The following is a 104316-nucleotide window of genomic DNA, read 5'->3' on the forward strand; positions in this document are numbered from 1 at the left end:
GAACACCAGCACCAGGCCGATGGCCACCGTGCTGTACTGCGGATGCTCGGCGAAGCTGAAGACCTGGTAGCAGAGGGTCGCCAACGAATACGCCACGTTGAGACCCCAGAGCACCGCGAAGGTCATCCAGCCACGCCCGCTCTCGCGGGTCAGCGCGCCGAGGGTTGCCACGCAGGGCACGTAGAGCAACACGAACACCAGGTAGCTGTAGGCGGCCAGCGGGCTGCCGAACTTGGCAGCGAAGGTGCCCATGGAGCCCTCCTCCATCTCGCCATCGGCCATGCTCGCGGCGACCGGGTTGGCCAGCACGCTGAGGCTGAAGGCATCGCGCAGGCCGTCCAGCGTGTCCGCACCAGCCTGTTTCAGTTGCCCCCAGAGGTCATAGGCGTCGGCATCGAAGGCCTCTCCCTGGATATGCTCGGCGGTGTACAGGGTGTTCAGGGTGCCGACCACCACTTCCTTGGCCAGTGCACCGGTGACCAGGCCGACCGTGGCCTGCCAGTTGTCCTCGTGCACGCCCATGGGTTTGAGCAGCGGCGTGACCTTGTGACTGAGGCTGGAAAGCGCCGAGTCGGCGATGTCGCCCTGCACCGGACGGCCGTCGAGGGTGACGCTGTTGAGGCCACCGATCACCAGGCTGACCAGGATGATCACGGTGCCGGCGCGGACGATGAAGGCGCGCAGGCGCATCCAGGTCTGCAGCAGCAGGCTGCGCAGGTGCGGCACGTGGTACAGCGGCAGTTCCATGACGAAGGGCGAGGCCTCGCCGCGCATCAGCGTGTGCTTGAGCAGCAGCCCGGTCAGCACCGCAACGACGATGCCCAGCAGGTACAGCGAGAAGATCGCCAGCGCGCCGTTCTGGCCGAAGAAGGCCGCGGCGAATACCGCGAAGATCGCCAGCCGCGCACCGCAGGACATGAACGGCGCCATCATCGAAGTCATCAGCCGCTCGCGCGGATTGTCCAGGGTGCGGGTACCCATGATCGACGGCACGTTGCAGCCGAAGCCGACGATCAGCGGCACGAAGGATTTGCCCGGCAGGCCGAGGGCCTGCATCAGGCGGTCCATGACGAAGGCCGCGCGGGCCATGTAGCCGGAGTCTTCCAGCAGGGCGAGGAACAGGTACATCAGGCCGATCTGCGGAATCAGCGGCAGCACCGCATTGATGCCACCGCCCAGGCCCTGGGCCAGCAGCGCAGTCAGCCAGTCCGGCGAGCCGGTACGGGCACCCAGCCACTGGATGCCATCGATGAAGAGTGCCGAGGAGCCCTGGTCGAAGATCGGCTGCAGCGCCCCGCCCAGGGTGATGGCGAAGAAGAACATCAGGTACATCACGAAGAGGAACACCGGAATACCCAGCCAGCGGTTCAGCGCAATGCTGTCGAGCATCTGGGTCAGGCGATGGGGTGCGGCCTCGCGGTGGTTGCTGGCGCGCTCGCAGAGCTCGCCGATCAGCCGGTAGCGCGCGTCCACCAGCAGCAGTTCCGGGTCTTCGCCGCAGGCGCAGCGGATCGCGTCACGTGCGGCCAGCAGGCTCGCCGGGTCGAGCTTGAGCTGGCGGGCACTGTGCAGGTCGCCTTCCAGCGCCAGCAAGGCCATCCAGGCCTGGGTCGGCGGCGCGTCAACAGGCAGCAGTTGGGTGACGGCATTACGCAGCGCGGCGGGATACGGCACTTGCAGCGGCGGCTGTGCCGTCACGCCATCGATGGCTTCCTTCAGCGTGTCGATGCCTTCGCCACGGGTCGAGACCAGCGGCACCACCGGGCAACCCAGCTCCCGCGCCAGCGCCTCGCGGTCGATGTTAAGGCCCTGGGTACGGGCGATGTCGAGCATGTTCAGCGCCACTACGCAGGGCAGCCCCATCTCGCGCAACTGCACGGTAAGGTAGAGGTTGCGCTCCAGGTTGGTGGCATCCACCACGTTGACCAGCACGTCCACCTCACCATCGACGATGCAGCGCCGGGCGATCTGCTCGTCCAGCGAGGCCTGGGTCGACAGCGTGGTCAGCGAATAGGTGCCGGGCAGGTCTACCAGGCGCACGTTGTGCCGCGCAGTGCGGAAGCTGCCTTCCTTGCGCTCCACGGTGACGCCAGCCCAGTTGCCGACGCGCTGGCGCGAGCCGGTGAGCTGGTTGAACAGGGTGGTCTTGCCCGCGTTGGGGTTGCCGATCAGGCCGATGCGCAGTTCGTCCATGGTGGATCAGTCCTGCGCTTCGAGCTGGAGGAAAGCCAGGTCGCGGCGGCGCAGCACCAGGCTGCACTGGCGCGTATCGACCTGCACCGGATCGCCCAGCGGCGCCACGCGGCGCACCTTCAACTCGGCGCCAGGCAGTAGCCCCATGGAGAACAGCCGCTGGCGGAAGGCGGCGCCGATCCCGGGCCGGTAACCGGCAATGCGGTACCGGCGTTGCGCTTGAAGATCGTGCATGGGAAGCCTCCGGCGAATGATCGAACAAGAGGAGAATCAGAATGACTCTCATTTGTTAGCGATTATTCGCCTCGAAGCCGTACCTGAAACTGATTCAAGACAAGAATTGCCCTCACTACCCCCAAAGAGGGATGGCCAGAAAAAAGCCCCCGGACCTTTCGGCGCGGGGGCTTTTCATCGGCAGGGCAATCAGCGGGTGCTGATCTGCTGCTGGAGGTTCTGCATCTGCTGCTGCAGGGTGTTGATGTTGCGCATCACCTGGATGCGGAAGACATCGAACTCCTTGGTGTCGCTGCTGGCCTGGCCCTGGCGGCCGTCGACCTCGGAGCGCAGCACGAACAGATCGTCCTGGATGCTCTTGATCGCCTTGGCCTGGCTGCCGTCCTTCTTCAGGTTGGCGATTTCCGTGTTGAGGGCCTGGATCTGCTGGTTGGCGGCGGCCAGGTCGGCCTGCAGGTTCTTGTACTTGGCCTGCTCGTCGGTGATGGACTTGAGCTTGACGTCGAGCTGCGACATCAGCAGCGCGGCGCTTTCCTGCTGGGCCTTGAGGTCGGCGCTGACCTGCGCCAGGCGCTTGCCCTGGGCGCCGTCGAACTCCGACAGGGAGGTCTGCTGCGCCTTGGCCTGTTCGGCGAGACGCCCTTGCAGTTGCTTGACCTGCAACTTCAGCGCCTCGCGATCGGTCATGCCGTTGGATTCGTTGGCGACGAACTTGCCGCGAATGTCATCCAGGCGACCGGCGGCTTCCTCGCTGATCTTGGCGAAGCTTTCCTGGGTGGCGATCAGTTGCTGCTCCATCAGCAGCAGTTGCTGGTGGCTCCACCAGCCCACGCCGGCCAGGGCGATGGCCATGGCCGCGACCAGCGCCCACAGCGCTCCGGTACCGCCACCACGCTTCACCGGCTGGGGCTGCGGGCGGCCGTTGGGCTCGACCACGCGGCGCGGGTGATGACCGAACTCGTCGCGGTCGGCAGCGTCGGTGGACAGGTGGGGCACATCATCGAATTCGTCGAACGTGTCGTTACGCATGGAATGAACCTGTGGGGATAAAGCGGCGTGTTGCCTGCGCAGGGCGCAGTATATCCGTTCGCATGACTCTGAGAGCAGCCTGGGAGCAGCGTGCCATCACAGGGCGTCACGCACCTCGTCGGCGCACAGAAGACCCGTGACGGAGGTCGCAGTTCCCCAGGCGACCCGCCAATAGTGGCTTTGCGACATCGTGGCACGCCCCTTGCTCCGGCTCCCAGTACTTGGCGCCGCTCTGGCGCCCTTCGCGGGGGAGGAAGTCGGGTGATCGAACTCAACAAGGCCATCCTGGATTGCATGCGCGAACTGCGCCGTCGGCTGCGTGAAGAACAGGCGCTGGATATCCAGTACCAGCAAAGCGACGCCATCGAGCGGATGTTGCGCGCCTGCGCCGATTCCGCGCGGGACGAGACCCGTCAGCTGGGCGAACGCTTGAGCGAGCTCAGCGGTGTGAAGCTGCCCCGCGTGGTGCAGGAGCCGAGCTTCCTGCCAATGCAGGGCGGCGGCGACCAGCAGTACTCCGGCCCGCTGCGTGGCGGTGCTCGCGCACCGCGCTAGACATTTTCCCTTGTAGGAGCGAGCTTGCTCGCGAACCGCATGGCAGCGGAGCTCGGGCTGTTCGCGAGCAAGGACTAGGCGTCCCCCTCGATCCTACGAAGAGCCTTTACGCGCCGCGCACCCGCCACCAGTCGCAGAACTCGTCCAGCGCATCCCACAGACTCGCCTGCGGGTCGTAATCGAGGTACTGGCGGGCGCGGGAAATGTCCAGGGAGAAGTCCTTGGCCATCACCGCCATCCCCAGGCGATGCAGGGTGGGTTCCGGGCGGCCGGGCAGGATCTTGCACACACCCTCGTTGAGCAACGCCAGGTTGTAGGCCAGCCCGTACGGCATGTGCTGCTCCACCGGCTGCATGTCCAGCCGGCGCAATACATAGTTCACCACGTCCCACAGCGGCAGCGGCTGGCCGTTGCTGATGTTGTAGGCCTGGCCGAGCGCCTCCTCGCCTGCCATCAGGCTGGCGAACAGGGCGTCGTTGAGGTTCTGGATACTGGTGAAATCGACCTTGTTCAGACCCTGGCCGATGATGCGCAGGCGGCCCTTGCGGTGCGCGGCGATCATCCGCGGGAAGATACTGGTGTCGCCGGCGCCGGTGACGAAACGCGGGCGCAGCGCCAGCACTTCCAGGCCGAACTCCTGGGCACCGAGGGCGACCAGTTCGGACTGGTACTTGGTCGAGCCGTAGTGATTGGCGAAACGCTTGGGCACCTGCTGCTCGGTGATGCCGACGTGGGATTGGCCATCGAAATAGATCGACGGCGACGACAGGTGCACCAACCGCCGTACCTTCTGTTTCAGGCAGGCCTCGACGATGGATTCGGTCATCACCACGTTGGCCTGGTGGAAGTACTCGTGGCTGCCCCATACACCCACCGCACCGGCGCAGTGCACCACCGCATCGACATCGCTGCACAGCGCGCGCACCAGCGCCGGGTCCGACAGGTCGCCGGCCATGAACTCGGCCCCGCGCGCCACCAACGGTTGCAGCGCCTCCTCGCGACGTCCGTTCACCCGCACCGCCAGCCCCTGCTCCAGGGCAAAACGGGCGAAACGCCCGCCAATGAACCCACTGGCCCCGGTGACCAGAATCTTCATGCACGCCACTCCTGTTCTTGTAATGCGGCGACTCTACCAGCCGCCGCACCGCACTACCCTGGCATTGCACGCCAGAAACGAATCCTTGCAGACCGCAGCGCCACACCAGGGTTGCACGACTTGCGATCGGCGACATGTCCGGGGTGGTTGCGACTACCCTTGAAGCACTCTTCGCTTTCTCTCGAGGCCGCATGATGAGCAAGACGCACTGGATGATCTACGGCGCCAACGGCTACACCGGCCGGCTGATCGCCGAGCAGGCGCAGCGCGAGGGCCTGAAACCGATTCTCGCCGGCCGCAACCCGGCCAGCCTGCATGCGCTGGGCAGTTCGCTGGGGCTGGAATGCCGGGTCTTCGGCCTGAACGACAGCGCCGCCGCCCTGGCCGCGCTGGAGGATGTCGGCGTGGTCGCCAACTGCGCCGGGCCCTTCTCCGCCACCGCCGCACCGATGATCGAAGCATGCATCGCCAGCGGTGCGCACTACGTAGACATCACCGGAGAGATTTCCGTCTTCGAATACGCCCACGGTCTCGACGAAGTGGCGCGCACGGCGGGCGTGGTGATCTGCCCCGGCGTCGGCTTCGACGTGATCCCGACCGACTGCGTCGCGGCCTGCCTGAAGGAGGCAATGCCGGAAGCAACCCAGCTGGCCTTGGGTTTCGATAGCGGCAGCGGCCTCTCACCCGGTACCGCCAAGACCACCGTGGAAGGCCTCAAACTGGGCGGCAAGGTCCGTGAAGCCGGGCGTCTGCGCGATGTGCCGCTGGGTTACAAGCGCCGCGACATCGACTTCGGCCGTGGTCTCAAGCACGCTGTGACCATCCCCTGGGGCGACGTGGCGACGGCCTATTACTCCACCGGCATCGGCGATATCGAGGTCTACCTGCCGGTGCCACCGGCCGCCGCCATTGGCATGCGGGTGATGGACAGCTTTCGCCCGCTGCTGGGCCACGACCGCGTACAGGACTGGCTCAAGGAGCAGGTGGACAAGCGCGTCCACGGCCCCGACGAACTGGCCCGCAGCAAGCTGCGCACCTGGGTCTGGGGCGAAGTGCGCAACGCCCGTGGCGAACGCCGCACCGCAAGGCTGGAAACTGCCAACGGCTATGACGTGACTATCCATGGCGTGCTCTTCGCGGTGCGTCATCTGCTGGCCAATCCGAACACGGTCGGCTACTTCACCCCGTCGAAACTCTTCGGCGCGCGCTGCATCGAGCAGTTACCGGGCAGCGGCAGCATCGTCATTCGCGGCTGATCGGCACCAACTGGTCCGGCGCCTTCGCCAGCAGGTGCCGGGTCAGCGCGGCGAGCAATTCGCCGCCGTTGCGCCAATGGTGCCAATACAGCGGCACGTCGATCGCCCGCCCCGGCAGCATGTCCACCAACTCACCACGCTCCAGTTCGCCGCGCACCTGCTGCTCAGGCACCAGGCCCCACCCGAGCCCGCCGCTGGTCATGCGCACGAAGCCTTCGGAGGACGGGCACAGGTGGTAGCTGAAGTGACCGTCGACACCCAGGTCCTTCAGATAGCGGTGCTGCAGTTGATCATCCGGGCCGTAGACGATGGCCGGTGCCCGGACGAGACCCGCGGGCGTCACGCCCCTGGGAAAGTGCCGGGCGATGAACGCCGGGCTGGCCAGCCCGCGATAGCGCATGGCGCCCAGCGGCTCGCAGCGGCCGCCGGCCACCGGGCGCGGACTGGCACAGACACAGCCGGCCACCTCGCCGGCACGCATCCGTTTGAGGCCGACTTCCTGGTCCTCCACGACCAGGTCCAGCAGCACGTGGCGCTCGCCGCAGAAATCACCGACCGCGTGGGCCCACCAGGTCGCCAGGCTGTCGGCGTTCAGCGCCAGGCGCAAACGCTCGGGCGCCGCGCCGTCATCCAGCGCGGGCACCCATTGCTGCAGATCGCCCTCCAGCAGGCGCACCTGCTGCACATGGTTGAGCAGGCGCTGGCCGAGATCGGTCGGCTGCGGCCGTGCCGCGCGCACCAGTACCGGCTGGCCAACCCGCGCTTCGAGCAGCTTGATGCGCTGGGAAATCGCCGATTGCGACAAGCCCAGCACCTGGGCGCCGCGCTCGAAACCGCCCTGCTCCACCACGGCGGCCAGGGCGGCAAGCAGCTTGTAGTCGAACATGATCAATTTCCCTAATGAGATATCAGCAGTATTGGTTTTTCTTATACAGGCCAAAGCCGGACAATCGCCAGCATCCCCACTCTTTACGGATTGCCCACCATGGCTGGCGAAACGTCCCTGGCCGCGCTGCTGCGCGACATGACCCCAGTACTCAACGACGGCGAGTACGTGTTCTGCACCCTCCCCGACGGCCAGCTCCCGGCCGGCCTGCAGCCGCTGGGCAGCTTCCGTGAAAGCGAGGGGCTGACGCTGGTCCTTTCGCGATCCGAGGCGGAGCAGGCCGGGCTGGCATTCGACTACGTCGCCGCCTGGCTGACCCTGGAAGTGCACTCGGCACTGCAGGCAGTCGGCCTCACCGCCGCCGTGGCGACGGCCCTGGCCAAGGCCGGGATCAGCTGCAACGTGATCGCCGCCTGGTACCACGACCACCTGTTCGTCGCCCACGCCGACGGCCCGCGCGCACTCGACGCGCTGCGCGCCCTCGCCGCGGACCCTCTTTCCCTGAATCCGGAGGCCTGAACCATGTGGCAGAGCTACCTCAACGGCGTACTGGTCGCCGCCGGCCTGATCATCGCCATCGGCGCGCAGAACGCCTTCGTCCTCGCCCAGAGCCTGCGCCGCGAGCATCACCTGTCGGTCGCTGCGCTGTGCGTGCTGTGCGACGCCATCCTGGTCAGCGCGGGGGTGTTCGGCCTGGCGAAGATCCTCGCCGAGAACCCGACGCTGCTGGCCATCGCCCGCTGGGGCGGCGTGACCTTCCTGGTCTGGTACGGCCTCAAGGCGCTGCGTCGTGCAGTCGCACCCCAAGCCATGGCCGACGCCCGGGAAACCGGGCCGCGTTCGCGCCGCACCGTGCTGATGGCAGCGCTGGCGGTGACCCTGCTCAACCCCCACGTGTACCTCGACACCGTGCTGCTGATCGGCTCCCTCGGCGCCCAGCAGGCCGCGCCCGGCGCCTACGCCATGGGGGCCGCCAGTGCCTCGCTGCTGTGGTTCTTCACCCTGGCCCTGGGCGCCGCGTGGCTTGCGCCCTGGCTGGCACGGCCGACGACCTGGCGCCTGGTGGACCTGATGGTCGCGGTCATGATGCTGGGCATGGCCGCACAGCTGGTGTTCGCCGGCTGATCGCCGACCCGCTGCGGAACAAATCCGAACGACATTGCGTCATCCCGGTCTGTGCATAGTGAAGCGTCGTGCTCCGGCGCAGACGGCTGTGCAGGGCCTTTGCCCCTACAGTTGCTGCGTGGATATGCCGCAGGTCGGGTGCTATGATCGGACCTTCGCGGCGCCGGCGGGCTCTGAGCCTTCCGGACGCAACTGGCGCGCTGCCTGTCCCTTGATGGGGCGCATTGCAGCTACGCCCGGATGCCGCGACAAACATCGAACCGGCCCCGTGTACCGGTCGCGCGCACGTCGCGCTAGCCCAGACTGAGTGAGATAGGAGAGAGACCATGGCTTTCGAATTGCCGCCGCTGCCTTACGCGAAGAACGCCCTTGAGCCGCACATTTCCGCGGAAACCCTGGAATTCCACCACGACAAGCACCACAACACCTACGTCGTGAACCTGAACAACCTGGTTCCGGGTACCGAGTTCGAAGGCAAGAGCCTGGAAGACATCGTCAAGACCTCTTCCGGCGGCATCTTCAACAACGCCGCCCAGGTGTGGAACCACACCTTCTACTGGAACTGCCTGAGCCCCAACGGCGGTGGCCAGCCCACCGGCGCCCTGGCGGACGCCATCAACGCTGCCTTCGGTTCCTTCGACAAGTTCAAGGAAGAGTTCAGCAAGACCTCCATCGGCACCTTCGGCTCCGGCTGGGGCTGGCTGGTGAAGAAGGCCGACGGCTCCCTGGCCCTGGCCAGCACCATCGGCGCCGGCTGCCCGCTGACCAGCGGCGACACCCCGCTGCTGACCTGCGACGTCTGGGAACACGCCTACTACATCGACTACCGCAACCTGCGTCCGAAGTACGTCGAGGCGTTCTGGAACCTGGTCAACTGGGACTTCGTGGCTGAGCAGTTCGCTGCCTGAATGTACCCAGCTTGATACGAAAAACCCGGCCCCGCGCCGGGTTTTTTCGTAATGGGCGCGTAACACCTTCGTGTCAGCTAACCTGAAAGGCCGGTACAGTCACGAAACACAACGATGGCCCTTTGACGTCATTGCGCCAATTGCCAATACTCAGCCCCAGTCGTTCGCCCCTGGCGAGAAACAAGGAACGCCCTTGAAACTGGATCCCCGGCACAGCCTCTCCCTCAAGCTGCTGCGAATGGTATTGCTCGCGGCCCTCGTGGTCGGGGTGGTACTCAGCTGTGCCCAGATCGTCTATGACGCCCACAAGGCGCGCCAGAACGTGCACAACGATGCCCAGCGCATCCTGGCGATGGTCCGTGATCCCTCTACCCAGGCCGTCTACAGCCTCGACCGCGACATGGCGATGCAGGTTCTCGAAGGCCTGTTCCAGCACGAAGCCGTGCGCTACGCCGCCATCGGCCATCCCGACGAACCCATGCTGGCGGAGAAATCCCGCCCGCTGCTGGATTCCAACACCCGCTGGCTGACCGACCCGATACTCGGCGCCGAGCAGAACTACTCCATTCGCCTCGCCGGCCGTGGCGGCTCCAACGAGTACTACGGCGACCTGAAGATCACCCTCGACACCGCGCCCTACGGCGACGACTTCGTCGCCACCTCGGTGATCATCTTCATTTCCGGCATCCTGCGCGCCATGGCCCTGAGCCTGGTGCTGTTCATGGTCTACCACTGGCTGCTGACCAAGCCGCTGTCGAAGATCATCGAGCACCTCGCCTCGATCAACCCGGACCGCCCCAGCCAGCACAAGCTGCCGATGCCCGACGGCCACGAGAAGGACGAACTGGGCCTGTGGGTGAATACCGCCAACCAGTTGCTGGCCTCCATCGAGCGCAACGGCCATTTGCGCCGGGAAGCCGAAGACAGCCTGCTGCGCATCTCCCAGTACGACTTCCTCACCGGCCTGCCCAACCGCAAGCTGCTGCAACAGCGTCTGGACCAGATTCTCGAGGGCGCCTCGCGCCTGCAACGCCGCGTCGCCGTGCTTTGCCTGGGCCTGGATGACTTCAAGGGCATCAACGAGCAGTACAGCTACCAGTTCGGCGACCAGTTGCTGATCGCCCTCGCCGACCGCCTGCGCACCCGCAGTGCGCACCTGGGCGCCCTGGCGCGGCTGGGCGGTGATCAGTTCGCCCTGGTCCAGGCCGACATCGAGCAGCCCTACGAAGCAGCGGAGCTGGCCCAGCAGATTCTCGACGACCTGGAAGCGCCCTTCGAGCTCGACCAGCACCTGGTGCACCTGCGCGCCACCATCGGCATCACCCTGTTCCCCGAGGACGGCGAGACCACCGAGAAGCTGCTGCAGAAAGCCGAGCAGACCATGACCCTGGCCAAGAGCCGCTCGCGCAACCGCTACCAGTTCTACATCGCCAGCGTCGACAGCGAGATGCGCCGCCGCCGCGAACTGGAGAAGGACCTGCGCGAAGCCCTGGCGCGCAACGAACTGCACCTGGTCTATCAACCGCAAGTGGACTACCGCGATCACCGCGTGGTCGGCGTCGAGGCGCTGCTGCGCTGGCAGCACCCGATCCAGGGCTGGGTCGCGCCGGACCTGTTCATCCCGCTGGCGGAACAGAACGGCAGCATCTTCAGCATCGGCGAATGGGTACTGGACCAGTCCTGCCGCCAACTGCGCGAGTGGCACGACCAGGGTTTCGACGACCTGCGCCTGGCGGTCAACCTGTCCACCGTACAACTGCGCCACAACGCCCTGCCGCGGGTGGTCAGCAACCTGTTGCAGATGCACCGCCTGCCGCCGCGCTCGCTGGAACTGGAAGTCACCGAGACCGGCCTGATGGAGGATATCTCCACTGCCGCCCAGCACCTGCTGAGCCTGCGTCGCGCCGGTGCGCTGATCGCCATCGACGACTTCGGCACCGGCTACTCCTCGCTGAGCTACCTGAAGAGCCTGCCGCTGGACAAGATCAAGATCGACAAGAGCTTCGTCCAGGACCTGCTGCTGGACGACGACGACGCCACCATCGTTCGCGCCATCATCCAGTTGGGCAAGAGCTTGGGGATGCAGGTGATCGCCGAGGGCGTGGAGACGGTCGAGCAGGAGGCCTACATCATCGCCCAGGGCTGCCACGAAGGTCAGGGCTACCTCTACAGCAAGCCGCTGCCGGCGCGCGAGCTGACCCTCTACCTCAAGCAGGCGCGGCGCCTGGCCGAAGCGGCCGGCGGCAATCCCGGCGGGTCCGTCGAGCGCCATTGATTCCACGCGTTGCCCACCTTGTAGGAGCGAGCTTGCTCGCGAACCGCTTGGCGCCGATGCTGGGGCTGTTCGCGAGCAAGCTCGCTCCTACCAAAGCCTCCCTGATAGCAACCTGCTGGCCCCGCGACAGAACAGCGCCACCGATCTCTCTTTTCAAAAATGAAAATCTTTCGCATTATGTTGCGGATTTTCTTGCGCAGTCCTTTTTCGTGCGCCTCTTTTCCATGCAAAGGAACCCGTCATGACTCGTATGCCCTGGGCCACTGCCAGCCTGCTCGCCATTGCCATCTCCCTCGCCGGCTGCGGCGATGACAAGAAAGCCGAAGCCCCCGCCGCTGCTGCTCCGGCCGCCAGCACCCAGAGCACCGCCCCGGCAGCGACCGCCAAGGTCGACGAGGCCGCGGTCAAGGCCGTGGTGAAGAACTACCTGGACATCGCCGAAGCCACCTACGGCGACGCCCTGACCACCGCCAAGGCGCTGCAGACCGCCGTCGATGCACTGATCGCCAAGCCCAGCGAAGCCACCCTCAAGGCCGCTCGCGAAGCCTGGATCGCTTCCCGCCCGTCCTACTCGCAGAGCGAAGCCTTCCGCTTCGGCAACTCGATCATCGACGACTGGGAAGGCGCGGTTAACGCCTGGCCGCTGGACGAAGGCCTGATCGACTACGTCGCCAAGGACTACCAGCACGCCGAAGGCAACGCCGGCGCCACCGCCAACATCATCGCCAACACCGAGATCCAGGTCGGCGAAGACAAGATCGACGTCAAGGAAATCACCGGCGAGAAGCTCAAGGGCCTGAACGAACTGGGCGGTTCCGAAGCCAACGTCGCCACCGGCTACCACGCCATCGAGTTCCTGCTGTGGGGCCAGGACCTGAACGGCACCAAGCCGGGCGCTGGCGACCGCAAATACACCGACTACGCCCAGGGCAAGGATTGCACCAACGGTCATTGCGACCGCCGTGCCGCCTACCTGAAGGCCGCCACCGACCTGCTGGTGGCTGACCTGGAAGAAATGGTCGGCAACTTCAAGTCCGGCGTCGCCGACAACTACCGCGCCAAGGTCGAGGCCGACACTGCCGAGAACAACCTGCGCAAGATGTTCTTCGGCATGGGCTCCCTGTCCCTGGGCGAGCTGGCCGGCGAGCGCATGAAGGTCGCGCTGGAAGCCAACTCCACCGAAGACGAGCACGACTGCTTCAGCGACAACACCCACAACACCCTGTTCTTCAACGCCAAGTCGATCCGCAACATCTACCTGGGCGAGTACAAGCGCACCGACGGCAGCGTCGTGAAGGGCCCGAGCCTGTCCGACCTGGTCGCCAAGGCTGACGCCGCCGCCGACACCGACCTGAAGAATGACCTGGCCAACACCGAAGCCAAGATGCAGGTCATCGTCGACCGTGCCGAGAAGGACGGTGTGCACTTCGACCAGATGATCGCTCCGGACGACAAGGACGATCAGCAGAAGATCCGTGACGCCATCGCTTCGCTGGTCAAGCAAACCGGCGCCATCGAGAAGGCCGCCACCGCGGTCGGCGTACAGGACCTGAAGCCGGACAACGCCGATCACCAGTTCTGATCGACCTGTCCTGATAGGTTGAAGGCGCTGCGGCTCCACGCCGCAGCGACCTTGAAACCCAGACAAAGCCCCGCTCTGCGGGGCTTTGTCGTTTCCGGACGGCAAACGATGTCGTTCTCAAATACAAATTTTTCATATTTGCATTTGACACCCCTGATACCATGGCCCGCTGCCATATTGCCGCTTTCGGAACCCCGCCAATGCTCCACCGCCGTACCGCCCTGCACCTCGTGCCGCTGCTGTCTGCCCTCGCCCTTGCCGCGTGCAAGCCGGAGACCTCCCAGCACGCCGTGGCCGAGCCCGGCGAAGCACTGTCCGGCGGCGCCACCACGGTGAAACAGAGCGACCGCAACGCCTATTCCATGCCCTCGGCCAACCTCACGCCGAGCCGCCGCCTGGACTTCGCCGTGGGCAACAGTTTCTTCCGCAACCCCTGGGTCATCGCGCCGACCACCACCACCGCGCGCGACGGCCTCGGCCCGCTGTTCAACACCAACGCCTGCCAGAACTGCCATATCAAGGACGGCCGCGGCCATCCACCAGAGATCAACGACGTCAACGCCGTGTCGATGCTGGTGCGCCTGTCGATTCCCGCCGGTTCCGCCGACGTCGAGACCATCAAGCGCCTGGGCGTGGTGCCCGAGCCGGTCTACGGCGGCCAGTTCCAGGACTCGGCGATCCCCGGCGTGGCGCCCGAAGGCAAGGTGCGCGTCGAGTACGACGCAGTGCCGGTGACCTTCAAGGACGGCACTGTGGTCGAGTTGCGCAAGCCGAAACTGCGCATCAGCGACCTGGGCTACGGCCCGATGCACAAGGACACGATGTTCTCCGCCCGCATTGCCCCGCCGATGATCGGCCTGGGGCTGCTGGAATCCATCAGCGAGGCGGACATCCTCGCCAACGCCGACCTCCAGGCCAAGGCTGGCGACGGCGTCCATGGCCGGCCGAACCTCGTCTGGGACGATGCCACGCAGCAGACCGTCCTCGGGCGCTTCGGCTGGAAGGCCGGGCAACCCAACGTCGCCCAGCAGAACGCCCACGCTTTCTCCGGTGACATGGGCCTGACCAGCGACCTGCTGCCCAACGACGACTGCACAAAGGCGCAGACTGACTGCCTGAAGGCCATCGACGGCGGCAAGCCGGAAGTCAGCCAGCACATCTTCAACCAGGTCGCCTTCTACGCCCGCAACCTCGCGGTGCCGGCGCGGCGCAAGGTGGACGACCCACAGGTGCTCACCGGCAAGGGCCTGTTCTTTGATACCGGTTGCGCCAGCTGCCATACCCCCAAATTCACCACCGGGCCGAACGCCGCCGAGCCGGAACTGGCCAACCAGCTCATCCGCCCCTACAGCGACCTGCTGCTGCATGACATGGGCGAGGGACTAGCGGACAATCGCCCGGAATTTCTGGCCAGCGGCCGCGACTGGCGCACGGCGCCGCTGTGGGGCATCGGCCTGACCGAAACGGTCAACGGCCATACCCAGTTCCTGCACGACGGCCGCGCCCGCAACCTGCTCGAAGCCGTGCTCTGGCATGGCGGCGAAGCCGAAGCGGCCAAACAACGCGTACTGAATTTCGACGCCGGGCAGCGCGATGCCCTGCTGGCGTTCTTGAACTCACTCTAAGGAGCCGAGCCCACCATGTTCCGCCCCCGACTTCTGATCACCAGCCTCGCCATCGCCCTGGGCGCCTGCTCGCCCACCGATCCGCAGGCCACCACCAGCGCCACGCTGGCCCAGCAGGTGATCCTGCCGACCTACAGCCGCTGGGTCGACGCCGACCGCGCGCTGGCCGCCAGCGCCCTGGCCTACTGCCAGGGCAAGGAAGACCTGACCAAGGCGCGCGCCGACTTCATGACCGCGCAGAAGGCCTGGGCCGAGCTGCAGCCGCTGCTGGTCGGCCCGCTGGCCGAGGGCAACCGCTCCTGGCAAGTGCAGTTCTGGCCGGACAAGAAGAACCTCGTGGCACGCCAGGTCGAGCAACTGCTGAGCAGCGGCAACGCGATTTCCCCGGCGACCCTGGATAAGTCCAGCGTCGTGGTCCAGGGACTGACCGCTTACGAATACATTCTCTACGACGCCAAGATCGACCTGGCCAACGCCGAGACCAAGGCGCGCTACTGCCCGCTGCTGGAAGCCATCGGCAGCCACCAGCAGGCCCTGGCGGAGAACATCCTGGCGCAGTGGAAGCAGGACGGCGGCATGCTCGCCCAGCTCTCCAAGTTTCCCAACGACCGCTACGCCGATGCCCACGAGGCCATCGCCGAACTGCTGCGCGTGCAGGTCACCGCGCTGGACATGCTGAAGAAGAAGCTCGGCACCCCGCTGGGTCGCCAGAGCAAGGGCATCCCCCAGCCGTTCCAGGCCGAGGGCTGGCGCAGCGACATGTCGCTGGCGAGCCTGGACTCCAGCCTGACCGGCGCCCAGGCGCTGTGGGACGGCACCGACAAGAAGGGCCTGCGCGCCCTGCTGCCGGCCGAGCAGAAAGAACTGGCCGGCAAGATCGACGCCGCCTACGCCGACGTTCACGGCAAGCTGAAAGCCATCAACCAGCCGCTGAGCGAACTGCTCAAGAACGAGGCCGGCATCAAGCAGCTGAACGACCTGTACGACAGCCTCAACGTCGTCCATCGCCTGCACGAAGGCGACCTGGCGAAGGCGTTGGGCGTACAACTCGGCTTCAACGCCAACGACGGCGACTGATCGAGAACCAACGAGGTGAACGCCATGTTGCGACGTCACGTGATCGGCCTGGGCAGCCTGCTGCTCGGCGCCCTGACCTTCGGCGGCTGGACGCTGTCACGCAAGGGCAAGGAGCCCCTGGTGCTGTCCGCCCGTGACGACGCGGATGGCAAGCACTACGCCGTGGGCTATCGCCTGGACGGCAGTTGCGCGTTCGCCACCGAAGTCGGCCTGCGCTGCCACGATGTGGTGCAGCACCCCAGCCTGCCGCTGGCGCTGTTCGTCGCCCGTCGGCCGGGCCGGCAGAGCTACCTGATCGACCTGAACGACGGCCGTCTGCTGCAGACCCTCGACTCGCAAACCGACCGGCATTTCTACGGCCATGGCGTATGGCACAAGGACGGCGAGTGGCTCTATGCCACCGAGAACGACACCACCGATCCCGGGCGCGGCCTGCTCGGCGTGTACCGCTTCGACGGCGAGCGCCTGAGCCACACCGGTGAGGTTTCCACCCACGGTCTCGGCCCGCACCAGGTGTCCTGGATGCCCGACGGCGAGACCCTGGTGGTGGCCAACGGCGGCATTCGTACCGAAGCCGAAAGCCGCGTGGAGATGAACCTCGACGCCATGGAACCGAGCCTGGTGCTGATGCGCCGCGACGGGTCGCTGATCTCCAAGGAAACCCTGCCGCAGCAGATGAACAGCGTGCGGCACCTCGCCATCGCCGAGGACGGCACCATCGTCGCCGGCCAGCAGTACATGGGCGATGCCCACGACCGCGCCGACCTGCTCGCCATCAAGCGCCCCGGCCAGCCGTTCCAGCCGTTCCCGCTGGCCGACGAGCAACGCCTGGCAATGACCCAGTACACCGCCAGCGTCGCCGTGCACAACGAGCTGCGACTGGTCGCCTTGACCGCTCCGCGCGGCAACCGCTTCTTCATCTGGGACCTGGACTCCGGTGCCGTGCGCCTGGACGCGCCCCTGCCCGACTGCGCCGGTGTCGGCGCAGTGAAGGACGGCTTCGTCGTCACCTCCGGCCAGGGCCGCTGCCGTGTCTACGACTGCCGCCAGGAACGCATCGCCGGCACACCGCTGGACCTGCCGCCGGCCTTCTGGGACAACCACCTGCACCTGGCCTGAACGCCCGTACCAGAGCGGCCGCACAACCCTACCACTCGTCTGCCGGCACTACGGAAGGTGCGGGTGCGGCCGATGCAAAGACTGACCGATTCCCACCTTGCGTCTTAGAGGCGTACCCACGATGTCCCCCAACACTTCCTTGCGTACCCAGATCCTTTCGCTGCTGGGCGGCAGCCTGCTGCTTGTGCTGCTGATCGCCCTCGCCTGCTTCCACTTCCTGTCCGGCAGCGTGGGTGCCTACCAACGCCTGCTGGACGGCCCGCTGCAATCCTCGCAACTGGTCGACCAGGCCAACCTGGCCTTCAAAGTCCAGGTTCAGGAATGGAAGAACGTGCTCCTGCGCGGCCAGCAACCAGCTGACCTCAACAAATACTGGGGCCAGTTCGAGGACCAGGAGCGCGCCGTGCAGGACGTGCTCGGCCGCCTGGAACAGAACGCCAGCGACGACCCGCAGCTCAAGGCCCAGGTAACGCGCCTGCGCGATGAGCACCGCCAGCTCGGGCAGGCCTACCGCAAGGGCCGCGACGCCTACCTCGCCGCCGGCAGCGACCCGCGCGCCGGTGACGCCGCCGTGAAAGGCATCGACCGTGCCGCCAGCGACCAGATGGCCGCCCTGGTGGACAGCCTGCACCGCGACGCCCAGGACGAAGCCAAGAACATTTCTGCCAGCGCCCACGGCACCGTCATCGGCGGCAGCCTGATCCTGCTGATCTCCGGCCTGGTGCTGGGCCTGCTCAGCCTGTGGCTGGTCAACCGCAACCTGATCGGTCCGATCGCCCGCCTGATCGAGCACATCGCCCAGCTCAGCGAAGGCAACTTCGGCGAGCGCGTCGACGCCAGCCGCCGCGATGAACTGGGCCGCCTGGCCCGCGCCGCCAACACCCTGCGCGATTTCCTCGCCGAAACCTTCACCCGCCTCAAGCACAGCACCACCGAACTGGACACCGCGAGCGGCGAGCTGAACGCCATCGCCACCCTGATGGCCGAGGGTACCCGCGAGCAGTTCTCGCGCACCGACCAGGTGGCCACGGCGATGCACGAGATGTCCGCCACCGCCCAGGAAGTCGCGCGCCACGCTTCCGACGCCGCGCGTGCCGCCGACGATGCCGACCAGCACGCCCAGGAAGGCGGCGAGGTGATGAAGACCACCATCGTCACCATCACCGAGATGAGCAACGAGATCGCCAACACTGCCGAAGTCATCCGACGCCTGGAAAGCGACAGCGGCCGCATCGGCAAGGTCCTGGAAGTGATCCGTGGCATCGCCGACCAGACCAACCTGCTGGCCCTGAACGCCGCCATCGAGGCCGCCCGCGCCGGTGAGGCAGGCCGTGGTTTCGCCGTGGTCGCCGATGAGGTCCGCACCCTGGCCCAGCGTACCGCCGAGTCCACCGCCGAGATCCATCAGATCATCGACACCGTACAGACCGGCTCGGTGAACGCCCTGCGCGCCATCGAGAACGGCCAGACCCGCAGCGAACAGGGCGTGGAGCGCGTCACCCAGGCCGGCGAAGTGCTGCGCAGCATCACCCTGGCAGTGGAAGCGATCCGCGACATGAACCGCCAGATCGCCACCGCCGCCGAGGAACAGACCTCGGTCGCCGAGGACATCTCGCGCAACCTCACCGAGATCACCGCTATCGGCGCCACCAACGAGGAAAACGTGGTGCGTACCCAGGGCGCCAGTCGCCACCTGCACGGTCTCTCCGGCGAGATCGCCGACGTCACCCGCAAGCTCAGCGCCTGATCCTCTTCCGCCACAGGGATGTGGCGACTCCCTCCATGATCCTTGCTGCACCGATTCAGCGCGTATTGCTCGTAAACCCTTAACTTTTGCGGGAAACGTCTTGTAAACGCAGCCCTTTGACTCTCCCATGAACTAGGAATAAGGTGCGCAATTCCGCCCCGCAATGGGGCGTCCCACGTATCGGCTTCAAAGCCTGATCGATATCTGCGCGAACGGAAGGCCGCCCGGTAAATTGTGGGCGAGCGATCGCGCCCGATTGCTGCCAGGCACGTACCAAGGAACAGGAAGATGTTGCGCCGCATGCTGATCATGCTGGGCGTAGTTGCCGTCATCGTCGCGGTGCTCGCCGGCTCGAAATACCTCTCCATCAAGAAACAGATCGCCATGTTCTCGGCACCGCGCCCGCCGGTGAGCGTGAACGCAACCTTGGCCGAACAACGCGACTGGCAGAGCCGCCTGGCGGCCATCGGCACCCTGCGCGCCATCCAGGGTGTGACCCTGACCGCCGAAGTCTCCGGCACGGTGAGCGCGGTGCAGTTCGTCTCCGGCGAAAAGGTCAAGATCGGCCAGCCGGTGGTGCAGCTCGAATCCGACGTCGAGCAGGCCACCCTGCGCACCGCCGAGGCCGACCTCGGGCTGGCCCAGGTCGAATACGAGCGCGGCAAGAGCCTGGTGGGACGCCAGGCGATCTCCAAGAGCGAGTACGATCGCCTCGCCGCCCAGCTGAACCGCTCCACCGCCACCGTCGCCCAGCTCAAGGCGAGCCTGGACAAGAAGCGCATCCTCGCGCCCTTCTCCGGCACCATCGGCATCCGCCAGGTGGACGTCGGCGACTACGTGTCCCCCGGCACCGAGATCGTCACCCTGCAGGACCTCTCGACCCTGCAGGTGGACTTCTTCCTGCCCGAACAGGACTTCCCATTGCTCAAGCGCGGGCAAAAAGTGGTGGTGCGCGTGGCGGCCTATCCGGGCCAGAGCTTCGACGCGCAGATCGACGCCATCAGCCCGCGCGTGGACAACCAGACGCGCAACCTGCTGGTCCGCGCCAGCATGGCCAACCCCGACGGCAAGCTGCTGCCGGGCATGTTCGCCAACCTGGAAGTGCAGCTACCCGACAGCGCGCCGCGCGTGATCGTCCCGGAGACCGCGGTGGCCTTCACCCTGTACGGCAACTCGGTGTACGTGGTGGTGCCGCAGAAGAAGAAAGCGGATGACAAGGACGCCGACGTGGCGAGCACCAGCCAGACCCAGGTCACGGAATCGTCGCAGAGGAAGCTGGAAGTCGAACGCCGCTTCGTGAAGACCGGCGAGCGCCGCGAAGGCAGCGTGGTGATCCTTGAGGGCCTGAAGGCCGGCGAAGAGGTCGTGACCTCCGGCCAGCTCAAGCTGGACAACGGCACCGCCGTCGCCATCGTCAAGGACCCGCAGTAATCGCATAACAGTACCCTCGCCTTTGGCCGAGGGTAACCAGATACAACTGCTCTACCCCGGATTTAGCGAGCTGGAGCCAGGCAAGGCGAAGAGACGGCGAATGCTTCAGCCAATGAGCATTTCGACGTACCACTCCAACGCCGCATGGCCGACGCGCAGCAAATCCGAACACAAAGGATTGAGCTTATGGGCTTCACCGATCCCTTTATCCGTCGCCCCGTGCTGGCGACCGTGGTCAGCCTGCTGATCGTCCTGCTCGGCATGCAGGCCTTCAGCAAGCTGGTGATCCGCGAATACCCGCAGATGGAAAACGCGCTGATCACCGTCACCACCTTCTATGCCGGCGCCAACGCCGAAACCATCCAGGGCTACATCACCCAGCCGCTGCAACAGAGTCTCGCCAGCGCCGAAGGCATCGACTACATGACCTCGGTGAGCCGGCAGAATTACTCGGTGATCTCGATCTACGCGCACATCGGCGCCAACACCGATCGCCTGGTGACCGAGCTGCTGTCGAAGATCGGCGAAGTGAAGACCCAACTGCCGCCGGATGCCGAGGACCCGGTCCTCGACAAGGAAGCCGCCGACGCCTCGGCGCTGATGTACATCAGCTTCTTCAGCGAGCAGATGAACAACCCGCAGATCACCGACTACCTGTCGCGGGTGATCCAGCCCAAGCTCGCCACCCTGCCGGGTATCTCCGAGGCCGAGATCCTCGGCAACCAGGTGTTCGCCATGCGCCTGTGGCTGGACCCGGTGAAGATGGCGGCCTACGGCGTCACCGCCGGGGACGTGGCCAGCGCGGTGCGCGAATACAACTTCCTCTCCGCCGCCGGCGAGGTGAAGGGCGAGCTGGTGGTCACCTCGGTGAACGCCACCACCGACCTGAAATCCCCGGAAGCCTTCGCCGCCATCCCGCTGAAGACGGCGGGTGATCGACGCGTGCTGATGGGTGACGTGGCGCGCATCGAACTGGGCGCAGCGAGCTACGACGCGGTCAGCTCGTTCAACGGTATCCCCTCGGTGTACATCGGCATCAAGGGCACGCCCAGCTCCAACCCGCTGGACGTGATCAAGGAAGTCCGCGCCAAGATGCCGGAGCTGGAAGAGCAGCTGCCGCCCGGCCTGCAAGTGTCCATCGCCTACGACGCCACGCGCTTCATCCAGGCCTCCATCGACGAAGTGGTGAAGACCCTGGGCGAGGCGATCCTGATCGTCATCGTGGTGGTGTTCCTGTTCCTCGGCGCGTTCCGCTCAGTGATCATCCCGGTGGTGACCATTCCGCTGTCGATGATCGGCGTGCTGTTCTTCATGCAGATGATGGGCTACTCGATCAACCTGCTGACGCTGCTGGCCATGGTGCTCGCCATCGGCCTGGTGGTGGACGACGCCATCGTGGTGGTGGAGAACATCCACCGCCACATCGAGGAGGGCAAGTCGCCGTTCCAGGGCGCCATCGAGGGCGCGCGGGAGATCGCCGTGCCGGTGGTGACCATGACCATCACCCTGGCCGCCGTGTACGCGCCCATCGGTTTCCTCAGCGGCCTCACCGGCGCGCTGTTCAAGGAGTTCGCCTTCACCCTGGCCGGCGCGGTGATCATTTCCGGCATCGTCGCGCTGACCCTGTCACCGATGATGTGCTCGCGCCTGCTGCGCCACGACGAGAATCCCAGCGGCCTGGCCCATCGCCTGGACCTGATCTTCGAAGGCCTCAAAGGGCGCTACCAGCGCGCCCTGCACGGCACGCTGAACAGCCGGCCGGTGGTGATCGTCTTTGCCCTGCTGGTCCTGGCGATCATCCCGTTGCTGATGATGTTCACCCACAAGGAACTGGCGCCGGAGGAAGACCAGGGCATCGTCTTCATCATGGCCAACGCGCCGCAGACGGCGAACCTCGACTACCTGTCGAAGTACACCGCCGAGTTCGAGGGCATCTTCCGCAAGTTCCCCGAGTATTATTCGGCGTTCCAGATCAACGGCTACAACGGCGTGCAGACCGGCATTGGCGGCATGCTGCTCAAGCCCTGGGATGAGCGCGAGCGCAGCCAGATGGAGCTGCTGCACGCGGTACAGGGCGAGCTGGACAAGATTCCCGGCCTGCAGATCTTCGGCTTCAACCTGCCATCGCTGCCGGGTACCGGCGAGGGCCTGCCGTTCCAGTTCGTGATCAACACCGCCAGCGACTACCAGTCGCTGCTGCAGGTGGCCGAGCGGGTGAAGAAGCGCGCGGAAGAGTCGGGCAAGTTCGCCTTCCTCGACCTCGACCTGGCCTTCGACAAGCCCGAACTGGTGGTCGATATCGACCGCGCCAAGGCCGCGCAGATGGGCGTCAGCATGCAGGACCTGGGTGTGTCCCTGGGCGCGTTGCTGGGTGAAGGCGAGATCAACCGCTTCACCATCGACGGGCGCAGCTACAAGGTGATTGCGCAGGTCGAGCGCGCCTACCGTGACAACCCGAGCTGGCTGAACAACTACTACGTGAAGAGCCAGAGTGGCCAGCTGATCTCGCTGTCGACCCTGGTGACCTTCCACGAGCGCGCGCGCCCGCGCCAGCTCAACCAGTTCCAGCAGCTCAACTCGGCGATCATCTCCGGCGTGCCGATGGTCAGCATGGGCGAGGCCATCGAAACGGTGCGCGGCATCGCCGCGGAAGAATCGCCGCGCGGCTTCTCCTTCGACTACGCCGGCGCCTCGCGGCAGTTCGTGCAGGAAGGCAGCGCGCTGATGATCACCTTCGCCCTGGCACTGGCGGTGATCTTCCTGGTATTGGCGGCGCAGTTCGAGAGCTTCCGCGATCCGCTGGTGATCATGGTCACCGTGCCGCTGTCGATCTGCGGGGCGCTGATCCCGCTGTTCCTCGGCCTGTCGAGCCTGAACATCTATACCCAGGTGGGACTGGTGACGCTGATCGGGCTGATCAGCAAGCACGGCATCCTCATCGTCGAGTTCGCCAATCAGTTGCGTCAGGAGCGCGGGTTGTCGGTGCGCGAGGCGGTGGAGGAAGCCGCGGCGATCCGCCTGCGCCCGGTGCTGATGACCACCGCGGCGATGGTGCTGGGCGTCACTCCGCTACTGTTCGCCACCGGCGCCGGCGCGGTGAGCCGTTTCGACATCGGCGTGGTGATCGCTACCGGCATGAGCGTCGGCACGCTCTTCACCCTGTTCGTGCTGCCCTGCGTGTATACCTTGCTGGCCAAGCCGGACAAGAAGCCCGCCGAAGCTGGCGCGCCTGTCCCGGCGCACTGAACGAAAAAGCCCCGCATCAGCGGGGCTTTTTTCTGCCAGGGAGTGCTAGAGCCCATCCCCCTCTGTAGGAGCAAGCTTGCTCGCGAACCGCCTGATGCCCATGCATCAGGCAAACCCGTGCTCGCGAGCAAGCTCGATCCTACAAAAACGGCCGTTGCCGGACGCCAGTGCGGGGGGGCACCTGTCGTCACCTGACAGACCATTCATACACGCATTTCGACCGCCTGCTCCTTTATCTCAGCGTTGATACACAACCTCTAAATTCCCCATACACGCATCGCGTATCCCTGCGCGGCATTCGCCGGGGATTTCCGGCTCAACGTCGGAACCTGCCATGCCGGCAAACGCCCCCAGCCCAGGCTTCACCCTGGTCGAACTGATGGTCACCCTGGCCGTCCTGGCCATCCTCTCGACCCTGGCCGCGCCAATGTTCGGCGACCTGATCCAGCGCAACAAGGTCGATGCCGCCAGCGGGGAGCTGACCCACTTGCTGCAGTACGCCCGCAGCGAAGCCATCACCCGTGCCAGCGCCGTGACGGTCAGCGCCAGCGACGGCAACTGGGTCGGCGCACTGAGCGTCGCGACCAGCAGCGAAACCCTGCGCAGCTATGGCAGCGAGGGCATCAACGGCGGCAGCGCGGTGACCGCGACTGGCAGCGCCAACAGCCTGACCTTCCGCGCCGCCGGCACGCTCAGTGGCGCCGCGCAGACTATCCGCTTGTGCCCTGGCAGCGGCAGCAGCAGCGGCCGTCTGTTGAGCATTTCCAGCAGCGGACAGATCACCAGCACCACCACGGAGTGCTCCTCATGAATCACCAGCAAGGCGGGTTCAGCCTCCTGGAAGTGCTGATCAGCCTGTTGCTGGTCAGCGTCGGCGCCCTGGGCATGGCGGCCTTGCAGGGCAAGAGCCTGCGCTACACCCAGGATGCGGTGCAGCGCAACGAAGCGATCATGCTCGCCCAGCAACTGCTGGAGCAGATGCGCAGCAACCCCAAGGACGCCCTCAGCAGCACCCACAAATTCAGCAGCAGCTCGGCCTATTACAAGGTCGCCGGTAGCGCCTTCGGCTCCTCCTCGCGCAGCGATTGCGCCACCCGCGAGCGCGGCAATGGCGGCTCCGACGTGGCGAAGGCCGACCTCGCCTGCTGGCTGCAAGCGGTGCAGGCAACACTACCGGTGACCAGCTCGATCCTCAGCGCCAACTTCACCATCTGCCCCAGCCAGTCCGACGGCGCGTGCAGCAACGACGCCAGCTCCGCCGTGCTGATCCAGCTGGCCTGGAAGGACCCCAGCGGGCAATGCGACAACAACCTGTGCATCTACCGCCTGCGCGGCGAACTCTGAGGTCCGGCATGTCTGCACGAACGTTCCCCGCACAAGGACTCCCCCCGCGCCAGGCGGGCCTGTCCCTGGTCGAGCTGATGGTCGCCCTGGCCATCGGCAGCCTGCTGATCCTCGGCGCCACCGAGCTGTACATCAACAACAAGGCGCACTTCCAGTTCCAGCAGGGGCAATTGGGCAACCAGGAAAATGCTCGCTACACGCTCCTGCTGCTGGACCAGCAACTGGCTCGCACCGGGTACCGTTACCTGCCCCAGGACGGCCTGGAGGTGGCCTTCCCGGCACTCGCCAGCAGCAACGGTTGCCCGTCATTCAAGGCTGGCCAGACCTACCAGGCCAGCAGCGACGGCAAGGGTGTCTGCCTGCGCTACCAGGGCGCCAGCGACAGCACCACGGAAGTCGCCGGTTCCAATGGCAATCAGTACGACTGCCTGGGCGCCTTCGTCCCGCGCGGCACACGCGTGCTCACGCGCATCAGCTATGTCGCGGGCAGCACGCCGGGCGACGGCACCCTCACCTGCACCGCGCAGGGCGCCAGCGAGCAGGCCCTGATCAAGGGCGTGGCGGGCTTTGCCCTGTTCACCTTGCCCACCAGCACCGATGACAGCCAGGCGATCAGCTACGCGGCCTTGCTTGCCACGGGCGCGTCGACCCGTGGCGGCATGAGCAGCGACGTCGCCAGCCGCTGGAAAACCCTCAGCGGCGCGACCCTCAGCGAGAACACCGCCTACGTCTACCAGATCGCCCAAGGCAGCGTGATGCTGCGGAACCTGATGCCATGAAGCCCAATCACAATCGGCGCACCCAACGCGGCGCCACGCTGGTCATCGCCCTGGTAATGCTGCTGCTCGGTACCCTGATCGCCCTGAGCAGCATGCGCAGCACCACCACCGAGACTCGCATCATCGGCAACCTCAGTGAACAGCAGCATTCGCGGGCCGCTGCCGAGTCGGCGCTACGCGAAGGCGAACGCCGGCTGGCAGCGCAGACCAACCTGGACCAGGGTTCGGCGAACTGCACCTCCAGCGTCGCGCAGCACGCCAACCTGTGCATCCTGGTCAGCGACAAGTATTCCTCCAACGCCAAGGCCAGTGCCGACTGGTGGAGCAGCGACGCCACCTCCATCGCCTACCTGGGCATGGACGGCAGTTCCACCTTCGACCCGGTGCCACGCTGGAACGCCGCCTACATCGCCTTCGACCCGGCTGACTCCAACGGCAACGTGCAGATCACCGACCCCGACGAGCGCTCCCAGGGCCGCGGGCCGCACTACTACCGGGTGAGCGCCGCCGCCCGCGCCGACGGGCAGCGCCTGATGAGCGTGCTGCAGACCGTCACCATCCGCCGTTACTACTGAGGAGCCTGACGTGAGCCGACGTCCCGCCCAGCCCTTCCTGCTGTTCCTGTTCGGCGGCCTGCTGCTGGCCACCGCGCTGCCCACCGACGCCGCGACACTGACCCTGAGCCAGCAACCACTGTTCCTCACCGAGGGCGTGGCGCCGAACATCATGGTGACCATCGACAACTCCAACAGCATGCGCTGGAGCTTCGCGCCGGACGGCCTCAACCCCACGACCAACGCCACCTACAACGGCTATACGGCGGACCAGATCCGCACCAGCCGGCGCGCCAAGTCGTCGACCTTCAACCCGCTGTACTACAACCCCAACGTCACCTACCAGGCGCCCTACAACGTCCTCTACAGCAATGCCGTCACCACCTACACGCCGCTGACCACCAGCTTCACCGCGGCCTACGTGAACGGCTTCAAGAGCGCCAAGGGCAGCCTGGACCTGAGCTCGGCTTACAAGGTTTCCTGGGAATACGACACCGCGCGGGCGACCACCGACAGCACCTACTGGACCTACACCGGCTACAGCTCCTACAGCAGTCCCGACAAGGTCTATTACCTGGCGGCGAACCCCTCCTCGGACTTCAGTTCGAGCAGCACCTCGTCCAGCACCAGCAGCACGAGCAGCGTCAGCGGCTCGACGACCTCCACCGGCAAATCAGCCTCGCTCACCGGCGGCGGCACCTATACCGTCACCGCCAAGAGCAACAGCTGCACCGCGACCATCACCAACCCGAAATCCAGCACCGGTTCGACCACCACCAACAGTGACGGCAGCACCTCCAGTACCACCACCGCCGTCAGCTACTCCACCGCCAGCTGCTCCTACACCACCAGTGGCAAGACCACCACCTACACGGTGACGTCGACCGCGACGACCACCCTGACGACCACCACCACTTACCCGGATCGCACCAAGACGGCAGTGCCGGCGTACTACTACGTCTACAACACCGCACTCAGCGGTTGCACCAGCAGCATCAACGACGACAACTGCTACAAGCTGGTGACGGTGTCCTCCACCTCCGGCGCCAACGGCGGCGACGAGCGACAGAACTTCGCCAACTGGTACAGCTTCTATCGCAACCGCGAGCTGGCGACTCAATCGGGCGCCAACCTCGCCTTCGTCACGCTGCCGGAGAACACCCGGCTGAGCTGGCAGGCCCTGGGCACCAGCGATACCTGCATCACCAGCAGCTCGTACCTGTCGAGCTACAACTGTCGTGGGCTGAGCAACACCAGCACCAGCTACTACGACAACCGCCTCGGCACCTTCTCCGGCGCGCACCGGGCCAAGTTCTTCGAATGGCTGGGGGACATCTACTTCAACCAGGGCACCCCGCTGCTGGACGCCGTCGACCGCGTTGGTTCGCTGCTCAGCGTCACCGGCAAGTACAGCCCCTACGCCTACTCCATCGGCAGCAGCGAAACGCCGCTGTACAGCTGCCGGGCGAGCTACAGCATCACACTGACCGACGGCATCTGGAACACCGCTGGCAGTCATGGCGACTGGGACAGCACCAGCCGCACCCTGCCCGACGGCCAGGCCTACAGCGCACGCGCGCCCTACAAGGACAGCGCCTCCAATACCCTCGCCGACCTGGCGTTCAAGTACTGGGCGACCGACGCCCAGCCGAACATCGCCAACAACGTCAGCACCTACATCGCCGAGAGCAACAGCAACGCCACCACCCAGTACTGGAACCCGAAGAACGACCCGGCCACCTGGCAGCACATGGTCAGCTACTTCGTCGGCCTGGGCCTGACCACCAGCCTGACCAACCCGGCCTGGGGCGGCGACACCTATTCGGGCGACTACAGCAAGCTCGCCGCCGGCACCCTGAGCTGGCCTGCGGCTTCGTCGGGCAGCGCCAACAACGTCTACGACCTGTGGCACGCGGCGATCGATTCCCGTGGCGAATTCTTCAGCGTCGACTCGCCCGACGACCTGGTTTCGGCCCTGCAGAACGTGGTCAACCGCATCTCCCAGCGCGAGGACTCCGGTGCCGCGCCGGCGCTGGTGAGTTCGCCGCTGCTCAACGCCGACAGCAGCACCGCCGACAGCGAGCTGTACAGCTACACCCCGAAGTTCGCCAGCACCGACTGGAGCGGTGACCTCATCAAGTACCTGCAGAACACCGCCAACGGCAGCCAGACCTCGGTGTGGAGCGCCCAGGACGTGATGGACAGCACCTACGGCAGCGGCAACAGCGCCTGGTCCACGCGCACGGTGAAGATGGCCGGCAGCACCGCCGGCACGCTGAAGGATTTCACCTGGAGCAACCTCAGCAGCGCCCAGCAGACCACCCTCAACAAGACCCTCGCCAGCGTCACCGACAGCAATGGCGAGAAGCGCGTGGCCTACCTGCGCGGTGACCGCAGCAACGAAGGCACACTGTTCCGCACCCGCAGCACCGTGCTGGGCGACATCATCGACTCCTCGCCAGTGCTGGTCGGCCCGCCCAATCGCCTGGCCTCGCTGATGAACGCCACCGTCAGCAGCACCGACACCTCCTACACCACCTTCAAGAGCACCTGGAGCGCACGTCCCACGCGTCTCTATGTCGGCGCCAACGACGGCATGCTTCACGCCTTCAATGCCGACGGCAAGGAAGTCTTCGCCTACGTGCCCAGTGCGGTGATCAGCAACCTCTACAAGCTGAGCGACAGCGACTACACCAGCGCCACCCACCAGTACTACGTGGACGGCTCGCCGGTGACCGCCGACGTCTACTACGACAACGCCTGGCACACCGTACTGGTCGGTACCCTGCGCGGCGGCGGCCGCGCGCTGTTCGCCCTGGACATCACCGACCCGGCCAATATCAAGCTGCTCTGGGAAAAGAGTTACAGCGACAGCGATTACAGCGAGCTGGGCTTCACCTACTCGCGGCCGACCATCAGCCTGCTGCACAACGGCACCTGGGCGGTGATCCTGGGCAACGGCTACAACGGCACCAACGACAAGGCCGTGCTCTACCTGATGGACGTCAAGGACGGCAGCCTGATCAAGGCCCTCACCGCCAGCGACGGCAAGACCACCGCCAATGGCCTGGCCACCCCTCGCGCCGCTGACATCAACGGAGACCTGATCACCGACTACGTCTACGCCGGCGATCTCCACGGCAACCTCTGGCGCTTCGACCTGACCAGCTCCGGCAGCCTCACCGCCAGCACCACCGCCAGCAGCTTCCGCGTCGGCTTCGGCGGGTCGCCGCTGTACAGCGCGACCACCACCGCCGGGCAAGTGCAGCCCATCACCAGCGCCCCCTACCTGGTCAAGCACAGCTCCGGCACCGGCTACCTGGTGATCTTCGGCACCGGCAAGTACATCGAGTCCGACGACGCCGACCCCAATACCACCCAGGTGATGGGCCTCTACGGCATCTGGGACCGGCAGACCGCAGGCGAGGCCGCCGGCAGTACGCCCACGCTCAGCCGCAGCAAGCTGCAGCAGCAGACCATCACCCAGAGCGAAGTCACCACCTCGTTCGACAACAGCGGCACGGCAGTCACCCAGACCATCCGCACCGTCAGCGACAACGCCGTCACCTGGTACGACAGCAGCGGCAACGTCTCGCAGTACGGCTGGTACCTGGACCTTCCGGCCACCGGCGAAATGGTGGTCAACAACCCCTATGCCACCTCCGGCGTGCTGCTCGCCAGCACCCTGACGCCCAACGAAGATCCCTGCGCCGACGGCGTCACCACCTGGCTGATGTCGCTCGACCCGTACACCGGCGGCGCCACCGATTTCGCCACCCTCGACCTGAACAACGACGGCGTGGTGGACGACAACGATCTCTACAACGGCGGTGTCGTCTCCGCCTTGCAGATGTCCGGCCTGAAGGGCGGCTTCACCGTCGGCAGCACCAGCGCCAGCAGCAGCAACGTCAACGCCTGCGGCAGCGATGGCTGCGTGAGCGTAGCCACCAGTGGTTCCAGTTCCGGACGGCAGAACTGGCTGAACATCAAGGAACAGGAATGAACAGGCAGTACCGACAAGCAGGCTTCACCCTGATGGAGCTCATGGTGGTGGTGGCGATCGTGGCGATCCTCGCCGCCGTCGCCTACCCCAGCTACCAGGAATACGTGCTGCGTGGCAAACGCGCGGAAGGCCAGGCTCTGCTCAACCAGGCGGCCTCGCAGGAGGAGCGCTGGTATGCGCTCAACTCGGTATCCGGCTACGTCACCGACCAGGCTTCGGTGGCGAACCTGAAGCTCTCCGGCACCAGCGGCAGCACCGTCACCTCTCCCACCGGCCTGTATACGCTGACGGTGGGAGGCGGCAGCAGCGACGGCGGCTACACGCTGACCGCCAACCCGACCTTCACCGACAGCAAATGCACGCACCTGACCCTGACCGCCCAGGGCCAGAAGGGCAGCAGCGGCACGGGCAGCGTGAGCGATTGCTGGCGCTGAGTGCTCAGTCGGAGCACTCGTTGGCCCCAGAACTGTGTGATGCGTCGATGTAGGAGCGAGCTTGCTCGCGAACTGCCTGACGCCGTAGTGCCAAGCGAACCTCTGTTCGCGAGCAAGCTCGCTCCTACATAAAGCGATTACGGCGTGGGGATGGAAAACGCCACCAACCGATAGCCCTCGGCGGTGCGGATGAAGTCGAAGCTGGCGTGCCTGGCCGGCTCGAACGAGCCCTGCTCCCAATGTTCCATGGCCGATACCTTGGGCGTCCGCCACTGGGCAAACTCGCCGCAACCGTCGAAGTACTGCGGATCACGCTCGGGGTCGAAGGGCCAACCCATGTCGTCCTGGCGCACGCCGTAGCCAGCTGAGCTTCGCAGGACCTCCAGCCGCTTGCGCAGTACCGGGCCGTATTGGCGCAGCGCTTCGTCCGTCGAAACGGACCTCCAGTCATCCAGTGGCTCGCTACCCTGCCCGCTCCAAATCTGCTTGTAGCTGTGTGCCTTCAGCGAAGCGTCATCGACGTGCGCGAGGAATTCGTCCTTGAACCAGATGGCGAAGTCCTTCTCGACGTCGACGAAGCTGAGGTAACGACCGTCGACTCCCCTGAAGGAAACGCGGCGCGGATCGCTGGAAGGTTGCTCGCTCACCTGCCGGGAAAACCAATCCAGCGTGCTGGCACGGGAACTGTCGAAGTTCGCCACCAGCGTCCTGCCGTGTCGGTCAAGCAGCACTTCCGAGCCACCGCTCCACCCCTTGTGCTCGCAGTGTTCCAGGCTCGCGCCCGGATCGACGCAGCTCCGCGTAGCGCCCTTCAACGCCACAACCATGCCATTGCGCATGGCCGTCGCGTCGCTCAGCTCGGCGGGGATCAGCACCTGGCCATCGCCATCGAGGAAGCCAACCTTGTCACGCACGCGGTCGCGGAAGCGGATGCTGTTTTCGCTCTCGCAGATCGGTGCGTTATCGAAGAAGTACAGCGAATCCGGGGCCACCTGGCGGCCATCGCGCAGCAGGTAGTAGCTGAGGTAACCGTTGGCGGTGTCCTCACCGGTGGCGATGATGTGCTCGAAACGCCGGGCCACGGTGAACATCGGGCTGAGCTTCGGCGGGACCTTCACACCGCCCTGTGCATCCTTGAAGCCGATGAGGTCATTCTGCGTGAAGGCCACCCAGGGTTCGTCCGCCCCTGCAGAAGCGCTCAGCGCCAGCGCCCCAAGGGCGGCCAGCCACGTCCCAATGCCCTTTCCTTCCATGCTGGAACCCTCTCCATGAATCCGCGTTCCGCCGCATTGTGCCACGCGCAAAGAAAAGCCCCCGCGCATCACTGCGCGGGGGCTCGATCTTGCGAAAGAACGATCAGGCTGGCTGGCGTTGCATCGCGCCGCTGTCGGTCTCGCCTTTCACGCTCCAGCTCTTGAGGTGTTCGAGGCTCGCGCGGTAGGGCTTCAGACCATTGGCCAGCAGCAATGCACCGGCGACCAGCGCCACGACGCTGACGATCAGCAGCGAGTAGCGCAGCGCCATGTCGTCGCCGAACACGTAGTCGGTCACCAGGGCGATAGCGGTCGGGCCGATGCCCAGGCCCAGCAGCGTGACCACGAACAGGTAGATGGCCGAGGCCTGGCCGCGCATGGAGTTGGGCATGATTTCCTGGATCGCCGCCGGGGCGACGCCGAAGGGCATGCTGAGGAAGAACACGATGGGCGCCATCATTGCCGCTGCCGCGTTGCCGCTGTCCAGCAGCGGATAGACCAGGCTCAGCGGAATCGCCAGACAGGCGGCGAGCAGGCCCACGCGCATGTTGGCATCGGTACGCCCGCGCTTGGCCCAGTAGTCGGCCAGGCGGCCACCGCAGACGATGCCCAGGCAGCCGAACACCGCGACGATGCTGCCATACACCACCCCCACGTGGCCCGCGTCCCAGCCGTAAGTGCGGACGAAGAAGGTCGGCACCCAGGCGCCGCTGCCGTAGCTGGCGAAGGAGATGCAGGCGAAGCCGAAGTTGTGACAGAGCACGGTCTTGCGGTTGGCACGCAGGTAGGCACCCACTTCGCTCATCGGCACCACCACGCCAGCGCCCACGCCACGGCGTGTCGGCTCTTTCACCGCGAGCATCAGCAGGGTGAAGAGCACGCCGGCCGCGCCGAGAATCAGGAAGATCAGCTGCCAGGGGCGCACTTCACCGAGGACCGGCAGGTGCACGTCGCCCTGGGCAGAGGCGAACTTGATCACCAGCCCGCCGAGCAGGAAGGCCAGCCCCGAGCCAAGGTAGATACCCATGGAATAGACGCTGATGGCAGTGGCGCGGCGGTTAGCCGGGAAGCTGTCGGCGATCAGCGAATAGGCCGCCGGCGACAAGGCCGCCTCGCCCACGCCGACACCGACGCGGAACAGCAGGAAGTGCCAGTACTGGCGGGCCAGGCCGCAGGCAGCGGTCATGGCGCTCCAGATCAGCACGCCGACGGTGATCAGCCCGCGGCGGCTGCGGCTGTCAGCCATGCGCCCGAGCGGGATGCCGCACAGGGTATAGAACAGCGCGAACGATAGGCCCATCAGCAGGCTCATCTGCGTGTCGCTGATTTCCAGATCACGACGGATGGGACCGACCAGCAGGTTGAGAATCTGTCGGTCGATGAAGGAAAGCACGTACGCGACCATGAGGATCGCAACCGTGGACCAGGCCACGGCACTGGAGGGGTAGCCGTTATTGTTGTTGTTCATGCCGGGCTCCTGAAACGCCGCCAATCGCGGCGAAGGCGAAGGGGAGAACCCGCAGAGTAGGCATTGCGAACGCGTCGCGCGCGCACTATCAAATCTCTGAATGCGCGCGTCGGCCGTTGACTGATGAACGGGTGGTCAGGGATTGGATGGAGGGTTTCCTGTAGGAGCGAGCAAGCTCGCTCCTCCAAAGTGCCGCACTTTTGTGTAGGGCGCATAAAGCGGAACGCTTTATCCGCCGTGGCGGATAACGCTTGAGGCGTTATTCGCCCGACATGACGGGTTCAAACCGCAGCAGGCGTCCGCTCGCACAGCTTCGCCAGCGCCCGCGCCCACAGCTCCTGGTCATTCAGGCACGGCACCAGCACCAGCTCGTCCCCACCCGCCGCGCGGAACTGCTCGTTGCCGCGCTGGCCGATCTCTTCCAGCGTCTCGATGCAGTCGGCGACGAAGGCCGGGCACATCACCAGCAGGCGCTTCACACCCTGCTTGCCGAGCTTGTCCAGTTGCGCCTCGGTGTAGGGTTCGATCCATTTGTTGCGGCCCAGGCGCGACTGGAAGGATACCGACCAGCGTCCGTCCTGCAGGCCGGCGCCAGCGGCGAAGTCTTCGGCCGTGCGCAGGCACTGGCTGCGGTAACAGACGGCCAGGACGTCCTCGTGTACACCCCGGCTGGAGCTGGCGGTAAGGTCGTGGCTCTTGTCCTTCACCAACTTGCGGATGTGCGACTCGGGCAGGCCGTGGAAGCTCAGCAGCAGGTGATCGTAGGGTTGCTCCAGATACGGCTTGACGCTGTCCACCAGCGCCTGGCGGTACTCGGGCTCGGCGTAGAACGGCGGCAGCACCTTCAGCTCCAGCTTGAGGTTGTGCTCACGCATTACCCGGCGGGCTTCCTCGATGGCGGTGGTAGTGGTGCTGTCGGCGAACTGCGGGTAGAGCGGTGCAAAGGTCACCTGGGTGATGCCCTGCTGGCTCAGGCGCAGCAGCGCCTTTTCAATCGACGGCTCGCCATAGCGCATGCCCAGTTCCACCGGGCCGTGTGGCCAGAACGGCCTGACGGCCTCCTGCAGACGGCGGCTCAGCACGATCAGCGGCGAGCCCTCCTCCCACCAGATCGACGCGTAGGCGTGGGCGGATTCCTCCGGGCGCTTGCGCAGCACCAGCGACACCAGCAGCCGGCGAATCGGCCACGGCAGGTCGATCACGTACGGGTCCATGAGGAACTGATCGAGGTAGCGTCGCACGTCCTCGACCTGGGTGGAGGCCGGTGATCCCAGGTTGACCAGCAGGAGGGCGTTTTGGGTCATGCAGTGTCCTTAAACCGGTACGGTAGGAGGTCGTCGTGCGGGCTGTGCAGTTTACACGCAGCCCGCGCTATCCAGAGCAGCCCGAGGCTGTTTCAGGGCTGTCGCCGATGTCGCAGGATCTCAGCGCTTTTCCTGCAACACATTGGCCAGCGCCTGCTTGAATTCCGGGAAGCGGAACTCGAAGCCGGCATCCAGCAGGCGGCGCGGCACGATGCGCTGGCCGCCCAGCAGCAGGGTCGACATCTCGCCCAGCAGCAGGCGCAAGGCAAAGCCCGGCACGGGCATCAGCGTGGGCCGGTGCAGCGCCTGGCCCAGCTCCTGGGTGAAGTCGCGGTTGCGCACCGGGTGCGGCGCGCACGCATTATAGGGACCCTCGGCGTCGGCCTTGCGCAAAAGAAAATCGATCAGGGCGATCTGGTCTTCTATATGGATCCACGACATCCACTGTCGACCATCCCCCAGCCGCCCACCGGCGCCCAGGCGGAACGGCGGCAGCAGGCGCTTGAGGAAGCCGCCCTCGGGCGCCAGCACCAGACCGGTGCGCACCAGGACCACGCGGATACCCAGTGCCTCGGCCTCGCGGGCGATCTGCTCCCAGGCCAGGCACAACTCGCTGGCGAAGTCCTCGCCGGCCGCCGCGCTGTTCTCTTCCAATGGACGCTCACCAGCATCGCCGTACCAGCCAACCGCCGAACCGTTGATCAGTACCGCCGGGCGCTGGCTGCGCCCCTCCAGCCAGCTCACCAGGCGTTCAGTCAGGCGCACCCGACTGTCCCACAGCAGGGCCTTGCGCCGTGCGCTCCAGGGCTTGTCGGCGATGGGTTCGCCGGCCAGGTTGACCACCGCATCCAACGGCCCGTCTCCGTAGGCCTCGAAGTCGGCGATGCCGCGCACCGTCTCACCGCAAAGCGAGGTGACGCGCTGCGGCTGGCGGCTCAGCACGGTGAGCTGGTGCCCTTGGGCGCTCCACTGGCGGCAGAGGCGGCGGCCGATCAGACCGGTACCGCCGGTCAAGAGAATATGCATGGCGAACTCCTTGTTGCGTTGTTCCACCTTCCATCAGTCTGGACGAGAGGGAGGCGATTGCATTGACACTCCCTCTACGGCGAGGTCTACGCTGTAAGTGCCGGAACCGAAGCCGGGCTCATTCCTGAATGAACCGATGCGGCGCCGAAGGTTCCGATGATCGGACTCCTATCGTTGACGAGCGCGAGCAACTGAAACGTAATTGTACAGATAGATTCGTTTGTACAAGAACCCTCCGCTCGTTACGCTGAAAGCAAACAGATTACGAGGCATGTCATGAGCGCCCCCATTGCCATCATTGGCACCGGTATCGCCGGACTCTCGGCCGCCCACGCCTTGCGCGATGCCGGACAAGTCGTCCAGCTGTTCGACAAGGGCCACGGCAGCGGCGGCCGGATGGCCAGCAAGCGCAGCGAAGCCGGTGCCCTGGATCTCGGTGCGCAGTACTTCACCGCCCGCGACCGGCGCTTTCTCGACGCGGTACAGAAGTGGCGCGAGCACGGCTGGGTCGCCGAATGGGACCCAGCGCTCTACCAATACCGCGACGGTGAACTGAGCCCTTCCCCCGACGAGCAACCGCGCTGGGTCGGTACCCCGCGCATGAGTGCGATCACCCGTGCGCTGCTGCAGGACCAGGTCGTCACCTTCACCTGCCGCATTACCGAGGTGTACCGCGGCGAGGAGCACTGGCACCTGCAGGACTCCGAAGGCCAGACCCACGGTCCCTTCAGCCGTGTACTGGTCGCAACGCCCGCGCCCCAGGCTGCGGCGTTGCTGGCCAGCGCGCCGAAGTTGGCCGCCGCCGCTGCAAGCATTCCCATGGAACCGACCTGGGCCGTCGCCCTGGCCTTCCGCGAACCGCTGGATACGCCCGTGCAGGGCTGTTTCGTGCATGAGGGACCGCTGTCCTGGCTGGCCAGCAACCACTCCAAGCCGGGCCGCGACGAACAACTGGATACCTGGGTACTGCACGCCGCCAGCGGCTGGAGCAAACAGCACATCGACCTGCCCAAGGAAAGCGTAATCGAGCACCTGCGCGGCGCCTTCGCCGAGCTGATCGGCTGCGCCGTCCACGCCCCCGACTTCGCCCTCGCTCACCGCTGGCTCTACGCCCACCCGATGGAAGCCCACCAGTTCGGCGCCCTCGCCGATGCTGACCTGGGCATCTACGCCTGCGGCGACTGGTGCCTCTCCGGCCGTGTCGAAGGCGCCTGGCTGAGCGGCCTGGAAGCCGCCCGCCGGCTGCTCGAACACCTCTGATCGGCCACGGCCCTCTCCCGGCGGAGAGGGCCCTCGAATCCCCGCGCCCGCGCCTTTCTTGTACAAGCCTTTGCACTTGTACAAGCCTGCGCCTATCCTTGCCGGTAGTTGTACAAATAAATTCACCTGTACAAGAAATCGGTCACTGTCATGCCCAACACCCCGTTACGTCCCAAGCTCGCCATCAGCGCCTGCCTGCTGGGCGAGCCGGTGCGCTACAACGGCGGACACAAGGCATCTCGCCTGTGCCTGGACGTCCTCAGCCGCTATTTCGACTTCGTTCCGGTGTGCCCGGAAGTCGCCATCGGCCTCGGCGTGCCGCGGCCGACCCTGCGCCTGGTCGGCGACCGCGATGACCCGAGAGCCCTGATCCAGCGCGAAGGCGGTCGCGATGTCAGCGAAGCCCTGCGCGAATTCGGCCGCAAGCAGGCCGGACTGCTGCAGGACATCTGCGGCTACATCCTCATGCAACAGTCACCCTCCTGCGGTCTGCAGCGCGTGAAGCTCTATCGCTTCGACGGCCAGCTGCGCCCGCCAGGTGTACGCGGGCTCTACGCGGAGGCCTTCTGCGCGGCACGCCCGGAGTTGCCGGTGGAAGAGGAAGGCCGGCTGAACGACCCAGTGATCCGCGAGAATTTCCTCACCCGCGTGTTCGCCTACGCCGCCTGGCAAAAGCTCTGCGAGAACGGCCTGACACGCCACGCGGTGATCGGCTTCCACTCCCGCTATAAGTACCAGTTGATGGCGCACAACCCGCGCCAGTACAGCGCCCTTGGCCAGCGCCTGGCGAAAATCGGCGAGCAACCGCTGGAAGACTTCGCTCCAGGCTACTTCCGCGAATTCATGCAAGCGCTGGGCACCTGTGCCACCCGTGGCACCCACAGCAACGTGTTGCAGCACCTGGCCGGTTATCTCAAGCACGACCTGCCGTCCACCGAGAAGGCCGAGATGCAGCGGCTGATCGACCAGTACCGCGAAGGCGTGATCCCGTTGGTGGTGCCGCTGACGCTGCTCAAGCACCACTTCCGCCTGCACCCCCACCCCTACATCGATGCCCAGGCCTACCTGCAACCCCACCCCGAAGACCTGAGCCTGCGCAATGCCATCTGACGTAGCCATCAGACGTACTGAAAGGAAGCCCATGAATCCCGACCACCCTCACCGCGAATCGGACGACGACTACCGTCAGGCCCTGGCCGAAGGCTGGCTGCCGATCCGCGAAGTCTCCCGGCGCACCGGCGTCAATCCGGTCACCCTGCGCGCCTGGGAGCGTCGTTACGGCCTGGTCGTGCCACAGCGCACGCCCAAGGGCCATCGCCTCTACTCCGAAGCGCAGATCGTACGCATCCAGGCCATCCTCACCTGGCTCGGGCGCGGCGTGGCGGTGAGCAAGATCCGCGCGTTGCTCGACGAAGACGCACCGCCACCGCCGGAAACCACCGCCTCACCCTGGGACGACCTGCGCCAGCAGTGCATCGCCGCCATCGGCCGGATCAACGAGCGCCAGCTGGACGAGCTGTTCAACGGCGCGCTGGCGATCTACCCCGCGCAAACCCTCTGCGAACAACTGATGCTACCGCTGCTGGAAGAGCTGGAGCGGCGCTGGCAGGGCCAGTTCGGCGCGCAGCTGGAACGGGTGTTCTTCCACACCTGGCTGCGCACCAAGTTCGGCACTCGCCTCTACCACCACAATCGCCAGCAACGCGGCGCCCCGCTGCTGCTGGTGAACCAGTCCGGCCTGCCACTGGAGCCGGGCCTGTGGCTCACTGCCTGGCTGGCCAGCAGTGCAGGCTGCCCGCTGGAAATCTTCGACTGGCCCTTGCCGCCCGGTGAACTGGCTCTGGCGGTGGAACGCCTGCAGCCGCGCGCCGTGCTGCTCTACTCCAGCCGCACGCTGAACCTGTTGCAGCTGCCCCGGTTGCTGGCCGGTGTCGACTGCCCGCGCCTGCTGGCAGGCCCTGCCACCGCCATCCACCCCGATGCGCTGCAGGAACTGGCCATCGCCGAACCGCCGCTGCACCTGGCCAGCGACCCGGTCGCCGCATTCAATCTCCTGCGCGAACTGCAGCTGCTCAGCGGGGAGGCCGCATGAAACGCCAACTCGTCTGGCTGCGCACCGACCTGCGCCTTCGCGACAACAGCGCCCTGCACGCGGCCGCCGAGCGCGGCCCGGTGATCGCCCTCTACCTGCTCAGCCCCGGCCAATGGCAGCGTCACGACGACGCGCCGTGCAAGGTCGACTTCTGGCTGCGCAACCTGCGCGAGCTGCGCACCAGCCTCGACCAGCTGTACATCCCGCTGCTGATCCGCACCGCGGAAAACTGGGACGATGCGCCGAAAGTCATCGCGCAACTCTGCCGCGAACTGGACATCGAGACGCTGCACGTCAACGAGGAATACGGCGTCAACGAAGCCGCCCGCGACGCCGCCGTGGCGAAGGCGCTGGCGTTAGACGGCATCCGCCTGCGCAGCCACCTCGACCAGCTGTTCTTCACCCCCGGCACCATCCTCACCAAGGGCGGCACCTACTTCCAGGTCTACAGCCAGTTCCGCAAGGTCTGCTACGAACGCCTGAACCTCGGCGTGCCCAGCCTCGTGCCGGCGCCCCGCGCGCAGCAGGCACTGGATATCGCCAGCGACGAGGTGCCCGGACAGGTGGAAGGCTTCGAGCCGCCGCCGGCCGAACTGAGCGAGCAATGGCCCGCCGGCGAGGAAGCCGCCCATGAGCGAGTGGAGCTGTTCACCGACGAAATCCTCAAGACCTACCAGGACACCCGCGACCTCCCGGCCCGCGACGGCACCAGTCGCCTCTCGCCGTACCTGGCCGCCGGCGTGCTGTCGCCCCGGCAGTGCCTGCATGCGGCGCTGGCGAACAACCATGGCGAGTTCGAGACCGGCAACAGCGGGGCAGTCAGCTGGATCAACGAGCTGCTCTGGCGCGAGTTCTACAAGCACATCCTGGTCGGCTTCCCACGCGTGAGCCGGCACCGCGCCTTCCGCAAGGACACCGAAAAGCTGAAGTGGCGCTACGACCAGAAAGACTTGGAAGACTGGCAGCAGGGCCGCACCGGCTTCCCCCTCATCGACGCCGCGATGCGCCAGTTGCTCGCCACCGGCTGGATGCACAACCGCCTGCGCATGGTGGTGGCGATGTTCCTTACCAAAAACCTGCTGATCGACTGGCGCGAAGGTGAACGCTGGTTCATGCGCCACCTGATCGACGGCGACCTTGCGGCGAACAACGGCGGCTGGCAATGGAGCGCCTCCACCGGCACCGACGCGGCGCCTTACTTCCGTATCTTCAATCCGATCTCGCAGTCCGAGCGCTTCGACCCGGACGGCCGCTTCATCCGACACTGGGTGCCGGAGCTGGCCAGGCTGCAGGGTCGGGCCCTGCACGATCCGTCGAAGCTCGGGCTGTTCGGCGCGGAAGGCTATCCGCAGCCGATGTGCGACCTCTCCGCCACCCGCGAGCGGGCGCTGGATGCCTTCAAGAGCCTGGCCGCCTCTGTCTGAGGCAACGGCTTTTCTGTAGGAGCGAGCTCGCCCGCGAACCGGTCGGGCGTGATTGCGAGCAAGCTCGCTCCTACACGTACCTTTCGACCACGCACAAAAAAGCCGGGCCCAGGGCCCGGCTTTCTTTGTCAGCGTTCTGTTACAGCGGATGCGTGTAATAGAGGCTGTAGGATTCGATGCCATCGTTCGGCTGGCTGATGCCGGCATTGGAGTAATGCATGGCACGCACGCCCAGGGCCTGACCCTCGCCGAAGCGCAGGCCGACGCCGAGGCGATCCTCGAAGTTGAAGGCGCCGCCCAGGTCCTGGTCGCCCACGCGGGAGCCACTGAACACGGCCACGCCGATACCGGCCTCGACGAAGGGTTTGACCTTCTCGCCGGAGAACTCGTAGACGAACACCGGGCTGAAGGACAGCGAGTGGCGGCCGCTGGCCTCGTCACCACCTTCCCAGTAGGTGTAGCCAGCGTCCCAGTAGCCGGTCAGACGACCCGTGGAGCTTTCCCACCAGCTCTTGTCCCAGTCGAAGCCCAGGCCCAGGCGGTAGGTCATGGTGTTCTGCCCGGTAAAGCCAACGGCGCCGGTCAGGCCAGCGGCCTGCGCGGGGACCAGATGCCCCAGAGTCAAAGCTGCCAAGGCAGCGAGCGAGAGTAGTTTCCTCATCGAAACATCCTTTATTAGAAAGCTGAATGAAAAATCCCCGCGAATAGCTGGCAATTATAAGGCCATTTGTCAGCATTCGCTGACAGACCAAAGTAGGTAGCTAGCTATTCTTTTCAGTCAGGAAAGAAACTGACGGCTTCGCCGGCACGCCAGAGCACCGGCAGTACGCGTTCAAAGCCTTCGACTGCACCGCTGGTCCATAGCTCAGTTTTTTTCGCCTGCCCTTCCGCCAAGATCCCCCGCACCTGCAACAGGCGCTCGAGTTGGCGAGCCACGGCGGCACCGGTATCGATCAGCGAGACGTCCGCAGGCACAAGCTCGCGCAGCAACGGGCGCAGGAAAGGGTAATGCGTGCAGCCGAGGATCAGCGTGTCGCAGCCTTCAGCCAGCAGCGGAGCAACGTAACCTTGCAGTAGTTCGCGAGTCTGCGGGCCGTCCAGGTCGCCCAGTTCGATGCGCTCCACCAGCCCTGGGCAAGGCTGGGTTATGACCCGCACATCATTGGCGAAGCGGTCCAGCAGTGCTGCGAAGCGTGCACTCTTGAGCGTGCCAGTCGTGGCCAGCACACCAACCACACCACTGCGGGTCGCTTCGGCCGCCGGCTTCACGGCCGGCTCCATGGCGACGATGGGCAACTGTGGATAGTGCTCACGCAGGTCCGCGGCGGCGGCAGCGGTGGCCGTATTGCAAGCCACCACCAGCGCCTTGGCGCCACGGGCCAGGAGAAACTCGGCGATGGCGCGGCAGCGCGCGCGGATGTACTCGGGGGTCTTCTCGCCATAGGGCACGTGGCCGCAGTCAGCGAGGTAGATCAGGGATTCGCGGGGAAGCCGCGCCCGGATTTCGTGGAGGACGCTGAGGCCGCCCACACCGGAATCGAACACGCCGATCGGCGCGGCATCAGCCATTCGTGGCTCCGCACACGGCGCACAGCGGATCGCGCTTGACCCGCAGCTCGCGGAAGCGTGTGCCGAGGGCATCGATCAGCAGCAGGCGGCCCACCAGCGGATCGCCGAAGCCGGCCAGCAGCTTCAACGCTTCCAAGGCCTGCAGGCTACCCACCAGCCCCACCAGCGGGCCAACCACGCCGGCCTCGCTGCAGGTCAGTTCGGCTTCGCTGCCGTGGCCATAGAGGCAGTGGTAGCACGGGCTTTCCTCGCGGCGCGGGTCGAACACCGAAAGCTGCCCTTCCAGGCGGATCGCCGCGCCGCTCACCAGCGGTTTCTTCGCAGCGACGCAGGCGGTGTTCACCGCTTCACGGGTGCCGAAGTTGTCGCAGCAGTCGAGTACCAGGTCGACGGCCGCCACGGCGGCGTCGAGGGAGTCGGCGTCCAGCGCCTGGCGATGGGCGACCAGCTTCACGTCCGGGTTCAGCGCGGTCAGGCGGGCGATGGCGGAGTCCACCTTGCCCACGCCGACGCTGTCGGTACCGTGGATGATCTGCCGCTGCAGGTTGGTCAGGTCGACCGTGTCGAAGTCCGCCAGGTGCAGCTCGCCGACGCCGGCAGCGGCCAGGTACAGCGCCACCGGGGCGCCGAGGCCACCGAGGCCGACGATCAGCACACGGCTGTCCTTCAGACGCAGTTGGCCTTCGACGTCGATCTGCGGCAGGAGGATCTGCCGGCTGTAACGCAAGAGTTCGTTGTCGGTCAGCATGTCCAGCGCCCCAGGCTGATGCGTTCGTGGCCGCCCAGGTCGCGACGGCTTTCCACAGCAGTAAAGCCACGACTGAGCAGCAGGTCGCGTACGGCATCCGGCTGATCGAAGCCATGTTCGAGCATCAGCCAACCACCGTTTTCCAGATGGCCCGGCGCCTGGTCGATGATCAGGCGGATGTCGTCCAGCCCATCCTGCCCGGAGACCAGTGCGCTCGAAGGCTCGAAGCGCACGTCGCCCTGTTTGAGGTGCGGGTCGGTACTGGGAATGTAGGGCGGGTTGCTGACGATCAGCGAGAAGCGCTCGCCCTCGACCGCCGAGAACCAGTGACTGGCGCGGAAGGCGACGTTGGCCAGGCGCAGGCGTTCGCGGTTGCGCTCGGCCAGGGCCACGGCCTCGGGAATGCGGTCGACGCCCAGCACCTGCCAGCTCAGGCGTTCGCACGCCAGCGCAAGGGCGATGGCGCCGGTACCGGTGCCCAGGTCCAGTACGCGCGACGGCGAGGCCGGCAGCAGCGCCAGCGCAGTTTCCACCAGCAGCTCGGTATCGGGGCGGGGAATCAGGGTGTGCGGCGCGACCTCCAGGTCCAGGCTCCAGAAACCCTGACGGCCCAGGATGTAGGCCACGGGCTCACCGGCCACTCGGCGGGCCAGGTAGCGGTCGTAGAGGTCATGGGCCTCGCGGCTGACCACGCGTTCGGGCCACGTCCGCAGGAAGCTGCGCGGCTTGCCCAGCGCGGCGGCGAGCAGCAGCTCGGCATCCAGGCGCGCACTGGGCGAGTCCGGCAGTTGCGCCTCGTTGAGCAGGGTCATGATGGTTGCCATGGTCTGTCGCTCTCTCAATCACCGAGCGCGGCCAACTGGTCGGCCTGGAACTCTTGCAGCAGCGGCTCGATGACTTGCTCGACCGCGCCTTCCATCACTTCACCCAGGGAATAGAGGGTGAGGTTGATGCGGTGGTCGGTCACCCGGCCCTGGGGGAAATTGTAGGTGCGGATACGCTCGGAGCGATCGCCCGAACCGACCAGCAGCTTGCGCGTGCTGGCGATCGCCTGCTGGGCCGCGGATTGCTGCTGGTCATTGAGCTTGGCCGCCAGCCAGGCCATGGCCTTGGCGCGGTTCTTGTGCTGCGAGCGCTCTTCCTGGCACTCGACCACGATGCCCGAGGGGATGTGCGTGATGCGCACCGCCGAGTCGGTCTTGTTCACGTGCTGGCCGCCAGCGCCGGAGGAGCGGTAGGTGTCCACGCGCAGATCGGCCGGGTTGATCTCGATGGCCGCCTGCTCATCTGGCTCGGGCAGCACCGCCACGGTGCACGCGGAGGTATGGATGCGCCCCTGGGACTCGGTGGCCGGCACGCGCTGTACGCGGTGGGCGCCGGATTCGAACTTGAGCTTGGCGTAGACGCTCTCGCCCTCGACGCGAGCAATCACCTCTTTATAGCCGCCGTGCTCGCCTTCATTTTCGGACATGATCTCCACGCGCCAGCCCTGCTTCTCGGCATAGCGCGAGTACATGCGGAACAAGTCGCCGGAGAAGATCGCCGCTTCGTCGCCGCCGGTGCCCGCGCGGATTTCCAGGAAGACGTTGCGGCCGTCATTGGGGTCCTTGGGCAGCAGCATGCGCTGCAGGCGATCCTCCAGGCCGACCAGCGCGGTCTTGGCCTCGGCGACTTCTTCCTCGGCCATTTCACGCAGGTCCGGGTCGCTGTCCTTGAGCAGCGCCTGGGCGCCCTCCAGGTCGGACTGCACCTTGCGGAACTCGCGGAAAGCGAGGATGACCGGCTCCACTTCCGCGTATTCACGGGAGTAGGCGCGGAACTTGGTCTGGTCGCTGATCACCTCGGCGTCGCCCAGCAGAGCGGTAAGCTCTTCGTAGCGGTCGCTGAGGATATCCAGCTTTTTCAGGAGGGACGCTTTCATCGCTTGTCAGTGCCCTCCTCGAGGGCGAACAGTTCCTGCGCGACGGCCAGCGCATCGATGCGGCCCTCGGCGGAGAGTTTTTTCATCTGCACGCTGGGGGCATGCAGCAATTTATTGGTCAGGCCACGGCTGAGCTGGGCGATGACTTCCATCGGGTCAGCGCCGTTGGCCAGCAGGCGCTGGGCCTTCTGGGTTTCCTCGTCACGCAGGCGCTCGGCCTGCTGGCGGTAAGCGCGCAGTACATCCACCGCGGCCAGCTCGCGCAGGCGCAGCATGAACTCGTGCACGCCATCGCCGACCAGTTCCTCGGCGGCCTGGGCGGCGCCCTGGCGGCTCTTGAGGTTTTCGGCGACTACTTCGTGAAGGTCATCGACGCTATAGAGGTAGACGTCTTCCAGCTCGCCAACCTCCGGCTCGATGTCACGCGGGACGGCGATATCGACCATGAACATCGGCTTGTGACGGCGCTGTTTCAGCGCGCGCTCCACCGCGCCCTTGCCGAGGATCGGCAACTGGCTGGCAGTGGAACTGATGACGATATCGCTGTTGACCAGCTCATCCGGCATGTCCGCCAGCAGGATGGCGCGGGCGCCGAACTGCTCGGCCAGCAGGCTGGCGCGCTCCAGGGTGCGGTTGGCGACCACGATGCGCTTCACGCCCTGCTCGTGCAGGTGACGGGCGACCAGGGTGATGGTCTCGCCGGCGCCGATCAGCAACGCCTGACTGCGGCTCAGGTCGCTGAAGATCTGCCGGGCCAGGCTGACCGCGGCGAAAGCCACGGACACCGGGTTCTCGCCAATGGCGGTGTCGGTACGCACGGTCTTGGCGGTGCTGAAGGTGGCCTGGAACAGGCGCCCCAGCATCGGCCCGACGGTGCCGGCCTCACGCGCTACCGCGTAGGCGGACTTCATCTGCCCGAGGATCTGCGGCTCGCCCAGCACCATGGAATCCAGGCCCGCCGCGACACGCATCATGTGGCGCACAGCTTCCTCATCCTGATGGACGTAGGCACAGGCGCGCAGGTCGTCGATCCCCAGGTTGTGGTAATCGGCCAGCCACGCCAGCACGTCGCCGGAGTCCGGATGCTCGATCTCCAGGTAGAGCTCGCTGCGGTTGCAGGTGGAGAGGATCGCGGCTTCGCGGCTGGAAGTCAGCCTGCACAGCAGCTGCAGGGCCTCGACCATCTGCTCGGGAGTAAAAGCCACGCGCTCGCGGACGGCCACGGACGCGGTCTTGTGGTTGATGCCGAGGGCAATGAAGGCCATGCAGAATCGCTGATGCTGATCGGAAAGCCCGCAATTGTCCTACTTAGCCTTGTGAAGGACAACCACCCGCGACGTATCGCACACTGCAAATCGCATAGAGGCCCGTAACGGGCGCTTGCCCATGGGATTGGCACTTTCCTTATGTCATGATGGTCCCATTTCGCAGGTCAGGCCCTCGTCCTTCCTCTATGAACAAGTCTCTTGCGCTGCTGACTGCTCTGCTGCTGCTCGGCGGCTGCCAGTCTCTTACACAGAAAAACACCGACAGTGCTTCCACGGAGAAGGACAAGACCGCGGCTGCGCAGAAGAATCAGAAGTACGGCTCCTTCAGCGAGGACACGATGTTCTCGCTGCTCACCGCCGAGATCGCCGGACAGCGCAACCGTTTCGATATCGCCCTCGCCAACTACGTCGAGCAGGCCAAGGAAACGCAGGACCCGGGAGTCGCCGAGCGCGCCTTCCGCATCGCCGAGTACCTGGGCGCCGACCAGGAAGCCCTGGACACCTCGCTGATCTGGGCCAAGGCCGCGCCGGACAACCTCGATGCCCAGCGCGCCGCTGCGATCCAGCTGGCGCGCACCGGCCAGTACGACGAATCCATGGTGTACATGGAGAAAGTCCTCAATGGACAGGGTGACACCCACTTCGACTTCCTCGCGCTATCGGCCGCCGAGACCGACCCGGACACCCGCGCCGGCCTGCTGCAGAGCTTCGACCGCCTGCTGAAGAAGTACCCCGACAACGGCCAGTTGCTGTTCGGCAAGGCCCTGCTGCTGCAGCAGGACGGTCGTCCGCAGGAGGCCCTGCACCTGCTGGAGGACAATTCCGCCAGCAAGCATGACGTCGCCCCTCTGCTGCTGCGCGCCCGCCTGCTGCAGAGCATGAAACGCAGCGACGAAGCGCTGCCGCTGCTCAAGAACGCCATCAAGGAACACCCGGACGACAAACGCGTCCACCTCGCCTACGCCCGCCTGCTGGTCGAACAGAACCGCCTGGAAGAGGCCAAGGCCGAGTTCTCCGCGCTGGTCGAGCAATTCCCCGATGATGACGACCTGCGTTTCTCCCTGGCGCTGGTCTGCCTCGAAGCCCAGGCCTGGGACGAGGCCAAGGTCTACTTGCAGGAACTGGTCGAGCGCGACAGCCATGTCGACTCCGCCCACTTCAACCTGGGCCGCCTGGCCGAGGAGCAGAAGGACCCGGAAACCGCGCTCAAGGAATACGCCCTCGTCGGTCCTGGCAACGACTTCCTCCCGGCCCAGTTGCGTTCGACCGAAATCCTGCTGGACCAGAAGCGCTATGACGACGCTTCGCGCCGCCTCGCCGAAACCCGCGCCCGCCAGCCGGACTACGCCATCCAGTTGTATCTGATCGAGGCGGAAGGCCTGTCCAACCGCGACCAGGTAGACCGCGCCTGGAGCGTCATCCAGCAGGGCCTCAAGCAGTTCCCGGATGACCTCAACCTGCTCTACACCCGCTCCATGCTCGCCGAGAAGCGCAACGACCTGGCGCAAATGGAGCAGGACCTGCGGCTGATCATCCAGCGCGAACCGGACAACGCCATGGCGCTCAACGCGCTGGGCTACACCCTGGCCGACCGCACCACCCGCTACAGCGAAGCCCGCGACCTGATCCAGAAGGCCCACTCGCTGAACCCGGACGACCCGGCGATCCTCGACAGCCTGGGCTGGGTGAATTACCGCCTGGGCAACCTCAGCGAAGCGGAAACCTACCTGCGCAAGGCGCTGGAACGCTTCCCCGACCACGAAGTGGCCGCGCACCTGGGCGAAGTACTCTGGGCCCAGGGCAAGCAGAGCGAAGCCCGCAAGGTCTGGGCCACCGCCCTGCAAAGCCAGCCTGACAGCGCCGTCCTGCGTGACACCATGCTGCGCCTGACCGGCTCCGGAACCCTCTGATTTATGCGTTTACGTCACCTGATCGGCGCCGCCGCGCTTGCCCTGCTCGCCGGCTGCTCCAGCTTCGGCACCCACGAAGCCCTGGAAGGCCAGGGCAACGCCACCGCCTGGAATGCCCACAAGGCGCGCATCGCCACTCTCGACGGCTGGCAAATCGACGGCAAGGTCGGCATCCGCGCCCCCAAGGATTCCGGCAGCGGCACCCTGTTCTGGCTGCAGCGCCAGGACTACTACGACATCCGCCTCTCCGGCCCGCTGGGCCGCGGCGCCGCACGCCTGACCGGGCGTGAAGGCGCAGTAACCCTCGAAGTCGCAGGGCAAGGCCGCTTTGAAGCCGCCTCCCCCGAAGAATTGCTGGAGCAGCAAATGGGCTGGCGCCTGCCGGTATCCCACCTGCTCTGGTGGATTCGCGGCCTGCCCGCGCCGGACAGCAAGAGCCGCCTGACCCTGGACGGCGACAGCCGCCTGGCCAAGCTGCAGCAGGACGGCTGGGACGTGGAGTACACCCGCTACAGCGAGCAGAACGGTTACTGGTTGCCTGAGCGCCTGAAGCTGCACGGCCAGGACCTCGATGTCACCCTGGTGGTAAAGACCTGGCAGCCACGCCAGCTCGGCACCCAATCGAGCAACGCAGGCCAGCAGTGACATGCAGGACCGACTGACCCTGCCGGCACCGGCCAAGCTCAACCTGTTCCTGCACATCACCGGCCGTCGCGCCGACGGCTACCACGAGCTGCAGACACTCTTCCAGTTCCTCGACCACGGCGACGAATTGCAATTCGCCGTGCGCGAGGACGGCGAAATCTGCCTGCACACCGAGATCGAAGGTGTTCCGCACGACAGCAATTTGATCGTCAAGGCCGCCCGCCGGCTGCAGGAACAATCGGGCTGCCAGCTGGGCGTCGACATCTGGCTGGACAAACGCCTGCCCATGGGCGGAGGCATCGGCGGCGGCAGCTCCGACGCAGCCACCACCCTGCTTGCGCTGAATCACCTGTGGCAGCTGAACTGGAGCGAGGACCGCCTCGCGGCACTGGGCCTGAGCCTTGGCGCCGACGTCCCGGTATTCGTGCGCGGCCGCGCGGCATTTGCCGAAGGCGTCGGCGAGCAGCTCACGCCGGTTGAACTCGAAGAGCCCTGGTTCCTCGTCGTCGTGCCGCAAGTCTTTGTCTCCACAGCAGAAGTTTTCTCCGATCCCGAGTTGACACGGGATACTCCGCCCATTAAAGTTCGCAGCCTTCTCGGGGTGGACGGTCATAACGACTGCCAGCCGGTCGTCGAGAAGCGTTACCCGGATGTACGTAACGCACTGATCCAGCTGGGTAAATTTACCCAAGCGAGATTGACCGGCACCGGAGCTTGTGTGTTTGGGAGCTTCCCAAACAAGGGCGATGCTGATAAAGTTCGCCGCCAACTTCCGGCCACTCTGCCGAGTTTTGTTGCCCAGGGCCGTAACATCTCGATGTTGCACCGAAAGCTGCAAAGCCTGGACTGAGAAGACAGCAGTGTCATCGGTTGTACGATACAGGGGCGTCGCCAAGCGGTAAGGCAGCAGGTTTTGATCCTGCCATGCGTTGGTTCGAATCCAGCCGCCCCTGCCATTAACCCACAGGGTTACACGTACAGCATCAACGATTACATTGTTCCGCAAGTTGTAAGCTACAGGGGCGTCGCCAAGCGGTAAGGCAGCAGGTTTTGATCCTGCCATGCGTTGGTTCGAATCCAGCCGCCCCTGCCATTTTCTTCTGGCTCAACCGGGCCTACCCTCAAGCCGACACAGGTACCGCAGCGTGTCCAAAATGATGGTTTTCACGGGGAACGCCAACCCCGATCTGGCACGCCGTGTCGTACGGCAGCTGCACATCCCCCTCGGTGACGTCTCTGTCGGTAAATTCTCCGACGGCGAGATCAGCGTTGAGATCAACGAAAACGTTCGTGGTAAGGACGTCTTCCTGATTCAACCGACCTGCGCACCGACCAACGACAACCTGATGGAACTGGTGGTGATGGCCGATGCCTTCCGCCGTTCCTCGGCGACTCGTATCACGGCAGTCATCCCCTACTTCGGTTACGCCCGCCAGGATCGCCGTCCGCGTTCCGCTCGCGTGGCGATCAGCGCCAAAGTCGTTGCCGACATGCTGACCGTCGTAGGTGTCAACCGTGTTCTCACCGTTGACCTGCACGCCGACCAGATCCAGGGCTTCTTCGATATCCCCGTTGACAACATCTACGGCTCGCCCGTACTGGTCGACGACATCGAAGACCAGCGCTTCGAGAACCTGATGATCGTCTCCCCGGACATCGGCGGTGTGGTGCGTGCTCGCGCCGTCGCCAAATCCCTGGGCGTCGACCTGGCCATCATCGACAAACGTCGTCCGAAGGCCAACCAGTCCGAAGTCATGCACATCATCGGTGATGTCGAAGGCCGTACCTGCGTACTGGTCGATGACATGGTCGATACCGCCGGCACCCTCGGCCACGCCGCCAAGGCTCTGAAAGAGCACGGCGCCGCCAAGGTCATCGCCTACTGCACCCACCCGGTGCTGTCCGGCCGCGCCATCGAGAACATCGAGAATTCCGTACTGGACGAGCTAGTGGTGACCAACACCATCCCGCTGTCCGCTGCCGCACAAGCCTGTGGTCGCATCCGTCAGCTGGACATCGCTCCGGTTGTCGCTGAAGCCATGCGCCGCATCAGCAATGAAGAATCGATCAGCGCCATGTTCCGCTAAGGCGGAACAGCGCTGACGTAAAGCGCCCCGTCACGTCGATGGGGCATTAGCAAAATCGCCCGAACGCTGGTCGCAAGCGTCCGGGCGATCTTGTCATTTTGGAGATACTCAAATGGTTGATTTTGTACTCAATGCTCAAGAGCGTTCCGACCTGGGGAAAGGTGCGAGCCGCCGCCTGCGTCGTAATGCCGGCCTGATCCCGGCTGTGGTCTACGGTGGCGAGAAAGCCCCGCAATCCCTGACCCTGGAACTGCGTGAAATTTCCAAGCTGCTGGAAAACGAGGCTGCCTTCAGCCACGTGATCACCCTGAACGTCGGTGCCGCCAAGGAAACCGTACTGATCAAGGCCCTGCAGCGTCACCCGTCCAAGGGTTTCGTCATGCACGCTGACTTCCAGCGCGTCGTTGCCGGCCAGAAACTGACCGCTCACGTACCGCTGCACTTCATCAACGAAGCCACCGCTGTTGGCGTCAAGGTTGGTGGCGGCGAGATCTCCCACGTGATCGCCGAAGTCGAAGTTTCCTGCCTGCCGAAAGACCTGCCGGAATTCATCGAAGTCGACCTGGCCAAGGTAGAACTGGGCCAGATTGTTCACCTGTCCGACCTGAAACTGCCGAAAGGCGTAGAGCTGGTGCAACTGGCCCACGGTAACGACCTGGCCGTCGCCAACATCCACGCTTCCCGCGTAGTGAAAGAAGAAGGTGAAGGCGAAGCTGCTGCCGAGTAATCGCGCGCACCATTGCCTTTAAGGAAGGGGCCCCCGTCGTGACTGCCGTACAACTGATCGTTGGCCTGGGAAATCCAGGCCCTGAATACGACCAGACCCGGCATAACGCGGGGGCCCTTTTCGTTGAGCGACTGGCGGACGCGCAACGCGCGAACCTGTCTCTCGACAAGAAGTACTTCGGCCTGGTCGGCAAGTTCAGCCACAAGGGCCGCGACGTTCGTCTGCTCATCCCCACCACCTACATGAACCGCAGCGGCCAGGCCGTGGCGGCGCTCGCCGGATTCTTCCGCATTCCGGTCGAAGCCATCCTGGTGGCCCACGACGAACTCGACATGCCTCCCGGCGTCGCCAAGCTCAAGAAGGGCGGCGGGCACGGCGGGCATAACGGGCTGCGCGACATCATCGCCCAACTCGGCAACCAGAACGGTTTCCATCGCCTGCGGCTTGGCATCGGCCATCCGGGGCACAGCAGCCTGGTCTCCGGCTTCGTCCTCGGCCGCGCCCCGCGCTCCGAGCAGGAACTGCTCGACACCAGCATCGACTCCGCCCTCGGCGTGCTGCCAGAAATGCTCGACGGGGACTGGACCCGCGCGATGCAGAAGCTGCACAGCCAGAAGGCCTGATCACACCTCTATTTCCGCCACCTGGCGCGAGGGACCTAGCATGGGATTCAATTGCGGCATCGTCGGCCTGCCCAACGTCGGCAAGTCCACCCTGTTCAACGCCCTGACCAAATCCGGCATCGCGGCGGAAAACTTCCCCTTCTGCACCATCGAGCCGAACAGCGGCATCGTACCGATGCCCGACGCCCGCCTCGATGCGCTGGCCGAGATCGTCAAGCCCGAGCGCGTGATCCCGACCACCATGGAGTTCGTCGATATCGCCGGCCTCGTAGCAGGCGCCTCCAAGGGTGAAGGCCTGGGCAACAAGTTCCTCGCCAACATCCGCGAGACCGACGCCATCGCCCACGTCGTGCGCTGCTTCGAAGACGAGAACGTCATCCACGTCTCCAACAGCGTCGACCCCAAGCGCGACATCGAGATCATCGACCTCGAACTGATCTTCGCCGACCTCGACAGCTGCGAAAAGCAACTGCAGAAGGTCGCGCGTAATGCCAAGGGTGGCGACAAGGACGCCCTGGTGCAGAAAGCCCTGCTGGAAAAGCTCATCCCCCACTTCACCGAAGGCAAACCCGCCCGCTCGCTGATGAAGAACATGGGCGATGACGAGAAGCGCGTCGTACGCGGCTTCCACCTGCTGACCAGCAAGCCGGTCATGTACATCGCCAACGTTGCCGAAGACGGCTTCGAGAACAACCCGCACCTGGACGTCGTGCGCGCCATCGCCGAAGAAGAAGGCGCCATGGTCGTGCCGGTGTGCAACAAGATCGAAGCCGAGATCGCCGAACTGGACGATGGCGAAGAGAAGGACATGTTCCTCGAATCCCTCGGCCTCGAAGAACCCGGCCTGAACCGCGTGATCCGCGCCGGCTACGAACTGCTGCACCTGCAGACCTACTTCACCGCCGGTGTGAAGGAAGTCCGCGCCTGGACCGTCCGCGTCGGCGCCACCGCCCCCCAGGCCGCCGCCGTTATCCACACCGACTTCGAGAAAGGGTTCATCCGTGCCGAAGTCGTCGCCTATGACGACTTCATCCAGTTCAAGGGTGAACAGGGCGCGAAAGAAGCCGGCAAATGGCGCCTGGAAGGCAAGGACTACATCGTCAAGGACGGCGACGTGATGCACTTCCGCTTCAACGTCTAAGCGCCCGCCAGGCGCGAAAAAGCCCCGGCCACTCGCCGGGGCTTTTTCATATGGGCGCCCTGCCCAGCCGCTCATCGCGAAAATCTTGCCCAGCCGGCTAAACGATTGATAGATCAGAACAATATTCAAGAAAAGGGGTTGACACCCCCCCTCGATCTGCGGAAAATGCGCGCCACTCGGCTACATAGCTCAGTCGGTTAGAGCGCAGCATTCATAATGCTGATGTCCCAGGTTCAAGTCCCGGTGTAGCCACCATACAAAACAAAGGGTTAGCGAAAGCTAGCCCTTTGTGCTTTCTGGGGTAGTGACTACGAAGTGACTACACCCTGTCTACTCCCTTCTCTTTCCCCTGCGTTTCAATTCCCGTAGCCTCCAAGTCATTGAGCCACTATGACAAGGACGGTCAGATGTTCGGAATTCCTCAAGAGATGCTGCTACCTCTTGCCTGCTCGCTAGGTGGAGTCTTCGGCAGTCTCACACAAGCTGCTGTAGCGACCATTACGCTAGATGGGCCACCCAACAAGCTTGGCGTCATGCAAATCGCCCCTCCCGAACTTCAGAAAATTCGGGGGATCTGGTTATTCTTGCGCATGTTTATCGGTGGAGTGCTCGGTTTTGTCTTTGGCCTGTACTTCATCGGCACACTAAACGACGAATCAGGTACCTTCGCGCGAATCTGGGCGCTTTCATTCGGAGTAGGTTACGCAGCGCCGAAGATCTGGGCAGCCCAGGAAAGCATCCTGTTGAAACGGATTGCCTCCGACGACGAGCCAGCCCGCTCAGAGAGATAGCCAGCTTTCAGCCAAAAACCGGAGGCCCAATGGAGCTTTTTGAAGAGATCATCGTGTGGGGTAGAACCGCCGCAGGTTTATTGGTGAAGTATCGATGCTTCAGAAACCTTTCGAATAATCTCTTCGCGGTACAGAGCGCAGACTTCTTCGAGAAGACAGCAGACTCCAAGTCAATACTTGCCTCAGAAATCCAAGCGATGGAGCTTTTCCTTGATGAGTCCCCGGAGATCCGGAGCAGTTGGCATGCCAGCCTGACCGAAGCAATTCAAAAGCACATGGATGACTTTGAGTAAGTTGAAGCGTCAATCACGCCAAGGATCAATCAACGCCACTCCAAAAGCCTCAAAATGGCGAGTATTCCGCGTGGCGATCTGCACTCCGTGAAGCCGGGCAATCGCAGCAATTTGCCCGTCCGCCATATCGGCAATCTTTCCCTTGGCCTCACTCTCCGCCGCTAGCTCTGCGTAGTGCACCGCTGCATCCGCATCGAACGGCAGGATTCTCCCGGCAAAGTCCTCTTCGAACATTGCAATCGCCACATCCTGTAGCGCTTGCCTGCGCTTTCCTTCCGGCATCCTGGCGATGCCGTAGAGGATCTCGGCCACCGTGATCGAGCAGATCAGCAGATCCTGGGCAGGTTGAGCGTCGATCCAGGCGACCACAGCCGGATCCGGCTTGGCCCTCATCAGCTCCGACAGGACATTGGTATCGAGCAGAATCATTCGTCGAAGTCCGCAGCCCGTGCCTTAGCCTTGCGTGCCGGCAGCTCAATCTCTGCGCCACCGACGGATGCAAAGCGGGCATGAATTCGGCTGCCCAAACCACCCTGCTTCTCTTTCGGAGAAAGCGCTTGGGCGAGGATCACTCGGACCTCCTCTTCCATCGAGCGGCCATGGTTCGCGGCTACCACTCGGAGCTTGGCCTTGAGGTCTTCGTCTAGGTTTCTAATCGTAATGCTGGCCATAGAGCCCTCCGGGCGAAATCAATGCAATCATTGATATCATAAGAGAAGTTGTGTGGCCTGTGCGAGCGGAGGTAGACCGCCGGCCAGGCTGCCTGTGGTTCCTTCCCTTCCGACGGCAAATCAGGTTCTATTCGCGATACGCCGACTAGGCGAAAGACCCCGGGAGTCGACGGAAATGGATGTCTCACCCCAAGATATATTTCTCCCTGCGCAATTGGTGATAAACGCATAGCGCGCCCAGATGCTCCTGCGACAAGTGCACATAGGTCTCTCCCGCGCACCTCACCCCCGCCGCAATCCCTTTGATAGACGCCACGCGACCACCCGTAGGACCGATGAATTCTAAAGGGCCCCTTGGAGAAGCATGTCCTCGTGCCACGCCCTCTTTTGTTAGTGCATCACCCTCATATTATCGTGCATTGACTGCACAGGATTTCACAAGTAAGAATCGGCGGATATAAATCACCCAAGCTGAATATTACTCCAACGATATGCAGCTTCAAGAATCCCGGTAGAGCGCCGGGATTTTTTATTCCCAATAAGTTCTCATGAAAGTCAATTGGAACTCGACAGCGAGGTGAATCCTATGCGCAAAGAGCGTACCGCTACGCTATTAGTCACTTCCACTCTAGCCGTAATAATCTCCAGCACATCAGTGGCAGAGCCTTACTACTGGATTTACGATAACAGATATGGACCAAACTTTCCGACTTTAAGCTCAGGCTGCGACGCGACGGTAGCTTGGCTCGAGAAGATATCCCCCACATCTACGTTCGAACAGCGATATTTCAAATTCGCGAATGAAGAACTGGGTGGATGCTTCTGGAAACAGTTCTACCAGCCTGGAAAATGGGTTGAGGTCTCGCAGATTTTCAAACGATATGGAAACTCCTGCCCATTGGGGCAAAAGAGAATTCAAGGCAAGCCTGAAACGCCTTGCGAGTGCGAAGAGGGCACAATTAATCCTGCAGCAGGCACCTGCAGCAGTGGCGCACAGAAAGGAACCCCACCCGCCACGCCCGGCCCCTGTGAGATCTCTGGATTTTCCGGGAACCCGGTGAACTTGCTATCGGGCAATAAATTCCAGATGGAGACCGACTACGTGGCCCCTGCAGGTAGCCCACTGAGATTTGAGCGTTTCTACAATAGCCTGGACGGACAGTGGCGAACCACCTACTCCATGCACGTCGACATCAATGGTATTTCTGCAGTGCTAACCAACGACGACGGCCGAGAGATTTATTTCACAGCGATTGGCGAACTTATCGCGCCAGAAGAAACGCAAAAAGGAAAACTGTCGAAGACAGCTACCGGATGGAGTTTCAGAGCGGAGAACAATGAACTTTATCAGTTCGATCTTTCTGGAGCTTTGGTCAGTGTTACAAGCCAACTAGGCAACCAACAACTGAGCCGGTCAGGCAATGAGACATCCGTCACCGACGACCTGGGGAATACACTGAAATTCTCACGGGACGTGATCGGCCAGCCGCTCACCCTTGAAGTTTCCGGATCCCAAACAAATTATACCTATAACAGCACTGGCCAGCTTATCACTTCCAATAAAGCATATGAAGGCCAGAACACAGAGCGCCTCTACCACTACGAAGAGCACGGGGAAAAATACGTGCTGACGAAAATCACAGACGAGAATGGAGTGGATCTAGCGAAATGGACCTATGACGCAAAGGGACGAGCTATTTCCAGCGAACACACCGGGGAAACAGAAAAGGTCGATATCACCTACAACGATGATGGTTCTGTCGAAGTCCTCAATGCATATGGCAAGAAATCTGTCTACCACTACGAGACCATTTCAGGCGTACAGCGGATTGTCTCGATCGAGGGTGAAGCATCTCCCAACTGTCCTTACAGTAACTCCAGCTTCACGTATGACGCTCGCGCCTTGCTGACAAACTGGGTGGATGCCAAAGGAAACCTGACCACCTACGCCTACAACGACCGCGGCCTTGAAATCAGCCGCACCGAAGCCTCCGGCACCACGCAGGCACGCACCGTCACCACCGAGTGGCACCCGAGCCTGTACTTGAAAACCAAGGTCACCGAACCGTCCCGCATCACCACCTACCAGTACGACGCCCAGGGCCGCCAGATCGGCCAGATCGTCACCCCCCGCTAAACACCAAGGAAGTCATCATGCAGGTACATCCTATGTACAGGCTGGGCGCGCTCGCCCTTGCCTGCGGCATCGCTTTGTCCGCAACAGCGGCCGACCGTAGCTGGAACTACACCTACACTGCCCAGGGACTGATCAAAACAGCCGACGGCCCACGCACCGATGTGCAGGACGTCACCCATTACACCTACGACGCCAAGGGCAACCTCACCAAGGTCACTAACGCTCTGGGACAGGAAACCCTGCTCGGCAACTACGACGAGCGCGGCAACCCCAGCACCCTCACCGACGCCAACGGCGTGGTCAGTACCCTGACCTACAGCGGCGTCGATCCCAAGCTGGCGAGCATCACAACCGCCGGCAGCACCACCAGCTTCCAGCACGACGCGGTCGGACAACTGACCAAGATCACCCGTGCCGACGGCAGCTGGCTGCAATACACCTACGACCCGGCGCGTCGTCTGACCGCGATCACCAACAACCTCGGCGAGCGCGTGGAATACGACGTTGATGTCGCCGGCAAGCGCACTGCGCAGCGGCTGAAGGACGCCAGCGGCACGCTCAAGCAGCAGCAAACCTGGGTGTACGACGAACTGGGCCGCCTTCTGCGCTCGGTCGGCGCCGGCGCGCAGACCGACCGTTACCAGTACGACCTCAACGACAACCCCACCAGCCACACCAATCCCCGGCAGTTCAGCAGCTCCAGCAGCTTCGATGCCCTGGATCGAATGGTCAGCCAGACCGACGCCCTAAATGGCGTCACCAAGCTGGGCTATGACGCCCAGGACAACCTGACCAAGGTACAGGATCCGCGCGGCGTCACTACGCGCTACGAGTATGACGGCCTGGGCAACCTGACCAAGCTGATCAGCCCGGACAGCGGCACCAGCACCTTCGAGTACGATGCCGCCGGCAACATCACCAAACAGACAGATGCTCGTGGTGTAGTCGTGACCTTCAGCTACGACGCGCTGAACCGACTGACAGCCCGTCACTGGCCCGCCACGCCGGCACTGGACGCCACTTACAGCTACGACGCAACGGCGGGTGGCAACGTTGGCATCGGCCGCTTGACCGCGATCCAGGACGGTAGCGGCACCCTCGCCTACCGCTACGACGCCCGCGGCAACCTGATCGAGCAGGCTCGCAGCCTGAGCATCAACGGCCAGACGCTGGCGGACACCGTGACCTTCCAGTACGACGCCGCTAACCAGCTAATGGGCATCGGGTATCCGGGCGCTGTGCAAGTGGGATATCCACGCAATGCGGGCGGACAGGTCGCCAGCGTGACCCTCGCCCTCGATGGCGGCAGCACCACCAATGTGGCCAGCGGCATCAGCTACCTGCCCTTCGGCCCGCTCCAACAACTGACCTGGGCCAATGGCATCCAGCTCAACCGACAGTACGACCAGGACTACCAACTCACCCGCCAGGACGTCGGCATTTGGCGTAACGACTACCAGCGTGACGCGAACGGCAACATCACCGAACTGGCCACCAACATCTGGGGCACGCTGAGCTACGGCTACGATGCGCTAGACCGCCTGACTAGTGAGAACACCGCCAGCAAGCAAGGCAGCTACAGCTACGATGGCGTAGGGAACCGCACACAGCACCAGGTCACCGAGAACGGCGCAACAGCGACCACGGCCTATCAGTACGCCAGTGATAGCAACCGCTTGATCGCCATCGACGGACAGACCGTCAGCACCGACGCCGCCGGCAACCTGACCCAGGACCGTGCCAGCCGACTGCTCGGCTACGATGCGCAGAACCGCTTGGCAACAGTGAAGATTAACGGCCAGCAGGTTGCAGAGTATCGCTACAACAGCCTCGGCCAGCGTGTGGCCAAGCTCACCGGACAGGGATTCACCACCTACCTGCATGGTCCGGACGGCCAACTACTGGCAGAGGCCGACTACAACAGCTCCGGCGCCCAGCAGCACAGCCAAGCCTACCTGTGGCTGGACAGCATGCCGCTGGCCAGCGTGGAGAAACAGAGCAGTGCCACGCCACGCGTGATCTACCTGCACAGCGACCACCTAAACACGCCACGCTTAGCAACCTCTGAAACGAGGGATCTAGTGTGGGAGTGGAAGTCGGATGCCTTCGGCAACGGCGCACCGAATCAGGATCCACTGGGGAGTGGGCAACAGACGGTACTGAATCTCCGTTTTGCTGGACAGTACTACGACACCGAGAGCGGACTGCATTACAACTACTTCCGAGACTACGATCCGGAAACCGGCCGGTATGTGCAGAGCGATCCGATTGGGCTCGCGGGGGGCTTGAATACCTATGGTTATGTTCAAGGAAATCCGCTTTCAACTTCCGATCCTTTAGGGCTGTGCGGCCCGCTAACCCCTCTTTGCGCCATCGGCCTCGCTGCTTTAGAGGGGGCGGGAGGCGCAACAGCAGGCAGCGCCGCGTTCTGGGGTACAGGCGCGCTCGTTGGTGGGGCACTTGTCTCTGGGTCATCAGCAACAAAATCTCGGCCAGCAGATATGTCGCCTCTAGAAAAGAGACACTATGATAGATCTTGTCGGAATGTTGACGACCCTTGTGCCGCAATCAAGGCTTCAGCTCAAACGGCAATTACAATGGCTCGGTTGAAAATGAACAACATGCTGAATGACCCAGGTAAAATGTACGGCACTACCGGCTGGGATACGCATGCAAGCGACCTGAACGGGCGTCTCGCTAACATTGCAGCGATGATATCTCTAGGAGATAAGATGGGATGTGACATGACCGCAGAAAAGGCCGCCTTCGCAACTCTATTCGTGCCGAGTACACCATTATGAAAGTATCTGTAGATTTTTCCATACTCACGCTTACAGATGGTGCACTTGGAAGTGTGACGGGTGAAATCGAGACGATCCTAGCACCTCAAATAGGAGATTCCATTTCATTTCTATTTCCGCATACTGATCAAGTACTTGATCCGTCTATAGGCTTCAGCGGAATTCTAAAAGTCACCGACCGAGTAATCGCCGCGAATCGGGCTGACCAACTGATAATGCTAGCCCTAAACGATGTCACTGTAGCCACAAAAACTGAAGCACTACAATTGATGGAGTATCTCGAAACGGCTTTCGAATTACTCCCCACAACCTACCCCTAAAAGCACTCATGAAGTAAATTTCCACTCAATCAAAGAGGGGCACCATAGAGTTCCAATAGTGCCCCTCTTCAAATTCGACCCAAACCAAAGAGACCACCTACTTATATATCAGAAGATACTGACCCAACTCAAGCACAATACTAACATGGAGATGATGATGGAAAGCCCAAGCCTACAGATAGACTTTCAACTGCTAGGTACTACCATCTCTCCAAAGGAGATTTCAAAAATTCTTGAAATAATTCCCGACATAGCGCTATTGCAAGGAGAGAGAAGCCCGACACTTGGGCTTCCTAAGAGCAATATCTGGTCTATCAGATCAAAATCCCCTTCAGATGAAGTTCTGGAGCACTGGAGGTCTCTCGAACCAGCGCTAGTAAAGGCGAAAGATAGAATTCGAGAAATTGCAAAAACCGGGCGGGCCAAGATAACCATAATCATAGAGGGCAAACAGAGAACCCCTTCACTTACAATACCCCCTGAAATGTCGGAATTTGCCGGATTCGTAAGATCAGAAATCGACATCGACCACTTGCAATGCTGAAAACAGAACTGTGGACATGGGTGCCCAACAAAAGCCTAGGATCTGTAGCTATCGGATCAGCTATAGAAACTCACATCGATCAACATGGTTTCTCGTACGATGAAGTTTCGAGTTCAAAGGACGATTGGAGCTCATACATCGACAAGACCGGCGACACATACATTAACACCGAAGACGGGCTGGTCGTATCAATCACCTCGTATCGAGACTTTTGGTACAAGGGCCTGAATTTTATAGGTGCCAACATCATCGAACTAGGCACACTTCTCAAACAGGTGGCAGATGATACCGAGACGACCGTCGCGTTCGATGATGGCGACGTAAAGAGCTGCTATGACTTCACGGACCTCGGCCTCCAAATATGGGCCAGTCGCGGAATTATTACGTCGGCAACCTGTAGCAACTACAAGGAATGACTTTCCCTAAACTTAGTTGCCCAATGTGATTTTGACCTGCGCGATTGGTGACAAGCGCATCGCTGACTCCAAATGCTCCGGCGACAAGTGCGCATACCGCATGGTCATCGTGATCGACGAATGCCCCAGGATCCGCTGCAGCGTGAGGATGTCCCCTCCTCCCATCATGTAATGGCTCGCAAAGGTGTGGCGAAGGATGTGGGTCAGTTGCCCTGGCGTCTGGAATCCGCAGCGCTCATAGGCGCAACGGAAGGCGGCGCGGCAGGACATGAAGAGGCGGCCGGTTCCAGGCATGCCCACCTTGAACATCAGTTGCTCCAGTTCGGCCGGGATCGGCACTGACCTGCTCTGACGGTTCTTGGTCCGGTGGTAGTGGACCTTTCCCCCATGCACAGCCCCGCGGGCGATGCTCTCGGCTTCTTCCCAGCGGGCACCTGTTGCGAGGCACAGGAGAGCTACCGGGTACGTATGGTTGTTCGTGCTGGCCTTGCACTCCTCGAGGAGCTGGGCGACCTGATCCAGGGTGAGGAAGGTCAGTTCGACCTGATCGGTCTTGATCTGCCGGACATTGGCCAGCGGGTTCGCCTTGTGCCACGAACCGAGACGGATCAGTTCTGAGAAGATGGCCGACAGGTAACGCTGTTCATGGTTGACCGTCTCCGGCTTCACCTCAGTCAGACGACGTTGCCGGTAACGTGCCCACGCGAGCGAATCGAACTCAAAGGCCTGCGGATCTCCAAGGCGTTCAGCCAATGCTTGGCAGCGAGCCAGGCGCTGTTTGCCATCCTTCAGGGTGCAGCCGTGGAGGTCGTACCAGACCTTCACCAGATCCGAGAGGCGATCATCCAGCGGGCGGCCTGTCTCGCCCAGGACGGTGAAGAAGTCCTGTTCGTAGCGAATGGCTGCGGACTTGGTGGCGAAGCCCTTCTTGCGGATCCTGCGACCGGAGCGGCCGTTCTCGTAGAAGTCAGCCGTCCACGTCTTCCCATCCTTGCGCGCGGTCATATCGCGTAGCCCCGCCTGATGTAGCGATCGTTGATCAATCCGATGACGTGCTTTTCGAGGTCGCGAGTGCTGTAGCCCTTGGCGGTGTAGTGGTCTTCGATCACATGCCAGAAGGGAAGCGTTCTCCCGACCTCAAGCGCTTTTTTTGGTGGGATGCGCTCCCGTGCAATCAGGCTGGCGAACTGGCCCAGGAACATCTCGCAGTTCTTGCCGGAGAAGCCCTGCGCGGTCTTGTAGTAGCGGCGGTACTCGGTGCGCTCGATGAGCGGATCGGCTTCCACCTGGACCTTGGTGTCGAGGCTGATCAGCGACCAGAAGGCGTCGAAGATCCCTTCCCGGGAAATGAGCTTGTAGTTGTCGCAGGCGTACTGCCAGAGACCTTGCAGGTGCGGGCAGAGGCCCTCATAGGTGCGGCAGCCGATCACCTCGCCAGAGGTCATCGTGGAGCCTTCGGAGAACTGCTGGATGATCGAGTGGTGATAGCGGAACTCGATGCGCCATACCGTTTCCAGCGGGTTGAAGGCGGGTTCGCCATCGCCGAAAGGATCGCCGTTCAGGGAGGCCCACACCGACTCCCAATAGTCGAGCTTGTCGGTCGCTCTCGCCTGCAGCGTCTTGTTGTAGAGGCACATCTGCAGGCCATTGGCCGAGCCGAACATGAAGGTCTCACCACGCCCATAGACCGAGGCGTTGCCGTCGTACTCGATGCGGTCGATGCCGCTGATCTGGCGAACACGCCGGGAGCGGCAGTGCATGCGATCCACGAAATCTGCCGGTGGAGTCCAGCCCTGGACGTCGAGGGCGATGTGGACGGCGCACTGGTTCACCTCGCAGGCGGAGAGAACGCCTGCGCCCAGGTCATCCATTACGCCCTGCAGGATCTTCGGATCGGCACCATCCAGGGCGTGGGGCGACACCTCAATCTTGAGGTGCGGGCCGATGTTCTCCAGCTTCACGTTGTGGTTCTTGATCAGCAGGATCAGGCCCATGTCGGCGTTCTGCAGGCGGTACTGGTAGCCCGAGTCCCGACCGATGCGGCCCTTGGCCCACTTGTAGCCGGCGAAGTTGACGATGTCTTCCGGCTCATCGAACAGCGCCATCACTTCCGGGCGGATCATGCCGTTGTACAGCTGCCGCACCGTATCGACGCCACAGCGCAGCAAGCGCACACCCGACAGGTCGGCGAATCTGCCGTTGCTCGGGTCCATGAAAATCCGTCCTTCGGACGACTCATAAAAATCCCCGGTCTCCTTGAGGATCAGGCGGAGGGGGTGAACTGCCTTTTTCATTCTTTCGTACCTTCAATGAGGTTTATTGAGGTGCTTACTCGTTAGCTATCCGACGTGTTACAGGGTCGTCGGCCGCGCCTTCGGCCTACCGCTCGTGCCTGGCGCTCCCGGCCGGCGGCGCGTCTCGCCGACTCAAAACGGAAACGCCGACACCGGCTGCATGACCTGCAGGGCGGTGAGGAAACCGAGCGCATAGGCGAGTGCAAGCAGCCCGAGGGCGTTGATCAGGCCGTGTAGGGTCATTGGGTCCTCCAGGGGCGTGCCGGGTATTCGGAGTCGGGGACGATGGTGAGCGTGGGCTGTGCGGGTGCTGGCGGTGCGGTAGCGGCCATTGCGGGCGCGGTGGCAGGCATCTGCGCCGGCTTGGGGAAGGCTCCGGCACACACGATGGTTTCGTGGTACTCACCGTAGGAGAGCTCGGCCACGCATTCGGAGCGGGCCTTTACGCCGTAGCCGGACTCGCCCATCTGCCAGGAATTGAGCATCAGCCGGCGCCCTTCGGCATCGGTGATGACGAACATGTACATCTCGCGCTGCATGCCCTTCACCAGCCCTTTCACGCGGGCCGCCACTGCGATCTGCCGGCCCGCGAAGGGATGCTCAGCTAGTGGAAGAGCCGGAACACCTGATTGGCCAAGAACAGCACCAGCATAAAGAGCGCGATTCGCAGCAACAGGCGCTTGAGCAGGTACAGCAGGCCCTTGAGGATGAGCCGAGCCAGCCGGCTGAGGATCGGCTGGATCAGGCTTTTGCTGAGCCCCGCCACCGACGACCTTGAGAGGTCCCATATAGCTGACAAAGCCAATAGTGCCGGCCAGCAGTGCCAGTAGAAGAACCAACTTAGGCGACCGGAAGAGACTCTTGCCGGCTTTGGTGTCCTGGGTCTTGCCGGTGGCGGTGGACTGGTAGAGGCGGAAGGTCTGCTTTTTGATTCGCTTGTATTCGACGATGGTGCCGTCTGCAGGTGGTCGGTTGAGCTGGGCGTCATGCTGGGCCTCCTTGTAGCGACCAGGGATGCCGATCACTGCGAGGTTGGAGTGCTTGTAGGCCATCTCGCAGGTCATGCGGATGTCGTCGCGGATGTAGCTGATGTTCGGCGTCGTCAGGACGATGTCCCAGTTGAAGTGGCGGTGCCGGGTCCAGGCATCGAGCCAGCCCATGGGGCGGTCGGCTTCGTGTGCCGCTTCGGGACCACCGGGGAAGTCGAACTTCTCCAGATCGCGTTCGCGCCAGGACTTGGGGAACAGCAGCTGGGTTTCGTCGAAGATCAGGAACGCGCCCCGCGGTGCCCACTGGAACCACGTCCGCATCTTTTCGAGGTCGGCCAGCGACTCCAGATCGAGGTTGATGATCTGCGCGGTGTTGGGCAGATCTGGGAACACGGTGTAGGCCCGTTCCAGGGTGAAGCCCCGGACGTTGGTGATGATGACGCGGCCGTCCTTGAGCGCGGGGACGGCATCGTCCTGGATCGCGCCGGAGGTTTTGTACGAGCCGTTGGGGCCGTGGTGAATCTTGATGGACATGATTCACTCACCTCCCTATGAACGGCACGAAGCGCATGCAGAAGCGCGTGGCCAGGGCGGAGAACATGATGTTGAGCGCCTGCGGTACGCCGAGGAATTGCAGCGCTGCCGCCAGCGGTCCAGGGAGCGTGGCGTACATGGAGCGGACCATGTTGGAGACGCCGAGGCTGTCGATCAGCTCGCGCGCCACGGTGTAGCTGACATCGAGCAGGAACAGGAACGACTGGAGCGCGCTGTACATGGCCCACTGGGTGGCGACCACGAAACCGTCCTTGATGAAGTCGTAAATGCCCTGGGTGAGGAAGTCCCAAATCCACTGAAGGAACAGCACGATCTGGTCAAAGAAGCTGGATAGCCATTCCATGAGGGTCACTCCTTCAGAATGACGAAGGCGGCCAGCACCGATGCCATAAACATCAGCGCGTAGCGCAGGTAGGAGAGCTTTTCCTCGTACTCGGTGAAGCAGAGGCTGACGGTCTTCTTCCAGACCACGAAGGTGTCGCAGGGGAGCTTGCCGCCGCCCTCGCCGAGGTTCAGATCGAACACACCCTTGAGCTGGTCGGCGTTCTCTTTGATCTTCTCGGAGAACTCCTTTTTCGCTTCGGCGACCTTGGCTTCCCAGGTGGTTAGCGCGTCATCCCAGTTGCCTTGCTTGGGTTGCGCCAAGGTCTCTTTCGGGCCCTCGCCGCCGTTGGTGCCGCCATCCCCGCCGCCCGTGCCACCACCCGTTGAGCCACCGCCGTCGCCGTTGCCCGTGCCCGGATCGGTGCCGCCGTCGCCGCCATTGTTTCCGCCATCACCGCCACCGGTATTACCGCCGGGGTTGTCGGGGTTTTCGTTGCCGCCGCCCGTGGTGGGGAAGCAGGCGGTGCCGGACCACGAATAGCCATCCGGGCATTTGTCGTCGGGGTCGATATCGGGAGGGGTGGTTTGCGCGCCAGTGCAGCCGACCGTGCCGTTGGCGGTTTTCTCGCACTTGAATTGCTTGGCGAGTTGGTCGAGGTAGTCCTGCAGCTGCTGGTCAGGGTTGTCGGGGTTATCCGACATGTCGTCGTTGCCGACCGGGTTCATATCGACGGTGCAGACGTTGTCGTTGCAGTTCTCTGGCGAGCCGGGTTCGTAGATGCAGCCGTCTTTGATTTCCGGATCGAGGTCAAGCACCGCGCCGCCATCGGTGAAGACGAACTGCACGGCTTTGGTGTACTTGTCGCGGGTCTTGCACTCGGCGTCGCTCGGGCGCTGGATCTCGCAGGCAGCGGTTGCCGGGTTGTACTCACTGCCCTGAGCGCAGCCATCACCTACGCGGGTCAAACCCTGCGAGGCAGCAACCGTTGTGCTGGGCCAGGCCACCGAGAAGTTACAGGAGGCTTTGTCTGCACCCACCATGACATAGCCGGAATAACTGACTGTCGCGCCCTGATTGATTCGCTGCAGGTACGCCAAGGTGTCGGAGCAGGCGGACGCCGGAGAGTCGAAGTTCGGGCCACTCCGATCGCTGAAAATCCAGTGGTACGGCGTCAGTGCGTAAGCGCCGCTACTGAGCAGAAAGACCAGGGCGGCGATGGCGAGTCGAAGATGCAGCCGCATGGTTCCTCCAGATAAAAAGAACCCCGCCGAAGCGGGGTCCAGGTTCGGCCACATGGGTGGGGTCAGAAGAATTCGCCGCATCGGTAGCCCGTGATGAAGGCCCCGGCGAAGAAGGCCCCCAACCACACCGACCAGAGCACTTACGCCTTGCGCAACATGCTGTAGATCAGGCCTGCGACGGCCAGGATGACCAGGGCACCGACGATGTAGCCGCCGATGTTGGACATGTCCCCCTTGCCGTCAGTGATGGCCTGCTCGACCGCGCTAGTGTCGATGACACTGGCAGCGAAGGCCGGAACCGAAGTCACGGCGGTGACGGTGCCGGCGATGCACAGGTTGCGGAGCGCGGTTACCGGGTTGAGTTTTTGCAGTGCGTTCATGGGTGTTTCCTCTCTACTTGGCTTTACGAAGAAGTGACGCGACCCAGCCAGTCAAAAGCCCCGTCACGAAGGCTCCGAGAACGCCCGCAGCACCGATGCTGAAGGCCTCCAGGGAGAACCCGCCGTTGACCAGGATTTCAATTGCTCCAGCGGCCTCGGGCGGAATCAGATAGGCCTGTTGCCATTCGATCTGCTGGCAGTGCATCAGGCCGTCCGCCGTGGACGCCCAACTGGTGCAGACCTGAACGGCAACCACGCCTGACATGTCAGCGGGCCTCCTTGCGCGGACGGTCGCACCAGCTCCAGAAGGAGCGCAGGACGAACCACCACAGGGCGAAGAAGGCGAACGCCGCCGCGACCACAGCGATCACGGAATCCAGCGGGTAGGGTTGTAGGAACTCGCGCACCGCCCGCACGACCGGCGACACCGCGCAGACGATGGCGACGTAGAGAACCCAGCCGAAGGCGAAACGGAGCGGCGCTTTCATCTACCTACCCTCGCCGTCAGGACTTGCTGCTGTCGGAGGGTTTATCAGCGGCGGGCTTGTCGCTGGCCGGCGGCTGGGTTGGGCGCTGGGCTTGTGCCTGGGGTTGCTGCTGGCGGCTCGGTGCCGGGGTGTGCACGTCTTTGCCGGTGGCGAGCAGTTCGGTCAGCACCTGGGTGTTTTTGGTGTTGCCGAAGCGGTCCTTGGTCGGACGGACCACGGTGGCGAACTTGCACAGCACCGGGGAGCCTTCGAAGACGATGGCGTCGAGCAGGGTCGGCTCGATGTCGTACTGGGTGATTTCGAAGCCCTTGGCGTTGCCGCGAGCGCCTTCGGGAATCGGCGAGATGGCCTGCACACTGGCGAAGACTTCGCCGGAGGTTTTCGAAGTGAAGGTGTCGGTCTGGATGACCCAGAGTTCGACTACGCCGCCAGTGGTTGCAAACATATTCATGTGAAGCTCCTTTGCCTTTTTCGGGCATGAGTTGGCCCGCTGCTGCAAATTGGGCGCGTTGGTGGCCGTCTTTCAGCGGGTGTGGTGGTGCCTGGGTTTTGCGGTGGTGCGGGCGGTGAGTGGGGGCAACACAAAGGGCTCTGCCCTTGTCATCCCGCTCTCGCCGCCGAGGGCTCAGGAGCGCGGGGCGGTGGTGCTGCCCCTCACTCCCGAGCGGAGGCTATTCAGGGCGGGGGACGGTCAAGGGTGCGCTTCGCCCGGCGCTCCGTTTGTCCGAACGAAAAAGCGCGTTCGGACAAGCCGGTGCGGCGGCCCTGGACCTGATTGGCCTTTGCGCAGGCAATGGCTAGGGCGAGCAGCAACACCGTGGTGGTGCGCAGGCTACCGTCAGGATCGGCAAAGACGAGCTCGGCTTTGAGGTCTTTCTTCGATGGTTCGAAAACCGCCGCCACCAGCATCAGCAGCAGGCCCAAGGGGCCGAAGAAGAAGAGCAGCCAATTGAAAACTTCATCAAACATGGCTCAGCCCTCCAGCTCGAACGGCTCGCGCACAGGGACGAAGGGCGTCGGCCTGCCACTGTCGTAGATAACGTGCCAGTACTTCGGGGGACGGAGCGCGGGCATGTGTTTCGCGCAGGTAAAACCCGGTTCCACCCGGTACGTCGAGTGGATCGAGCGCCACACTCCCGCGACCTTGGCCATCGTGGTAACGACCGTGAAGACTCGCGTAGGGCGGCACTCGGTGCAGGGTGTGGACTGGGAGACTACGGGCTTCGCCAGTTCGCGACGGGACCAACAGACAGAGCAGTCGCAGTCCGATGCATGCGGCTTGCCCTGGTAGGCGCGGAGTAGGTTCATGGCTCATGCCCTCACCCCACGCACTCGGTAGCCCTGCAGGGCACGTTCACGAGTCAGGCTCCAGGAGCGCGGAGCTTCGGCATTGGAGGGAAAGCCGGAGACGGCTTCATCAATCCATTGCTGGCATTCCACGCGGGAAGTGCCTTGATGAACACGGTGCCAACGGCGCTGGCGGGTCGGACCGTGGAAGGTGCACATCTCAACCAGATAGCGGTTACTCATCGTCGTAGTCTCCTTGGCAGAAGATCGACTTACCCCGGTCGAGGTCGCGGCGGATTTTGTGGAGATTAATGACGCGGCGGCGGCCAATCTTGGCGGTCGGCACGGTCTTGGTTTCGACCCAGCCACGCACCACGTCTTCCGTGATGTCCTCTAGGCCCAGCATCTGAGCGAATACCGCCTGGGAGCAGAACGGAGCGGTGCGGAAGTCCGTGACCTTTTCCATCGCCCCCGTGACGGTGAACCCCACTATTCCAGACTCTTCCATGGTTTTGCCCTATAATAAAAATTACACTTACTGAGTAATATCTACTAAGTAAGGCAAACCATATATCTAGATTGCTACTGAGTACAATCTACTAAGTAGAATATTTTGGCATGATAAAAGACCGCCTTATAACCTTGTTCAACAAGGAGCGGACAAGCGTCTGGTTCGAGAAAGAAACCGGTATTGATCGTTACCGGTGGGGAAACGTGCGCAACGGAAAGGCACGTATCACCGATGCGGAAATCGAGGCCGTGATAGCCCTTTTTCCCCATTACGCCCTTTGGCTGGTGACTGGAGAGGTTGCGCCTGAAAGCGGCCAAACCAGCCCTGAATACGATGAGGCCCACCGAAACTTGGCCGGACAAGACGCGGGATAGAGATTACCCAGAAGGTCGCTAGGCGTTGGTTTGCCCGAGAGAAATCCGCCAGGAAAACGTGAGGTAAAATACTAATCCCAGGCCATACCCCTCCCAGAGCAGGTAGACATAGCTGACAAGTAAACAGGGCGCTCCATTTTCAGCATTTTCTTATTGGCACTGGATCCAGTCAGTACGCGTTTCAGTCGGACGACTATATCCTCAGAAATCCGACAATGGAAATACCCCCTATTCCCGCTGAGGTTAAGCGTATTAGAACTTAAAACCTAGAAAAAGAAGACCAACACGCACAAGCCTGAATCTCATCACAAAAAAGGAATTAAGATGCGCAGCGCATTTGAAATACCAATCGACATTCAGTCTATGAACTTCACGCAAGGAAGAAAAGAAGACATCACAAGCGCTGGCATCAAAGATCTTTCAACAAAAATATGGTTTATAGTACCGCTCAGCACAGATGAAATAAAGCCCGGAACTTATGAACTAGACTCGGAGCATGGAAAAATCCAAGTCAAGTTTATACACATTAAAAACGAGCATGAAGACTTAATACTTAGAGAATCAAGACATTTCGTCTTAGTTCCTGACGAAAAAGGAAAGCCTTTTGTCCCCACACAGTACCTAACGGATAACCGAGGACAATACCCATGTGTCGCAGTAGAGGTAGTGTTCCCCTATAGACTAGACGGCGACATCCCCAGGAGCCCTGGCACACCGATGACCGAGGATGAAAGAGAGCGCATGGAAATATTGGGATTAAACCCAATGCCAGAAAAGGTCTCAGCATTAATCGCTACAAATCGAATAATAAAAAAATTATCTCCGAACAGCAAAGTAGTATCCGCTTCAGAAGTAACTGCTTTACATACGACTCACGAGAATAAAGATCCTAGACGCACCATAGCCAAGACTATTAGCCTTGTCACAACTGAAAACGCGTTCAAGGACGCCGTGGCAGATTACTTCCTAGGAAAATCGAGAGAAACGCTAAGCTTAGCTCTCATCGCTCTAAGAAGGGAACACCCTGAGCCACCTAGCAGCGAAGAAGAACTAAACGCTCTAGTTCTATCCGCAATTGATAAAGTACTTACACATCACATTGAAACTCGCCGACTAGTTCATCCATTTTGGGATGGGTCTCGAACAATCAAACATGACGGCAAGGAGCTTGAAGTCCCAAGATCACCCAAGTCCGAAACAGAAATTCAGCCCACTCTCCATGTACTGCTACAGATGGCATTGGAGCCATTTGGAGTTCATGTAATACGGGAAAGCGATGAAGGCTCAGGCTCTTTAGATTTCAGATTCGCCGCCACAGCGAACTCCGAACCGATATCTATCGCAGCGGAGTTCAAGCTTGCACAGCACAAAGAATTAAAAGCTGGAATCAGCCGTCAACTACCAATGTACATGGACTCGATCCCATGTATGCATGGAATATTTATTCTAATGTGGTTCAAGGATATAGAAGGTAAATTTTATTCTGAACCTAAAGGGCGATCAATTGAAGACGTAAGAAATTTCCTAAAAGACTTAGCAAGCAAACCTAGCAATCCAAAGCACACTATCACCTCACGGGTAATAGATTGTTCAATTCGGCCATCAGCGTCAAAACTAAGATAACCCCTAAAAATCACGTTTCTTATCCGCTCACGATCTGTCAGTCAACGAGGAACGCCAAAGCCCTCGTTGACGACCCCTCAGATAATTCCCCCAAGTCACGGGCGACGCTCATAAAGAAAGCTGAAAAACAATAGACTCAAAATAGAGATCAACCTATTTTTTCTGAGTCAGTAGTCGAGCCTTGGGTTGCTGCAACGATCGGTGTGACTGTCGCGCTCGACACCGAGTCACCTTTACTAAGTTTTACTTTTGCCAGCTCCTTAACAGCATCGACAAATCCGGGGATAGACTTAGAGGCATCCTTTATCAAGTCTGAAGATAGCAACTCATGCCATGGGCTACCATGAGTTGCCTGCTCAACCAAGCGAAGAGGCAACTCGTCAAATCTAGTTAGCGCAGACGCCAATAAACTTGCCTCCATATTTTTATCTATCTTGGCAGCCTCCCGCCTAAAACCCTCATATGCTCTTGATATTGACGCTTTAAAAGCATAGTCCTCGGACAATCGAAACCTTTGACCAATCTGCTTAGTAGACAGCCATGCAAACCAAATTGGTCCACCGACCGAGATTGCCGAAAGGAGAATATTCAATAGAACCATCGACTGCGAAACATTAGGCTGCATCGCCAACTCGCTCAATCTATGGAGTTGAATTGAGCCGACCACTCCTCCAATTACCAACGCCCCAACCAATCCAAAAACCCATTTCCAAACTGAAGAATTGAGTTCTATAGAGCGCTCATGAAATGCCGCCGCCAAGCCAACAGAAGTAGCAGATGAGTACGCTGTCTCGCAGCGAGATATTATTTCATCTGCATCCTTTTTACTGTCACTCAACGACTTATCAACATGTTCAGCGCTATCACGAATAGACTTTATTCTGACACGATCAGAGTCAGCATCCCCCAGTAGCTTTTTGATCTTATCTCTGTCTTCTCTCAACAACTCTATATCGGACGGAAACTGCTCTGCAGCCTCATGAACCTCTTCAATCCTTGTGATCAAGCCCTCCATTTGAGAAGCTCTCGGAGTCAGCTCTTTTACGCGAAGCTCCATAGCTCTAATTTCTTTTTGTAATTTCCGAAGAGATCGAGCGGCTTCCGCTTTCAAGTCTGCTTCAAAAACTTCCGATATCAAAGTTCCTCGTAACAGCTCCAACGTAGAATGCAATGAATTAACAACCGCTAATCCGTTACCCCAAACCTGAGGAGCTGTATTAGCTCTCATGAACTTTATTTTTGCAACACTATTGGTTAGATAGTTATCATATCCATTGGTGCTTTCCCCTGCATTATCCGCAATAAGAGTGGCCACCCCCTTAATATAGTCACGCAAGTCCTCCCTATTGAGCCCCGGAAAACTCCAATTATTATGCGCAATATTGAGAGCCTCATCATTAGGCATGGCGGAGTAAATATCAGAAGAAAGGCCTTCAAGCTCATCTTTTAGCTTCTTAAAAAGCTCATGCATACATTTCCTCCAAATAAAAAGAAAAATAAACCACTCAGAAAATACCGTTATAAATTAACCCATCGGGCTAAACGAGCTTTCCGCTGTGCAATACCGCTCCTTCATCAGATAGCTCCTATCCGCACGATCTCTACCAGCCCGAGCTGCCCAAGCTCGGCATTGCTCCCGAAAGTGCACCTTCGCTCCCTTTCGGCATTCTCGATACTCAACGGAACCCCAGCCCTGGTTCCGGCAGACAGATCCACCGTCAATCACGTTGTTAACTACAACCCACTCAGCTAGATAGCCACTGCCACCACCCCAGCTCTTTATCCACTGCGAATCACGCTCCTGGGTGTAATTTTGAGCACTGCCCTGCCGAGTTATTCGCTGGTCCCGCTCGGCCTGAAACTGCGCTAGGTATTCCTGAGACACCATGCCTTGGGGCTCAGACGCTACCTGCGGAGTACGGACGCGCGGCAGCTCGCCGCCGTTCTGGCAACGGATCACGTTTTCATCGATGGCATTCCCACCGTTCAAGCAATCGCGCAGTGAGCGACGATTTGAGGCTTCTGGCGCGGTTGAGCGATGGGCTACTTCAGAAGGAGGTGCCGGAAGGTCCTGAGGATCTTCGGCAATCGGAATACTCTCTTCGACGGGCGCAGGGGTCGAGAGACGATCTACGAAAGAACGGAGAAGAGGCCAGGTCAGCGTGAGGACTGTAAGCAGCACCATGCCGCCAAACAGGTGCAGAGCGTTCCAACGAAAGGCCTTGCGCCGCTTCCGAGTTATCCCCTCTCGCTGCCGCTCACTACTTTCGCGACGCATCCATTCGCGGTCATCCAGTCCCATGGTCCTTCCCTGCGTGCATCCGTACATGGCATGTGGCCATGTCGAAGCTAGCGCGAGACGCCAGTACCCGTAAAGACTCTAAGGGGACTACATAAGGCCAATTGTCAGAAACAGCCGGTTGAAATGAGGCTTCGTCGCCCAGGAAAGGCCCGGTTTACTGAGTTTTTGGGCGGCCTAGAGGCTCTCATGCGACTAATGGCTGATCATCGGTAAATGACCTTCGGTGCCTCAGTCGGGTATTTCTCATTCATCTCGCCAAGCAGGTCCATCAGCTGCTTCGACTCTTGCGGCATAGTCACGGAAAATGCGGACCACCCCTGGAATTCCAACACCTCCGGCATATCCACCAATCCCGTGATGGAATCCCAGAAAGCGTCCCAATTCCGACCATACCAATCGGGAAATTTCAGGGCTTGCGCCAAACACTCATGCAGCTCCTCTTTACCCTGCACGTCACCAAGATCAATCGTAACGATCTGCGGGCGGGTCATTCGGGAATGTCCTGCGGCCCGGCGTCCATCAGCTCCGCTGGCAAATGAAGCGCCAGCAGCTCAGCAGATGTACCCGTGAAGTGTTTCAAGACATACGCCATCTGACGCAGATAGATATCCACCCACTTGGAGTACGCGGCGGCATTGGGCTGCAACGGTCGATCCTGCATGAAGGCGTGGGCTCGGGCGAGAAACAACGGAATGACGTCGTAATTCTTGCTGAGGTAGAGCCCGATGCAGTGGTTGACGAAGCTAACCAAGGGGTAGAGACCCGAGGACATCCGATACGCCTGATCGGGGACAAGGTCGGAAGTATTCAGAATCTGATGGAGGCGCTTGAGCTTGGCACGCTCCTCCTTGGCCCCAGGAATCGACAAATCCATTTCCGCCTACCGCTCCACTATGTGGTCCAGACCCTAGCGCGAGGTGCCAGTATCGGTAAAGCCTCTGGGGTGACTACATCGGGGGTATTGTCAGAAACAGCCTGTTGAAGTGGGGTTTTGTCCACGCTGAAAGGCCCGACTTACAAGGCTTCGAGGTGGCACAGGGTGACTCTCATGCGATTCATAATGCTGATGTCCCAGGTTCAAGTCCCGGTGTAGCCACCATCTCTCGAAAGGGGTTTAGCGACAGCTAAACCCCTTTTCTTTTGCCTGCGGAAAGTCTACGCGCTCGACTCATTCGGCATCCTCGATTAACTCCTCCGCATCATTTCTCGTGTCATTCACCCGTAATGACACCCGGTACCCCGTAAAGTCTCCCCGCGCATGGTGAATCAAATCGCCCAGCGCTTCGCTGCAGGTAGCAGCGGATAACCATTCCTCGAAGCTCTCCGACGTCAACACCACGGGCATACGATGATGAATGTGCTCGATGCTGGGCACGGCGGACCGGGTCAGCAGGGCGCAGGAGAGGACGGGGGCACCGTTGGGATTTATCCACAGGGACCAGAGGCCGGCGACGGCTATGACGGGGTTGCTGGGGCTGTGAATGAAGTAAGGTTGATGGACCTGACGGCCGGCAGCGTTGCGCAGAGTCTCCTTCTCGTTCCACTCGTACCAGCCCAGGGCAGGCATGAGGCAGCGGGTACTGCGCAGGGCCTGGCGCCAGAGGGGTTTTCCGGCGGCTTCTTCACTGCGAGCGTTGAACGAGAAGCGTGGAGGAGTGGATTGCTTCCACCAGGTAGGGATAAGGCCCCAGCGGGCAGGGAGCAGTTCGAGCTGGCCGCTTTCGTCGTTGCGCAGGATGGGCACGCTCATGGTCGGGGCGACGTTGTAGCAGGCCGTCATCCAGCGCCGCGGTGTGCGCGCGCCGATGTGCCAGTAACGTTCGATGGCAGCCTCTTCGGGGCTGACGTAGCGTCCGCACATGCCGGGCACCGTGAGAAGAGTGGTGCTTTGAGCTTAGTTCGCCGGTATACCCAGCGACGTCAATACGGCGAACGGGACTGGCCCAGGTGCTTGGCGGCGGTGTCGAGCAGAAACCACAGCGACAGTGGCACACCAAGGAACAGGAAGGGAATCATCAGGAGCAGCCCGTAGCCAACCCAGGCAGTGATGTCCACACCACCGGCCAGGCAGTCATGCAGGTTCTTCGCTCCACCCTGGCAGTTGGTGTAGGTATACCCCCAAGAGCCCAGCTGCCAGCCGATTCCGGTACAGGCTGCAGGTATGACGGCAAGCAGGTAGCGCATCGGCCAGGTAAAACTTGGGGCCCGCCAGAACAGAAGTAGTGGCGGAACGAACAGCGCGAGAGCGAGTATCAGCAGCGTCATGTGTGCGCAGATGTCTCTTTAGAGATAGAGCACGCTAGCACAACAGCGAGCGCGCTCAATGACTCGATGTTTGGCTCAACCGCTCCAATACTCCCCGCCCAATCACCCGCGTCGTCTCATTCCCGAAATCCACACTCCCCTCTTCCTGCAGGAACGCATCCACCGCCCCATCGATGTGATCTGCCAATTCCGGCAACTGCCAGTAATGCCGCAGCAACATGCCGGCGCTGAGGATGGCGGCGAGTGGGTTCGCACGGCCAGAGCCAGCGATATCGGGGGCGCTGCCGTGGACGGGTTCGGCCAGGGCGATGCCCGTGCCGAGGTTAAGCGAAGGCGCCAGACCCAGGCCGCCGCCCCAGTGGCTGGCGAGGTCGGAGAGGATGTCGCCGAAGAGATTGGTGGTGACGATGAGGTCGAAGGCCTCCGGACGCTCGACCAGTTGCAGGGCGGCGACATCGACCAGGCGTTCGTCGAGTACGTCGCTCCAGCCGTCTTCGGCCAACCGGTCGCGACAGGTGTCGCGGAACAGGCCACAGGTGAGCGGCAGAACGTTGGCCTTGTGCACGAGTGTGATGCGCCGGGCCTGGCGCAGGCGGGCCAGTTCGGCGGCGCCAGCGGCGAGGCACTCGCAAGCGGCGCGGCTGATGACTCGCTCGGCGATGGCGACGCCTTCGGCTTCCCAGTACTCGCGGCCGCTGTAGAGGCCTTCGCTGTTCTCCCGCAGGACCAGCAGGTCGATACCGGCGCGGGGCGATACGACTGGGCGCGAGCGCACAGGGCGCAGGTTGAGGTTCAGCGCCAGCCTCTGGCGCAGGCTGAGGATGGCGCTGCGGTAGCCATCGACCTTGTGGCTGGGCGAGGAGACGGCGCCGAACAGCCCGGCGCTACAGGCGCGCAGGCTGTCATAAGTCGCATCAGGGACGGAGGTGCCGTGGCGCTGGAAGCAGTCCCAGCCAGCTTCGGCTTCTTCTACCAGCAGGCCGGGCAGCAGGTGCTGCAGGATCTCCACAGCGACGGGTACGACCTCACGACCGATGCCGTCACCGGGGATGACGCAAAGGCGTCGGCTCAAGACTGGCCGAGCGGGCGCAGGCGGTACTGCGGCGGCAACTGGTCGAGGCCACTGACGGTGACGTTGAGGTCCTTCCAGATGCCGTCCTTGATGCCGTAGATGCAGCCGTGCACGGAGAGCTTCTGGCCGCGGTGCCAGGCGTTCTGGACGATGCTGGTGTGGCTGACGTTGGCGACCTGCTGGATGACGTTGAGCTCGCAGAGGCGGTCGACGCGCTCTTCTTCCTTTTCGAACTGGGCGAGGTGGTCGCGGTATTCGTAGGCGAGGTCACGGATGGTGCGCAGCCAGCCGTCGATCAGGCCGAGCTGGGTGTGGTGCAACGCGGCGCGCACACCGCCACAGCCGTAGTGGCCGGTGACCAGGATGTGCTTGACCTTGAGCACGTCGACGGCGAACTGGATGACCGACAGGCAGTTGAGGTCGGTATGCAGCACGACGTTGGCGACGTTGCGGTGGACGAACAGGTCACCCGGCAGCAGACCGACGATCTGGTTGGACGGCACTCGCGCATCGGAGCAGCCGATCCACAGGTATTCGGGGGTCTGCTGGCGAGCCAGTTTGGCGAAGAAGTCGGGGTCTTCCTGCTTGATGGCTTCGGCCCAGCGGGCGTTGTTGTCGAACAGTTCCTGCAGGTCGCTCATGTCCGGCTCCTCATCATTGGCTGGCGGCACCTTACGCAGCACGGGCGTGACTGACAAGCCGCATCAACGCACAGCATTCAACCGCCACCAGCGCGACGGGCGCGGCGCGTGCTGCAGCGCCAGCTGATGCCAGGCGTCGTGCCAGGCCTGGCCTTCGGCAGCAAGACGCGGCCAATCCAGCGTGCGCCGATCCAGGGCGCTGAGCAACTCGGTTTCCAGCCAGCCGTGGCCGGCGCGCAAAGCGTCGGCGAAGCCGGGGTCGGCCAGGGCGCGTTGGTGCACCGTCTCGAAGCGCCACCAGAGTGAGTCTTCCACAGCATCGGTCTCGCGGCTGAGCAGCCCTTCCCCGGCGCGCTCGTCGAAGCCCAGCGGCTGGAACATCGACAGGCAGGGCGCAGAGGTGGCGGTCGCGGCGAGGCGCGGGGATTCGCCATCGAGTCGGGCGATGAGGCTGGCGGTGGTCTGAGAGGGGCGCCAGAAGCTGCCGGCGTGGAGGCAGATCTGCCGGTTGTCGTGCAGGTTGAAGCGGTGCCCGCGATGGCCGTGACTGCGCAGGGCCACCACCAGCGCCAGCCAGTCGACCTGCGCCGGACAGTGGGCGAGGAAGTCCTCGTTGAGCTGGCGGCGCTGATGGGCGCCAGCGACCCAGGGCAGGACTCGGCCATCGAAGGCGCGGGCAAAGTGGAAATCGCCACGGCCATTCCAGCAGCCGAAGCGGCGCGCTTGGGTTTCCAGGTTGGGGCTGGCGAGGTCGTATTCATGGCCCAGGGTCAGGGCGTTGGAGATAGCCCAGCGCTCGACCTTCTTCGCCGCCCACAGGCGACCGGCGGTTTCCAGCACCCAGGCTTCGTCGCGGTCGGCGATCAGGTAACTGTTGTCGTAACGCATGCGCTTGTTGCGGTAGCCCGCCGGACCGCCCTGGCCGTATCGCTCCAGCAGTTCGGTGATCACTGCCAGCGCCTCGCGAGCGCTGCCTCCACGCTCCAGGCCCAGGCGCAGCAGGTCCATGCCGAGCAGGGCTTCGCCGTCGCGCTGGGTCAGCCTGGTGAACACGGCTTCGTTGCCGATGGCCACCCCCCTGTCGTTGACGCCCATCTCGGCGCCCCACAACCAGGCCGGCTGGCTGAGGATGACGCCGTGCCGATTGGCGGTCTGAGGGATCTCCAGATAACTGGTGCGCACCTTGGCCGCGCTGTCGCCGCTGACCACGGGCAGGCGGATCAGGCGTTGCGCTTCGGCGGGTTCGCGGTCGCTGTTCTTGGCGAACCAGGTAGCCCCGCCGCTACGCAATACCAAGGTGTCGCACATAATCTTCCTCCCCGTGATCTTCCCGCGCGCCGAGCACTTCCCGCGCCGCGCGCTCCCCGGCCTCCACGGCCCCGTCGAAATAGCCCATCCAGCGCGTCGCCGTTTCTGTGCCGGCGAAGTGCAAACGCCCGTAGGGTTCGCGTAGGCGCGCCGCACCGCTGCTCCACAGTCCCGGCGGGAACAGGGCGGCATAGCAGCCCCGGGCGAAGGGTTCCTCGGCCCACGATTTGTCCACGTAATCCAGCGGCTGCAGCGCCTGCTCGCCGAAGTAGCGGGCGAAGCAGTCCAGCACCTGACCACGGCGATCGCCGGCGGGCCGGGCGTTCCATTGCCGCGCCTCGTCGCCCTCGATGAAGCCCAGCAGCACGCCGCGCCCGGAGTCAGGGACGCTGTTGTCGAAGGTCAGGCGCACCGGGCCGGTTTCACTGGTGGCCTGCCCGGAGAGGTTCCGCTCGCGCCAGAACGGCTTGTCGTAAAGCGCCATGCACTTGATCACCGCCCCCTGGGGGAGGCGCTGCAAGAGCTGGTCGCGCCAGCTGGGCAACAGCGGCTCCTGGGTGATGCGCAGCAGTTGCGTCGGTGGGATGGCGAAGATGACGTGGCTGGCCTGGTGTGTGCCGCGATCAGTCACCAGTTCGACGCAACTGCCGTCCTGGCGTACGGCACGCACCGGCTCCCCGGTATGGACGTCGCCCAGGCGCTCGGCGAGGGCTTCGCTGATCCGCTGGGAGCCGCCGAGAATGCGCTCCTGCTGGGCGCCACCTTCGACGCCGAGCACGGTATCGAGGTTGGTGCCGCCATGGATATAGAAGAGAACATGCAGGAACGAGAGGTCATGAGGACTGGCGGCAAACACGGCACCGCACATCAGCTCGAACACCTTGCGCCCGGTGGCGGTGCGCACATTGCGCCGCAGCCACTCTGCGAAGGTGAGGCTGTCCCACTGCGGCGCCTTGGGATGCAGGCTGGGGTCGCCCAGCGGGATCTCCCGCGCCATGCGGTCCAGGCGAACATGGGCCTGAAGGACATCAAGCAGTACGTGAGGAGGAAACTTCGGAATGGTGCCGCGATACGGCCGGAGCCGGCCGCCGAAAAGCGTGAGGTTATCGCCCTGGTTCCATTGCGGATAAGTCGACAGGCCGAGTTCAGCCAGCAGGGAAAGGATGCGCTCCTGGGTCGGACCGACCCACTGGCCGCCCACCTCGACCACTTCGCCGCTGGCAAAGCGATGGTTGAGGGTACGCCCACCGACGCGCTTGTTGGCCTCGATCACTTTCACCCGCCGCCCGGCTTGCGCCAGACGCCAGGCCGCGGTCAGCCCCGAAATACCGGCGCCCACCACGATCACATCGCTGCGATTCATGTTTGCGACCTTATGTTCTTGTTGTTATTGGTCTTAAGGGTAAGCCAGGAATCACCCTCGGAAAAACCCGATCCGCAGGAAATTTCTCAAGAATTGCGAGGGAATCGAGGCGGCGGATTCCTACGCTTTGTCGAACATGCGGAGTAGACCTGCTGGAGCGGGCGATGCGCCCGCTCCTACACATGTACAGGTCTGGCCCGGGAGCTTTCCTAGGATGGGTGGAGCGCAGCGATACCCATGCTGCAAGCGCACCGATTGATGGGTATCGCTGCGCTCCACACCATCCTACGTCCAGGTCAGCGCGAAGATGCCCGCTTGGCGGGTGCTCAGTCGACCAGCGTGCAGGCCATCACCAGCGCGTCTTCACGACCGCCGACAGCCGGGTAGTAGTCGCGGCGGCGGCCGATTTCGTTGAAGCCATAGCGCTCGTAAAGGCGATAGGCCGGGCCGTTGGAGGCGCGGACTTCGAGGAAGCATTCCACCCCACCCTTTTCGTGGGCGCGCTTCATCAGGTGTTCCAGCAGCGCCAGCCCAAGACCGCGGCCCTGGCTTTCCGGCTTCACCGTGATGTTGAGCAGGTGCGCTTCATCGAGGATCAGCTGGATCACGCCGTGGCCGACCTGCTGGCTGCCTTCGAACATCACCCAGCATTCGTAGCTCTTCAGGCCGTCGGCGAAGGTGCCGCGTGTCCAGGGGTGGCTGAAGGCGGCGTATTCGATCTTGAGTACGGCATCGAGGTCCGCCTCGGTCATCGGGCGGAAGGAAACGGCGTCGCTCATGCAGGGTTCTGACTCATCCAGCGTTGCCGCACACGGCGCATGGCGCGCCAGAGGTCGGCTTTCAAGGTAGGTTCTTCGGCCAGGCGCTCAAGGCCCGGCAGCGCCCAGGCAACGCCCAGGCCTTCGACCTGCAGCTCGCGCAGCAGGGATTCTTCATCGCCCTCGCCGGCGAAGCGCACGGCAGGCATGCCAACCAGCCACAGGCAGGAACATGGGGCCCCCTCCTCCAGCCGTGCAGCGACAAAGCCCTGGACGAACTCGCGGGCGGCTTGCGGGCCCTGGTCCATGTTGCCACGGGAGAACAGCGGCCAGCGGACGGGCTCACCCATCAGTTGCGGGCTGTCCGGCAGGCCGGCGGCGCGCAGCAGGTCCTTCAACAGCAGATACGCCGGATCACGACTGGCCAGTGGTTCACCGGTGGGCAGCTCGACGAGCAGGACGCATTCGCCAGCACGCAGCAGCTGCAGGGCAAAGCGCGGCGGCGGTGCAACCGGTGCGCGGACGGCCGGTTCGGCGTCTGCCTCGGCCGGCTCTTCAGCCTTGATCGGCGAGGGCTTGGTCGGAGCAGCGACCTTGGGCAGCAGGCGCGCGGCAATCGAGCCGGGCTCTCCGGCGGTGACCGGCGCAACCGACGGTGCAGCGACCGAAGCGACAGCCTCACGTGCCGCGACGGCGGGTGCAGCAACCGTGGGCTCGGCGACGATGGGCGCAGGCGTTTCCAGCAGTTCCGGGCGCGACGGGGCGGCGAACGGCAGCACCACGCGCGGCAGCCAACTGGCGACCTGCATGGCGCCAAGGTAGGCGCGGCGACGGGCTTCTTCGATCAAGGGGCGTTTACCTGTGGGTGGTACCTGCACGGGCAGGCCGACACGACGAGGCGGGATTGTCGCGTGAAACGCGCCGGGGGGAAAGGCCGGCGGGCGGAGCGCTTGTGCGAATCGCTTACGGAGTACCGAAGACGTAGACGTTGCCGGTGAGCTTGACTGCGCCGGTAGCCTGGTAGGTGAGCAGGTTGGTCTGCTGCAGGCCGCTGCCGGACACCTTGCCCTGGTTGGCGCCGCCCAGGGTGAATTGCAGGTTGGTGGCGCTGGCGTTGGTCAGGCCGATCTTCATGGCCTGGCGGTTGAACAGCGCGCCGTCGCCATTGAAGCCGTTGTTGATGGTCACCATGTCGATGGACATGCCGTCGAAACTGAAGGTGCCCTTGATGTTGTCCAGCACGATGTAGCCGGTGCTGTTGAGCGGCTGAATCGCCAGGCGCGCGCCGCAGCCGCCGGTGCAGCGGGTATCGCCGGGGTTGGCGGCGAGATTGAAGTTGACGCTCAGGCTGACACCATCCTGGCCGCTGACATCGGCCATTTCGCTGTCGTCCAGGCCGCGCATCTCGCCGTGGGCGGCCACGGCAGCCAGCACCAACAAGGGGGCCAGGAGTCGGCTCGAAAGGCGTGCGGTTTTCACGGCGAGTCTCCTCATGCGCTAGCGCGGCAGGTTCACGGTACGGACGTTCAGGTAGTCGATACGCAGGCCGCGAATGGCCTGGGAACCGACATCGGTGCCGCTGATGTTCAGGTTGCCGATGCTGATATTGCTCTTCTGCACGTTCTGGTAGAAGGCCTCGTGGTTGGCCCAGGTGACGCCCGGCGCGCTGAGCATCAGGTCGCCGTTGCTGGCTACCGAGAGCGTCGCCGGCTGGTAGTTGGCGTCGCCCAGGTTGAGGTCGAAGTAGACGTTCTTGGCCACCACCTTGTTGGTGTCCGCGCAGTTCTCGCAGCCAGCGATGATCAGCTTGTCGGCGTACATTTGCAGGCTCATGGAGGCCTTCAGGCCAGCCGCATCGCCCCACAGGTTGAGGTAGGAGCCGTTGAGGGTGAAGTTCTCCAGGGCGATGGAGAAGAAGTCGGTGCGGGTGGTGGTAGCGCCAGCGCTGCCGTTGCTGTTGTAAGCCGTGCTGGGCAGGGTGAACTTGGTGGCAATGCCGATATCCAGGCCCTGGATGCGGGTGCCGGATGAGCTCTGCATGGCACCCGCAACCAATTGCACCGTGGAGACGTTCTTCTCGGTGCGGGTAATGGTGCCGCTGACGCAGGTAGTGGCGCTGCCACCTTGGGCACCGCAGAGCTGAACGAACTTGTCGTAGTCGCTGGCGCGCTGGCTCAGGGTGACGCCGTTGCGGCTGACGTTCCAGGCGGCGCTGAGGTTCTGCTGCGCGGTGGTGAGGTCGCTGGTGCTGGTGTTGTAGGTATCCACCGAGGCGTTGTAGTTCTTCACCGCGGTGTTGTTGTTACAGGCGGCGAGGATGCCGCAATCGTACTTGGTCCCCAGCGCCGGGCGGTCCACGCACCACAGTCCGCAGACCTGCGTGGGAGCGGCGTTGTAGCGGGTGTTCATGCTGTTGTAGTTGGTCTTCTGCGTCACTTGCGCCGTATTCACCTGCGCCTCGCGCTGGTTGACCACCACCATGTCGGCGTCGATACCGCTCTTGAGCGTCACCATGTTGTTCGAATAGGTGGTCAGCAGCGTGTCGCGCTGGGTCTTCAGGGCGCTCAGTTCGGCGTTGATCTTGTTGGTCGCCTGGGCCGGGTTGGTGCAACCGGCGTCGCCATACAGGCAGCCCTGGTAGTAGGACCACAGGCCGAACTTGTGGGTGTCGTTGATCGGGTCGGTCCAGGTCGGCGTCATCAATTGCAGCGCCTCCTGGTTGGCCGGGATGTTCAGCCCTGCCTTGTACTTCACCGGGCCGAGGGTAAACGGGTGCATGGGCGTGCCGAGGTAGGCCTTGGTATCGAGCGTGCCGCGCTGACTACCGGCGCCTTTTATATAGGCGCCGGTGATATCCACCTGCACATCCTGATTGGCACTGTTCTTCACCCCGGTGATCTTCGACGTGGCAGCGGCCTGGTCGTAGCTGAAGCCATCGATGAAGAAGCCCAGGCCGGCGCCGCTGACTTCTTCCAGTTGATCATCATCCAGGGCCTTCATGCCCAGCGCCGGCAGGCTGACCAGGCAACCGGCGAGGCAGGCCAATGCCGCTGCGCGCCAGCCCATGTCAGCAGCCCGCCGCTTGCGAGCCCATGCAGGTGGACTGCCGGGGCAGGCCGCGCAGGGCGTCGTAGAGGTTGATCAGGATGGGATACACCGCGTCCGCGCCGCTGCCCACCTTAGGGAAGTTGGCGAAGGCGCCGGACTGGGTGTTGACGAAGTTGCCGGCGTTGGCGAGGTCCTGCCAGGGCACGTTCTGGTTCTGCAGGGAGAAGAAAATGCCCTGGGCGCCGGTATTGATATCGGTAGAGCCCGGCTTGCCGATATAGATCGTCTTGTAGTTGGTCAGGTCGAAGCAGGTCGTCAGGCCCAGCGCCTGGCAGTTGCTCGTGGTCGACAGGGTCGGGATCAACGAAGCGATCAGGCCGCCGGCGTCCGAGTGCAGCGAGTCTCCCTTGGCGATACCGATCTGCTCGGCGCGGTTGATCGGCTGGCCGTTGATGGTGGCCTCACCGGTACCGGCCTTGAGCAGCACCACGTCGGCGTACACCGGGGTATCGCCGGCCACGGCCAGCGCCAGGCAGTTGATGATGTTCGGGCAGCCATTGCGTGTGTAGTAGTCGTAGGCGATGGAGGCCGGGCCGTAGATCTGGCCCTGCAGGTTGCCGGTGATCGACAGGATGTCGCCGGAGAGATCGCCCTGCGCCTTGCCGAAACCAACCCGCGCCCCCACCAGCTGGCGCACGCCGTTATTGGTCTGGAAGGCAAACTCGACGTAGGGGTCCTGGATCTGGAACGGCACCACCTTCGCGTCGGCGGTATTGGCGTTATCCACCCGGCCGAGGGCGAAGTTGTTGATCAGGATATCCGCCGGCTGGCCGGAAACGGTGGTCGAGCCGGTGCGGCTGTAGTTGCCCAGGCTCAACTGATCGATGTTGGTCAACAGACTGATGTCGGCACCGAAGTTGAGCCGGGTGTACTGGTAGTTCTGGTAGGTGGAGGCGTCGACGGTGAGCATCGCGCCCTGGCCGGAGATGGCGGACAGCTCTTCATCGTCCATCGACTGCATGCGCGCCTGGGCGGAAAAGGCCAGCAGGCCGCCACAGAGCAAGGCAAGGGCACGCATGAGCGGACCGGAGGACTGACGCATGGCACTCTCCTTTCCCGGGGCCCCGTCGTGCGGGGCACCTGTTGTTATTCGTCGGGCGTATCGGGTCAGGAAACAGGTCGAGACTCGGCGCCGTGATGCCACTATAGGAATTCACCCGCCACGGCGGGCCGACCCATAGTCGAGTAAATCGCTTCGAACGATAGACGAGCAAAGGAAAGTCCGGACCGGGTTGTTACCCATCGTCACACCCGGGTGACAGCCACAGGCTTACTGGTGGCGGAACAGGCCAATCAGATGCTCGGCAATCGCGCCCTTGATGGCGTCGAGGTTCAACCGCGAATGCGCCTGCAGCTTGGCGGTGTTCAGGCGGTGCAGGTGCAGCGAGGGCATGCGTGCCTCGTACTCGCGCAGGTCACCCTTCACCAATACCGGCAGGAAGATGTCTCCACGCATGCGGTAACGGTTGATGAGCAGCTTCAGGCCATCCTGGAAGGGCAACTCCCGCGAGGCCACCAGCCGGTGCTCGCCGGGAATCTTCAAGTACAGGCCGCTGTAGCCCATGGTCTCGCCGGGCAGGATGTGGATGCCGGTGGGCTCTACCGCGTCGCCGGGGATGTCATGGAAGGTGTCGAACCAGGCCTGCTCGTCCGGGAGGATGGTGATGCCGCCTTCCTGGTTCTCCGGAATCACGAAGCTGTAGTTGCTGTAGAGCTTCTCGACGTACGACGAGTAGATGCACAAGCGATTCTCGAAGCGCTGCAGGAAGGCGATGGCTTCGTTGCGATCAGTGATCGCATCCAGGTCCCAGTCGAGGTCGTTCTGGCGTTCCAGTTCGGCCCAACGGGCTTTGGCGAGTGCGGCGTCGTAGGTCATCGGCGTAAATCAGACTCTGATATCTAGGTCTCTGATACAGACTTTGGCAAAAAACTTGCCAGAAAATTCAGCCATTTAGGCCCGATTTTCCGTGAGATGCGTCACACGGACACTGCTCGTGCAGTCGCAAACTGACGCGTTTCGTCACCCTGTCGGCCAGGGGTAGGCCTTTGCAGTACAATCGCTCCCTTTGTTCATTCCGGGCCCAACCAAGCCGATGATCGACCCACGACGCGTACTACGCGCCCTCGCCGAACACTGGGTGCTGCTCGAACCGCTGTGCGAGCGCTTCGACGCCGGCACCCTGAGCCTGGTGGAGCTGCGCATCCAGCTCACCAGCCAGCTGCCCGACAGCACCCCGGTGGACATCACCGCCCTGCTCGACCAGTGGGTCCGCCTGGACATCCTCGTCCCGGTGGCCAAGAGCCCCAACCGCTTCGAGCTGAACGCGCAGATCCACGACTTCCTCGCCTACCTGCGCCAGGAGCACCGCCTGGGCCTGTGCCTGGAGATCGAAGCCTACCTACGCCACCTCGAGCGTCTGGCCGGCTATATTCGCGAAGCCTTCGAGGCACGCGACGGCAACGACCTGGCCCGCCAGCTGCGCCTGCTCGACATGCGCGTGCGCGACGTGCTGAAGAAGCTCGCCAACGACGAACAGGCGCTGGTTGCCGTGGCCGAACGGGCCAAGACCCAGGACCGGCAGATTCCGCTGCGCCAGCGCTATGCGGAAGTCCTGGCGACCTGGGACGAATACGTCGAACCGATGATCCAGCTGGTCTCCGCCGATGGCGCCTTCGAACAGGGCGTGCACCGCGTGGAGCAGGTGCTGCTGCGCCTGCTCAGCGAACAGGCTCGCCTCGGCCAGCTGGTGGATGACGACCAGTTGCTGCGCACCCATGCGCGCATCCTGGAAATGCAGACCACCGCCCAGCTCACCCTGCGCCGCGCCCGCGAGCTACTGCTGCCGCTGCGCGAGGAAGCCCGTCGGCACAACGCGATCACCCGCGGCGCCGCCTTGGCGCTGTCGGTCATCCGTCGCAAGGGCATTGACGCCGTGCCGCAGGCCGCCCTGCCGATGTTCACCCGGCCGCAAAGCAACTTCCTGGGCACCGCGTCCCAGGTCGAAAGCTACGTCTTCGCCCTCGCCAGCTTCCAGCCAAAGCCGGCGCACTTCCCCAAGGCCAGCGGCAATCGCAAGAGCGATGGCACGCAGCGCTCGCCGCGCACTGCCAGGGAAATGCTCGACCGCTGCCAGGCCGCGCTGCCGCTGCCGGACCTCATGCAGTGGCTGCTGGAGCAGGAGCCCGAAGGCGCCACCGACGAGCTGCTCTACTGGTTCTCGCGCCTGTCGCGCGACGCCCGCTTCCAGCGCGACCGCCTCGAGCGAGCGCAATACGACACTCTCCAGCACAGCGTCAGCCTGTGCTCCTTCGCCCTGATCGCCGGCCCGACCGCTGGCAAGGACAGCAAGAGCGAATCGCATGCAGATTAATCTCACCGAAATGACCCAGCTCGCGCCGATCTTCCGCGAGCTGTTCAAGGGCTTCCACATCAGCCGCCGCGACCCGGAGCTGTACAGCCAGCTGTCCAACCAGCAGGACGCCTACCGCGCGCTGTTCCGCAGCCTGGGCTACGAGCTGGTCTGCGATACCCGTGGCTTCTACTACTTCGTCCCCGAGCAGATCGGCGCCCAGGTGAACAAGACCGCCCAGCGCCTGGCGCTGTTCACCTTCATCCTCGTCGAGCACCTCGCCGACCAGGGCCGCGACCCGCTGGCCGTCCTCGATGGCGGCAGCATCGGCCGCGACGAGCTGCCGCCGCTGCTGGAGAAGTACCGCGACCTGTTCCTGCAGGCCGAGGTCACCACCCAGGAAGAACTGGAAGAGAAGGTCATGCGCCGCCTCACCCAGCTCGGCTTCGCCGCCGAAGACAACGGCGTCTACCGCTTCCTGCCGCCGATCCACCGCTTCCTCGATGTCTGCCTGTCGGTCCAGCAGGACCGCGACCTGGCTGCCAACCTGCACGCCAGCGAAATGCAGTTCACCGCGCCGATGCTGATGGAAGAGGACGACGAGCCGGTAGTGATCCTCGAGTCCTACGCAGAGGAACCCGCTGCCGACAGCGAAGACGCCATCGTGGTGATCGACGAACCCGCCACCGTTGCTGATTCCGCCAAGACCGAAAGCGCCGAAGAAGAGAGCGAAGAAGACGCCCTCGCCCGCGCCATCGCCGAAGAACAGGAGGCCCAGGCATGACCCAGGAACGCTACGGCATCCGCCGCTTCGCCCTGCTCAACACCGCCGGCTACAGCCTCGGCATCTTCCCGCTGGAACAGCCGCTGTCGGTGTACGGCGCGAACAACCTCGGCAAGTCGGCGTCGATCAACGCGCTGCAGTTCCCGATCCTCGCGCGCATGTCCGACATGAGCTTCGGCAAGTACAGCCTGGAAGCCTCGCGCAAGTTCTACTTCGCCACCGACACCAGCTACATCCTCGTCGAGCTGGACCTGCCCAACGGCCGCCATGTGATCGGCGTCGGCGGCCGCGGCCCGGGCGGCGGCTTCGGCCACCAGTTCTTCGCCTACCAGGGCGAGCTGGACCTGGAGCACTACCAGAAGAACGGCACCTGCCTGCGCCTGCGCGAGCTGTACGCCAACCTCGAACGCGAGGGCATCAAGTCCTACGAGCTCAAGCCTGACGAGCTGCGTCGCCTGCTGGTGGGCGGCCACACCTCGATCCCGCTGGACCTGACCCTGATCCCGTTGCGCTCCACCAGCGAACAGAGCCTGAAGACCTTCCGCTCGCTGTTCATCAACCTGCTGCACATGCGCGAGATCACCGCGGCCAAGCTCAAGCAGCTGTTCCTTGATGCCTTCGAGCACAGCCTGCGTTCGGGCAGCGTCGATTACATCGCCGCCTGCGAGGAAGCCTTCCGCGACGTGCGCCGCATGGAAGGCGACTACCAGGCCCTGGTCGCCGCCGGCCCGCTGGTCGAGGCGCTGGCCAACGGCGTGCAACAGCGCGAACTGCTGCGCGGCAAGATGCACCGCCTCTCGCCGCTGCTGGATAACCTGCTCGGCACCTGGGAAGACTATTCCGGCGCGCGCAAGGAAGAGCTGGTCATCCAGGCCGAGCACTACAAGCGCGAGCAGGACGGCCTGCAGAACGAGCAGCGCGGCAGCACCGCCGAACTGATGCGCCTGGAGCGCGAAATCAGCGAAATCCAGCGCTGGATGGGCGAACTGGCCGTGCTGAAGAACCGCTTCGCACTGGTCGACGACGTCAAGGTGCTGGAACAGCAGCTGCTCGCCGCCAAGGACGCCCACGACGAACTGGCCGGCGCCCTGGCGCACTCCCGGCAGTTCTCCAGCGAAGACCTGGAAGAGCGCATGCGCGACCTGGAGAAGCGCCTGAAGGGCGTTCGCCAGCAGCTCGAACACGCCGACAACAACAGCTACGCCCGCCTGCGCGAGGAGTTCTCCCAGCAGGACGTCGAGCGCCTGATGCGTCTGTTCAACGGCGCGCTGTTCAGCCTGCCGCTGGGTGAAAAGGGTGTGGACCTTGACGAAGCCGGCCAGTGGGTTGGCAGCGTCGAGAAGATCCTCGATGCTTTCAAGGGCGAGCGCTTCGAAGTCCCCGGCCTCTCCATCGATATCTCCAGCATCGAGCCGCCAGCCCTGCAGGCCCTGGCTGACCGCGCCGCCCTGCGCGATCAGAAGGAGCGCCTGGAGAAGGAGCTCAAGCAGCTCAAGACCCAGCAGGCCGTGGCGGCCGACCGCAACGCCAGCAAAGCGCAGGCGGACAAGCTGTACCAGGACGTGCTCGACGCGCAGAAGGCACTGGAAGACTTCCGCCGCAGCCAGACCCTCAGCGCCGAGGAGCCGGGCAAGCTGGAGCACCTCGCCCAGCTGGAAGCGACCCAGGACGAACTCAAGCGCTCCGCCGACGCCTTCACCGAGCGCGTCCAGCAGCTCTCCGCCAAACTGCAGCTGATCGGCCGCCAACTGGCCGACATGGAAGCCAAGCAGCGCACCCTCGACGACGCCCTGCGCCGCCGCCAGCTGCTGCCGGCCAACCTGCCCTTCGGCATCCCGTTCATGGACCCGGTCGACGACTCCATGGACAACCTGCTGCCGCTGCTCAACGACTACCAGGACACCTGGCAATCGTTGCAGCGCGTGGACGGCCAGATCGAAGCGCTGTACGCCCAGGTACGCCTCAAGGGCGTGGCCAAGTTCGACAGCGAAGATGATCCGGAGCGCCGCCTGCAACTGCTGATCAACGCCTACGCGCACCGCACCGACGAAGCCATGACCCTGGCCAAGGCGCGCCGCGCGGCAGTCACCGACATCGCCCGTACCCTGCGCAACATCCGCAGCGACTACGACAACCTGGAACACCAGCTGGCGTTGTTCAACCGCGAGATCAACAAGCGCCAGGTGTCGAACCTGCAGAGCTTCCGTATCGTGCTGGCGCCGAACAAGGACGCGCTCAAGCACATCGACCAGATCATCCATAGCGCTGGCCAGTACGAAGAAGGCGAGAACCTCTCGGTCTTCGACCTGACCCAGAGCGCCGAGCAGGATGCGAAGAACGAGGAAGCCAAGGACTACCTGTCACGCCTGGTGGCGGCGAACAACAATCAGCTGGGCCTGAAGGACCTGTTCGAGCTGGCGTTCGAGATCACCAAGATGGGCGGCCAGCCGATCATGCACACCGACATCGACGGTGCGGCCTCCAACGGCACCACCATGACCATCAAGGCGCTGACCAACATGTACCTGTTGCTGCACCTGATGGACCGCGAGCAGGCCGGCCGCGTACGTCTGCCCTACTACCTCGACGAAGCGGCGGACATCGACGAACGCAACCAATCGGCGTTGCTGGAGACCAGCCTGCAGCTGGGCTTCGTGCCGATCCTGGCGAGCGTGAAGCCGCAGGTCTCGGCCCAGGTGGCCATCGACCTGGAAGGCGGCAGCGGCCCCAACGGTATCTACATCGACGAGGCGGACTGGAAGTACATCCGTCGCCGGGATACCGAGAAAGCAGCGCACAACGATGTGGAAGCGAGCGCCGAGCCGGCGTGATGCTCTCGCAGCGTTAACTAAAAAGCCCCGCCATGCGGGGCTTTTTCCTTTCCGACTCTGCGTGGCCCTGCTCTTGTAGGAGCGAGCATGCTCACAAACCGCATGACACCGAAGCCCATTTCGTAGGATGGGTGGAGCTTGCGATGCCCATGCAGCCTCGAGCGGCGACGCTGATGGGTATTGCTGCGCTCCAGGCCACCCTGCAGACGTTGCTCGCGCATCCACCGAGCCCGTGGAATGAAAAAGGCCGCTAATGCGGCCCTTTTCCTGTACAGCTGAAACTCAGTTCGCTTTGCCCAGTGGGATCTTCGGCGCCCAGTCCAGCCACTTCTCGTCGTACTCGTCGAACAGCGCGAAGGTCTGCCCCGACCTGGCCGCCGACCCCATCTCGTCGTTGTTCGGGGTCGCAAAGGCAACGCCGCCGGAAAGGATGGTCTCCATCGATTCCGTCCGCACCTTCACCCCTTTGAACAGGCCGGCGTCCACACCCACACCACTGGTGTTCCAGAAGCGGCTGCCCGTGCGCACCAACCCTGCATAACGCGGCTCGATGAGGATATGGATCAACACACGGTCGGCCGTCTCACCCAGTTCGAAGGACGTCACCTTGCCGACCTGCACTTCACGGTAGGTCACCGGTACACCCGCCTTGAGCGAACCGCGGCGGGAGGCACTCAGGGTCAGGCGCAGGCCGTCGGCGTCCAGCAGTCGGTTGGGCTCGCTGCCCAGCAGGCTGAAGCTGGTCTGTGCCTGGCCAGTCTTGGGCGCCGGCAATACTTCGATGTACTGGCCGCTAACGATGGTGCTCAGGTTGGACACTCCGGAGAGCCCTACCTGCGGGCCTACCACCCAGAAGCGCGTGCCCTGGCGTGCGATGCGATCTGCGCCACGGGTAAGACGAGCCTTCAGTTGTACGGTCTGCAGGTCCTTGCTCAGCTCGACCTGCTCGACGCGGCCCACTTCTAGGCCCTTGTAGCGCAGGGCCGTGCCCTCCTTCAGCCCATCCGCGGTGTCGGCGCGCAACTCGATCATCTGGCCCTTGAGGTGCGCATCGTCCTCACTGTCGAACAGCGCGAAGCGGCGCACCTTGGTGATCGGGGCAGCCTTGGGGTCAGGCGTATCGAAGGCGATACCGCCGGCGATCAGCGTCTGCAGCGATTCGCTCTTCAGCTTGATGCCGTCCAGGCCGCCGCTGATAGTGACGCCGCTGATATTCCAGAAGCGCGACGAGGTGTTCACCAGCTTGGCGTACTCCGGCTCGATGTGAACACCGATGACCAGACGCGACGGATCACGACGAGAAAGCTGGTAGCTCTGCACGCTGCCGACCTTCATCTGGCGATAGAGGATCGGCGTGCCGACTTCCAGCGAACCCAGCTGATCCGTGGTCAGCACCAGGTGCAGGCCTGGCGCGTCGAGGTTCAAGGGTGGCGCTTTCGGACGAATGACGAAGTCCCGGGTTGGCTCGCCCCCACTGGCAAAGCGCACGCTCAGATAGTTGCCCTTTACCAGCGCTTCGAGCCCGGTGATGCCCGCCAGCGAGATGCTCGGCTTGACCATCCAGAACTCGGTCTTGCTGTTGAGGAAATCCTCGGTGCGCGGGTCCATGGATAGCGTGGCGGTGGCGCCATTGAAGTCCTTGTCCATGTCGATGCTCTTCACCGTGCCGACCTGCACACCGTTGTACATCACCGGAGTGCTGCCGGGGGTCAGGCCGCTGACGTCACTGACCTTCACCTTGACGCTGAGGCCAGCCTGGGCGGCGTCGAAGTCTTCATAGAGACGGAAGGGCTTGGTCGGGTCGGTTGGCGGGCTATCCGGGTAGTTCTCCGGCGTGGCGAAGGCGATACCACCAGCAGCAATACTGGCCAATGATTCGGTACGCAGCTTCAGGCCACTGAGACTGCCGGACAGGGTGATGCCACTGGCGTTCCAGAAGCGTGTGTGCTTGCGCACCAGATTGGCGTAGGCCGGCTCGATGTGGACCTTCACTTCGATGGTCTTCTGGTCTTCCGCCAGACGATAGCTCTTCACCTGGCCAACCTGGATCTGCCGGTAATAGATCGGGCTGCCCTGCTCGAGCGAACCCAGGCGCTCGGCTTTCAATGTCAGGTGCAGCCCCGGCAGCGAGTCCGACAGTGGCGGCGGCTCCTTCAGTGCGACAAAGTTCTTTTCCTGCTCGCCCTTCACCGGATCGATGGCGATGTAGTTGCCTGAAACCAGGGTCTCCAGGCCGGTAACACCAGCGATCGAAACACGCGGTTTGACCAGCCAGAAGCGCGTGCCCTTGCTCAGGTACTCGGCGGCCTCCTTGCGCATCTCCACGCTCGCCGTTACGCCCAGGGTGGGCTTGTTCACGTGCAGGTCGACCACCTTGCCAACGCCGATCCCCTTGAAGATCACTTCGGTCTTGTTGGCCTGGATACCCTCGCCGCTCTCGAACTGGATGTTGATCACGATCCCCGCCTGGTCATAGGCGCGCCAGGCCAGCCAGGCACCAATGGCCAACGCGATCAGCGGCAGGATCCAGATAGCCGACCAGTTGGTGGTCTTGCGCATCTTGGGTTTGGGGAGATCACTCATCGTCGTTTTCCGCGTCCGTGTTATCCCAGATCAGCCGGGGATCGAAAGTAACAGCTGCCAGCATGGTGAGGACTACCACGCAGGCAAAAGCAGCCGCACCAAGGTTCGCCTCGATACTGGCCAGGTTGCCAAAGTTCACCAGCGTCACCAGGATCGCGATGACGAAGATGTCGAGCATCGACCAACGACCGATCCACTCGATGAAGCGGTACATGATGATGCGCTGCTTGGCCGACATCGGCTGGTGCCGTTGCACCGAATAGAGCAGCAGGGCAATGCCCACGAGCTTGAAGGTGGGCACCAGAATGCTGGCGATGAACACCACTGCCGCGACCGGCAGCATGTCCGCATTGATCAACTCGACCACGCCTTCCATGATGGTGGCAGGCATGCCGTTGCCCAGGAAGTTCACCGTCATGATCGGCAGCAGGTTCGCCGGGATGTAGAGCACGGCGGCGGTAATCAGCAATGCCCAGGTACGGGTGATGCTGTTCGGACGGCGGTCGTGCACCACCGCGCCACAACGACTGCAATGGGTCTCGTCCTCTTCGTCCCGGCGATTGAGCTGATGGCATTCGCCACAGACCAGGATATCGGCATCAATGGCCCGCATCGTCGAACTCCCCGGCCAATTCGCCCCAGACCTGATGGTGGGACATCGTCACCTCCAGCCACACCTGCGTAAACAGCAGGGCCACAAAGCAGGCCAGACCGATGCTGACATGCAGCTCCGCCATATCGATCAGTTTGACGATAGCGACGATGATGCCCATCAGGTACACCTCCAGCATCCCCCACTCGCGCAAGTGCTGGTAACCGCGCAGTAACAGCATGCCGTGCTCGCGCAGCACCTTAAAGCGAATGGTCACCAGCACGAACAGCTGGCAGAGCAGCTTGGCCAGCGGGATCACCATGCTGCACAGGAACACCAGGATGGCGACGCCGGCCATGTTCGAGTGGTACAAGCCAATAACACCGCTCCAGACGGTATCCATACTCGTCTGGCCCAGGATGGTGATGTGCATGATCGGCAGGAAATTCGCCGGTATGTACAGAAACAGCGCCGTCAGCACCAGCGCCAGGGCGCGGCGAACCATATGGGGACGATGGATTTCCAGCTCATATCCGCAACGCGGACAGACGGATCGATGCCCCAGGGGAACGGGCTCGCGGCGCATCAGCAGGTCGCACTCATGGCAAGCCATCAGCTCATCCAGAGGCAGATCCTGCAAGGTTTGTCCTTCAATATCGGCCATATAGGCACTCAGGGAAAATTTGACGCTATTGTAGACGACGCGACCGCCTCTCCGGTGCCGGAAACTTGCCTCAAATATCGTCGAGAAACCTGCCCGCAATACCGCTTGGCCAGACCTGCAGCGGCGTCCTTTTTTGCGCCATAAAAGCAAAACCCCCGGCCAGCGAAGCTGACCAGGGGTTTTGGGATAGGAGCTTGACGATGACCTACTCTCACATGGAGAAACTCCACACTACCATCGGCGATGCGTCGTTTCACTACTGAGTTCGGGATGGGATCAGGTGGTTCCAACGCTCTATGGTCGTCAAGCAATTCTTTATGGATGCTCGTGGCAGATGCACACGCTCATCCAGATTCGGGTATGTGACAGGTATTTGCGGTTCACACGAACTTTCGGTTCGTTACGTCTTCACCGTACAACACACAAATTGTTTGGGTGTTATATGGTCAAGCCTCACGGGCAATTAGTATCGGTTAGCTCAACGCCTCACAGCGCTTACACACCCGACCTATCAACGTCGTAGTCTTCGACGGCCCTTTAGGGGAATCAAGTTCCCAGTGAGATCTCATCTTGAGGCTAGTTTCCCGCTTAGATGCTTTCAGCGGTTATCTATTCCGAACATAGCTACCCGGCAATGCCACTGGCGTGACAACCGGAACACCAGAGGTTCGTCCACTCCGGTCCTCTCGTACTAGGAGCAGCCCCTCTCAAATCTCAAACGTCCACGGCAGATAGGGACCGAACTGTCTCACGACGTTCTAAACCCAGCTCGCGTACCACTTTAAATGGCGAACAGCCATACCCTTGGGACCGGCTTCAGCCCCAGGATGTGATGAGCCGACATCGAGGTGCCAAACACCGCCGTCGATATGAACTCTTGGGCGGTATCAGCCTGTTATCCCCGGAGTACCTTTTATCCGTTGAGCGATGGCCCTTCCATACAGAACCACCGGATCACTAAGACCTACTTTCGTACCTGCTCGACGTGTCTGTCTCGCAGTCAAGCGCGCTTTTGCCTTTATACTCTACGACCGATTTCCGACCGGTCTGAGCGCACCTTCGTACTCCTCCGTTACTCTTTAGGAGGAGACCGCCCCAGTCAAACTGCCCACCATACACTGTCCTCGATCCGGATAACGGACCAGAGTTAGAACCTCAAGCATGCCAGGGTGGTATTTCAAGGATGGCTCCACGCAGACTGGCGTCCACGCTTCAAAGCCTCCCACCTATCCTACACAAGCAGGCTCAAAGTCCAGTGCAAAGCTACAGTAAAGGTTCACGGGGTCTTTCCGTCTAGCCGCGGATACACTGCATCTTCACAGCGATTTCAATTTCACTGAGTCTCGGGTGGAGACAGCGCCGCCATCGTTACGCCATTCGTGCAGGTCGGAACTTACCCGACAAGGAATTTCGCTACCTTAGGACCGTTATAGTTACGGCCGCCGTTTACCGGGGCTTCGATCAAGAGCTTCGCTTTCGCTAACCCCATCAATTAACCTTCCGGCACCGGGCAGGCGTCACACCCTATACGTCCACTTTCGTGTTTGCAGAGTGCTGTGTTTTTAATAAACAGTCGCAGCGGCCTGGTATCTTCGACCGGCATGGGCTTACGTAGTAAATACTTCACCCTCGCCGGCGCACCTTCTCCCGAAGTTACGGTGCCATTTTGCCTAGTTCCTTCACCCGAGTTCTCTCAAGCGCCTTGGTATTCTCTACCCAACCACCTGTGTCGGTTTGGGGTACGGTTCCTAGTTACCTGAAGCTTAGAAGCTTTTCCTGGAAGCATGGCATCAACCACTTCATCATCTAAAAGATGACTCGTCATCAGCTCTCGGCATTAAGACCCCGGATTTACCTAAGATCTCTGCCTACCACCTTAAACTTGGACAACCAACGCCAAGCTGGCCTAGCCTTCTCCGTCCCTCCATCGCAGTAACTAGAAGTACAGGAATATTAACCTGTTTCCCATCGACTACGCTCTTCAGCCTCGCCTTAGGGACCGACTAACCCTGCGTCGATTAACGTTGCGCAGGAACCCTTGGTCTTTCGGCGTGGGAGTTTTTCACTCCCATTGTCGTTACTCATGTCAGCATTCGCACTTCTGATACCTCCAGCAAGCTTCTCAACTCACCTTCACAGGCTTACAGAACGCTCCTCTACCGCGCATCTTGCGATGCACCCGTAGCTTCGGTGTATGGTTTGAGCCCCGTTACATCTTCCGCGCAGGCCGACTCGACTAGTGAGCTATTACGCTTTCTTTAAAGGGTGGCTGCTTCTAAGCCAACCTCCTAGCTGTCTAAGCCTTCCCACATCGTTTACCACTTAACCATAACTTTGGGACCTTAGCTGACGGTCTGGGTTGTTTCCCTTTTCACGACGGACGTTAGCACCCGCCGTGTGTCTCCCACGCTGACACTTCCAGGTATTCGGAGTTTGCATCGGTTTGGTAAGTCGGGATGACCCCCTAGCCGAAACAGTGCTCTACCCCCTGGAGTGATACGTGAGGCGCTACCTAAATAGCTTTCGAGGAGAACCAGCTATCTCCGAGCTTGATTAGCCTTTCACTCCGATCCACAAGTCATCCCCTACCTTTTCAACGGGAGTGGGTTCGGTCCTCCAGTCAGTGTTACCTAACCTTCAACCTGCTCATGGATAGATCGCCCGGTTTCGGGTCTATACCCAGCGACTAAAACGCCCTATTAAGACTCGCTTTCGCTACGCCTTCCCTATACGGTTAAGCTCGCCACTGAATATAAGTCGCTGACCCATTATACAAAAGGTACGCAGTCACCTAACAAAGTAGGCTCCCACTGCTTGTACGCATACGGTTTCAGGTTCTATTTCACTCCCCTCTCCGGGGTTCTTTTCGCCTTTCCCTCACGGTACTGGTTCACTATCGGTCAGTCAGTAGTATTTAGCCTTGGAGGATGGTCCCCCCATATTCAGACAAAGTTTCTCGTGCTCCGTCCTACTCGATTTCACTTCAAAGAACCTTTCACATACGGGGCTATCACCCACTATGGCCGCACTTTCCAGAGCGTTCTGTTAGATTCAAAGAAGCTTAAGGGCTAATCCCCGTTCGCTCGCCACTACTAAGGGAATCTCGGTTGATTTCTTTTCCTCAGGGTACTTAGATGTTTCAGTTCCCCTGGTTCGCCTCTTACACCTATGTATTCAGTGCAAGATACCCAGGTTATCCCGGGTGGGTTTCCCCATTCAGAGATCTCCGGATCAAAGTCTGTTTGCCGACTCCCCGAAGCTTATCGCAGGCTACCACGTCTTTCATCGCCTCTGACTGCCAAGGCATCCACCGTATGCGCTTCTTCACTTGACCATATAACCCCAAGCAATCTGGTTATTGTCTCGAACGTGAAGACGACATTCGCCGAAAATTCGCGCTTGAACTCGCAAATTTTACCTTGACTTGAATAATCACCAGTGAAAGAGATTATTCAGTCTACTTCTATCACATACCCAAATTTTTAAAGAACAGTTCTGGCACAAAGACCAGACATCAATGTTCGTTCAACCTGAACATTCATGTCTGAGCTTTCGACGATTAATGGTGGAGCCAAGGAGGATCGAACTCCTGACCTCCTGCGTGCAAAGCAGGCGCTCTCCCAGCTGAGCTATGGCCCCATTCGGATCAGCAGCACACCACAACAATTGGTGGGTCTGGGCAGATTCGAACTGCCGACCTCACCCTTATCAGGGGTGCGCTCTAACCAACTGAGCTACAGACCCAATCGTCTAACCAGTGAATCAAGCAATTCGTGTGGGAGCTTATGAAGAAGCTGAGATCTTCGATTAAGGAGGTGATCCAGCCGCAGGTTCCCCTACGGCTACCTTGTTACGACTTCACCCCAGTCATGAATCACTCCGTGGTAACCGTCCCCCTTGCGGTTAGACTAGCTACTTCTGGAGCAACCCACTCCCATGGTGTGACGGGCGGTGTGTACAAGGCCCGGGAACGTATTCACCGTGACATTCTGATTCACGATTACTAGCGATTCCGACTTCACGCAGTCGAGTTGCAGACTGCGATCCGGACTACGATCGGTTTTATGGGATTAGCTCCACCTCGCGGCTTGGCAACCCTCTGTACCGACCATTGTAGCACGTGTGTAGCCCTGGCCGTAAGGGCCATGATGACTTGACGTCATCCCCACCTTCCTCCGGTTTGTCACCGGCAGTCTCCTTAGAGTGCCCACCATAACGTGCTGGTAACTAAGGACAAGGGTTGCGCTCGTTACGGGACTTAACCCAACATCTCACGACACGAGCTGACGACAGCCATGCAGCACCTGTGTTCCGATTCCCGAAGGCACCCTCGCATCTCTGCAAGGTTCCGGACATGTCAAGGCCAGGTAAGGTTCTTCGCGTTGCTTCGAATTAAACCACATGCTCCACCGCTTGTGCGGGCCCCCGTCAATTCATTTGAGTTTTAACCTTGCGGCCGTACTCCCCAGGCGGTCGACTTATCGCGTTAGCTGCGCCACTAAGATCTCAAGGATCCCAACGGCTAGTCGACATCGTTTACGGCGTGGACTACCAGGGTATCTAATCCTGTTTGCTCCCCACGCTTTCGCACCTCAGTGTCAGTATCAGTCCAGGTGGTCGCCTTCGCCACTGGTGTTCCTTCCTATATCTACGCATTTCACCGCTACACAGGAAATTCCACCACCCTCTACCGTACTCTAGTCAGGCAGTTATGGATGCAGTTCCCAGGTTGAGCCCGGGGATTTCACATCCATCTTACCAAACCACCTACGCGCGCTTTACGCCCAGTAATTCCGATTAACGCTTGCACCCTTCGTATTACCGCGGCTGCTGGCACGAAGTTAGCCGGTGCTTATTCTGTTGGTAACGTCAAAACAGCAAGGTATTAACTTACTGCCCTTCCTCCCAACTTAAAGTGCTTTACAATCCGAAGACCTTCTTCACACACGCGGCATGGCTGGATCAGGCTTTCGCCCATTGTCCAATATTCCCCACTGCTGCCTCCCGTAGGAGTCTGGACCGTGTCTCAGTTCCAGTGTGACTGATCATCCTCTCAGACCAGTTACGGATCGTCGCCTTGGTAGGCCTTTACCCCACCAACTAGCTAATCCGACCTAGGCTCATCTGATAGCGCAAGGCCCGAAGGTCCCCTGCTTTCTCCCGTAGGACGTATGCGGTATTAGCGTTCCTTTCGAAACGTTGTCCCCCACTACCAGGCAGATTCCTAGGCATTACTCACCCGTCCGCCGCTGAATCCGGGAGCAAGCTCCCATCATCCGCTCGACTTGCATGTGTTAGGCCTGCCGCCAGCGTTCAATCTGAGCCATGATCAAACTCTTCAGTTCAATACTGCTTGGGTTTTGAGAAAACCCTAAACTTGGCTCAGCAATCGCATGCTCTATTTAAAGAGCTAAAACTCTCGAATTCACGAGTGTTACTTGCGTTGCTGATAATCAGTCGATCATCAGTCTTACATCACAAGCACCCACACGAATTGCTTGATTCAACTTGTTAAAGAGCAGTTGGTTAAGGCTTTCGTCTCAACCGAGGCGCGAATTCTACGCTAACCTCATCTTTCGTCAAGCTTTATTTTTCGAAAATTTCTTTTCTACTCAATCGCTTGGTTTCGGAGAGTCGCAACCCTCGTCAGCGGCAAGCACAAATCATGTGCTTACACTAATAGGCAAAGCCCCGGACAGCGAAGCTGACCGGGGCTTTGGGATAGGAGCTTGACGATGACCTACTCTCACATGGAGAAACTCCACACTACCATCGGCGATGCGTCGTTTCACTACTGAGTTCGGGATGGGATCAGGTGGTTCCAACGCTCTATGGTCGTCAAGCAATTCTTTATGGATGCTCGTGGCAGATGCACACGCTCATCCAGATTCGGGTATGTGACAGGTATTTGCGGTTCACACGAACTTTCGGTTCGTTACGTCTTCACCGTACAACACACAAATTGTTTGGGTGTTATATGGTCAAGCCTCACGGGCAATTAGTATCGGTTAGCTCAACGCCTCACAGCGCTTACACACCCGACCTATCAACGTCGTAGTCTTCGACGGCCCTTTAGGGGAATCAAGTTCCCAGTGAGATCTCATCTTGAGGCTAGTTTCCCGCTTAGATGCTTTCAGCGGTTATCTATTCCGAACATAGCTACCCGGCAATGCCACTGGCGTGACAACCGGAACACCAGAGGTTCGTCCACTCCGGTCCTCTCGTACTAGGAGCAGCCCCTCTCAAATCTCAAACGTCCACGGCAGATAGGGACCGAACTGTCTCACGACGTTCTAAACCCAGCTCGCGTACCACTTTAAATGGCGAACAGCCATACCCTTGGGACCGGCTTCAGCCCCAGGATGTGATGAGCCGACATCGAGGTGCCAAACACCGCCGTCGATATGAACTCTTGGGCGGTATCAGCCTGTTATCCCCGGAGTACCTTTTATCCGTTGAGCGATGGCCCTTCCATACAGAACCACCGGATCACTAAGACCTACTTTCGTACCTGCTCGACGTGTCTGTCTCGCAGTCAAGCGCGCTTTTGCCTTTATACTCTACGACCGATTTCCGACCGGTCTGAGCGCACCTTCGTACTCCTCCGTTACTCTTTAGGAGGAGACCGCCCCAGTCAAACTGCCCACCATACACTGTCCTCGATCCGGATAACGGACCAGAGTTAGAACCTCAAGCATGCCAGGGTGGTATTTCAAGGATGGCTCCACGCAGACTGGCGTCCACGCTTCAAAGCCTCCCACCTATCCTACACAAGCAGGCTCAAAGTCCAGTGCAAAGCTACAGTAAAGGTTCACGGGGTCTTTCCGTCTAGCCGCGGATACACTGCATCTTCACAGCGATTTCAATTTCACTGAGTCTCGGGTGGAGACAGCGCCGCCATCGTTACGCCATTCGTGCAGGTCGGAACTTACCCGACAAGGAATTTCGCTACCTTAGGACCGTTATAGTTACGGCCGCCGTTTACCGGGGCTTCGATCAAGAGCTTCGCTTTCGCTAACCCCATCAATTAACCTTCCGGCACCGGGCAGGCGTCACACCCTATACGTCCACTTTCGTGTTTGCAGAGTGCTGTGTTTTTAATAAACAGTCGCAGCGGCCTGGTATCTTCGACCGGCATGGGCTTACGTAGTAAATACTTCACCCTCGCCGGCGCACCTTCTCCCGAAGTTACGGTGCCATTTTGCCTAGTTCCTTCACCCGAGTTCTCTCAAGCGCCTTGGTATTCTCTACCCAACCACCTGTGTCGGTTTGGGGTACGGTTCCTAGTTACCTGAAGCTTAGAAGCTTTTCCTGGAAGCATGGCATCAACCACTTCATCATCTAAAAGATGACTCGTCATCAGCTCTCGGCATTAAGACCCCGGATTTACCTAAGATCTCTGCCTACCACCTTAAACTTGGACAACCAACGCCAAGCTGGCCTAGCCTTCTCCGTCCCTCCATCGCAGTAACTAGAAGTACAGGAATATTAACCTGTTTCCCATCGACTACGCTCTTCAGCCTCGCCTTAGGGACCGACTAACCCTGCGTCGATTAACGTTGCGCAGGAACCCTTGGTCTTTCGGCGTGGGAGTTTTTCACTCCCATTGTCGTTACTCATGTCAGCATTCGCACTTCTGATACCTCCAGCAAGCTTCTCAACTCACCTTCACAGGCTTACAGAACGCTCCTCTACCGCGCATCTTGCGATGCACCCGTAGCTTCGGTGTATGGTTTGAGCCCCGTTACATCTTCCGCGCAGGCCGACTCGACTAGTGAGCTATTACGCTTTCTTTAAAGGGTGGCTGCTTCTAAGCCAACCTCCTAGCTGTCTAAGCCTTCCCACATCGTTTACCACTTAACCATAACTTTGGGACCTTAGCTGACGGTCTGGGTTGTTTCCCTTTTCACGACGGACGTTAGCACCCGCCGTGTGTCTCCCACGCTGACACTTCCAGGTATTCGGAGTTTGCATCGGTTTGGTAAGTCGGGATGACCCCCTAGCCGAAACAGTGCTCTACCCCCTGGAGTGATACGTGAGGCGCTACCTAAATAGCTTTCGAGGAGAACCAGCTATCTCCGAGCTTGATTAGCCTTTCACTCCGATCCACAAGTCATCCCCTACCTTTTCAACGGGAGTGGGTTCGGTCCTCCAGTCAGTGTTACCTAACCTTCAACCTGCTCATGGATAGATCGCCCGGTTTCGGGTCTATACCCAGCGACTAAAACGCCCTATTAAGACTCGCTTTCGCTACGCCTTCCCTATACGGTTAAGCTCGCCACTGAATATAAGTCGCTGACCCATTATACAAAAGGTACGCAGTCACCTAACAAAGTAGGCTCCCACTGCTTGTACGCATACGGTTTCAGGTTCTATTTCACTCCCCTCTCCGGGGTTCTTTTCGCCTTTCCCTCACGGTACTGGTTCACTATCGGTCAGTCAGTAGTATTTAGCCTTGGAGGATGGTCCCCCCATATTCAGACAAAGTTTCTCGTGCTCCGTCCTACTCGATTTCACTTCAAAGAACCTTTCACATACGGGGCTATCACCCACTATGGCCGCACTTTCCAGAGCGTTCTGTTAGATTCAAAGAAGCTTAAGGGCTAATCCCCGTTCGCTCGCCACTACTAAGGGAATCTCGGTTGATTTCTTTTCCTCAGGGTACTTAGATGTTTCAGTTCCCCTGGTTCGCCTCTTACACCTATGTATTCAGTGCAAGATACCCAGGTTATCCCGGGTGGGTTTCCCCATTCAGAGATCTCCGGATCAAAGTCTGTTTGCCGACTCCCCGAAGCTTATCGCAGGCTACCACGTCTTTCATCGCCTCTGACTGCCAAGGCATCCACCGTATGCGCTTCTTCACTTGACCATATAACCCCAAGCAATCTGGTTATTGTCTCGAACGTGAAGACGACATTCGCCGAAAATTCGCGCTTGAACTCGCAAATTTTACCTTGACTTGAATAATCACCAGTGAAAGAGATTATTCAGTCTACTTCTATCACATACCCAAATTTTTAAAGAACAGTTCTGGCACAAAGACCAGACATCAATGTTCGTTCAACCTGAACATTCATGTCTGAGCTTTCGACGATTAATGGTGGAGCCAAGGAGGATCGAACTCCTGACCTCCTGCGTGCAAAGCAGGCGCTCTCCCAGCTGAGCTATGGCCCCATTCGGATCAGCAGCACACCACAACAATTGGTGGGTCTGGGCAGATTCGAACTGCCGACCTCACCCTTATCAGGGGTGCGCTCTAACCAACTGAGCTACAGACCCAATCGTCTAACCAGTGAATCAAGCAATTCGTGTGGGAGCTTATGAAGAAGCTGAGATCTTCGATTAAGGAGGTGATCCAGCCGCAGGTTCCCCTACGGCTACCTTGTTACGACTTCACCCCAGTCATGAATCACTCCGTGGTAACCGTCCCCCTTGCGGTTAGACTAGCTACTTCTGGAGCAACCCACTCCCATGGTGTGACGGGCGGTGTGTACAAGGCCCGGGAACGTATTCACCGTGACATTCTGATTCACGATTACTAGCGATTCCGACTTCACGCAGTCGAGTTGCAGACTGCGATCCGGACTACGATCGGTTTTATGGGATTAGCTCCACCTCGCGGCTTGGCAACCCTCTGTACCGACCATTGTAGCACGTGTGTAGCCCTGGCCGTAAGGGCCATGATGACTTG

The 104316-nt window shown here is 62.0% G+C and carries 89 protein-coding genes, 7 tRNA genes and 6 rRNA genes (2 of these 102 running past the window's edge); 44 read left to right on the forward strand and 58 right to left on the reverse strand.

Annotated features, from left to right (window positions below; all coding sequences use genetic code 11):
* The 3 genes from feoB to ACKI1H_RS30695 form a co-directional block, all read right to left on the reverse strand.
* Positions 1-2193, reverse strand: partial view of a Fe(2+) transporter permease subunit FeoB gene (feoB, locus tag ACKI1H_RS30685; protein WP_440467285.1) — the 5' portion only. It extends 102 nt beyond the left edge of the window; the window shows 2193 of its 2295 coding nt (coding positions 1-2193); the start codon lies at positions 2191-2193; its stop codon lies off the left edge, out of view.
* Positions 2194-2199: 6 nt separating this feature from the next.
* A complete protein-coding gene (feoA, locus tag ACKI1H_RS30690) occupies positions 2200-2427 on the reverse strand; it encodes a ferrous iron transporter A (protein ID WP_024762599.1) in 228 nt (75 codons plus the stop codon).
* 189 nt (positions 2428-2616) lie between these two features.
* Positions 2617-3456 (reverse strand): ATPase, encoded by an 840-nt coding sequence (locus tag ACKI1H_RS30695; RefSeq protein ID WP_138522306.1) that lies wholly within the window; start codon positions 3454-3456, stop codon positions 2617-2619.
* 264 nt (positions 3457-3720) lie between these two features.
* On the opposite strand from ACKI1H_RS30695, the gene ACKI1H_RS30700 reads away from it, so the two are divergent.
* Positions 3721-4011 (forward strand): hypothetical protein, encoded by a 291-nt coding sequence (locus ACKI1H_RS30700; protein WP_246084866.1) that lies wholly within the window; start codon positions 3721-3723, stop codon positions 4009-4011.
* 106 nt (positions 4012-4117) lie between these two features.
* Here ACKI1H_RS30700 and ACKI1H_RS30705 read toward each other — a convergent pair whose 3' ends face one another.
* Positions 4118-5107 carry an NAD-dependent epimerase/dehydratase family protein gene (locus ACKI1H_RS30705; RefSeq protein ID WP_440467286.1) on the reverse strand — a complete coding sequence of 330 codons (990 nt, stop codon included), beginning with the start codon at positions 5105-5107 and terminating at the stop codon, positions 4118-4120.
* 194 nt (positions 5108-5301) lie between these two features.
* On the opposite strand from ACKI1H_RS30705, the gene ACKI1H_RS30710 reads away from it, so the two are divergent.
* A complete protein-coding gene (locus ACKI1H_RS30710; protein ID WP_440467287.1) occupies positions 5302-6363 on the forward strand; it encodes a saccharopine dehydrogenase family protein in 1062 nt (353 codons plus the stop codon).
* Here ACKI1H_RS30710 and ACKI1H_RS30715 read toward each other — a convergent pair.
* Complete coding sequence (locus tag ACKI1H_RS30715) at positions 6350-7255, reverse strand: LysR family transcriptional regulator ArgP (protein WP_138522314.1); 906 nt, start codon at positions 7253-7255, stop codon at positions 6350-6352. The genes ACKI1H_RS30710 and ACKI1H_RS30715 overlap by 14 nt on opposite strands.
* Positions 7256-7348: 93 nt before the next feature.
* On the opposite strand from ACKI1H_RS30715, the gene ACKI1H_RS30720 reads away from it, so the two are divergent.
* The 17 genes from ACKI1H_RS30720 to ACKI1H_RS30800 all read left to right on the forward strand — a co-directional run bounded on the left by ACKI1H_RS30720 (position 7349) and on the right by ACKI1H_RS30800 (position 30498).
* Complete coding sequence (locus ACKI1H_RS30720; RefSeq protein WP_440467288.1) at positions 7349-7768, forward strand: ACT domain-containing protein; 420 nt, start codon at positions 7349-7351, stop codon at positions 7766-7768.
* A gap of 3 nt (positions 7769-7771) precedes the next feature.
* Positions 7772-8374: a LysE/ArgO family amino acid transporter gene (locus ACKI1H_RS30725; RefSeq protein ID WP_138522318.1), complete on the forward strand. Its 603-nt coding sequence runs from the start codon at positions 7772-7774 to the stop codon at positions 8372-8374.
* Positions 8375-8700: 326 nt separating this feature from the next.
* Entirely contained in the window at positions 8701-9282 is a 582-nt protein-coding gene (locus ACKI1H_RS30730) for a superoxide dismutase (protein ID WP_045211147.1), read from the forward strand.
* 193 nt (positions 9283-9475) lie between these two features.
* Complete coding sequence (locus tag ACKI1H_RS30735; RefSeq protein WP_440467289.1) at positions 9476-11557, forward strand: putative bifunctional diguanylate cyclase/phosphodiesterase; 2082 nt, start codon at positions 9476-9478, stop codon at positions 11555-11557.
* A 241-nt stretch (positions 11558-11798) separates the two neighbouring features.
* The gene (locus tag ACKI1H_RS30740) at positions 11799-13139 is read left to right on the forward strand and encodes an imelysin family protein (protein WP_138522320.1); all 1341 of its coding nucleotides are present in this window, start codon (positions 11799-11801) and stop codon (positions 13137-13139) included.
* 200 nt (positions 13140-13339) lie between these two features.
* Positions 13340-14764, forward strand: a complete 1425-nt coding sequence (locus ACKI1H_RS30745; protein ID WP_440467290.1) for a di-heme oxidoreductase family protein — start codon at positions 13340-13342, stop codon at positions 14762-14764.
* Between the two features lie 15 nt (positions 14765-14779).
* Entirely contained in the window at positions 14780-15841 is a 1062-nt protein-coding gene (locus tag ACKI1H_RS30750; RefSeq protein WP_440467291.1) for an imelysin family protein, read from the forward strand.
* Between the two features lie 24 nt (positions 15842-15865).
* Complete coding sequence (locus ACKI1H_RS30755) at positions 15866-16960, forward strand: DUF1513 domain-containing protein (RefSeq protein ID WP_440467292.1); 1095 nt, start codon at positions 15866-15868, stop codon at positions 16958-16960.
* A gap of 121 nt (positions 16961-17081) precedes the next feature.
* Positions 17082-18707 (forward strand): methyl-accepting chemotaxis protein, encoded by a 1626-nt coding sequence (locus ACKI1H_RS30760; RefSeq protein WP_440467293.1) that lies wholly within the window; start codon positions 17082-17084, stop codon positions 18705-18707.
* A 288-nt stretch (positions 18708-18995) separates the two neighbouring features.
* Complete coding sequence (locus ACKI1H_RS30765; RefSeq protein ID WP_138522330.1) at positions 18996-20138, forward strand: efflux RND transporter periplasmic adaptor subunit; 1143 nt, start codon at positions 18996-18998, stop codon at positions 20136-20138.
* A gap of 186 nt (positions 20139-20324) precedes the next feature.
* The gene (locus tag ACKI1H_RS30770) at positions 20325-23384 is read left to right on the forward strand and encodes a multidrug efflux RND transporter permease subunit (protein WP_138522332.1); all 3060 of its coding nucleotides are present in this window, start codon (positions 20325-20327) and stop codon (positions 23382-23384) included.
* A gap of 334 nt (positions 23385-23718) precedes the next feature.
* Positions 23719-24195, forward strand: a complete 477-nt coding sequence (locus ACKI1H_RS30775; protein ID WP_138522399.1) for a GspH/FimT family pseudopilin — start codon at positions 23719-23721, stop codon at positions 24193-24195.
* Positions 24192-24728, forward strand: coding sequence for a type IV pilus modification protein PilV (gene pilV / locus ACKI1H_RS30780; RefSeq protein WP_138522334.1), 537 nt, complete (start codon positions 24192-24194; stop codon positions 24726-24728). The genes ACKI1H_RS30775 and pilV overlap by 4 nt, the downstream gene beginning before the upstream one ends.
* 8 nt (positions 24729-24736) lie before the next feature.
* Positions 24737-25507 (forward strand): PilW family protein, encoded by a 771-nt coding sequence (locus ACKI1H_RS30785; RefSeq protein WP_171049475.1) that lies wholly within the window; start codon positions 24737-24739, stop codon positions 25505-25507.
* Positions 25504-26082, forward strand: a complete 579-nt coding sequence (locus ACKI1H_RS30790) for a pilus assembly PilX family protein (protein WP_440467294.1) — start codon at positions 25504-25506, stop codon at positions 26080-26082. The genes ACKI1H_RS30785 and ACKI1H_RS30790 overlap by 4 nt, the downstream gene beginning before the upstream one ends.
* A gap of 10 nt (positions 26083-26092) precedes the next feature.
* Positions 26093-30064, forward strand: coding sequence for a pilus assembly protein (locus ACKI1H_RS30795; protein WP_138522340.1), 3972 nt, complete (start codon positions 26093-26095; stop codon positions 30062-30064).
* Positions 30061-30498, forward strand: a complete 438-nt coding sequence (locus ACKI1H_RS30800; RefSeq protein WP_138522342.1) for a type IV pilin protein — start codon at positions 30061-30063, stop codon at positions 30496-30498. Before ACKI1H_RS30795 ends, ACKI1H_RS30800 begins: the two co-directional genes overlap by 4 nt.
* A 137-nt stretch (positions 30499-30635) precedes the next feature.
* Here ACKI1H_RS30800 and ACKI1H_RS30805 read toward each other — a convergent pair whose 3' ends face one another.
* The 4 genes from ACKI1H_RS30805 to ACKI1H_RS30820 form a co-directional block, all read right to left on the reverse strand.
* Positions 30636-31751: a hypothetical protein gene (locus ACKI1H_RS30805; protein WP_440467295.1), complete on the reverse strand. Its 1116-nt coding sequence runs from the start codon at positions 31749-31751 to the stop codon at positions 30636-30638.
* A 103-nt stretch (positions 31752-31854) separates the two neighbouring features.
* Positions 31855-33219 (reverse strand): spinster family MFS transporter, encoded by a 1365-nt coding sequence (locus tag ACKI1H_RS30810; RefSeq protein WP_138522346.1) that lies wholly within the window; start codon positions 33217-33219, stop codon positions 31855-31857.
* Between the two features lie 281 nt (positions 33220-33500).
* Positions 33501-34523: a ferrochelatase gene (hemH, locus tag ACKI1H_RS30815; protein ID WP_440467296.1), complete on the reverse strand. Its 1023-nt coding sequence runs from the start codon at positions 34521-34523 to the stop codon at positions 33501-33503.
* A 120-nt stretch (positions 34524-34643) separates the two neighbouring features.
* Positions 34644-35549, reverse strand: a complete 906-nt coding sequence (locus ACKI1H_RS30820) for a TIGR01777 family oxidoreductase (protein ID WP_440467297.1) — start codon at positions 35547-35549, stop codon at positions 34644-34646.
* A gap of 276 nt (positions 35550-35825) precedes the next feature.
* Between ACKI1H_RS30820 and ACKI1H_RS30825 the strand changes: the two genes are divergently transcribed.
* The 4 genes from ACKI1H_RS30825 (at position 35826) to phrB (ending at position 40325) form a co-directional block, all read left to right on the forward strand.
* The gene (locus ACKI1H_RS30825) at positions 35826-36809 is read left to right on the forward strand and encodes an NAD(P)/FAD-dependent oxidoreductase (protein ID WP_440467298.1); all 984 of its coding nucleotides are present in this window, start codon (positions 35826-35828) and stop codon (positions 36807-36809) included.
* Between the two features lie 150 nt (positions 36810-36959).
* Positions 36960-37919 carry a YbgA family protein gene (locus tag ACKI1H_RS30830; protein WP_440467299.1) on the forward strand — a complete coding sequence of 320 codons (960 nt, stop codon included), beginning with the start codon at positions 36960-36962 and terminating at the stop codon, positions 37917-37919.
* Positions 37920-37950: 31 nt separating this feature from the next.
* Entirely contained in the window at positions 37951-38901 is a 951-nt protein-coding gene (locus ACKI1H_RS30835; RefSeq protein WP_440467300.1) for a MerR family transcriptional regulator, read from the forward strand.
* On the forward strand, positions 38898-40325 hold the full coding sequence (gene phrB / locus ACKI1H_RS30840; protein WP_440467301.1) for a deoxyribodipyrimidine photo-lyase: 1428 nt from the start codon (positions 38898-38900) through the stop codon (positions 40323-40325). The genes ACKI1H_RS30835 and phrB overlap by 4 nt, the downstream gene beginning before the upstream one ends.
* A gap of 139 nt (positions 40326-40464) precedes the next feature.
* Here phrB and ACKI1H_RS30845 read toward each other — a convergent pair whose 3' ends face one another.
* From ACKI1H_RS30845 to hemA, 6 genes are all read right to left on the reverse strand, one after another.
* Positions 40465-40986, reverse strand: a complete 522-nt coding sequence (locus tag ACKI1H_RS30845; protein ID WP_138522360.1) for an acyloxyacyl hydrolase — start codon at positions 40984-40986, stop codon at positions 40465-40467.
* 113 nt (positions 40987-41099) lie between these two features.
* Positions 41100-41894 carry a glutamate racemase gene (gene murI, locus ACKI1H_RS30850; protein ID WP_138522362.1) on the reverse strand — a complete coding sequence of 265 codons (795 nt, stop codon included), beginning with the start codon at positions 41892-41894 and terminating at the stop codon, positions 41100-41102.
* Positions 41887-42642, reverse strand: a complete 756-nt coding sequence (locus ACKI1H_RS30855) for a molybdopterin-synthase adenylyltransferase MoeB (RefSeq protein ID WP_440467302.1) — start codon at positions 42640-42642, stop codon at positions 41887-41889. The genes murI and ACKI1H_RS30855 overlap by 8 nt, the downstream gene beginning before the upstream one ends.
* Complete coding sequence (gene prmC, locus ACKI1H_RS30860) at positions 42636-43466, reverse strand: peptide chain release factor N(5)-glutamine methyltransferase (protein WP_138522366.1); 831 nt, start codon at positions 43464-43466, stop codon at positions 42636-42638. Before prmC ends, ACKI1H_RS30855 begins: the two co-directional genes overlap by 7 nt.
* Positions 43467-43480: 14 nt before the next feature.
* Positions 43481-44563: a peptide chain release factor 1 gene (gene prfA, locus ACKI1H_RS30865; RefSeq protein WP_138215893.1), complete on the reverse strand. Its 1083-nt coding sequence runs from the start codon at positions 44561-44563 to the stop codon at positions 43481-43483.
* Positions 44560-45828: a glutamyl-tRNA reductase gene (gene hemA, locus ACKI1H_RS30870; protein ID WP_138522368.1), complete on the reverse strand. Its 1269-nt coding sequence runs from the start codon at positions 45826-45828 to the stop codon at positions 44560-44562. Before hemA ends, prfA begins: the two co-directional genes overlap by 4 nt.
* A 146-nt stretch (positions 45829-45974) precedes the next feature.
* On the opposite strand from hemA, the gene ACKI1H_RS30875 reads away from it, so the two are divergent.
* The 12 genes from ACKI1H_RS30875 (at position 45975) to ACKI1H_RS30930 (ending at position 54048) form a co-directional block, all read left to right on the forward strand.
* Positions 45975-47741, forward strand: a complete 1767-nt coding sequence (locus tag ACKI1H_RS30875; protein ID WP_171049476.1) for a tetratricopeptide repeat protein — start codon at positions 45975-45977, stop codon at positions 47739-47741.
* A 3-nt stretch (positions 47742-47744) separates the two neighbouring features.
* Entirely contained in the window at positions 47745-48386 is a 642-nt protein-coding gene (lolB, locus tag ACKI1H_RS30880) for a lipoprotein insertase outer membrane protein LolB (protein WP_138522372.1), read from the forward strand.
* 1 nt (position 48387) lies between these two features.
* Positions 48388-49236, forward strand: coding sequence for a 4-(cytidine 5'-diphospho)-2-C-methyl-D-erythritol kinase (gene ispE, locus ACKI1H_RS30885; protein WP_440467303.1), 849 nt, complete (start codon positions 48388-48390; stop codon positions 49234-49236).
* Between the two features lie 31 nt (positions 49237-49267).
* A tRNA-Gln gene (locus tag ACKI1H_RS30890) sits at positions 49268-49342 on the forward strand.
* Positions 49343-49404: 62 nt separating this feature from the next.
* Positions 49405-49479: transfer RNA gene (locus tag ACKI1H_RS30895), tRNA-Gln, on the forward strand.
* Positions 49480-49531: 52 nt separating this feature from the next.
* Entirely contained in the window at positions 49532-50473 is a 942-nt protein-coding gene (locus ACKI1H_RS30900) for a ribose-phosphate pyrophosphokinase (RefSeq protein WP_015478849.1), read from the forward strand.
* Positions 50474-50585: 112 nt separating this feature from the next.
* The gene (locus ACKI1H_RS30905) at positions 50586-51200 is read left to right on the forward strand and encodes a 50S ribosomal protein L25/general stress protein Ctc (protein WP_088419112.1); all 615 of its coding nucleotides are present in this window, start codon (positions 50586-50588) and stop codon (positions 51198-51200) included.
* A gap of 38 nt (positions 51201-51238) precedes the next feature.
* Positions 51239-51823, forward strand: coding sequence for an aminoacyl-tRNA hydrolase (gene pth, locus ACKI1H_RS30910; RefSeq protein ID WP_081516404.1), 585 nt, complete (start codon positions 51239-51241; stop codon positions 51821-51823).
* A gap of 40 nt (positions 51824-51863) precedes the next feature.
* On the forward strand, positions 51864-52964 hold the full coding sequence (gene ychF, locus ACKI1H_RS30915; protein ID WP_088419110.1) for a redox-regulated ATPase YchF: 1101 nt from the start codon (positions 51864-51866) through the stop codon (positions 52962-52964).
* Positions 52965-53142: 178 nt separating this feature from the next.
* Positions 53143-53219: transfer RNA gene (locus tag ACKI1H_RS30920), tRNA-Met, on the forward strand.
* 152 nt (positions 53220-53371) lie between these two features.
* Positions 53372-53755 (forward strand): hypothetical protein, encoded by a 384-nt coding sequence (locus ACKI1H_RS30925; protein WP_440467304.1) that lies wholly within the window; start codon positions 53372-53374, stop codon positions 53753-53755.
* A 29-nt stretch (positions 53756-53784) separates the two neighbouring features.
* On the forward strand, positions 53785-54048 hold the full coding sequence (locus tag ACKI1H_RS30930) for a hypothetical protein (RefSeq protein WP_138527001.1): 264 nt from the start codon (positions 53785-53787) through the stop codon (positions 54046-54048).
* A gap of 9 nt (positions 54049-54057) precedes the next feature.
* Here the strand turns inward: ACKI1H_RS30930 and ACKI1H_RS30935 are convergent, their stop codons facing one another.
* Entirely contained in the window at positions 54058-54477 is a 420-nt protein-coding gene (locus ACKI1H_RS30935; protein WP_138527002.1) for a type II toxin-antitoxin system VapC family toxin, read from the reverse strand.
* Positions 54474-54719 carry a FitA-like ribbon-helix-helix domain-containing protein gene (locus tag ACKI1H_RS30940; protein ID WP_138527003.1) on the reverse strand — a complete coding sequence of 82 codons (246 nt, stop codon included), beginning with the start codon at positions 54717-54719 and terminating at the stop codon, positions 54474-54476. The genes ACKI1H_RS30935 and ACKI1H_RS30940 overlap by 4 nt, the downstream gene beginning before the upstream one ends.
* Before the next feature lie 559 nt (positions 54720-55278).
* On the opposite strand from ACKI1H_RS30940, the gene ACKI1H_RS30945 reads away from it, so the two are divergent.
* From ACKI1H_RS30945 to ACKI1H_RS30960, 4 genes are all read left to right on the forward strand, one after another.
* Positions 55279-56856, forward strand: a complete 1578-nt coding sequence (locus ACKI1H_RS30945; protein ID WP_440467305.1) for a DUF6531 domain-containing protein — start codon at positions 55279-55281, stop codon at positions 56854-56856.
* 17 nt (positions 56857-56873) lie between these two features.
* A complete protein-coding gene (locus ACKI1H_RS30950; protein WP_440467306.1) occupies positions 56874-59657 on the forward strand; it encodes an RHS repeat-associated core domain-containing protein in 2784 nt (927 codons plus the stop codon).
* A 378-nt stretch (positions 59658-60035) separates the two neighbouring features.
* Entirely contained in the window at positions 60036-60521 is a 486-nt protein-coding gene (locus ACKI1H_RS30955) for a DUF4279 domain-containing protein (RefSeq protein WP_440467307.1), read from the forward strand.
* A complete protein-coding gene (locus ACKI1H_RS30960) occupies positions 60515-60937 on the forward strand; it encodes a hypothetical protein (RefSeq protein ID WP_440467308.1) in 423 nt (140 codons plus the stop codon). The genes ACKI1H_RS30955 and ACKI1H_RS30960 overlap by 7 nt, the downstream gene beginning before the upstream one ends.
* 12 nt (positions 60938-60949) lie before the next feature.
* Here the strand turns inward: ACKI1H_RS30960 and ACKI1H_RS30965 are convergent, their stop codons facing one another.
* From ACKI1H_RS30965 to ACKI1H_RS31025, 13 genes are all read right to left on the reverse strand, one after another.
* Positions 60950-61942, reverse strand: coding sequence for a phage integrase (locus ACKI1H_RS30965; RefSeq protein WP_138526962.1), 993 nt, complete (start codon positions 61940-61942; stop codon positions 60950-60952).
* Complete coding sequence (locus tag ACKI1H_RS30970; RefSeq protein ID WP_138526963.1) at positions 61939-63231, reverse strand: hypothetical protein; 1293 nt, start codon at positions 63229-63231, stop codon at positions 61939-61941. Before ACKI1H_RS30970 ends, ACKI1H_RS30965 begins: the two co-directional genes overlap by 4 nt.
* A 239-nt stretch (positions 63232-63470) precedes the next feature.
* A complete protein-coding gene (locus ACKI1H_RS30975; protein ID WP_440467309.1) occupies positions 63471-64754 on the reverse strand; it encodes a zonular occludens toxin domain-containing protein in 1284 nt (427 codons plus the stop codon).
* A gap of 7 nt (positions 64755-64761) precedes the next feature.
* On the reverse strand, positions 64762-65118 hold the full coding sequence (locus tag ACKI1H_RS30980) for a DUF2523 family protein (protein WP_081520099.1): 357 nt from the start codon (positions 65116-65118) through the stop codon (positions 64762-64764).
* Positions 65119-65123: 5 nt separating this feature from the next.
* Positions 65124-66341, reverse strand: coding sequence for a hypothetical protein (locus ACKI1H_RS30985; protein WP_440467310.1), 1218 nt, complete (start codon positions 66339-66341; stop codon positions 65124-65126).
* A 140-nt stretch (positions 66342-66481) separates the two neighbouring features.
* Positions 66482-66721 (reverse strand): major capsid protein, encoded by a 240-nt coding sequence (locus ACKI1H_RS30990; protein ID WP_138526976.1) that lies wholly within the window; start codon positions 66719-66721, stop codon positions 66482-66484.
* Positions 66722-66734: 13 nt separating this feature from the next.
* Positions 66735-66986, reverse strand: coding sequence for a hypothetical protein (locus tag ACKI1H_RS30995; protein WP_138526975.1), 252 nt, complete (start codon positions 66984-66986; stop codon positions 66735-66737).
* 1 nt (position 66987) lies between these two features.
* Positions 66988-67209 (reverse strand): hypothetical protein, encoded by a 222-nt coding sequence (locus tag ACKI1H_RS31000; RefSeq protein ID WP_138526974.1) that lies wholly within the window; start codon positions 67207-67209, stop codon positions 66988-66990.
* Between the two features lie 16 nt (positions 67210-67225).
* Positions 67226-67660, reverse strand: a complete 435-nt coding sequence (locus ACKI1H_RS31005; RefSeq protein WP_138526973.1) for a DNA-binding protein — start codon at positions 67658-67660, stop codon at positions 67226-67228.
* A gap of 224 nt (positions 67661-67884) precedes the next feature.
* A complete protein-coding gene (locus ACKI1H_RS31010) occupies positions 67885-68178 on the reverse strand; it encodes a hypothetical protein (RefSeq protein ID WP_138526972.1) in 294 nt (97 codons plus the stop codon).
* Between the two features lie 3 nt (positions 68179-68181).
* Positions 68182-68517, reverse strand: coding sequence for a lysogeny maintenance protein PflM (pflM, locus tag ACKI1H_RS31015; RefSeq protein WP_138526971.1), 336 nt, complete (start codon positions 68515-68517; stop codon positions 68182-68184).
* A 3-nt stretch (positions 68518-68520) separates the two neighbouring features.
* Positions 68521-68739, reverse strand: coding sequence for a hypothetical protein (locus tag ACKI1H_RS31020; RefSeq protein ID WP_138526970.1), 219 nt, complete (start codon positions 68737-68739; stop codon positions 68521-68523).
* Positions 68732-69004: a hypothetical protein gene (locus ACKI1H_RS31025; protein ID WP_045217776.1), complete on the reverse strand. Its 273-nt coding sequence runs from the start codon at positions 69002-69004 to the stop codon at positions 68732-68734. Before ACKI1H_RS31025 ends, ACKI1H_RS31020 begins: the two co-directional genes overlap by 8 nt.
* 110 nt (positions 69005-69114) lie before the next feature.
* On the opposite strand from ACKI1H_RS31025, the gene ACKI1H_RS31030 reads away from it, so the two are divergent.
* Positions 69115-69381: a DNA-binding protein gene (locus tag ACKI1H_RS31030; RefSeq protein ID WP_440467311.1), complete on the forward strand. Its 267-nt coding sequence runs from the start codon at positions 69115-69117 to the stop codon at positions 69379-69381.
* A 324-nt stretch (positions 69382-69705) separates the two neighbouring features.
* Positions 69706-71004, forward strand: a complete 1299-nt coding sequence (locus tag ACKI1H_RS31035; protein WP_440467312.1) for a hypothetical protein — start codon at positions 69706-69708, stop codon at positions 71002-71004.
* A gap of 148 nt (positions 71005-71152) precedes the next feature.
* On the opposite strand, the gene ACKI1H_RS31040 is transcribed toward ACKI1H_RS31035, so the two are convergent.
* The 15 genes from ACKI1H_RS31040 to ACKI1H_RS31110 all read right to left on the reverse strand — a co-directional run bounded on the left by ACKI1H_RS31040 (position 71153) and on the right by ACKI1H_RS31110 (position 85697).
* Entirely contained in the window at positions 71153-72475 is a 1323-nt protein-coding gene (locus ACKI1H_RS31040; protein WP_440467313.1) for a hypothetical protein, read from the reverse strand.
* Positions 72476-73509: 1034 nt separating this feature from the next.
* On the reverse strand, positions 73510-73797 hold the full coding sequence (locus tag ACKI1H_RS31045; RefSeq protein WP_138527014.1) for a barstar family protein: 288 nt from the start codon (positions 73795-73797) through the stop codon (positions 73510-73512).
* Entirely contained in the window at positions 73794-74180 is a 387-nt protein-coding gene (locus ACKI1H_RS31050; RefSeq protein WP_138527015.1) for a hypothetical protein, read from the reverse strand. The genes ACKI1H_RS31045 and ACKI1H_RS31050 overlap by 4 nt, the downstream gene beginning before the upstream one ends.
* A gap of 294 nt (positions 74181-74474) precedes the next feature.
* Positions 74475-75167, reverse strand: coding sequence for an SOS response-associated peptidase (locus tag ACKI1H_RS31055; protein ID WP_440467314.1), 693 nt, complete (start codon positions 75165-75167; stop codon positions 74475-74477).
* Between the two features lie 59 nt (positions 75168-75226).
* On the reverse strand, positions 75227-75571 hold the full coding sequence (locus ACKI1H_RS31060) for a hypothetical protein (RefSeq protein WP_440467315.1): 345 nt from the start codon (positions 75569-75571) through the stop codon (positions 75227-75229).
* A gap of 55 nt (positions 75572-75626) precedes the next feature.
* Positions 75627-76643: an isocitrate/isopropylmalate dehydrogenase family protein gene (locus ACKI1H_RS31065; RefSeq protein WP_440467316.1), complete on the reverse strand. Its 1017-nt coding sequence runs from the start codon at positions 76641-76643 to the stop codon at positions 75627-75629.
* The gene (can, locus tag ACKI1H_RS31070; RefSeq protein WP_017519617.1) at positions 76640-77284 is read right to left on the reverse strand and encodes a carbonate dehydratase; all 645 of its coding nucleotides are present in this window, start codon (positions 77282-77284) and stop codon (positions 76640-76642) included. Before can ends, ACKI1H_RS31065 begins: the two co-directional genes overlap by 4 nt.
* 63 nt (positions 77285-77347) lie before the next feature.
* Positions 77348-78592: a C69 family dipeptidase gene (locus tag ACKI1H_RS31075; RefSeq protein ID WP_440467317.1), complete on the reverse strand. Its 1245-nt coding sequence runs from the start codon at positions 78590-78592 to the stop codon at positions 77348-77350.
* Positions 78567-79955, reverse strand: coding sequence for a flavin monoamine oxidase family protein (locus ACKI1H_RS31080; protein ID WP_440467318.1), 1389 nt, complete (start codon positions 79953-79955; stop codon positions 78567-78569). Before ACKI1H_RS31080 ends, ACKI1H_RS31075 begins: the two co-directional genes overlap by 26 nt.
* A 326-nt stretch (positions 79956-80281) precedes the next feature.
* A complete protein-coding gene (gene rimI, locus ACKI1H_RS31085; protein WP_081516411.1) occupies positions 80282-80734 on the reverse strand; it encodes a ribosomal protein S18-alanine N-acetyltransferase in 453 nt (150 codons plus the stop codon).
* A complete protein-coding gene (locus ACKI1H_RS31090) occupies positions 80731-81561 on the reverse strand; it encodes an energy transducer TonB (RefSeq protein ID WP_440467319.1) in 831 nt (276 codons plus the stop codon). Before ACKI1H_RS31090 ends, rimI begins: the two co-directional genes overlap by 4 nt.
* Positions 81562-81676: 115 nt before the next feature.
* A complete protein-coding gene (locus tag ACKI1H_RS31095; RefSeq protein WP_138526722.1) occupies positions 81677-82192 on the reverse strand; it encodes a DUF6160 family protein in 516 nt (171 codons plus the stop codon).
* A gap of 18 nt (positions 82193-82210) precedes the next feature.
* Positions 82211-83779: a hypothetical protein gene (locus ACKI1H_RS31100; RefSeq protein ID WP_440467320.1), complete on the reverse strand. Its 1569-nt coding sequence runs from the start codon at positions 83777-83779 to the stop codon at positions 82211-82213.
* 1 nt (position 83780) lies between these two features.
* Entirely contained in the window at positions 83781-84863 is a 1083-nt protein-coding gene (locus ACKI1H_RS31105) for a hypothetical protein (protein ID WP_045211242.1), read from the reverse strand.
* Positions 84864-85091: 228 nt separating this feature from the next.
* Complete coding sequence (locus ACKI1H_RS31110; protein ID WP_440467321.1) at positions 85092-85697, reverse strand: hypothetical protein; 606 nt, start codon at positions 85695-85697, stop codon at positions 85092-85094.
* 217 nt (positions 85698-85914) lie between these two features.
* Between ACKI1H_RS31110 and mksB the strand changes: the two genes are divergently transcribed.
* Genes mksB through mksF form a run of 3 tightly spaced genes read left to right on the forward strand, consistent with a single transcriptional unit; the run spans position 85915 to position 90786 of the window.
* Positions 85915-87192: an Mks condensin complex protein MksB gene (gene mksB, locus ACKI1H_RS31115; RefSeq protein ID WP_138526719.1), complete on the forward strand. Its 1278-nt coding sequence runs from the start codon at positions 85915-85917 to the stop codon at positions 87190-87192.
* Positions 87182-87955, forward strand: a complete 774-nt coding sequence (gene mksE / locus ACKI1H_RS31120; protein ID WP_138526718.1) for an Mks condensin complex protein MksE — start codon at positions 87182-87184, stop codon at positions 87953-87955. Before mksB ends, mksE begins: the two co-directional genes overlap by 11 nt.
* Positions 87952-90786 (forward strand): Mks condensin complex protein MksF, encoded by a 2835-nt coding sequence (gene mksF / locus ACKI1H_RS31125; RefSeq protein WP_440467322.1) that lies wholly within the window; start codon positions 87952-87954, stop codon positions 90784-90786. The genes mksE and mksF overlap by 4 nt, the downstream gene beginning before the upstream one ends.
* A 282-nt stretch (positions 90787-91068) precedes the next feature.
* On the opposite strand, the gene ACKI1H_RS31130 is transcribed toward mksF, so the two are convergent.
* The 13 genes from ACKI1H_RS31130 to ACKI1H_RS31190 form a co-directional block, all read right to left on the reverse strand.
* The gene (locus ACKI1H_RS31130; protein WP_440467323.1) at positions 91069-93369 is read right to left on the reverse strand and encodes an MlaD family protein; all 2301 of its coding nucleotides are present in this window, start codon (positions 93367-93369) and stop codon (positions 91069-91071) included.
* Entirely contained in the window at positions 93362-93982 is a 621-nt protein-coding gene (locus ACKI1H_RS31135; protein WP_138526715.1) for a paraquat-inducible protein A, read from the reverse strand. The genes ACKI1H_RS31130 and ACKI1H_RS31135 overlap by 8 nt, the downstream gene beginning before the upstream one ends.
* Positions 93969-94625: a paraquat-inducible protein A gene (locus tag ACKI1H_RS31140; RefSeq protein WP_138526714.1), complete on the reverse strand. Its 657-nt coding sequence runs from the start codon at positions 94623-94625 to the stop codon at positions 93969-93971. The genes ACKI1H_RS31135 and ACKI1H_RS31140 overlap by 14 nt, the downstream gene beginning before the upstream one ends.
* A gap of 192 nt (positions 94626-94817) precedes the next feature.
* Positions 94818-94933, reverse strand: a 5S ribosomal RNA gene (gene rrf, locus ACKI1H_RS31145).
* Between the two features lie 134 nt (positions 94934-95067).
* Positions 95068-97959, reverse strand: a 23S ribosomal RNA gene (locus ACKI1H_RS31150).
* 229 nt (positions 97960-98188) lie between these two features.
* A tRNA-Ala gene (locus ACKI1H_RS31155) sits at positions 98189-98264 on the reverse strand.
* A 28-nt stretch (positions 98265-98292) separates the two neighbouring features.
* Positions 98293-98369 (reverse strand) — tRNA-Ile (locus ACKI1H_RS31160).
* A 64-nt stretch (positions 98370-98433) separates the two neighbouring features.
* A 16S ribosomal RNA gene (locus ACKI1H_RS31165) occupies positions 98434-99970 on the reverse strand.
* A gap of 382 nt (positions 99971-100352) precedes the next feature.
* Positions 100353-100468: ribosomal RNA gene (rrf, locus tag ACKI1H_RS31170) — 5S ribosomal RNA — on the reverse strand.
* A gap of 134 nt (positions 100469-100602) precedes the next feature.
* Positions 100603-103494: ribosomal RNA gene (locus tag ACKI1H_RS31175) — 23S ribosomal RNA — on the reverse strand.
* A gap of 229 nt (positions 103495-103723) precedes the next feature.
* Positions 103724-103799 (reverse strand) — tRNA-Ala (locus ACKI1H_RS31180).
* 28 nt (positions 103800-103827) lie between these two features.
* A tRNA-Ile gene (locus ACKI1H_RS31185) sits at positions 103828-103904 on the reverse strand.
* Between the two features lie 64 nt (positions 103905-103968).
* Positions 103969-104316 (reverse strand): 16S ribosomal RNA (locus tag ACKI1H_RS31190); it runs 1189 nt beyond the window's last position.
* Together the 16S, 23S and 5S rRNA genes with 4 tRNA genes alongside form the textbook arrangement of a ribosomal RNA operon.

This window comes from Pseudomonas sp. YH-1 (assembly GCF_051990045.1).
GTDB classification, from domain to species: Bacteria; Pseudomonadota; Gammaproteobacteria; order Pseudomonadales; family Pseudomonadaceae; genus Pseudomonas; species Pseudomonas nicosulfuronedens.

Coding starts and splice junctions, on each gene's coding strand:
- feoA (WP_024762599.1), bottom strand. CDS start 2,427: ATGCACGATCTTCAAGCGCAACGCCGGTACCGCATTGCCGGTTACCGG.
- ACKI1H_RS30695 (WP_138522306.1), bottom strand. CDS start 3,456: ATGCGTAACGACACGTTCGACGAATTCGATGATGTGCCCCACCTGTCC.
- ACKI1H_RS30705 (WP_440467286.1), bottom strand. CDS start 5,107: ATGAAGATTCTGGTCACCGGGGCCAGTGGGTTCATTGGCGGGCGTTTC.
- ACKI1H_RS30710 (WP_440467287.1), top strand. CDS start 5,302: ATGAGCAAGACGCACTGGATGATCTACGGCGCCAACGGCTACACCGGC.
- ACKI1H_RS30720 (WP_440467288.1), top strand. CDS start 7,349: ATGGCTGGCGAAACGTCCCTGGCCGCGCTGCTGCGCGACATGACCCCA.
- ACKI1H_RS30725 (WP_138522318.1), top strand. CDS start 7,772: ATGTGGCAGAGCTACCTCAACGGCGTACTGGTCGCCGCCGGCCTGATC.
- ACKI1H_RS30730 (WP_045211147.1), top strand. CDS start 8,701: ATGGCTTTCGAATTGCCGCCGCTGCCTTACGCGAAGAACGCCCTTGAG.
- ACKI1H_RS30740 (WP_138522320.1), top strand. CDS start 11,799: ATGACTCGTATGCCCTGGGCCACTGCCAGCCTGCTCGCCATTGCCATC.
- ACKI1H_RS30745 (WP_440467290.1), top strand. CDS start 13,340: ATGCTCCACCGCCGTACCGCCCTGCACCTCGTGCCGCTGCTGTCTGCC.
- ACKI1H_RS30750 (WP_440467291.1), top strand. CDS start 14,780: ATGTTCCGCCCCCGACTTCTGATCACCAGCCTCGCCATCGCCCTGGGC.
- ACKI1H_RS30755 (WP_440467292.1), top strand. CDS start 15,866: ATGTTGCGACGTCACGTGATCGGCCTGGGCAGCCTGCTGCTCGGCGCC.
- ACKI1H_RS30760 (WP_440467293.1), top strand. CDS start 17,082: ATGTCCCCCAACACTTCCTTGCGTACCCAGATCCTTTCGCTGCTGGGC.
- ACKI1H_RS30765 (WP_138522330.1), top strand. CDS start 18,996: ATGTTGCGCCGCATGCTGATCATGCTGGGCGTAGTTGCCGTCATCGTC.
- ACKI1H_RS30770 (WP_138522332.1), top strand. CDS start 20,325: ATGGGCTTCACCGATCCCTTTATCCGTCGCCCCGTGCTGGCGACCGTG.
- ACKI1H_RS30775 (WP_138522399.1), top strand. CDS start 23,719: ATGCCGGCAAACGCCCCCAGCCCAGGCTTCACCCTGGTCGAACTGATG.
- pilV (WP_138522334.1), top strand. CDS start 24,192: ATGAATCACCAGCAAGGCGGGTTCAGCCTCCTGGAAGTGCTGATCAGC.
- ACKI1H_RS30785 (WP_171049475.1), top strand. CDS start 24,737: ATGTCTGCACGAACGTTCCCCGCACAAGGACTCCCCCCGCGCCAGGCG.
- ACKI1H_RS30790 (WP_440467294.1), top strand. CDS start 25,504: ATGAAGCCCAATCACAATCGGCGCACCCAACGCGGCGCCACGCTGGTC.
- ACKI1H_RS30800 (WP_138522342.1), top strand. CDS start 30,061: ATGAACAGGCAGTACCGACAAGCAGGCTTCACCCTGATGGAGCTCATG.
- ACKI1H_RS30805 (WP_440467295.1), bottom strand. CDS start 31,751: ATGGAAGGAAAGGGCATTGGGACGTGGCTGGCCGCCCTTGGGGCGCTG.
- ACKI1H_RS30810 (WP_138522346.1), bottom strand. CDS start 33,219: ATGAACAACAACAATAACGGCTACCCCTCCAGTGCCGTGGCCTGGTCC.
- hemH (WP_440467296.1), bottom strand. CDS start 34,523: ATGACCCAAAACGCCCTCCTGCTGGTCAACCTGGGATCACCGGCCTCC.
- ACKI1H_RS30820 (WP_440467297.1), bottom strand. CDS start 35,549: ATGCATATTCTCTTGACCGGCGGTACCGGTCTGATCGGCCGCCGCCTC.
- ACKI1H_RS30825 (WP_440467298.1), top strand. CDS start 35,826: ATGAGCGCCCCCATTGCCATCATTGGCACCGGTATCGCCGGACTCTCG.
- ACKI1H_RS30830 (WP_440467299.1), top strand. CDS start 36,960: ATGCCCAACACCCCGTTACGTCCCAAGCTCGCCATCAGCGCCTGCCTG.
- ACKI1H_RS30835 (WP_440467300.1), top strand. CDS start 37,951: ATGAATCCCGACCACCCTCACCGCGAATCGGACGACGACTACCGTCAG.
- phrB (WP_440467301.1), top strand. CDS start 38,898: ATGAAACGCCAACTCGTCTGGCTGCGCACCGACCTGCGCCTTCGCGAC.
- ACKI1H_RS30845 (WP_138522360.1), bottom strand. CDS start 40,986: ATGAGGAAACTACTCTCGCTCGCTGCCTTGGCAGCTTTGACTCTGGGG.
- murI (WP_138522362.1), bottom strand. CDS start 41,894: ATGGCTGATGCCGCGCCGATCGGCGTGTTCGATTCCGGTGTGGGCGGC.
- ACKI1H_RS30855 (WP_440467302.1), bottom strand. CDS start 42,642: ATGCTGACCGACAACGAACTCTTGCGTTACAGCCGGCAGATCCTCCTG.
- prmC (WP_138522366.1), bottom strand. CDS start 43,466: ATGGCAACCATCATGACCCTGCTCAACGAGGCGCAACTGCCGGACTCG.
- prfA (WP_138215893.1), bottom strand. CDS start 44,563: ATGAAAGCGTCCCTCCTGAAAAAGCTGGATATCCTCAGCGACCGCTAC.
- hemA (WP_138522368.1), bottom strand. CDS start 45,828: ATGGCCTTCATTGCCCTCGGCATCAACCACAAGACCGCGTCCGTGGCC.
- ACKI1H_RS30875 (WP_171049476.1), top strand. CDS start 45,975: ATGATGGTCCCATTTCGCAGGTCAGGCCCTCGTCCTTCCTCTATGAAC.
- lolB (WP_138522372.1), top strand. CDS start 47,745: ATGCGTTTACGTCACCTGATCGGCGCCGCCGCGCTTGCCCTGCTCGCC.
- ispE (WP_440467303.1), top strand. CDS start 48,388: ATGCAGGACCGACTGACCCTGCCGGCACCGGCCAAGCTCAACCTGTTC.
- ACKI1H_RS30905 (WP_088419112.1), top strand. CDS start 50,586: ATGGTTGATTTTGTACTCAATGCTCAAGAGCGTTCCGACCTGGGGAAA.
- ychF (WP_088419110.1), top strand. CDS start 51,864: ATGGGATTCAATTGCGGCATCGTCGGCCTGCCCAACGTCGGCAAGTCC.
- ACKI1H_RS30925 (WP_440467304.1), top strand. CDS start 53,372: ATGTTCGGAATTCCTCAAGAGATGCTGCTACCTCTTGCCTGCTCGCTA.
- ACKI1H_RS30930 (WP_138527001.1), top strand. CDS start 53,785: ATGGAGCTTTTTGAAGAGATCATCGTGTGGGGTAGAACCGCCGCAGGT.
- ACKI1H_RS30935 (WP_138527002.1), bottom strand. CDS start 54,477: ATGATTCTGCTCGATACCAATGTCCTGTCGGAGCTGATGAGGGCCAAG.
- ACKI1H_RS30940 (WP_138527003.1), bottom strand. CDS start 54,719: ATGGCCAGCATTACGATTAGAAACCTAGACGAAGACCTCAAGGCCAAG.
- ACKI1H_RS30950 (WP_440467306.1), top strand. CDS start 56,874: ATGCAGGTACATCCTATGTACAGGCTGGGCGCGCTCGCCCTTGCCTGC.
- ACKI1H_RS30960 (WP_440467308.1), top strand. CDS start 60,515: ATGCTGAAAACAGAACTGTGGACATGGGTGCCCAACAAAAGCCTAGGA.
- ACKI1H_RS30965 (WP_138526962.1), bottom strand. CDS start 61,942: ATGACCGCGCGCAAGGATGGGAAGACGTGGACGGCTGACTTCTACGAG.
- ACKI1H_RS30970 (WP_138526963.1), bottom strand. CDS start 63,231: ATGAAAAAGGCAGTTCACCCCCTCCGCCTGATCCTCAAGGAGACCGGG.
- ACKI1H_RS30975 (WP_440467309.1), bottom strand. CDS start 64,754: ATGTCCATCAAGATTCACCACGGCCCCAACGGCTCGTACAAAACCTCC.
- ACKI1H_RS30980 (WP_081520099.1), bottom strand. CDS start 65,118: ATGGAATGGCTATCCAGCTTCTTTGACCAGATCGTGCTGTTCCTTCAG.
- ACKI1H_RS30985 (WP_440467310.1), bottom strand. CDS start 66,341: ATGCGGCTGCATCTTCGACTCGCCATCGCCGCCCTGGTCTTTCTGCTC.
- ACKI1H_RS30990 (WP_138526976.1), bottom strand. CDS start 66,721: ATGAACGCACTGCAAAAACTCAACCCGGTAACCGCGCTCCGCAACCTG.
- ACKI1H_RS30995 (WP_138526975.1), bottom strand. CDS start 66,986: ATGTCAGGCGTGGTTGCCGTTCAGGTCTGCACCAGTTGGGCGTCCACG.
- ACKI1H_RS31000 (WP_138526974.1), bottom strand. CDS start 67,209: ATGAAAGCGCCGCTCCGTTTCGCCTTCGGCTGGGTTCTCTACGTCGCC.
- ACKI1H_RS31005 (WP_138526973.1), bottom strand. CDS start 67,660: ATGAATATGTTTGCAACCACTGGCGGCGTAGTCGAACTCTGGGTCATC.
- ACKI1H_RS31010 (WP_138526972.1), bottom strand. CDS start 68,178: ATGTTTGATGAAGTTTTCAATTGGCTGCTCTTCTTCTTCGGCCCCTTG.
- pflM (WP_138526971.1), bottom strand. CDS start 68,517: ATGAACCTACTCCGCGCCTACCAGGGCAAGCCGCATGCATCGGACTGC.
- ACKI1H_RS31020 (WP_138526970.1), bottom strand. CDS start 68,739: ATGAGTAACCGCTATCTGGTTGAGATGTGCACCTTCCACGGTCCGACC.
- ACKI1H_RS31025 (WP_045217776.1), bottom strand. CDS start 69,004: ATGGAAGAGTCTGGAATAGTGGGGTTCACCGTCACGGGGGCGATGGAA.
- ACKI1H_RS31030 (WP_440467311.1), top strand. CDS start 69,115: ATGATAAAAGACCGCCTTATAACCTTGTTCAACAAGGAGCGGACAAGC.
- ACKI1H_RS31035 (WP_440467312.1), top strand. CDS start 69,706: ATGCGCAGCGCATTTGAAATACCAATCGACATTCAGTCTATGAACTTC.
- ACKI1H_RS31040 (WP_440467313.1), bottom strand. CDS start 72,475: ATGCATGAGCTTTTTAAGAAGCTAAAAGATGAGCTTGAAGGCCTTTCT.
- ACKI1H_RS31045 (WP_138527014.1), bottom strand. CDS start 73,797: ATGACCCGCCCGCAGATCGTTACGATTGATCTTGGTGACGTGCAGGGT.
- ACKI1H_RS31050 (WP_138527015.1), bottom strand. CDS start 74,180: ATGGATTTGTCGATTCCTGGGGCCAAGGAGGAGCGTGCCAAGCTCAAG.
- ACKI1H_RS31055 (WP_440467314.1), bottom strand. CDS start 75,167: ATGTGCGGACGCTACGTCAGCCCCGAAGAGGCTGCCATCGAACGTTAC.
- ACKI1H_RS31060 (WP_440467315.1), bottom strand. CDS start 75,571: ATGACGCTGCTGATACTCGCTCTCGCGCTGTTCGTTCCGCCACTACTT.
- can (WP_017519617.1), bottom strand. CDS start 77,284: ATGAGCGACCTGCAGGAACTGTTCGACAACAACGCCCGCTGGGCCGAA.
- ACKI1H_RS31075 (WP_440467317.1), bottom strand. CDS start 78,592: ATGTGCGACACCTTGGTATTGCGTAGCGGCGGGGCTACCTGGTTCGCC.
- ACKI1H_RS31080 (WP_440467318.1), bottom strand. CDS start 79,955: ATGAATCGCAGCGATGTGATCGTGGTGGGCGCCGGTATTTCGGGGCTG.
- rimI (WP_081516411.1), bottom strand. CDS start 80,734: ATGAGCGACGCCGTTTCCTTCCGCCCGATGACCGAGGCGGACCTCGAT.
- ACKI1H_RS31100 (WP_440467320.1), bottom strand. CDS start 83,779: ATGGGCTGGCGCGCAGCGGCATTGGCCTGCCTCGCCGGTTGCCTGGTC.
- ACKI1H_RS31105 (WP_045211242.1), bottom strand. CDS start 84,863: ATGCGTCAGTCCTCCGGTCCGCTCATGCGTGCCCTTGCCTTGCTCTGT.
- ACKI1H_RS31110 (WP_440467321.1), bottom strand. CDS start 85,697: ATGACCTACGACGCCGCACTCGCCAAAGCCCGTTGGGCCGAACTGGAA.
- mksB (WP_138526719.1), top strand. CDS start 85,915: ATGATCGACCCACGACGCGTACTACGCGCCCTCGCCGAACACTGGGTG.
- mksE (WP_138526718.1), top strand. CDS start 87,182: ATGCAGATTAATCTCACCGAAATGACCCAGCTCGCGCCGATCTTCCGC.
- mksF (WP_440467322.1), top strand. CDS start 87,952: ATGACCCAGGAACGCTACGGCATCCGCCGCTTCGCCCTGCTCAACACC.
- ACKI1H_RS31130 (WP_440467323.1), bottom strand. CDS start 93,369: ATGAGTGATCTCCCCAAACCCAAGATGCGCAAGACCACCAACTGGTCG.
- ACKI1H_RS31135 (WP_138526715.1), bottom strand. CDS start 93,982: ATGCGGGCCATTGATGCCGATATCCTGGTCTGTGGCGAATGCCATCAG.
- ACKI1H_RS31140 (WP_138526714.1), bottom strand. CDS start 94,625: ATGGCCGATATTGAAGGACAAACCTTGCAGGATCTGCCTCTGGATGAG.